113 protein-coding genes (2 of these 113 cut by a window edge) are annotated in these 115,343 nt (G+C 47.7%); 26 read left to right on the forward strand and 87 right to left on the reverse strand.

Annotated elements, in window-relative coordinates:
• From Q0V21_RS19285 to Q0V21_RS19510, 46 genes are all read right to left on the reverse strand, one after another.
• Positions 1-4,333 carry the 5' portion of a phage tail tape measure protein gene (locus tag Q0V21_RS19285; RefSeq protein ID WP_301880159.1) on the reverse strand. Its footprint begins 122 nt before the window's first position, so 4,333 of the gene's 4,455 nt are visible here — the first part of the coding sequence; its start codon is at positions 4,331-4,333; the stop codon falls past the left edge of the window.
• Between the two features lie 40 nt (positions 4,334-4,373).
• The gene (locus Q0V21_RS32885; protein ID WP_367620536.1) at positions 4,374-4,517 is read right to left on the reverse strand and encodes a Com family DNA-binding transcriptional regulator; all 144 of its coding nucleotides are present in this window, start codon (positions 4,515-4,517) and stop codon (positions 4,374-4,376) included.
• 36 nt (positions 4,518-4,553) lie between these two features.
• Positions 4,554-4,868 (reverse strand): hypothetical protein, encoded by a 315-nt coding sequence (locus tag Q0V21_RS19290; protein WP_301880161.1) that lies wholly within the window; start codon positions 4,866-4,868, stop codon positions 4,554-4,556.
• Positions 4,869-5,070: 202 nt separating this feature from the next.
• Complete coding sequence (locus Q0V21_RS19295; RefSeq protein ID WP_301880162.1) at positions 5,071-5,436, reverse strand: hypothetical protein; 366 nt, start codon at positions 5,434-5,436, stop codon at positions 5,071-5,073.
• Positions 5,437-5,541: 105 nt separating this feature from the next.
• Entirely contained in the window at positions 5,542-6,126 is a 585-nt protein-coding gene (locus Q0V21_RS19300; RefSeq protein WP_301880163.1) for a major tail protein, read from the reverse strand.
• A 5-nt stretch (positions 6,127-6,131) separates the two neighbouring features.
• Positions 6,132-6,452 carry a hypothetical protein gene (locus tag Q0V21_RS19305; protein WP_301880164.1) on the reverse strand — a complete coding sequence of 107 codons (321 nt, stop codon included), beginning with the start codon at positions 6,450-6,452 and terminating at the stop codon, positions 6,132-6,134.
• A gap of 5 nt (positions 6,453-6,457) precedes the next feature.
• The gene (locus Q0V21_RS19310; protein WP_301880165.1) at positions 6,458-6,844 is read right to left on the reverse strand and encodes an HK97 gp10 family phage protein; all 387 of its coding nucleotides are present in this window, start codon (positions 6,842-6,844) and stop codon (positions 6,458-6,460) included.
• A 3-nt stretch (positions 6,845-6,847) separates the two neighbouring features.
• A complete protein-coding gene (locus Q0V21_RS19315; protein WP_301880167.1) occupies positions 6,848-7,213 on the reverse strand; it encodes a phage head closure protein in 366 nt (121 codons plus the stop codon).
• On the reverse strand, positions 7,200-7,448 hold the full coding sequence (locus tag Q0V21_RS19320) for a hypothetical protein (protein WP_440176127.1): 249 nt from the start codon (positions 7,446-7,448) through the stop codon (positions 7,200-7,202). The genes Q0V21_RS19315 and Q0V21_RS19320 overlap by 14 nt, the downstream gene beginning before the upstream one ends.
• 53 nt (positions 7,449-7,501) lie before the next feature.
• Positions 7,502-7,846, reverse strand: a complete 345-nt coding sequence (locus tag Q0V21_RS19325; protein WP_301880170.1) for a hypothetical protein — start codon at positions 7,844-7,846, stop codon at positions 7,502-7,504.
• Positions 7,847-7,881: 35 nt separating this feature from the next.
• On the reverse strand, positions 7,882-9,039 hold the full coding sequence (locus tag Q0V21_RS19330) for a phage major capsid protein (protein WP_301880172.1): 1,158 nt from the start codon (positions 9,037-9,039) through the stop codon (positions 7,882-7,884).
• A 24-nt stretch (positions 9,040-9,063) separates the two neighbouring features.
• Positions 9,064-9,780 carry a head maturation protease, ClpP-related gene (locus Q0V21_RS19335; RefSeq protein WP_301880173.1) on the reverse strand — a complete coding sequence of 239 codons (717 nt, stop codon included), beginning with the start codon at positions 9,778-9,780 and terminating at the stop codon, positions 9,064-9,066.
• 3 nt (positions 9,781-9,783) lie between these two features.
• Positions 9,784-10,926: a phage portal protein gene (locus Q0V21_RS19340; RefSeq protein WP_301880175.1), complete on the reverse strand. Its 1,143-nt coding sequence runs from the start codon at positions 10,924-10,926 to the stop codon at positions 9,784-9,786.
• 20 nt (positions 10,927-10,946) lie between these two features.
• The gene (locus Q0V21_RS19345; protein ID WP_301880177.1) at positions 10,947-12,623 is read right to left on the reverse strand and encodes a terminase TerL endonuclease subunit; all 1,677 of its coding nucleotides are present in this window, start codon (positions 12,621-12,623) and stop codon (positions 10,947-10,949) included.
• The gene (locus Q0V21_RS19350) at positions 12,620-12,904 is read right to left on the reverse strand and encodes a hypothetical protein (RefSeq protein ID WP_301880633.1); all 285 of its coding nucleotides are present in this window, start codon (positions 12,902-12,904) and stop codon (positions 12,620-12,622) included. The genes Q0V21_RS19345 and Q0V21_RS19350 overlap by 4 nt, the downstream gene beginning before the upstream one ends.
• Before the next feature lie 188 nt (positions 12,905-13,092).
• The gene (locus tag Q0V21_RS19355; RefSeq protein ID WP_301880178.1) at positions 13,093-13,503 is read right to left on the reverse strand and encodes a hypothetical protein; all 411 of its coding nucleotides are present in this window, start codon (positions 13,501-13,503) and stop codon (positions 13,093-13,095) included.
• The gene (locus Q0V21_RS19360) at positions 13,500-13,835 is read right to left on the reverse strand and encodes an HNH endonuclease (RefSeq protein WP_301880180.1); all 336 of its coding nucleotides are present in this window, start codon (positions 13,833-13,835) and stop codon (positions 13,500-13,502) included. The genes Q0V21_RS19355 and Q0V21_RS19360 overlap by 4 nt, the downstream gene beginning before the upstream one ends.
• Entirely contained in the window at positions 13,813-14,049 is a 237-nt protein-coding gene (locus Q0V21_RS19365; protein WP_301880183.1) for a hypothetical protein, read from the reverse strand. Before Q0V21_RS19365 ends, Q0V21_RS19360 begins: the two co-directional genes overlap by 23 nt.
• Positions 14,050-14,298: 249 nt before the next feature.
• On the reverse strand, positions 14,299-14,841 hold the full coding sequence (locus tag Q0V21_RS19370; RefSeq protein ID WP_301880184.1) for a site-specific integrase: 543 nt from the start codon (positions 14,839-14,841) through the stop codon (positions 14,299-14,301).
• 410 nt (positions 14,842-15,251) lie between these two features.
• Positions 15,252-15,617: a hypothetical protein gene (locus Q0V21_RS19375; RefSeq protein WP_301880185.1), complete on the reverse strand. Its 366-nt coding sequence runs from the start codon at positions 15,615-15,617 to the stop codon at positions 15,252-15,254.
• A gap of 27 nt (positions 15,618-15,644) precedes the next feature.
• The gene (locus tag Q0V21_RS19380; RefSeq protein WP_301880186.1) at positions 15,645-15,854 is read right to left on the reverse strand and encodes a hypothetical protein; all 210 of its coding nucleotides are present in this window, start codon (positions 15,852-15,854) and stop codon (positions 15,645-15,647) included.
• On the reverse strand, positions 15,851-16,084 hold the full coding sequence (locus Q0V21_RS19385; protein WP_301880187.1) for a hypothetical protein: 234 nt from the start codon (positions 16,082-16,084) through the stop codon (positions 15,851-15,853). The genes Q0V21_RS19380 and Q0V21_RS19385 overlap by 4 nt, the downstream gene beginning before the upstream one ends.
• Positions 16,081-16,320 carry a hypothetical protein gene (locus Q0V21_RS19390; protein WP_301880189.1) on the reverse strand — a complete coding sequence of 80 codons (240 nt, stop codon included), beginning with the start codon at positions 16,318-16,320 and terminating at the stop codon, positions 16,081-16,083. Before Q0V21_RS19390 ends, Q0V21_RS19385 begins: the two co-directional genes overlap by 4 nt.
• Entirely contained in the window at positions 16,317-16,532 is a 216-nt protein-coding gene (locus tag Q0V21_RS19395) for a hypothetical protein (protein WP_301880190.1), read from the reverse strand. Before Q0V21_RS19395 ends, Q0V21_RS19390 begins: the two co-directional genes overlap by 4 nt.
• A complete protein-coding gene (locus Q0V21_RS19400) occupies positions 16,529-16,909 on the reverse strand; it encodes a YopX family protein (RefSeq protein WP_301880191.1) in 381 nt (126 codons plus the stop codon). The genes Q0V21_RS19395 and Q0V21_RS19400 overlap by 4 nt, the downstream gene beginning before the upstream one ends.
• Positions 16,906-17,322, reverse strand: coding sequence for a hypothetical protein (locus tag Q0V21_RS19405; RefSeq protein WP_301880192.1), 417 nt, complete (start codon positions 17,320-17,322; stop codon positions 16,906-16,908). Before Q0V21_RS19405 ends, Q0V21_RS19400 begins: the two co-directional genes overlap by 4 nt.
• Before the next feature lie 113 nt (positions 17,323-17,435).
• Positions 17,436-17,687 carry a hypothetical protein gene (locus Q0V21_RS19410; protein ID WP_301880193.1) on the reverse strand — a complete coding sequence of 84 codons (252 nt, stop codon included), beginning with the start codon at positions 17,685-17,687 and terminating at the stop codon, positions 17,436-17,438.
• 209 nt (positions 17,688-17,896) lie between these two features.
• Complete coding sequence (locus Q0V21_RS19415; RefSeq protein ID WP_301880194.1) at positions 17,897-18,166, reverse strand: hypothetical protein; 270 nt, start codon at positions 18,164-18,166, stop codon at positions 17,897-17,899.
• Positions 18,167-18,192: 26 nt separating this feature from the next.
• On the reverse strand, positions 18,193-18,549 hold the full coding sequence (locus tag Q0V21_RS19420) for a BC1872 family protein (protein ID WP_301880195.1): 357 nt from the start codon (positions 18,547-18,549) through the stop codon (positions 18,193-18,195).
• Positions 18,550-18,594: 45 nt separating this feature from the next.
• Positions 18,595-18,843, reverse strand: coding sequence for an ASCH/PUA domain-containing protein (locus Q0V21_RS19425; RefSeq protein WP_301880197.1), 249 nt, complete (start codon positions 18,841-18,843; stop codon positions 18,595-18,597).
• On the reverse strand, positions 18,809-19,336 hold the full coding sequence (locus Q0V21_RS19430; protein ID WP_301880198.1) for a hypothetical protein: 528 nt from the start codon (positions 19,334-19,336) through the stop codon (positions 18,809-18,811). Before Q0V21_RS19430 ends, Q0V21_RS19425 begins: the two co-directional genes overlap by 35 nt.
• Positions 19,329-19,544 carry a hypothetical protein gene (locus Q0V21_RS19435; protein ID WP_301880200.1) on the reverse strand — a complete coding sequence of 72 codons (216 nt, stop codon included), beginning with the start codon at positions 19,542-19,544 and terminating at the stop codon, positions 19,329-19,331. Before Q0V21_RS19435 ends, Q0V21_RS19430 begins: the two co-directional genes overlap by 8 nt.
• Entirely contained in the window at positions 19,541-19,825 is a 285-nt protein-coding gene (locus Q0V21_RS19440) for a hypothetical protein (protein WP_301880203.1), read from the reverse strand. The genes Q0V21_RS19435 and Q0V21_RS19440 overlap by 4 nt, the downstream gene beginning before the upstream one ends.
• A 36-nt stretch (positions 19,826-19,861) precedes the next feature.
• Positions 19,862-20,173: a DUF551 domain-containing protein gene (locus Q0V21_RS19445; protein WP_301880206.1), complete on the reverse strand. Its 312-nt coding sequence runs from the start codon at positions 20,171-20,173 to the stop codon at positions 19,862-19,864.
• Between the two features lie 47 nt (positions 20,174-20,220).
• Positions 20,221-21,219 carry a DNA cytosine methyltransferase gene (locus tag Q0V21_RS19450; protein WP_301880207.1) on the reverse strand — a complete coding sequence of 333 codons (999 nt, stop codon included), beginning with the start codon at positions 21,217-21,219 and terminating at the stop codon, positions 20,221-20,223.
• Between the two features lie 16 nt (positions 21,220-21,235).
• On the reverse strand, positions 21,236-21,709 hold the full coding sequence (locus Q0V21_RS19455; protein ID WP_301880208.1) for a hypothetical protein: 474 nt from the start codon (positions 21,707-21,709) through the stop codon (positions 21,236-21,238).
• A complete protein-coding gene (locus Q0V21_RS19460; RefSeq protein WP_301880209.1) occupies positions 21,706-22,122 on the reverse strand; it encodes a zinc-finger domain-containing protein in 417 nt (138 codons plus the stop codon). The genes Q0V21_RS19455 and Q0V21_RS19460 overlap by 4 nt, the downstream gene beginning before the upstream one ends.
• A complete protein-coding gene (locus Q0V21_RS19465) occupies positions 22,119-22,547 on the reverse strand; it encodes a hypothetical protein (RefSeq protein WP_301880648.1) in 429 nt (142 codons plus the stop codon). The genes Q0V21_RS19460 and Q0V21_RS19465 overlap by 4 nt, the downstream gene beginning before the upstream one ends.
• The gene (locus Q0V21_RS19470; RefSeq protein WP_301880212.1) at positions 22,508-23,035 is read right to left on the reverse strand and encodes a Holliday junction resolvase RecU; all 528 of its coding nucleotides are present in this window, start codon (positions 23,033-23,035) and stop codon (positions 22,508-22,510) included. The genes Q0V21_RS19465 and Q0V21_RS19470 overlap by 40 nt, the downstream gene beginning before the upstream one ends.
• A complete protein-coding gene (locus tag Q0V21_RS19475) occupies positions 23,032-24,000 on the reverse strand; it encodes a DnaD domain-containing protein (protein WP_301880214.1) in 969 nt (322 codons plus the stop codon). Before Q0V21_RS19475 ends, Q0V21_RS19470 begins: the two co-directional genes overlap by 4 nt.
• A 381-nt stretch (positions 24,001-24,381) precedes the next feature.
• Positions 24,382-24,804, reverse strand: a complete 423-nt coding sequence (locus tag Q0V21_RS19485; protein WP_301880218.1) for a hypothetical protein — start codon at positions 24,802-24,804, stop codon at positions 24,382-24,384.
• Positions 24,801-24,959 carry a hypothetical protein gene (locus tag Q0V21_RS19490; RefSeq protein WP_180287166.1) on the reverse strand — a complete coding sequence of 53 codons (159 nt, stop codon included), beginning with the start codon at positions 24,957-24,959 and terminating at the stop codon, positions 24,801-24,803. Before Q0V21_RS19490 ends, Q0V21_RS19485 begins: the two co-directional genes overlap by 4 nt.
• A complete protein-coding gene (locus Q0V21_RS19495; protein WP_301880223.1) occupies positions 24,956-25,207 on the reverse strand; it encodes a hypothetical protein in 252 nt (83 codons plus the stop codon). The genes Q0V21_RS19490 and Q0V21_RS19495 overlap by 4 nt, the downstream gene beginning before the upstream one ends.
• A 15-nt stretch (positions 25,208-25,222) precedes the next feature.
• Positions 25,223-25,990, reverse strand: coding sequence for an ORF6C domain-containing protein (locus Q0V21_RS19500; RefSeq protein ID WP_301880225.1), 768 nt, complete (start codon positions 25,988-25,990; stop codon positions 25,223-25,225).
• 13 nt (positions 25,991-26,003) lie between these two features.
• The gene (locus Q0V21_RS19505; protein ID WP_301880226.1) at positions 26,004-26,174 is read right to left on the reverse strand and encodes a hypothetical protein; all 171 of its coding nucleotides are present in this window, start codon (positions 26,172-26,174) and stop codon (positions 26,004-26,006) included.
• Between the two features lie 22 nt (positions 26,175-26,196).
• Positions 26,197-26,445: a helix-turn-helix domain-containing protein gene (locus tag Q0V21_RS19510; protein WP_301880227.1), complete on the reverse strand. Its 249-nt coding sequence runs from the start codon at positions 26,443-26,445 to the stop codon at positions 26,197-26,199.
• 140 nt (positions 26,446-26,585) lie between these two features.
• On the opposite strand from Q0V21_RS19510, the gene Q0V21_RS19515 reads away from it, so the two are divergent.
• Both Q0V21_RS19515 and Q0V21_RS19520 read left to right on the forward strand, forming a co-directional pair.
• Complete coding sequence (locus tag Q0V21_RS19515; protein WP_301880228.1) at positions 26,586-27,251, forward strand: LexA family protein; 666 nt, start codon at positions 26,586-26,588, stop codon at positions 27,249-27,251.
• A 15-nt stretch (positions 27,252-27,266) separates the two neighbouring features.
• Positions 27,267-28,727 carry a recombinase family protein gene (locus Q0V21_RS19520; protein WP_301880229.1) on the forward strand — a complete coding sequence of 487 codons (1,461 nt, stop codon included), beginning with the start codon at positions 27,267-27,269 and terminating at the stop codon, positions 28,725-28,727.
• Positions 28,728-28,969: 242 nt separating this feature from the next.
• Here Q0V21_RS19520 and Q0V21_RS19525 read toward each other — a convergent pair whose 3' ends face one another.
• Positions 28,970-29,440, reverse strand: coding sequence for a GNAT family N-acetyltransferase (locus Q0V21_RS19525; protein ID WP_079350314.1), 471 nt, complete (start codon positions 29,438-29,440; stop codon positions 28,970-28,972).
• Between the two features lie 180 nt (positions 29,441-29,620).
• Between Q0V21_RS19525 and Q0V21_RS32890 the strand changes: the two genes are divergently transcribed.
• Positions 29,621-29,701, forward strand: coding sequence for a putative holin-like toxin (locus Q0V21_RS32890; protein ID WP_367620545.1), 81 nt, complete (start codon positions 29,621-29,623; stop codon positions 29,699-29,701).
• Positions 29,702-29,975: 274 nt separating this feature from the next.
• Positions 29,976-30,407 (forward strand): hypothetical protein, encoded by a 432-nt coding sequence (locus Q0V21_RS19530; protein WP_079350313.1) that lies wholly within the window; start codon positions 29,976-29,978, stop codon positions 30,405-30,407.
• An 80-nt stretch (positions 30,408-30,487) separates the two neighbouring features.
• On the opposite strand, the gene Q0V21_RS19535 is transcribed toward Q0V21_RS19530, so the two are convergent.
• Together Q0V21_RS19535 and Q0V21_RS19540 are read right to left on the reverse strand one after the other, a co-directional pair.
• A complete protein-coding gene (locus Q0V21_RS19535; RefSeq protein WP_094938876.1) occupies positions 30,488-30,661 on the reverse strand; it encodes an aspartyl-phosphate phosphatase Spo0E family protein in 174 nt (57 codons plus the stop codon).
• Between the two features lie 264 nt (positions 30,662-30,925).
• A complete protein-coding gene (locus Q0V21_RS19540; RefSeq protein ID WP_079350312.1) occupies positions 30,926-32,311 on the reverse strand; it encodes a transcriptional regulator in 1,386 nt (461 codons plus the stop codon).
• 423 nt (positions 32,312-32,734) lie between these two features.
• On the opposite strand from Q0V21_RS19540, the gene Q0V21_RS19545 reads away from it, so the two are divergent.
• Complete coding sequence (locus Q0V21_RS19545) at positions 32,735-32,998, forward strand: helix-turn-helix domain-containing protein (RefSeq protein ID WP_301880634.1); 264 nt, start codon at positions 32,735-32,737, stop codon at positions 32,996-32,998.
• 31 nt (positions 32,999-33,029) lie between these two features.
• Here Q0V21_RS19545 and Q0V21_RS32900 read toward each other — a convergent pair whose 3' ends face one another.
• The 11 genes from Q0V21_RS32900 to Q0V21_RS19595 all read right to left on the reverse strand — a co-directional run bounded on the left by Q0V21_RS32900 (position 33,030) and on the right by Q0V21_RS19595 (position 45,290).
• Entirely contained in the window at positions 33,030-33,857 is an 828-nt protein-coding gene (locus Q0V21_RS32900; RefSeq protein ID WP_483312383.1) for an IS3 family transposase, read from the reverse strand.
• A complete protein-coding gene (locus Q0V21_RS32905) occupies positions 33,854-34,174 on the reverse strand; it encodes a transposase (protein WP_367620525.1) in 321 nt (106 codons plus the stop codon). Before Q0V21_RS32905 ends, Q0V21_RS32900 begins: the two co-directional genes overlap by 4 nt.
• A 488-nt stretch (positions 34,175-34,662) precedes the next feature.
• On the reverse strand, positions 34,663-35,730 hold the full coding sequence (gene fni, locus Q0V21_RS19555) for a type 2 isopentenyl-diphosphate Delta-isomerase (protein WP_301880231.1): 1,068 nt from the start codon (positions 35,728-35,730) through the stop codon (positions 34,663-34,665).
• A 338-nt stretch (positions 35,731-36,068) separates the two neighbouring features.
• Positions 36,069-37,550 (reverse strand): phytoene desaturase family protein, encoded by a 1,482-nt coding sequence (locus tag Q0V21_RS19560; RefSeq protein ID WP_301880232.1) that lies wholly within the window; start codon positions 37,548-37,550, stop codon positions 36,069-36,071.
• Complete coding sequence (locus Q0V21_RS19565) at positions 37,547-38,695, reverse strand: glycosyltransferase family 2 protein (protein WP_301880233.1); 1,149 nt, start codon at positions 38,693-38,695, stop codon at positions 37,547-37,549. Before Q0V21_RS19565 ends, Q0V21_RS19560 begins: the two co-directional genes overlap by 4 nt.
• A 2-nt stretch (positions 38,696-38,697) precedes the next feature.
• Entirely contained in the window at positions 38,698-39,456 is a 759-nt protein-coding gene (locus tag Q0V21_RS19570) for a lysophospholipid acyltransferase family protein (protein ID WP_079350308.1), read from the reverse strand.
• Positions 39,425-40,192, reverse strand: coding sequence for a carotenoid biosynthesis protein (locus Q0V21_RS19575; protein WP_079350307.1), 768 nt, complete (start codon positions 40,190-40,192; stop codon positions 39,425-39,427). The genes Q0V21_RS19570 and Q0V21_RS19575 overlap by 32 nt, the downstream gene beginning before the upstream one ends.
• Positions 40,192-41,064, reverse strand: coding sequence for a phytoene/squalene synthase family protein (locus tag Q0V21_RS19580; protein ID WP_079350306.1), 873 nt, complete (start codon positions 41,062-41,064; stop codon positions 40,192-40,194). The genes Q0V21_RS19575 and Q0V21_RS19580 overlap by 1 nt, the downstream gene beginning before the upstream one ends.
• Entirely contained in the window at positions 41,061-42,524 is a 1,464-nt protein-coding gene (locus Q0V21_RS19585; protein WP_301880234.1) for a phytoene desaturase family protein, read from the reverse strand. The genes Q0V21_RS19580 and Q0V21_RS19585 overlap by 4 nt, the downstream gene beginning before the upstream one ends.
• On the reverse strand, positions 42,521-44,071 hold the full coding sequence (locus tag Q0V21_RS19590) for a phytoene desaturase family protein (protein ID WP_079350304.1): 1,551 nt from the start codon (positions 44,069-44,071) through the stop codon (positions 42,521-42,523). The genes Q0V21_RS19585 and Q0V21_RS19590 overlap by 4 nt, the downstream gene beginning before the upstream one ends.
• A 283-nt stretch (positions 44,072-44,354) precedes the next feature.
• Entirely contained in the window at positions 44,355-45,290 is a 936-nt protein-coding gene (locus tag Q0V21_RS19595; RefSeq protein WP_079350303.1) for a MerR family transcriptional regulator, read from the reverse strand.
• Positions 45,291-45,558: 268 nt separating this feature from the next.
• Between Q0V21_RS19595 and Q0V21_RS19600 the strand changes: the two genes are divergently transcribed.
• From Q0V21_RS19600 to Q0V21_RS19645, 10 genes are all read left to right on the forward strand, one after another.
• Positions 45,559-47,034, forward strand: a complete 1,476-nt coding sequence (locus tag Q0V21_RS19600; RefSeq protein ID WP_301880235.1) for a phospholipase D family protein — start codon at positions 45,559-45,561, stop codon at positions 47,032-47,034.
• A 126-nt stretch (positions 47,035-47,160) separates the two neighbouring features.
• Complete coding sequence (locus tag Q0V21_RS19605) at positions 47,161-47,784, forward strand: TetR/AcrR family transcriptional regulator (RefSeq protein ID WP_301880237.1); 624 nt, start codon at positions 47,161-47,163, stop codon at positions 47,782-47,784.
• Positions 47,781-48,122, forward strand: a complete 342-nt coding sequence (locus tag Q0V21_RS19610; protein ID WP_024632750.1) for a DMT family transporter — start codon at positions 47,781-47,783, stop codon at positions 48,120-48,122. The genes Q0V21_RS19605 and Q0V21_RS19610 overlap by 4 nt, the downstream gene beginning before the upstream one ends.
• Complete coding sequence (locus tag Q0V21_RS19615; RefSeq protein WP_024632751.1) at positions 48,122-48,436, forward strand: DMT family transporter; 315 nt, start codon at positions 48,122-48,124, stop codon at positions 48,434-48,436. The genes Q0V21_RS19610 and Q0V21_RS19615 overlap by 1 nt, the downstream gene beginning before the upstream one ends.
• A 169-nt stretch (positions 48,437-48,605) precedes the next feature.
• Positions 48,606-48,740: a hypothetical protein gene (locus tag Q0V21_RS19620; RefSeq protein ID WP_256984792.1), complete on the forward strand. Its 135-nt coding sequence runs from the start codon at positions 48,606-48,608 to the stop codon at positions 48,738-48,740.
• Positions 48,741-49,017: 277 nt separating this feature from the next.
• Positions 49,018-49,965, forward strand: a complete 948-nt coding sequence (locus tag Q0V21_RS19625) for a TetR/AcrR family transcriptional regulator (protein ID WP_301880241.1) — start codon at positions 49,018-49,020, stop codon at positions 49,963-49,965.
• 39 nt (positions 49,966-50,004) lie between these two features.
• Positions 50,005-53,223 carry an efflux RND transporter permease subunit gene (locus Q0V21_RS19630; protein WP_301880242.1) on the forward strand — a complete coding sequence of 1,073 codons (3,219 nt, stop codon included), beginning with the start codon at positions 50,005-50,007 and terminating at the stop codon, positions 53,221-53,223.
• Between the two features lie 336 nt (positions 53,224-53,559).
• Positions 53,560-55,779 carry a methyl-accepting chemotaxis protein gene (locus Q0V21_RS19635; protein ID WP_079350393.1) on the forward strand — a complete coding sequence of 740 codons (2,220 nt, stop codon included), beginning with the start codon at positions 53,560-53,562 and terminating at the stop codon, positions 55,777-55,779.
• A gap of 119 nt (positions 55,780-55,898) precedes the next feature.
• On the forward strand, positions 55,899-56,900 hold the full coding sequence (gene moaA, locus Q0V21_RS19640; RefSeq protein WP_301880243.1) for a GTP 3',8-cyclase MoaA: 1,002 nt from the start codon (positions 55,899-55,901) through the stop codon (positions 56,898-56,900).
• 333 nt (positions 56,901-57,233) lie between these two features.
• A complete protein-coding gene (locus Q0V21_RS19645) occupies positions 57,234-58,070 on the forward strand; it encodes a methyl-accepting chemotaxis protein (protein ID WP_301880244.1) in 837 nt (278 codons plus the stop codon).
• Between the two features lie 117 nt (positions 58,071-58,187).
• Here the strand turns inward: Q0V21_RS19645 and Q0V21_RS19650 are convergent, their stop codons facing one another.
• Positions 58,188-58,796, reverse strand: a complete 609-nt coding sequence (locus Q0V21_RS19650) for a LysE/ArgO family amino acid transporter (protein WP_301880245.1) — start codon at positions 58,794-58,796, stop codon at positions 58,188-58,190.
• Positions 58,797-58,953: 157 nt separating this feature from the next.
• Here Q0V21_RS19650 and Q0V21_RS19655 point away from each other — a divergent pair, with 157 nt between their 5' ends.
• Positions 58,954-60,438: an aminotransferase-like domain-containing protein gene (locus tag Q0V21_RS19655; RefSeq protein ID WP_301880246.1), complete on the forward strand. Its 1,485-nt coding sequence runs from the start codon at positions 58,954-58,956 to the stop codon at positions 60,436-60,438.
• 116 nt (positions 60,439-60,554) lie between these two features.
• Here Q0V21_RS19655 and Q0V21_RS19660 read toward each other — a convergent pair whose 3' ends face one another.
• From Q0V21_RS19660 to Q0V21_RS19685, 6 genes are all read right to left on the reverse strand, one after another.
• Complete coding sequence (locus tag Q0V21_RS19660) at positions 60,555-61,382, reverse strand: carbohydrate ABC transporter permease (RefSeq protein WP_024632759.1); 828 nt, start codon at positions 61,380-61,382, stop codon at positions 60,555-60,557.
• Entirely contained in the window at positions 61,379-62,263 is an 885-nt protein-coding gene (locus tag Q0V21_RS19665; RefSeq protein WP_301880248.1) for a carbohydrate ABC transporter permease, read from the reverse strand. Before Q0V21_RS19665 ends, Q0V21_RS19660 begins: the two co-directional genes overlap by 4 nt.
• Positions 62,264-62,342: 79 nt before the next feature.
• Positions 62,343-63,623, reverse strand: coding sequence for an ABC transporter substrate-binding protein (locus tag Q0V21_RS19670; protein ID WP_301880249.1), 1,281 nt, complete (start codon positions 63,621-63,623; stop codon positions 62,343-62,345).
• Between the two features lie 144 nt (positions 63,624-63,767).
• On the reverse strand, positions 63,768-64,868 hold the full coding sequence (locus Q0V21_RS19675) for a response regulator (protein ID WP_079350293.1): 1,101 nt from the start codon (positions 64,866-64,868) through the stop codon (positions 63,768-63,770).
• Positions 64,865-66,655, reverse strand: a complete 1,791-nt coding sequence (locus Q0V21_RS19680; RefSeq protein WP_301880250.1) for a sensor histidine kinase — start codon at positions 66,653-66,655, stop codon at positions 64,865-64,867. The genes Q0V21_RS19675 and Q0V21_RS19680 overlap by 4 nt, the downstream gene beginning before the upstream one ends.
• 130 nt (positions 66,656-66,785) lie before the next feature.
• Positions 66,786-68,789, reverse strand: a complete 2,004-nt coding sequence (locus Q0V21_RS19685) for a beta-galactosidase (protein WP_301880251.1) — start codon at positions 68,787-68,789, stop codon at positions 66,786-66,788.
• Between the two features lie 247 nt (positions 68,790-69,036).
• On the opposite strand from Q0V21_RS19685, the gene Q0V21_RS19690 reads away from it, so the two are divergent.
• Positions 69,037-70,011 carry an AraC family transcriptional regulator gene (locus tag Q0V21_RS19690; RefSeq protein ID WP_301880253.1) on the forward strand — a complete coding sequence of 325 codons (975 nt, stop codon included), beginning with the start codon at positions 69,037-69,039 and terminating at the stop codon, positions 70,009-70,011.
• Positions 70,012-70,074: 63 nt separating this feature from the next.
• On the opposite strand, the gene mobA is transcribed toward Q0V21_RS19690, so the two are convergent.
• Positions 70,075-70,680 (reverse strand): molybdenum cofactor guanylyltransferase, encoded by a 606-nt coding sequence (gene mobA / locus Q0V21_RS19695; protein ID WP_301880254.1) that lies wholly within the window; start codon positions 70,678-70,680, stop codon positions 70,075-70,077.
• 87 nt (positions 70,681-70,767) lie between these two features.
• On the opposite strand from mobA, the gene Q0V21_RS19700 reads away from it, so the two are divergent.
• Positions 70,768-71,994, forward strand: a complete 1,227-nt coding sequence (locus Q0V21_RS19700) for an MFS transporter (RefSeq protein WP_301880635.1) — start codon at positions 70,768-70,770, stop codon at positions 71,992-71,994.
• Positions 71,995-72,363: 369 nt separating this feature from the next.
• On the opposite strand, the gene Q0V21_RS19705 is transcribed toward Q0V21_RS19700, so the two are convergent.
• On the reverse strand, positions 72,364-74,097 hold the full coding sequence (locus tag Q0V21_RS19705) for a glutamine--tRNA ligase/YqeY domain fusion protein (RefSeq protein ID WP_143805571.1): 1,734 nt from the start codon (positions 74,095-74,097) through the stop codon (positions 72,364-72,366).
• Positions 74,098-74,286: 189 nt separating this feature from the next.
• Between Q0V21_RS19705 and Q0V21_RS19710 the strand changes: the two genes are divergently transcribed.
• The 3 genes from Q0V21_RS19710 to Q0V21_RS19720 all read left to right on the forward strand — a co-directional run bounded on the left by Q0V21_RS19710 (position 74,287) and on the right by Q0V21_RS19720 (position 76,240).
• A complete protein-coding gene (locus tag Q0V21_RS19710; RefSeq protein WP_143805566.1) occupies positions 74,287-74,544 on the forward strand; it encodes a DUF2164 domain-containing protein in 258 nt (85 codons plus the stop codon).
• A 31-nt stretch (positions 74,545-74,575) separates the two neighbouring features.
• Positions 74,576-75,124, forward strand: coding sequence for a GNAT family N-acetyltransferase (locus tag Q0V21_RS19715; protein ID WP_024632770.1), 549 nt, complete (start codon positions 74,576-74,578; stop codon positions 75,122-75,124).
• Positions 75,125-75,337: 213 nt separating this feature from the next.
• A complete protein-coding gene (locus Q0V21_RS19720) occupies positions 75,338-76,240 on the forward strand; it encodes a hypothetical protein (RefSeq protein WP_079350287.1) in 903 nt (300 codons plus the stop codon).
• A 217-nt stretch (positions 76,241-76,457) separates the two neighbouring features.
• On the opposite strand, the gene Q0V21_RS19725 is transcribed toward Q0V21_RS19720, so the two are convergent.
• Both Q0V21_RS19725 and Q0V21_RS19730 read right to left on the reverse strand, forming a co-directional pair.
• A complete protein-coding gene (locus tag Q0V21_RS19725) occupies positions 76,458-77,246 on the reverse strand; it encodes an SDR family oxidoreductase (RefSeq protein WP_079350286.1) in 789 nt (262 codons plus the stop codon).
• 24 nt (positions 77,247-77,270) lie between these two features.
• Positions 77,271-77,774: a GNAT family N-acetyltransferase gene (locus Q0V21_RS19730; protein WP_079350285.1), complete on the reverse strand. Its 504-nt coding sequence runs from the start codon at positions 77,772-77,774 to the stop codon at positions 77,271-77,273.
• A 246-nt stretch (positions 77,775-78,020) separates the two neighbouring features.
• Here Q0V21_RS19730 and Q0V21_RS19735 point away from each other — a divergent pair, with 246 nt between their 5' ends.
• On the forward strand, positions 78,021-79,250 hold the full coding sequence (locus tag Q0V21_RS19735; protein ID WP_301880257.1) for a methyltransferase domain-containing protein: 1,230 nt from the start codon (positions 78,021-78,023) through the stop codon (positions 79,248-79,250).
• 127 nt (positions 79,251-79,377) lie between these two features.
• On the opposite strand, the gene Q0V21_RS19740 is transcribed toward Q0V21_RS19735, so the two are convergent.
• Complete coding sequence (locus Q0V21_RS19740) at positions 79,378-82,779, reverse strand: GH36-type glycosyl hydrolase domain-containing protein (RefSeq protein ID WP_079350284.1); 3,402 nt, start codon at positions 82,777-82,779, stop codon at positions 79,378-79,380.
• Positions 82,780-82,970: 191 nt separating this feature from the next.
• Positions 82,971-83,987, reverse strand: a complete 1,017-nt coding sequence (locus tag Q0V21_RS19745) for a LacI family DNA-binding transcriptional regulator (RefSeq protein WP_301880258.1) — start codon at positions 83,985-83,987, stop codon at positions 82,971-82,973.
• Positions 83,988-84,445: 458 nt separating this feature from the next.
• On the opposite strand from Q0V21_RS19745, the gene Q0V21_RS19750 reads away from it, so the two are divergent.
• The 3 genes from Q0V21_RS19750 to Q0V21_RS19760 all read left to right on the forward strand — a co-directional run bounded on the left by Q0V21_RS19750 (position 84,446) and on the right by Q0V21_RS19760 (position 88,988).
• A complete protein-coding gene (locus Q0V21_RS19750; protein ID WP_301880259.1) occupies positions 84,446-86,095 on the forward strand; it encodes an ABC transporter substrate-binding protein in 1,650 nt (549 codons plus the stop codon).
• Positions 86,096-86,190: 95 nt separating this feature from the next.
• The gene (locus Q0V21_RS19755) at positions 86,191-87,198 is read left to right on the forward strand and encodes an iron-hydroxamate ABC transporter substrate-binding protein (protein ID WP_301880260.1); all 1,008 of its coding nucleotides are present in this window, start codon (positions 86,191-86,193) and stop codon (positions 87,196-87,198) included.
• A gap of 77 nt (positions 87,199-87,275) precedes the next feature.
• Positions 87,276-88,988, forward strand: coding sequence for an ABC transporter ATP-binding protein (locus tag Q0V21_RS19760; protein ID WP_301880261.1), 1,713 nt, complete (start codon positions 87,276-87,278; stop codon positions 88,986-88,988).
• A 192-nt stretch (positions 88,989-89,180) separates the two neighbouring features.
• Here the strand turns inward: Q0V21_RS19760 and Q0V21_RS19765 are convergent, their stop codons facing one another.
• The 14 genes from Q0V21_RS19765 to Q0V21_RS19830 all read right to left on the reverse strand — a co-directional run bounded on the left by Q0V21_RS19765 (position 89,181) and on the right by Q0V21_RS19830 (position 113,939).
• A complete protein-coding gene (locus tag Q0V21_RS19765) occupies positions 89,181-90,095 on the reverse strand; it encodes a class I SAM-dependent methyltransferase (protein WP_301880262.1) in 915 nt (304 codons plus the stop codon).
• A 212-nt stretch (positions 90,096-90,307) separates the two neighbouring features.
• Complete coding sequence (locus Q0V21_RS19770) at positions 90,308-91,531, reverse strand: MFS transporter (RefSeq protein WP_024632782.1); 1,224 nt, start codon at positions 91,529-91,531, stop codon at positions 90,308-90,310.
• Between the two features lie 221 nt (positions 91,532-91,752).
• Positions 91,753-93,816, reverse strand: a complete 2,064-nt coding sequence (locus Q0V21_RS19775) for a molybdopterin-containing oxidoreductase family protein (RefSeq protein WP_301880264.1) — start codon at positions 93,814-93,816, stop codon at positions 91,753-91,755.
• A gap of 464 nt (positions 93,817-94,280) precedes the next feature.
• Entirely contained in the window at positions 94,281-95,135 is an 855-nt protein-coding gene (locus tag Q0V21_RS19780; RefSeq protein WP_024632784.1) for a formate/nitrite transporter family protein, read from the reverse strand.
• Positions 95,136-95,360: 225 nt separating this feature from the next.
• Positions 95,361-96,722 (reverse strand): FAD-dependent oxidoreductase, encoded by a 1,362-nt coding sequence (locus tag Q0V21_RS19785; protein ID WP_079350277.1) that lies wholly within the window; start codon positions 96,720-96,722, stop codon positions 95,361-95,363.
• 309 nt (positions 96,723-97,031) lie between these two features.
• Positions 97,032-97,514 (reverse strand): glutathione peroxidase, encoded by a 483-nt coding sequence (locus tag Q0V21_RS19790; protein ID WP_024632786.1) that lies wholly within the window; start codon positions 97,512-97,514, stop codon positions 97,032-97,034.
• A gap of 326 nt (positions 97,515-97,840) precedes the next feature.
• Entirely contained in the window at positions 97,841-98,728 is an 888-nt protein-coding gene (locus Q0V21_RS19795) for an ABC transporter ATP-binding protein (RefSeq protein ID WP_079347755.1), read from the reverse strand.
• A 435-nt stretch (positions 98,729-99,163) separates the two neighbouring features.
• Complete coding sequence (locus tag Q0V21_RS19800) at positions 99,164-102,403, reverse strand: GAP1-N2 domain-containing protein (protein ID WP_301880267.1); 3,240 nt, start codon at positions 102,401-102,403, stop codon at positions 99,164-99,166.
• Positions 102,400-103,659: a TRAFAC clade GTPase domain-containing protein gene (locus Q0V21_RS19805; protein WP_024632789.1), complete on the reverse strand. Its 1,260-nt coding sequence runs from the start codon at positions 103,657-103,659 to the stop codon at positions 102,400-102,402. Before Q0V21_RS19805 ends, Q0V21_RS19800 begins: the two co-directional genes overlap by 4 nt.
• 111 nt (positions 103,660-103,770) lie before the next feature.
• Positions 103,771-104,418: a beta-mannanase gene (locus tag Q0V21_RS19810; protein WP_301880275.1), complete on the reverse strand. Its 648-nt coding sequence runs from the start codon at positions 104,416-104,418 to the stop codon at positions 103,771-103,773.
• A 20-nt stretch (positions 104,419-104,438) separates the two neighbouring features.
• Positions 104,439-105,722, reverse strand: coding sequence for a vWA domain-containing protein (locus tag Q0V21_RS19815; protein WP_079347761.1), 1,284 nt, complete (start codon positions 105,720-105,722; stop codon positions 104,439-104,441).
• Between the two features lie 204 nt (positions 105,723-105,926).
• Positions 105,927-108,491: a transcription initiation factor TFIID gene (locus Q0V21_RS19820; RefSeq protein ID WP_301880276.1), complete on the reverse strand. Its 2,565-nt coding sequence runs from the start codon at positions 108,489-108,491 to the stop codon at positions 105,927-105,929.
• 1 nt (position 108,492) lies between these two features.
• Entirely contained in the window at positions 108,493-111,882 is a 3,390-nt protein-coding gene (locus Q0V21_RS19825; protein ID WP_301880277.1) for a tubulin-like doman-containing protein, read from the reverse strand.
• Positions 111,883-112,145: 263 nt separating this feature from the next.
• Positions 112,146-113,939 (reverse strand): vWA domain-containing protein, encoded by a 1,794-nt coding sequence (locus Q0V21_RS19830; RefSeq protein WP_301880278.1) that lies wholly within the window; start codon positions 113,937-113,939, stop codon positions 112,146-112,148.
• 536 nt (positions 113,940-114,475) lie between these two features.
• Between Q0V21_RS19830 and Q0V21_RS19835 the strand changes: the two genes are divergently transcribed.
• A protein-coding gene (locus tag Q0V21_RS19835; RefSeq protein ID WP_301880279.1) for a C1 domain-containing protein crosses the window boundary here: on the forward strand, positions 114,476-115,343 show its 5' portion. It continues 65 nt past the right edge of the window; only the first 868 of its 933 coding nucleotides appear in the window; the start codon lies at positions 114,476-114,478; its stop codon lies beyond the right edge, outside the window.

Raw genomic sequence — 115,343 nt, forward strand, 5'->3', positions numbered from 1 at the left:
ATATACCTTCCATATTGAGTGTCACGGGCCCCATTCCTGTTGAATCTGTTCCATTTGAATTACCCACGGAAGGTTGAACCGCTTGTGCCATATCCCTCGCCTGATTCTGAACGTTTGACATCATGTTTGCCATACCTTGAACCAGTCCGGCCCCAGCCATCTCCCCGATCCACGCCATTTCACGAGATGGAGAGTGAATGTCCAGCGCCTTTTGCATGGTTGTCCGGACAGAATCTGCAATTGCCTTAGCTTTCGCCTGCACCGCACCCTGCATAGATGCCAGACCATCAAGCAACCCTTGCATCGCTTGTTTCCCGATCGTAGGCAAGTCTGCCTTCATCGCATTGAACTGGTTTGTCGTACCAACTCGTATCGCTTTAACTTTTGCATCAAAGTCTGCCTTGAGTCCGTCTATTTGCGTTGCCGCATCCACTCGTAACTGAGATATTTGTTTATTGGTATCTTCGCGTAATCCGGTGAGCTCCCGAACCGCTATAGCTCGGGATTCTGCCGACTTCGTTTGCCAGAGGTTTGTATACTCGGCAAGCTGTTCGTCTGTCAGTGTGTTCAGTGCCGCCAACTCAGGAGCCGCTTTTGGCCCCATCTGCCGCAATTCCTCAAGCAGGCCCTTGTCTATTCCTCGCGCCGCCAAAGTTTCAATATTTGATGCCCATGTAGCCAAGTAGTCGACTTGGCCCCGCAGGTTGTCCAGTAGCTGTTGACCGGATGTTTCCGATTTAGCAACAACCTCATCAAACAATCCTGCAAAGTCGTTGATTGCCTTGGCTCGCTGTTCTACAGCCTGTTCATACACGCCATTTAGCCGCAACTCTTCAGCTGCGACATTTGCGTTAATCTCTTTGGTTTTCGCTAAGAAGTCCTCACTGGCTTGAGTCAGTTGATTGTAAATCTCCAACTTAACTTTGCCTGCCGCTTCTTCAGCTGCTTTTGATTCAGCAGATCCAGCCTTGTACCTCGCTTGAACCCGTTCCCAGGCAGCAAGCTGTTGAGCAAGAGACATTTCGTTGGCCGCTGCCGCTTTCTCGATATAGTCCTTTGAAGACTCGAAGCTTGCTTTAGCGATTTCCTGTTTGATTTTATACGCTTCTTTTTCTGCTGCAATGTACTGCGTGGTCCCGGCTTTGTATTTGGCCTGAACCTTCTCCCACATCGCTAGTTCCTGTTGGAGTGTAGCCTTTCCTGTGGAAGCCCTGGCATCAATGTACGCTTTGGAAGCCGCGAAGGAATCCTTGGCCGCTTTTTCAGCCGATTTGGTTTGTTGCTCATGGGCCTTTTTAATCTCAAGCGTGACCTTCTGAACCTGGGCAGACGTTTTGGCGTACTGGTCTTTGATCTTTTGCAAGGCCGCCACGTAACCGGCTGTATCAACGTTGCCCATTTTGAAGTTATACTGGGCTGTGGCAAAAGCATCTTTGAAAGCCTTATTGACTTTGGTTGCCGTATCCTTGGCAGCCTTGGCTGCTGTCTTGGATTTGTTACTGATACCGTTAGCCAAACCTTGGCCGATGTTTTCCCCGTATCCGGTTGTGAGTCTCGATGGTGAGTGAATATCGAAAAACTTCTTGAAGAATCCGCCAATGGCTTCCGAAATTTCCTTAGCCTTTTGGACAACGACATCCTTCATATTCGCGATACCCTGCACCAGACCTTGAATGATGTTCTTCCCGATATCTTTCATCGTATTGAACGCATTTTTGAAGATGCCTGCAATACCCTTCCAGACGGTTTCGGTTACGCCCTTGGCTGCATTCCACGCCCCTGCCCAATCACCTTTAAAGATGGCCAACCATGTGTTGATAATGCCCGATATTACACCGATCACAGTATCCACAATAATCTTGATGGCATTCCAAGCACCCGAGAAGACGGATTTCACCACGTTAAACACCGTTCGGAAGACCGTTGTAATGGTGGCTCCCCACGTATCCCAAAACGCCTTCAGGTTATTGAAAATGGTTTTAATGACCGTGAAAATCACATTGAATGTCGTGCTGAATATAGTCTTAAGGATTTCAAAGACGCCTTTGAATGCAGCTGTGATTGTTGAACCCCATTTATCCCAGAACGCTTTAATCTCGTTAAAGATAAACTTGATCAGTTCGAAATAAGCCTTGAACACGGTATTAAACATCAATGTTAAAGCTGCCCAGGTAGCTTTGAAGAATATCGTAATGTCATTGCCCCACGTGGCCCAGAATGACTTAATCCCGGCAAAGATGGATTTCACAACTTCGGACAAGGCTTTTAGCACCGTATTAAAGACAAGCTTGACGCCGTTCCAAAGTGTGTTGAACAGTCCGGTGATCTCTCCGCCCCACGTTGCCCAAAACGACTTGAGCGCACCAAAAACAGCTTCGGCCGCTGCTTTAATGCCAGTCCATGCTGCGTTAAGCGCGTCCCTCACCGTTTCATTGGTTTTGTACAGGTATGTCAGCCCTACCGCAACAGCCGCGATTGCCGCCACAACAATGCCGATTGGACCAGTAATGGCCGCCCACAGGGCAGTGAACATCGGTGTGAGCATCGTTAACCCTGCGGCAATCTGAGGTATGAAACCAATAAGTATCAATAACGGACCAACAATGAGAGCCAGTGCTGCCGTTATTGCCCCCGCAATAGCAATAAACGTTTTGACGCCTTCCGGGAATCGGTTAAACACGTCAACGACAGATTGCATCACGCCTGCTGCTGTCCGCAATGCAGGGATAAGTGCCTGCCCTATGGTGATTTGTGCCGTCTCCATAGCTCCGCTCAGTTCTTCAAGCGCGCCTTTAAGGGTATCCATCTTCTGCGCAGCAACCATTTGAGCATCGATCTTATCCATGGCCGCCGCCATAGCGTCGATCCCCTCCGCACCCTCTTTATACAAGATGTTACCAGCACGGATAGCATCTGAACCAAACATCGTATTCATGGCCGCTTGCCGCTGCATGTCGTTCAAACCGGACATCTTTTCATTCAGGAGCCCAGCAATTTCGGACATATCCTTCAGAGAACCGTTGGCATCATAAAATGACGAATACACCCAACCATTGGCCTCTGCCATGGCTTTGGCCTCTTTGAAATACTTGCCTGTAACTGTTTTTGCGCCATCAGCGCGCGCCAAGTACGTCGCTAGTGCCTGGGTAATACCATCAATGCTCATCTCCGCAGGCTTGATTCCTTGTTTTGCCAAGTACTCCATTGCCTTGGACGTATCCAATGTTAACAAGCCCAAATCTTTAAACGTTGCATACGCATCCGCTGTAGTTGGCTGCAAACGCATAAGCATCGTTTTGAGAGATGTACCCGCGTCCGACCCTTTAAGGCCATTTTGAGCAAATGCAGCCAGTGCAGTGGCAGTGTCTTTGAAAGAAAGACCAACCGATGCAGCAACGGAAGCCGATTGAGATAATCCGAATTTTAATTCTGATACACTTGTTGCTGAAGCATTAGCAGCCCCGGCTAGTATGTCGGCCGCATCCTGCACGGAAAGAGAGTCGCTTTTGAAAGCGTTAAGAGCAGTAGAGGCAATTTCAGCAGCGTCCGCCAGTTCCAATTCGCCAGCAGTAGCCAAAGAGAGTGCGCCCGATAGCCCACCATTCATGACATCTTGTACTTTTACCCCGGCCTTGATAAGCTCCTCAATACCCTGAGCCGCTTCGGTTGCGCTGTATTTGGTATCTGCGCCCATAGTGATCGCCAATTGTTCTAACTCACCACGGAATTTGCTAACCTCAGCCGGATCCATAACAGAATAAGCATTTGCCATACCCTGCTCGAAGTCTGCGGCGCTTTTTACGGCGACACCAAGAGCTCCAGCAAGCAATCCCCCAAAGGCAGTAATCCCCGCGCCAACCTTTTTCATTTGCTCAAAGGAATTTCCCATTGCCTGCTTAGCCTGTTCAAACGATTCTTTATAATCTTGACCAAGCTTGCTTACTTTTTTCCCTTGATCGCCAATCTCACGAGTCGTATCTTCCAAACGATTATTCAGATTCTGAAGCTCTTGCTCTGTTTTAGCCACTTCACGTTGAAAAGCCCTGTATTGACCTTCTGTAATGTCTCCACGTGCAAATTGCTGATTAACTTGCTCCTGTACTTGCCTCAATCGGCTTAACTTTTCTTGAGTGTTACTAACGGAGCTGGCAAGCAACTTTTGTTTCTGAGCAAGTAACTCGGTGTTTCCAGGGTCAAACTTCAGGAGCTTTTCAACCTGTTTTAGCTCCGACTGGATATCTCTTGATTTTTTGTTGACATCGGCAAGCGCCTTGCCCAAACCGGACGTCTCCGCTCCGATGACAACGTTAATCCCTTTAATGGTTTCTGCCACACAGCCCACCTACCCTATGTTCCAGGCAGGCATTGGCTCGCTACTTAATGTGCGGCTCGCTCTGTTCCTTAATTTTCACTTGCACAACACGTTTACAGCGCATGCATTTGATTTCAACATCCGCTACCCTCGCATAAAATAAAAGATGCCCGCAGTGTGGGCATCTCGCTTCTTTTAGATCCATAAAATCACCACACAGTCATAACAAGTTGCAAATCGCTTAGGTTTTTGATTCAACCATTTTATTCAGCCTTTCCATCTCAACAGACACCTTTTTCTTTATATTGGAGATACGAATGTCAAGGGCTTCAATTTGCTTTTCAGTCATTCCGCCTTTTGCAGGACGTTCCATCAGAACTGTTATCAATGCATTCAATGTCCTGATTTTCTCATTCTCATAATAAGCAGTGTATACATGGCCGCAATGAGGACAAGAGAAACCCACGCGATCCACTTTCGGAGTAACTTTCTCTTTGCCATAGCTGATCAACACGAACTCCTGACCACAACCATCATTGCATTCCACTTTCATCATTCGGTCGTCCTCCTACTTGCCATAAAAGGCATCGATATCTGCCTGAGTAGCTTCTCTTGGACCATCGTCTTTTTTGTCGTTGCCCGTAAAACTTTTAGCGAGATCAATTAGATCCCCACAACTCAGATTGTTCAACTCTTCAAAGCTGAGCCCAACCCGTTTACCAATCGCTATTAGATCCAGTTCCAGACGAGATTCTTCGTTAGGTTGCGACTCCGCCTTTGACCCCGTTGTTTTTACGAAAAAAGCCGTCTGTGGCTTCCTCCAAGGCCGCTACCAAGAACGCTGGGTCGGATAAATCCAAGTCGTCGCCCAGAGAGGCCAACCATGGCTCGAAACTCGGAAACTCTTTGCCATAAGAATCTGCTTTTGCCATGGCCCATACCATTTGCAGATTAGATAGCATATCAATATTGGTTGGGTCAACTTCACCACCGTCCGAATCCCCACCGACCATTTTCATCATGTCGCCAAGCAAATCCGTCTTAAATTCTTTCTTGTAAAAAAGAAGAGCCAGAGCGGTTGCTCTGACCCGTACTGTTTGGTTCCCGATTGTAAGTTCACGCATTTTCATCGTCTCCATTCTCTATTTTGGATAAGTCGAGGTCATCCGCCCCCGTTGCACCCGGCTGCACCTCATCGTCAGACGGGCTTAACATGGCATTAGAGGCGTTTACTCCCCCGCGGTGAATGTTGGTGTGTAAACTTTCGTAAAGAAGGAATTAAACTGTGTAGCGTTCGTTGCACTCAGTTCTAGATCACCCTTGACAATGTTCACACCATCCAATTCAATTGGCGATACGGTTACCGACAACGTTTCTCCCGTGATCTCAATTGATTCACCTTTGGTCGTCAACTCTTTTGCTGTCCGAGACGCCTGGCAATCGTAGTAAGCGAACCGGCGATTTCTCTTGTCGCCTAAGACCTGACCCAAGAGAGCAAACTTCTCAGGCATTCCATCTGAAATTTCCACCAATAGTCCGTTATCGTCAATTTTCCATCCGAACATCCGGACTTTGACTTCATCAGGAATCAAGGCCATTTCCAGTTCAGCTGTATAACCGTTATTGCTTGTTGCTACAAAATACGCAGTGTTATCGGCGTAAAAGGTAGAAGCCTCACCTTGAGCCTCTGGCGCCCAACGAACTGCACCAGGAATTGGAATCGGAACTTCCCAAGCTGGCTGCTCGGTAACAGCATCATCGAAAAACGCAATGTGTACCTTGTCCAAACCAAACGTTACTTTATTTTCTGACATATATTTCACCCTCCGATTAATTGAATTGTGAAGACCATCTGGAACAACTTTTCACTTTCCAGATATGTTTCGACCGAGCTGTATGGTAACTGCATTTCTTTGAGTTTGCCTTTAACTTTCGCTTCCGCCACCAAATCTTTCTTTTCGGTGTACAACTCCACCTGAAAATTAGGTACTTCAAGAAAGTTTATATTGTCGGCCATAAAATCACCGTCATAGGCAAATAGGTATACCAGATACGGCGCTTTTGGTTCTGTTTTGAAATGCGAATAAGCGACTGGGTATCCAATCGCTTCAAGGCCTTGATAGAGTTCTGTTTGGTTCATCCACATCATCCTCCATTACGGACGATAGATTTAATTCTATTCACGAGTTCTGGTTCTGCGTGATCATAAGCAGGCAAAATATGCGGTTTCCCAGGAACGCGACCACCACCTCGTTTTGCGTGCCCGAATTCCAACAAGTGAGCGAAGCTACCGCGTTTTTTATTATGGATGATATACTTTACCGCGCCATCTTCGTTCATTTTCTTACGGGTCCATCCGGTTGCGTATCTACCGCTGTTTTTACCTTTGCTTTTCGGAGAATTCACCGATATTTCTTTAGTGAGTTGTTTTGATGTCTTGTCTAATTCCTTTTCTATCCCTCTTGTAACATCCTCCGTATACGCCTTTACAGCTGAAGTGATTTCGTTCGCTAGATCATCAAGCGAGACCATGCTTTAAAGCCTCCCTTCAGCGATAATGGTGAACGTGATGTTCAACTCATCGTCATTGATGATACTTTTCACATCGTACGTCACGTTTTTAAACCGGATCTCGATCCGCGTTTTCTTTTCCGCAAACAGCTCGTCCAGCGCCTTTGAGTAATGGACCACAAATCTAGTGACATGCTCTGTGTTGTTTTGAGCTGCCGCCATGAATTCAGATCCCTTGGTTGTTTTGACCATGGACCAGAGCGTGCGCAATTCACTGAACGCCTCTGACTCGTTCCCGATATCGTCCTTGATAATAACCGGGCCCATGACTGTGATCCGCTTGTTGAATCTGCCGCTATGGCTGTTGGCGTTGTATTTATTGTCCCTCATCTGCATCAACCTCGCTTAAAGCCTTGTCCAACATGAGATTGTTGATTTGAGTCAAAAAGTTGATGTTAAAGTACTCCAGAGCATCGTTGTAGACGTACCGGGAGCGCTCGAACACCAGCTCTTTGAAAACTTCATGTGTTTGGATGTCGTAATCACCACAAACCCTTACCAAGTCATCGTTCGAAGCTTTGAGAATCCTCAACAGGTTCCCATCTTCCTCGTCATCCAGGTGCATTCTGTCCAAAAATTCCTTTACAACCTCTTGCGTAACAATTCCGGCCACCAGAATCACTCCTTCAGGGCAGATTCAGCAGCAAGGGCTTCTTCCTTCCCCTTCACTTTCTCGCCGTTGGAGAGTTCGTAGGTTCCGCCCCCGACATGATGCGGGAACGTCTTCTCGGTATCATCCTGTTCCTTTACGGCCGAATCCTTCACGGGTCCAGCGGCACTTTCAATCTCCTGAACCTCAGCCAAATAAATCTTGTTGTACTTCGGGTGAATCTCCGCAAGATAAAAGATACGATCATCATCGGACTCATACCCCTCTGCTGGATAAATCTCACCAGGTTGATAGATTCGATCATCGTGACCGTTTTCTTGGAACCGGTTGACTACTTTAGCTTGTAAACTCATGCAATTCCCTCCCCTCAAAAAGTTAGACACCCCAATTAAGGAGTGTCTACGCCGCTACTTAGATCAAGCGTATAAATTACTGCAGTTTTATTGTCACGCGGTTTACCGAAAGCAAATGTCTTAGCCACATGCAGATTGCAATCCTCCAGAGCAAGGGTTTCCTTGTACTCTGTGACCTCTACACCACCACCACGATATGCGTCATAGCGATCCTTTACAAAGGCCACTACTTCGCCTGCTGTAGCGAATACGGAAGGAATGATTTGAAAGTCGAAAGGAACATTTGTGATATAAGCACCAGTGGCGTTCCTGGTTGTAAATTTACCGCGCATTTTCCAAGAATCAGATGGGTTAATGATTAATGCAATTTTCCCGTCTACATTCAGCGGCTTACCATCTTGCTTTACTGATAGCAATTCTCCGATTCCTGCAAATTCTTCAATTGTTTTGGCAGCATCAGTAAGCGTCAACGTTCCGGCAATGGCTTTTTTGGCGTGTCCCGCTGTAGGGTCCACAGCTGCAGATAAATCACGGATCAGTCCAATTGGTTGATGCTTTACTGGCCCTGCTCCGTTAATGACCGCACTTTCAAGGGCAACAGCGTAAGTTTCGGTAATTTGTGCACGGACGTAAGCTTCTACCCATGTCGGCCCGAACCTTTTAAGGTCTTTCGGCAGCACAACAAAAGCTGTCAATTTAGATTGAGTGATACTTTCTTGCTTAAATACCGCATTCAACTGACCTTTGATGTCTCCAAAGATAGGCCCCCACACAGCAGCGCCTTCATATTCAGAAGTAATTGCCGTAAGTGTGACTGTGCCAAGGTCTTGGAAATTGATAACCGATAGTAGTGGATGCTCGGTTGTCAGGTCGTCATAAATTCGTTCAACAATGGTTTTAGGTAGGATAATTTCATTTGTGAATCCATCTGACTGTACAACCGCGTTGAAGAATTTCTTTTCTTCCGCAGTCAATACGTTGACGCCTCGTTGGGCCAGTACTACGCTGTCCAAATTGTTAGCAGACACTTGGTTTGTGATTTGAGTCGTCAGTGACGTTACAAGTGCATCCTGCATAGCAACCCAAGCTGTCTCAATTTCTTCGTTTGTTGATGCTTCATTCTTCACCACGTTGGCATAGTTCAGTTTTGCGTTTTCGTAAGCGTCAGTATGCTGATTAAGTTTCATTGTCATTTTTAATGACCTCCATCATTCAAATTAAAAAAGAACCCTGCGATTTCCTGACGGTTTCCCAGGATCATGCAATGGTCCTTGCTGCTTGTTTTTAAAATCTTCGAATTCAGTTTGCAAAGTGCTCAATTGAGCTTTCAAGGCGTTAACTTGTTCGTTATCCGCTCCAGGCTCTGCGTTGCCAACGTTTGTGATTTGTGTGATTTTGTTGTTGAATTTCTCGGCCTGATCTTTGAAAATCCCGGATTCAACTTCTTCCGCTTTCCCATCCACAATTTCATCAGCTAGACCCAATTTAAGAGCTTTGCTTGCGGACAAGTACGTTTCCTCGTCCAACAATTTCTTCGCTGTACTCTCATCCAACCTATGGGTGTATGAAGCTAAAACCGATTCACCGATGCTGTCCAAGTCATCCGCAATTTTACGCAGCTTCTTGGCGTTACCCGCAACCACTGTCCATGCATGGTGCAGCATGAATTGAGTGTTCGAATACATCCTTACTACGTCTGCACCCATACATATAAGACCAGCCGCGCTTGCAGCAATACCCGTAACAGTAACTGTCACTTTGCCTTTGTGAGCTCGCAACGTGTTCATCAAATCAATCCCGACAAATACGTCCCCGCCGTATGAGTTAATATCCAGGTCAATTTCTTCGTCTTCCCCAATGCTTCTCATCATGTAGTTGAAATCCCACACGCTCGAATTCCAGCTTGAAATATCGCCTTTGATCTTATGCTTCACTTTTTAGTCACCCCCTTCCCGATCTTTAGAAGCCGACGCAGATTGATAATTTTTAGTCAACACATACTCATCCAACGCTGGATTGTCCACCGGCTCGCCTCCGACCATTTTTCTAATCTCATTTCCGTTGTAAGTTCCACTCGCACGCAGTTTGTCAATCGCTTCTGCAAGTTCAAGCGGATTCATGTCTGCAATTCCGTGTACATTAATTCTTTTCCCGCCCAGGTACTCTTTCTTGGTCACCAGTTTGGCATTCACTTCATCCCTGATCTTCTTACTGAGAGGATTTGTACAGAACCTGATATATGCCTTGATAGCCGTTTCATAGTCAGCCATATCACCGTGAACCAATGAGTTTGGAACACCAAGAATATTAGCTACATCATCAGTCAAATCTCGTTTTAATTTCGCCAATTCTTCTACCGATTTACCGTTATTAGAACCGTCGTTGACCTCTGTGTACTCAAACCCTTTTAACTTCGGGACAAGAGCCACAACATTTGTTTTGAATGCAGTAAATAGCTTATCGATAAACTCTTGAAGCCGATTCCTAGTTTTTTCGTCAAGTGATTGATTTGCTTCTACACCAACAGTTCCTCGAATTTGGTTGCTCATTTTCTGAGTTTCCAACATTCGTCCAAACAAATCTGTGTAGTCTTTAAAAATGCCTTCCATGAATTTGGTTAGCTTCTCGTTGTTATACGTCAGGTAGATGACTTCATCCATCCTAAATGTTCGTTTGAATGTGTAATCTTTTACCGTAACGTCCTTGAATACATCTGGATAAACTGCGTACTCTTCTCTTGAAAAGCTGTCCGCTATCAAAAGATCATCATTATCAGACAAAATGACAAGTATCTCATTTTCATAGATAAGCCTGTACGTGAACTGTTGCCAAAAATCTGCTGCGGATTGGTCTGTATTTGGACGTACATTGAGTAGATAATCCCAATCATCCATAATTCGCTTGTCGTTCTTCATAATCCTGAACTCACTCATGCTTATGGTCCTGGCTATGAAGTTAATGCATGTCTCAAGCGCAATCCTTTTTAGATATGACCGATTGGAGGATTCGTATAAAATATCAAAATCAAACAAGGTTTCCAGCTCGCTGTTACGTTTGAACACACCATCCAGAAATCCCATTCCTTCTTACACCCCCTCTCCTAGAAGTTCAAGGCCTCCAGTGCATCCAAAGCATCATCAATACCTTCCTCGCTCAGTTCTTCAAAGCGATACAAACCGCAAACAAGAGCTTGGAAACCGTCTGTTTTCCTCCGGATCGGTTCTTTCTTGCCGTATATCTTGTTACCATCTTTTTTGATCGTCACAAGCACGTTATTTGTGTACCAGCGCATCAACGGGTTGTCACCCCATATGAACATACCCTTGGCGAAATACATCTCTACACGCGGCGCTAAGAGGCCGTGAATTGCTTCCGGCCTACGAATTACCTCAACCTCGAAGCCGACAGCCTCAAGCAGAGGTTTCAGCATTTCCATGCGGTAGTTATCACCAATGACTTTCTTGATGCTGTATTTCATCCTCATTGTGACGAACCAATTCACGATATGTTCCAGGTTGATCATTTCCTCGTTCAAAACAGTGAGTAACCCTTTGGACTCCCATTCTTTTATCGGAGCAAACTTCTCTTTGCTATCCACTCGTTTCATGGAGTATCCGTAATACTTATCGACAAATTCTTTTCTTGTGAATGAGTGCGTGATAAACGGCACCTTTCCATCATGTTTGAAAACTAAACCAACAGATGCAAAATCTCGAATTTGTGCAAAGTCGATGCACCCGATGGCTTCCTTGCCTTCCAGATCCGGTAATGGTTGATCTGTTGCAGCAATCTCTTCCCATTTCGCTACAGATCGTTCCAGGTCAGTAACTGGTAGATTCATGCGTTTGGTCATGAACTCTTCACGGTTTGAAGGATCGTCCGCTAGGTCTTCATATTCTTCATAGATAGTGTCATAAAGACCCTGAGAGTACTCATTCCTCGGCTCGCTCAGCATTGGGTTTGCTAACTCCCACAACTCCGGTCTATCAACCTCTTTTTCATCGTTCAGTTTGCAGAGGAATGGGAAGACTGAGTTTACTCTGGCCTCACCACTCAGAACCTTCTTGGCTTTATCTTTGAATTTGTCCAAGAACCCGTCACGGACATAACCGTCCGTCCCGATGTAGAACTCTCGTGGATTTTTCTTCTTACCTAAACCAGATATGTGCACCCGGACGTCCGAGTTGTCTTCGAAATAGTGGATCTCGTCAAATACAACCGCACCGTCTCGAAGACCGTCTTTCGTGTTTCCGTTAGACGTTCTGAATTTAAAAATGCTATCCGTGCCCTTTGCCAGAACTTGTGTTGCTGTAGCCTTAAAATGCTTCTGCAGCATTGATTCCCTCTTGATCGTTTTGGCCGATTCCTCTACGGAGGTTTTAGCTTGTTCTTCGGAGTTAGCAATAACGGATATGTTGTATTCCATAATTCCGTGAAGATCACTGATTAGAAAGTGGCATATCACAGTAATGAGTCCGTTTTTGCCTCCGCCCCTCCCCATCATCCATAGGAACTTCCGATAAAACACCCTATCCGACTCTTGGAAAAACAAAAAGACGAAAGCAACTAAGAACTTCTGGAACGGTTGCAAAGGAAAATACCACTTCGCAGCGAACCGAATGCAGTCCTCAATCATTTCGTCATCGAAATACAAGTCATCTCGGGAAAGAACATCCCGCTCCAGGTATTCAATTAGCTGTTCTCGTTCTTTGTTGAACTTAACTTTTCCAGAACGGAATAACCGAATATAGTCGTCTACATACTTTTGCCGAATCATGTCAAATCACTTTTCGTCCCGCCCTTTTTACCTGCCCCTGTTTTCTCCGGCTTTGGCACATTCAGATTTAAGGCGTCCAGTATTTTAATCATACGATCATTGGTTTTGTGTAGGTCGGCAATGGAAGGGTTAGATTTCTTGCCGTGCATGCCATTGATCTGAATTCCGATGGTTTCAATATCTTCAATCAGTTCGTTTTTCAAATCCCAAAGAGATAAATAATCTTGAATCAAATCTTTGTGATAAGAAGGCGGTGTCCCGTTCGCTCTTAATTGCCTCATGAGATCCAGTTCAATTTGTCTTCTTAACTTTTCGGCTGCATCAGTCAACAAAATCACCCCCTTTTATTAATTTTCCATTTATGACCAATATGCAAGAATTATAATTTCACCCAAAAAACCCGACAGAACACCCCACCTCCGGTGCCCGGGCCCCAGGGAATCGCCAAACCTTTTGACCCGGGGGGGTGTTATCCGAATATTTTTTCTTTCAATTTTCTAATCAAAGGAACTTTGTCTTTGCCTTGATTGATCATATGTTCAATCGTGTACTCATGTTTGCCAACCTCGTGTGTCTTGGTTCCATATAAATACTCGATTACGACCATCCCATTGATTGCTACACCATTGTGTCTCACAATTGGGACGCTGTTTAGATCCTTCACTTCTATGACCAACAACGGAACAGAACTCTTACACGCATCACAAAGCAGTTCCAGTCCATCAGTCCTTACTCCAATAACATCCAAGGCTTTGTTGCACTGTGAGCAAGGAGCCTTACTGCAGCAATTGTCACAAACAATTCTAGCTGACGGTTTGTCATTCGGTCCGCGTTTCTCATTTATCCTGACGCCGCACTTAATGCAATGTTCATTGTTCACCAGCGCTCATCTCCTTCCCACTTGTTCACGTTCCGTTCGAACACCCGGTCATGCTCCTTGTTGTGGCAGTCAACACAAACTGTTTCTAGGTTGTCTATATCAAGCGCAAGGTCTGGATGATCCTCAAGTTCCTTGATGTGATGGACAACCAACTGAATCTTCTTGCGGCGAGCCGACTCGCTGTATTCGTTTGTGTCGATGCTGACCAATCCATTTCGTTTGCATGGCTGGCACTCGTGGTTGTCACGCTGCTTAACCTCTGCCCTCAGCCGCTTCCATTCACCGCTATCGTAGAACTTCCGCTTCTGTTCAATCGTTTTGTACAGGTTCATGTTGTTCCTCGCCTCGTAGTTCCTTGGCTATTTCAAGTAAGGCATTGAGAAGCTTTTCCTTTGCTGTAGCTTCATCTTCATGATGTTCCTCATCTCGCAGTTCCTTACCTCTTTCAAGTAAGGTGTTAAGGCGCTCTGCCTTAGCTATAGCTTCATCCAGTTCACGAGTGTCTACGTTGATTTCAACCTTGATGCTATCGACTTTAGCCATCATTCTTCCTCCGTTTCTGTTTTTGTATAAATATTCAGTCCATTTAACGCACAAATAACCCTTTTAAAATAAGGGTTTATCACACCTGTTTCGTTATATTTACTGTCACATTGCATTGATTTCTGCATAAATATCGAGTTATTCATATCTTATTATTTTGTATAACTGTTCGCGTTGCGCTTTCCCCAATAAAATCAAGGGTTTATGATGCTTATTAATTTTGAGTTATACAAGTTCGGCATTATGAATAACTCATAGGCCGAATCGATTCATAGCAGCATCCATCATGTCCTGATCCATTCCAATGTATCTGAATGCGTTGGCATCGGATGAATGGTTAAGCAGCTTACGAATGAGCGTGATATCCTTCGTCTTCTGATACATCATGTACCCGAATGTCTTTCTCATGGAATGGCAGGCGATATCCTTCATTCCGAAATGTTCAGCTGCCTCTCGCAATATCTTGTAGGCCATGTCTCGCTTGATCGGCTTGTTCTTACCTTGTCTTGATTTAAACAAAAAGTCATCGTCATTCATATCTGCTGTATATCGTTTAAGCTCGCGCTTGAGTACTGGGTTGATCTGCAGCATTTTCTTTTTGCCGGTCTTCATTTCAATTAATGTGATGTGCTCGCCTATGACATCCCGCTTACGAAGCGGAAGCATATCTTGTATTCGGTAACCGGTGTTTATTCCAACAACGAACATCATGCGGTTCCTCTTACTTTTAGCGCCCAAGTATTCCTTTATCTCCTCGATCTTGGCTGGATCTCGGATAGGTTGCACTTCGTTCACCAGCCAACACCTCCTTGTTGAAAAAGAAAAGAGCCATCCGGTAACCCTCCGAATGACTCCAAAAGAATATGAAGAAAATTTTATCCGGCCTTGTTGGGACTCGAACCCACCGTTTCCTGAAAGGCCATAAAGTAGTCCGTATTTATATGCCGCCCGGACGGAGCGACTTCAGGGCATCTAACCCCACCTCACACCATACCATCGCAGTTAACCCATCAGGGTATCGCTAAGGAATAATCCCACAGCACGGCCGAGTCGCCTAGGGATAACGGAACTAGGCACACCGGAAGGAAGCAATTCCCTTCTTATGTGCCTAGTGTATAACTGAAATACAGACGCAAAGCGGACATGGAACAGACGTGGTACAGACAGTTAACAGACGTAATGCAGACAGGATACAGACACGTTTTTCATGAGATAGGTCCCATGAGTTTCAGTGTGCTTGCTATGGACTCAATTCCTTCGTCAATCCATCTATCAACTGATCTGTCGGTAATAAGACGGAACTTCACTACAGCCGCTTTTCGCGGGTGCCCTTTAATGAAACGATATTCAATGAGTTCTTTCACTTCTTTATCCATGATCAAATTTACAGCCAGTTCGATTTCTTCCACTTTCGTCTTCCAATCTATATATAAAGCCTGCTGACGCTCGTTTCTTTCCTTACCACTCAACAGATCCACTGTGAGCTTCATTTTCGGATACCTACGCAGCATGGACCTAACAATCAACTTATCCGTCTCTGTTACACTCTCGTAAAATTCCATTTGGTACACCGCAGCCCCCATATATGGCCCCTTTCCCTATGAATCAAAATCAAATGCAGCTTGTCCTTCAGGTAAGATTTCCTTACCTGCTTCGCGAATCAATCCTTCATCCAGCCAACGTTTTGGTGCTTTCTTCTTATAATTATCCCAAACAGGTGTTCCCGCCGCAATACTTTGGAACTTATTTTCCTCAACTGCTTTTTCTGTCCATTCCCAATACGTGTTGGCTTCGAGTTGTTGGGTCATTTGATTCCACCACCCGCTTGCTGTCGCCGTTTTTCAGCCATCTGGTATTCAATACATCTTGCTTTATAATAAGCAGCTTCACGCTGAATTTGATCCCGTTCAAACGTAAGCTGCCAGTTAACTTCAGTAATGGCCTGTAACGCTTGGTCTTTCTCCCCAATCAAATCAATCAGGTCTGAAGTAGCTGCACCTTCCAATTCGTTCATGTGAAGTGCTACACGGTTGTTCATTCCACCACCAACTTCCCAATCTCCCGAATCTCCGCTTTTGTCTTTGCATTGGTGAACCTGTTGAGGAATGCGATTTTCTTCATGGCACGTTTGGATTCTATTTTTGCGGTATTCTTTTCTGCGGAGGACATATGATGGCTGTTAGCGTCATGAAATTTCCGTTGTAGTTTAAGCCCTAAGATTAAGCTTGATTGGATATCTACCGCATCGTCATAAGTTAACCCGAATTTTCTCATGCTTCTTCCTCCCCGGGCTTATTGATGGGCGACCAGTGCGTTACATCTTTGAGCAAATGACTGCCTATTCCGATCCAATCGTAATGCTGACCTGGAAAGAAGCTTTTAGAACGTTCCGCAATCGTTGCACCTCTATGCTTGTCATAAACCAAGTGTGGTACATGACTTGGTATGCTTCGGTCTGTTGGATCGTATTTACGCCACTCTATCATTCTGTATCCGCTCCTTCCCCACCCAATAATTCAGGGTTTTCGTAGATATTTCCGATCACTTCTCCGTCTGCTATATACCCCAAATGAAGGCCCATTAAAGGTTCCTTTCCTCTGAATAACTGGAACATGCCTCCGTATAACCTCACGACCAGAATTTCGGGCAACGGACCGCTGCTCTCAAAATTCAGCTTGTTTACTTTAACGATGTCGCCATCGTAGTAATCCTTACCTTTGCTGTCTTTCACCCCGGATTTAAGCATCAACACCATGTACGGTGACCATATGCATACCTTCAACCAGTTCCGATCTAAGAATTCGTATGACATCTCTTTAGTTTCGGTATCCCATGCTCTCGCTCCAAATTCATACAGGCTCATTGTTCCGCTCCTTCCTTGGGAGCCAACACAGCATACCCGAAGTGATTTTCGATTTTGGTTTGCGCACTATCGTTGTGCTTTTTCCACTCTTTTATATCTGATCTATCTTCTTCAGTTATTTTTTTGGACTCAATCGCCCGTTCAATGTTTGCAACATTCTTGAATAAGGCTCTTGATATTTCTCGGAGCTCATCGTCCGTGAAACTCACTTCTACCGCCTGTGACTTGATGATCGCTGCCAATTCATGTGTTGGCATGCTTTGCAACAGGCGGGCCACATCCAACCAAGCGATATCTTCACGTTCAGGCTCACGAAACTGATCTTTGAATTCGATGTCCTCCAGTTTATCTTTAACAAACTGGCTTGCTGCTGGAGAAATGCTATTGATGTAATTTGCTAATTTTTCACTCATGGTTACTACCTCCGTTTAATGGTTTGTTCAATGTATATGACGTAGAGGTTGTATATCCTCCTATTTGGGGAGACCGACCAAAATATCTTGATACGGCCTCCACTTCGTTAAGTTTATTCAGTCGATTGGTCGCCTTCGGCCAATTCCTCAACGTCCTCTTCTTCTCCGACATCCATTACAAGCGTCATAACTCCGTTCTTAACAACCTTCGCAAGTACAATGCCCGTAACTTTGATTGTCTTGATTCCTTCTGCCTGGCAGCGAGTGTGTTCGATCATTCCTTCACCGACAAAATCCCAATTTTCGTCTTCCCAGACAAACTCATTGCAACGTTGACACGTCCCGAACAGAACGCCGCCAGCCATGAGTGATCAACCCTTTCCGTCTAACAGGAGTTTTTCTGCTAATCCCTTAGCTGCTTCTAATCCTTCGATAGTCCCGTCTGAGATAAGCGTCTGTTGCATGTGGCGTTTCTCAAGTGCTTCTCTCCGTTCATTTTTAGCACGTTGAATTTCATTTTCTAGCTATATTAAAAAGTTGTTTGGCACGTCTATCCCTCCTATATGTCCAGTACCTAGCAAAGCTCGCTTGTTATCGCTAAAATTTCTGCTTCTGGCTTATTAAAATCCTCAAGTGTTTCAGTTACACTTCTTACAGGTCCGCCATCGTCAGATTCAGTTCTCGCATGAATCACAAGTGCATAATCACGATCCACTTCTTTGATTTCATCGTCTTTTTCCTCATCGTAATCTGCTACGATCTCGTTATACTTTTCAATCGCTTGATCTTCTGTCTCCGCTTTAATCAGTGCCCAGTAAGGGCCGTTGAATTCGAAATATCTCATAGTAATCTATCTCCTTTGGTTTTGGTTTATAGGTCCAGTACAGCCAATAGAGCTGCCTTACAACGTTGTGCTGGTGTTGCATGGATGAAATCGAACATTCCAACATACTCGCCCGTGCCAATCACAACCCGTTTTAATGCTTCACAATATTTAGCCTGCAACCTCAGTTCCTTGATCTTCTTTTCTACTTCCCATGCTTTGGACATGTCCGAGCTGTATCTTTTCGGGCAACCTTCAAATTTCGGCCCCAGTTTGATCCAATCATCTCGGAATTCACCCGGTTCATGTCCCATCACTTCAATGGCTACAACCAGATCCAGATTATTTCCGGACTTGAGTGCCAACGCTTGCTCCCGGGTCAACGCTGTCGTTGTTTGTGTCATGTGTTATATCCTCCTTAGTAGGGAGAGGCCCACAGGCCCCGCATTTTATGGCGCTAAATCCAAGCCCATAATCACGTATCCGGGCTTTACATACTCAGGGTCATTCAATATATAGGTGACTCCAACGGACGTCCTATTGCCTGTATACTGCGTCTCTGGCGTCCATTCTTCCAGCTCTAGCAAATCACCCACCTGATAATCACGATCGTTCTTACGAACCTCAAATGGTTTGGAACCTTGTATAACTGCGTGAAAGTATTCAGGTAATATTTTTAGGTAATGCCTCCTGTTCATGGTTCCCCTCTCCTTCCTGACCCACCGGCTTATTCTCTTCCAACCATCTATAGATGCGCTCCAGTGCTACATCCTGAGAAGCTGGGTTGCTCATAGAAAGGATGTCCGTCACATCTTTCATCAACTTAACCATGCTCTTGCGATACGTGTGTACCTCTTGAAGCTTCTTGCGGAGCCTCTCCAACTCTGTATTTTCGGTGTTTTTCCGTTCATACTCAGTCCATTCAGCAACTAAATCAGAGTGTTCGTCGATTGAATAAAGAGTGATGTAAGCTTGTTTCTCAATCCTAGACAACACCACGCGTTCTCCATCTTCTACGCCATAGGACGACACTAACTCCTTTGTCGCTTCAAGCTGTTCCTCGTACTGCTTCAATGCCTCGCTATATTCATCAATGCAAACCAATCCTTCTTCTTTGTCCCATACCATCCACGAATCAGGTGTAACGGTAGCTGCCGCCAACGCTTGTTTGATTTCTTCCTGCTTACTCATGTCCTTGTTCCTCCAATCTTTTGACCCAAACGTATAAATCTACTGCCAGTAACGTGTTTTCCGTATTAGCGGCATATTCGAGGAGGGCCATACGCGCCGCCCTGTCCGTTCCGGGCTTGAGAATAAAATAATCACCTTCTGCCTCTTCACCCGTCTCACGGTTGATCACCATATATTTGTTATGCAATCCTTTATCTGCATCACTCATGACTGTTCTTCCTCTCTCAACACATGCGCTATTCCGCGCTTTTTGTCTTTCACATATTTCTGCTTTGTGCCAAGATTGACGATCCGATAATCTCCACCCATGTCCACAAACCACCAGAGCACGTATGAAACGTGTTCAAGCGTCTGCCATACCGTTGCTTCGTCCGTGGTATCAACATCGTTATACGGGTGATCCTGCTCCGTGCCATCGTACTGCAGATACTGCCCCGTCTTCCTGTCCTGAATGACGAATCTTCCAACCGTCTCAATTGTCCTGATCATCTGTATATCCCTCCCTGGGAAAGAGGCCCGGAGACCTCAGACCTCTATATTCATGCTCGGTAGTGGCATCCAATGTGTGACTTCATGGCTTAAACGCCAGTTTACATCCGCTTCATAGCTACTCTCGTACCATCCAGATACTGTCCAGAAGCAATCCTTTTCTTCGTCATAGTCACCTTCGCCAGCAAAGTCTTCGTCCATGTAATCAGATTCCAGTACGCTGCGCGGAGCAATGTAATCAGCAATAGTTACATGAGGAATTTGTTTGTCCTTGTAAGTCGTTTCAAATCTGGCTATTACTCTCTGACAAGTTTCTGGTAATTTATCATTCACACTGATCCATGCCATGTGTTATCTCTCCTTTGGTGGGCCTATGGCCTCTGTGATATGTGGTGCTATATGATCAGCTGAAGCTGTCCGTCAGTTGTAGAGTTAAAGTGACTTTCTTTCTCGCTTGGTATCAATACTGCCTCAAATATTGCTTCAAGCACCTGCACAACAATTGAGTTTCCGGCAAGCTTATACAGTGTGGCATTTCGCTTTCCTGCAGTAGAAGGGAACTCGGCCGCCGCTTGGTCAAAGTCCTCATCAGAGAAGCCCATGAGCCTCCAGCACTCGCGCTCTGTCAGATATCTGTATGTCCCGTTGTCCTGCTTGATAATGCCTGCATTTGGGCAACGGTCTTGCCTTGTGGATATGGTCCAGCATCTATCCTCAATGACATCCAATGGCCGATATTTTCCGCGTACTGCAGGATTGAATTCTTCGATCCGGCTTAACATGGACGGGATATTTACCTGGTACTGTTCTCCGGTCACGTTTGGTTCTAAAAATTCGTTAATGTGCCTCATGGCTCTTTTCTTCAGCCGTCCAAAGTCAAAAGGCGCACCGTCCATTATGCTGATAGTGAAGACCCGATCTCTGCCTTGAGGTATGCCGAAGTCCATAGCGTTCAGAACCTCAAAACTGTTGACATAACCGAGCTCGTTCATCCGATGCAGATACTTGTTGAAGCTGTTGATCATGTCTTTGTCCAGTACGCCTTTCACGTTTTCCCAGATAACCACTTTCGGCATCCACTCACCCATGTTTCCGATTATTCGTAGCGTCTCCCACATTAACGATGACCGTGTTTTGTCCTCATCCTTACCGCCTAATCTTTTACCTGACCTTGAAAAGTCTTGGCATGGGCTACCGTGCACCAGGATGTCCGGCCGCAGGTTCCAACCGACCACAGACTGTGGCTTATGCAATCGGTCATACATCGCGTTGTAGCTGCGTACGGCCTTTTCATCAATCTCCACATAGTCAATCGCTTTATGCTCGATCCCAAGATTGATCAGCGCCTTACGCGGCGCCCCAATGCCTCCAAACAGTTCGAGGATCTTTATCATGTTGCCTATCCCCTCCCTATCCCCTAACTCCGTATTTAATTTGACCTGTTTCCAACTGACGTTTCATGTTCTCCCGGCGAGTTAATGGCGGTCTGGTTACCGCCTCTTCTGGCGTCTCCCCTTCAGACAACCTTTGCATAAATGTGCTGTATGACACGTTGTTACGCGCAGCACGTTCTTTCACATCTTCCCATGTCGGCTTTGGCTTCCCGTGTTTATCCACCATATTCCTGAGTGGAGTCGTAGCTGCTTTTTCGGGTGACCATCCTTGACTGGTTCGTCTGTAATAACTGCCTCGGGTGACTCCATTCGCTTCCGCGCGATCCGGCCAATCTCCGTGTTTAACATTTTTCCCTGGCCGCTTACTGATTGCATCTTTCATGGACCATCCAAGTTTTCTGACTCTATCCTCTAAAACTCGGTTTCGGATTCCATTCGCTGCCGCAACTTCATACTGCCTTGGAGTAATAACGCGATGTTCGTAATTCATGTCCATCCCCCCTTGACTGATTTTCTAGGAGCTACTTGCAGATATTCACTCAGATCCTGTATCTGCTTCCCGACAGGACATTGGACGTTACAAATTTTCTCCAGCGGTGATGAGTTATTTTTGTTACGAAGAGTCATTGCAATTCTGATTTCACACGGATCACATTCGGACCCAATGATTTTGTCTATTTGCTGCAATGCTTCTACCCTGGTTTTAGGAACCGGGACATTATACTTGTACTCCTCACGTACTGGAGGGATTGTTTTTGGTTTTCTCTCTATTTCCTTGGTCTGGATCGATGCAGCTTCTTCAGGTGTTTGACCGCTGTAGATGCGATATACATAAGTGCTGTAAGATATCCCGTTGATTTTTGCCGTTTCCTTTACTCTCAACCAGCCCGATTCTTTTCTCATGTCGTAACACCCCTCTTGCTATATGGCGTTTTCTTTTTATCAACCTTCTCGGTTGCAGCTCTTTCATGATCCCAGCCGTTCTTATATCTGGCATAGTAGGTCGCCTTTGGTATGCCATTCGCCTTGGCTATCTCCGGCCATTTCCCATGCTTTTCATGTTTTCGTACCGGATCCGTCACCGCTTCTTCAATCGCCCAGTTATACCGTTTCACCCGTTCTATCAGTTGCCACTTGCTTATATCGTTCTTGGCAGCTGCTTCAATATCAGCCTGAGTAATTTCCTGCGATATGGACATTTGCTTTGCCTCGAATCCACAGAATGGGCAGCGGAACAAATCCGTCTGTATCTCCTTCATATCCGACGAACATACATAACAGGCGATAATCATGACCCAGACGCCTGCCAGTGACGTTCTACTGCCCAAAGGTAATCTACGGGTACCCTCTTGTCTGGAACCTCGTAGGCGTGAATGTCGAAGTCCGAGATGTGAATACTGGAACCCTGTTTCCGTTTGTAAGCATCCCAGAAGAACCGGAGGACCGTATACGGCAGTAAATATGTCTTATGCTGCTTACGGAACTCCACCAGCAAGAATGATATTCCGTTCATCTTGTGAGCTTTCAACAAATACTCTACTTGATGGTCTTTAAGGTTCTTGAGTTGGAACCGGTCCAGGCTCGCTATCGACTTTGCCTCAAAAGCAATTCCTCGACCCGTTTTGATAATCCCGTCATAGTCAACCGTTGATGGTTCTTCGTAATACCCTTCAATGACTGTGCTTCCGGCGACCTTTACCACTTTGACCGGAGTAGGCCGTTTGTTTACTACGGCCAGTCCTAATTTGTCATATCGTTCATTAGAGAAAGTTATGATTGCTTCAAATCCCATGCCTCTATTTCCTTGGAGTGTCAATGTGGCACCTCCTGTTGTTGTTTACTTGCTTGCATTTGTTGTGCAAACCGCATCATTTGTTCATATTCTTCATCTGATAATTCAGATTTGTCAGGATCAGTTTCAGGCTGAACCACATCTATGATCGGCTTACCGTTGCGACCCTTCGACTTGTTCCCGCCGTTGCCTGGTGGAGCTTCTTTAGTCCACGGTTCATCTATTCCATCAGCTTTCCAGTTAATTAAGATACCATCGACGTATACAAGCTTTCTTTTCCCATTCAATGCCGCTATTTTCATAGCTTCTTGCACCCATCGTGCTCCATAATCTTTTTCCAATGTTTGAATCTTGTCAGAAGTAAACGGGCTAATTGTCCCGAATCCTTCTCTTTCAAAAATATCAAAAAGATTAATATCAGGTTTACTACAACTACTACTATCTATTTCGGTTCCAAGAGGTCTGAAGAGTGGATCATCAGGAAGGATTTTCGCTATATGTTGTTGTTCTTTTCCATTCCCTTCGGTTCTGTTCTCTTCAGTTCCATTCAGTTCAGTTCCATTCAGTTCAGTTCTATTCAGTTCAGAGGGAATTTTAGGGACTTCCTCAGACTTTCCGGGAACTTCCGGGAATGCCTCGGAATCATTGATAGGTGGATCAGGGAATTTCGACTTGGTTCTCTTGTGCAAACCCTGCTGATGTTCCTCGAAATTCACTATTTGGACCACCTTGTCTTTGTCGGCTGTATACCAGTAGATCAGGCCTGCCGCCTGCAAATGTCCGAGTGAAACCTCAATATCAGCCTCTTCTATTCTCCTGATACTTGGTACAACCAAATTCTTCACTTTAAATGGTGAGCCAGCGAGTCGACCAAAGTCATCTGCATGCGGAATCATCCAAGTAAAAAGCAACATATCAAAAATGTCCGGTAGCTTATTTACTTTTTCGCTAACCGATATAATTTTTGAAAGCATTCTTCGTTCAGCCATCAAAAACACTTCCGTTCGTATCCTTGGAGTTCCGGGAATTTCCCGGAAGTTCCAAGGCGTGATTGATTATATTCGTCAATAGACGCCGCATTCTAATGCCTTCGACAGTTCCGTCGAACATCTTGTGGCACTCTTTGCAAAGGTGCGCCAAGTCATAAACTTGCGTTCTGTGGTCAATATGAGTACGTCCAGTAAGATGAGCACGATCAATTGCTCGAGCCTTACCACACGCTTCACACACTCCCTGAGAACGTTCTTTCAGTAGGACATCTACTGGATGGCTTATATCTCCCTTTTGCCGCTGTGTCGGCTTTACCCGTTTACTCTTTACCTGTTGTGATTTAGGGTATGGCCTGAAATCTGTCATGTACTGCGCCTCCCTTAACCCAACTTGATTTGCCGCTGAGTATTTGGTAAAATTACATTAATTGAATTGAAAAAGTGGTTTGAATGGCGGTTGCGTTCGCGAGACGCAGCCGCTTTTTTATGCCCACAAAGCTCGTCATAATGCACCCGGCATCCATCGCTACAAAACATTGATCCGTTATCCTCCACTTTCAAAATGCTATACCGTGATATTGAAACCTCACAATTCATGCAATGGCCTACTGTCATGCCTTGAGTTGTATACTCCCGATCATCAACAGGACTTTCTACTCGCTTTAATAGCTTTTCAAGCCGAAGTATTTTCAACCGATAGTCCGCCAGCTTTTCAACATCATCCGTTTTAAGCATATTAGTGCGTGCCTGAAGCATTTGCGCTCTCAAAGCCCGACGTTGGCGATCCTTTGTATTCTGGTTCATGCTTGTCCCTCCCGGAGCCATAATGTGAAATTCAAGTATTCAATGTCTTCATCGAACCAATCTCCCGTACCAGGCTGTGCTTTCGCCTTCATCCGTTCCAACTCAATAATCCGTTGACGAATCTCAATACGCTCCTGCAATCGTTGATCTGTCATAAGCGTCCCGCCTTATCCATAAATTCTGTATACACATCATCCAAGACCTGAATGTATTGAAATTTGTTTTCGTTCGGCCAATCCATCTTCATGATGGTATTCGCTTGCATGCCGTAAATTTCAGGATAATCATACTCGGCATTGGAGAAATCTTTTTCCAACGTCTTGCGATAATGTTGTAACGATTGGAGCGATACCGCTCCGGGGAAAATCCACGAAACGGTGTTTTCTGTTATCACTTCGTTCATCCTGTTCACCCTTTCTTAAAATGCCATCTGGCGATTGCTTTCTTCAATTTCGCGTTGTAGCTGACCAGGGAGCTTCCAAGATTCAATGTGTTCCAAAGCTCTGTCAAAGCTCTTTATGAGTGTGTTGTGATAGGAGTTAATGTTGAAGTAACCTTTGTAATCCCTCCAGAGTGCTTTGTAAACTCTGCTCCGCAAGCCATTGTTTTGATAGGCTCCTGTATCTCTTCCGCCAAGTAAGTCAGTAACAACTTTGTTGGCAGCCGTTTGAAGCGTTAACAGTTGTCCGTGATCAATTGTTGTGTTGTTCTCCAAATGTTCTATTCTGGTGTCCAACTTCTGGACCTTTACATCGAGAAGAAAAGCGGCTTTCATTTCAGGACTCAGTGAATCTAAATTAAAGGTTGGAGGTAGAAAGGCTGCTGCGAGTACATCCTTTGCTTTTAATTGGTAGTTAATTAGATTCCCTTGAACTTCACCCTCCACAGTGTTTGGGCTGATTTTGGCTATCCATAACGGAAGGAAATCAATTTCTACAACAGTGACCTCCTGGTCTCCACTATTAGTTGGGAGTATGAATTTTCGTACCCCCTGTTTTAATACAAGGTCAGACTGTATCTTACTTAACTGATTGTTTCTTTGTCCTTCCCTCAAACCAATCCCGTCACAAACCCAGCGGGCTCCGACGTATACTTTCCCATCAGACGCTTTTACTCCCAAAATCTCTGACCCGTTAAACTCAACCATTTTTTGTTCCAAAGGAACGATGACGTTTGATAATTGCATGGCGATTCCTCCTTTACGCAGTGCCTTGGATTAGTTTGAATTCTTGCCCTGTTGCCAAAGATGTGATCGCAAGTTTGCAGTTATTAGTTAACGAAGGTAGTACTTCGGGAGATACGGTCAACTTCTCGCCGTTTTCTCCCAAAACTGACTCAGAAACGATCCTTAACTTCGAAGCTGTCTTCATGGTTACACCTCCTTTCGGATTTTCAAGAGACGGATTCATCATTCTTACGCCTGCGACGGCCGAGAAACTCGGATTCTTTACCGAAAAAAATATGCATAAAAGGCACATTATACAATTCCAGCAACGCAACCATAAGATCATGAGGTATATTTGATGAATCCAACTCATATTTGCTTATTGTATCAACGTTTTTGTTGATGGCATTGGCTACGGCCTGCATTGTCATTCCACTGTTGACACGTGCTGCACGTAACGTGATCTTGAATGGCATCGGGTGTCTTCACCTCCTGTGTTTACAGTTTAATCCGAGATTCCCGGACTGTCAACCGGAAAAACCGGATTCTTTTGTTTACAACATATAATAAAATCCGTATAATACGGATATAAATCCGCTCACAAAGGAGAATGAATGTGTCTAGAAAGCGAATAACTGAAGTGGAACGTGAGATAATGCGCGAAATCGCAGCGAATTTAAAATCAATACTTATAAAAAAGAAAAAGAATCAAAAGCAACTCAGTGACCTTACGGGACTCTCAACCAGTGCAATATCCGATTACATAAACGCCAAAACATTGATGACACCTAGCATTATCCAAACTGTAGCTGAGGCGCTTGGTGTACAAGCGAAAGATATTTCAGGTTCTCTCACTACTGTAGATAACGGAGGTTACATCCCTGATGGAGTGCCACTCATTGGGACTATATGTGCAGGTGAAGGGCTTTTAGCTCAACAAAATATTGAGAACTATGTTCAATATCCGTTTATGAATAAATCTCAACCTGATTTTGCACTTCGCGTCAAAGGGGATAGCATGTGTGAAGTTGGGATAGAAGACGGCGATATTGTATACATGCGTTCTGCATCATGGGCAGATTTTAATGGTCAAATTGTTGCAGCAATTATAAACGATCAGGAAGATGGCACGCTCAAAAGACTAAAATGGACAGAAGGGTCACCGTTGATGCAATTACATCCAGAAAACAAGAATTATTCGACGATGGAATTAAGCCCAGGTGAATTTAAAGTTTGTGGTGTTTATATGGGGCATTTCAAGCCTGTTAAGGAATTAGCATAGAGGAGGTTTTTTCATTTGAAAGTCTTTGCCTATCTAAGAGTGAGTACAGATGAACAAGCCGATAAAGGAAACTCTCTGACCGAGCAAAAAGAACGAATGTCTGCATATTGTCGAGCTATGGGCTGGGATGATCCTATTTTCTTTATTGAAGACGGATATAGTGCTAAAAACTTAAACCGTCCGCATCTAACCGAAATGCTTCAAAGGGTAAAAACCGAGCCTGGTCCCGGCATAGTCATAACGACTAAATTAGATCGATTGTCACGTAAACTAGTTGATATCCTTAACTTAAATGAATATTTCAATAAATACAGTTATAACTACGTTTCCGCCACTGAGGGTTTTGATACCTCAACCCCTGCTGGCAGGTTAGTCTTGCAAATGCTTGGTATGGTAGCTGAATTTGAAAGAGAGCGTATTTCTGAACGTGTGCGTGATAATATGACATCAATAGTAAATAATTCAAAGAGAGTCGTTTCCAGACCTTGTTTTGGATATAGTGTTATTGACAAGCAGATGGTGATTAATTTAGAGGAGTCTTTAATTGTTAAAGAAATGGCCCAGTGGGCAATTGATGGGAAAGGACCTCGTGAAATCGCCAAACGACTGAACGCACGAGGAATTAAAACAAAAGAAGGAAATCAGTGGCATGATAAAATTGTGAGGGAGCTTCTTCAAAGAGAAACTTTAGTTGGTTCATTTGTTTACAACAAAACATACAAAAAGGATTCGAAAACAATTACCCGCGACCCTTCAGAATGGATAACAGTTAAAGATCATCACGATCCGATTCTTGATATTAAGGTTTTCGAGAAAATTCAAACTATATTTGTGGGCCGCAAGACAGTTGGAAGACATATTAGCAATGAAACTTATTTGCTATCTGGATTGTTAGTCTGCAAACATTGTGGCTCAAAAATGAATGGCAAAATGAATCGAAGCTTTTCTAAAAAGCTCAATCGTGAAAATTTACATTATCAGTACCTGTGTGACGGGTATTTAAAAAAGGCCACATGCTTCCATCATTTTGTGAGACGTGACGAAATAGAAGAATTGGTGATGAAGAGAATCGAAGAATTAGCCAGCAAGGGCACAGGCAAACTTAAGCTAATAGTTTCGAGACCTAGTAACCCAAAAGACGACATTGCTCAAATCAAAGCTAAACTAGAAAAAATCGATAAGAAGATGCAAAAACAGTTAGATGCTTACAATGAGGATTTGATTTCTGCTCATGATTTAAAATTGGCTTCTGAAAAAGCGAAGTCTGAAAGAGAGATTTTAACGCAGCTATTGAGTGAGTCAACAGGAGACAAGCAGAAGAAAGACGAAGCGGAATTACAAGTTAGAGCGAACAAGTCATTGAAGGATATTATTTCAGGAGATCGATTAAAGGCCAAGCAAGAGATACGTAAACTGATAGACACCATTACAATAAGCAATAGTGAAGAGTTGAGCATAGCTTGGCGTGGCTATTGAATCTCTACTGAAACGTTAGGCAGGCCCACGATTCCAGCTTTCAAAGCCATGTATATGACAACTCCTCATTGATTACTTGTTCGGTATGGATAATCCTATACATTATATATGACAAACCCCAAGGCATCAAGGAACTTCGCCAATTCGACCAGAGCACCATCCGCTTCCCGAAATCCCCAGTTACTGCGGGTGATTCGTTTTGCGTAGATCATACGTCTGGCTTAGATTATCCGTTTTTAGGTTTACCCTTTGATTTCCTTATACATCGTCAGATCGGTTACCTCATACCCCATCTTGCGATACAGGCTGCTTGCCCGCACATTATGTCCAAACACATGCAGACCAATGCGATCCACGCCCAGACTCAAGGCTTCCCTCTCAAGTGCCTCCATCGTCTCTGTACCGTATCCCTTGCCCCGATAGGCATCTTCGACCACAATGTCCAGCAAAAACGCGTCCTTGCCACGGCGGTTATCCGTAACGTTAAACCAGATATAACCCACATTCCCGTCCACTTCATGCACCAAATTATAGAGGTAAGCACCCTGTGTATTCAGCCCTTCAGGCAAATATTTGTCGTAGGATGCCTCTGCAAGTCCCTGCGCCTCTTCCGAAGCCCAAGTACCCGCTTCCACTTTCTCTTCTGCAAAATCTTTAATCGAACGAATACGGAAATTAGCATATTCTTCTTGATTCATTGGGTTTAGCTTCATCAGGATATCCCTCCAAATTAATAGATATGTATACAATTATGGTGATGTCTTCACTGTCCAACCCTATCTAACATTTGTTATCCTATTCAACAAAAAGAAGATTATGGTATAATCACTGAAGCAACAGAAAGGCTAATATGGGCGGTCTCGGCTAACCTCTCGGAAGGGAGGTGATGCCCCGTGGAAGTACACCAAGCGATGACGCTAATGATTTCATTTGCGACTCTTGTTGTCTTGATACTTACAAACAAACGGAAATAGACCGCCCTCGGCAAAAGGAAGCGGTCTATTTTTAGGCTTTCATTCTAAATCCGGAGCCGAACCGCCCTTAAAAGCGGCTGTTGCAGCGGGGAGTCGTGTTGGTATCACGGCTCTCTTTGCATTTTATACATCTTCTGCCCTTATTATAACACGCATTTTAATGTGCAGTCCATAATTGAGGCCCCCTCTTCCCACGTTCATAGCTAAATTTCTATACAACTTTTGCTAACCTCAGTCTGTTTATATCTATATGAAAGAGAGGAGCAGATCAATTATGAATACACGTCGTCCCTTTTCAAAATGGAAAATAATCATCCTATCCATAGTGATTCTCTTCATTGGACTAGTTATTTCTATGGGTTATCAGGCGATGGACCCCTTCAGACATTTAAGGATCACGATTCATAATCAGTCCGACTATGATCTTTCAAATATTACAGCACGTGTGAGCAGCGGCGTTGATTCGTTCAATACAAACAATGAGGGTACTATACACACCTTAAAGAAAGGTGTAGCCAGCGGTGAAAAAATGAAGTTCGCTCCGCAGTTGCGGCTTTCCGGTGAAGCATCCATCTATCTGGAGTTCACGGACAGCCGTGGTAAAATCTATACCGAAACCGCATGCGGATATACCGAATACTTGTCTGGCAACTCGTATGTAACTGTAACCAACGAAAAGATTACTGTAAAAGAAGAATGTATGTAATAGCGTACTTCGCTCCATGAACTTATGTTAAAATATAGGGGCGAGCACCCGCCAAAGTTTCTCGCCCAAAGTCGATTGGATTAACCCATCGGCTTTTTTATTTTAACTTGATTGTATTGATTAATGAGATCATCCAAGACCATAGACTGCTTTATAACATGAGGATGAAGCAGATATCCATTATAGTCCATCTTTAGTTGATAAAGCTTTTGTCTCGCAGCTTCGATCTGCAACTTGAGTTTACCACAATCCATATTCACCCCTCCCTGTTGTAACATTTTAGTCCGTTCTGCTAATTAGTAGGAAATCAGGCGAACTCCAACACCTTTTAGTCATAATATTTGTGGCAATGTAATTGGGCATCATTATCCTGAACACGGCAAAAAGACACCCTCACAAAAAAAAGCCCTTCACAGCAGGCGCCTAGATCTAGTCTGCTTGAGGGAGCATTGCCAAGAAAGGGTGTAGTTTGAGGAAAAATTTATTAACCTCCAAGTTCGATTACTTCTTAATTAGATTTATGTTTTTTTATTTAACTTGTCCAGATTATATAGTCTCTGAATCTTCTCTATAAGCGCTGCTGCACTTGGCTTAACCCCACGTCCAGTTGTAAAGTACTGAAAATCTTCAAACAGACCTAAACAGTCAAGCAAACCATCTTTATTCATATTTTCAATCGCAAATTCCATACCCCTGCGGATAAATTCAACACCTCTATCATAGTCCATATGCGTTAGATAATACGTTCCTAATCCCGCCAGCAAAATACCATATTGATCATTCGTATACTGTTCATTAATTTTTCCGATTCGGCTGCTCTGTTCCTTATAAACAAAATAAGGCTCATACTCTTCAAGAACTGAATCAATATTCATATCATAGCGGTTCGCTGCAGTCACAATTGCACACAATGCAGGAAAAACCTCTTTTTTCCTATTAGAGATGTAATTTAAATAGTCTTGAATTACATCTGTCTCACCTGACAATATTTTAAACAGATAGTAATTTCCCTCTGCCCATTCTCGAAACTGATGAATAACAACCATTTCTTCTTCGCTAGGATCTTTAATCAAGCTACAATCGGCATACATAGAAACATACTGAAACGCCTTTTCATATTCTTCATATTGATAACAAACCTCAGCGAGTGCCAGATAAGAGTATAACACGTAAAAAACAATCTTCTTTTTGGTCTTCGTTTCGACTTCTCTTTTAGTTTTCTTTAGCTCATATTGGATTATTGCTTTTACCTGTAACTGTTCAGCATACCCCTTCACCCTATCCCATCGACGTAAGGAAGCATATACATTGATTAAGTCGTTCAATCCATCAAACTGATAAGGTTCGTCAAGACGATCTACAAATAACTCAAATTGTGTTGCTAGGGAAAGATTATTTATCTGATCATTGGAGAGCCCTATCGTGAACAGGCGATACTGACTTAAAGCCAAACGTTCCGAATGTTGCATTTTCTCGCTTTCAGCTACACAGCGATATAGAGGTTTTGATGCCTCCAGCTTCCCTTCATGATATAACTGCTCGGCCAACTCGAACAACAGGGAGGCGTAAGATAGATTATCTATCATTTTACCAACAATTTTTTCCATATACTCTATCTTGCCAAGTTCCGCACAACGGTACAGAAAGGGTCTAAGTCGTCGCCAATCCGGGCTTATAAGCACCAAAAATTCATTTATGTATAATTCATATAAATAACCTTCAGACAGACCCATACCCGCAGTAAGTTGATCCAACTGTTTCATGCCTATTGGACGAAGTCCTTTCAACGTCCCACTCAACGTTCCAGAGTTAATCCCAGATATCTCTGAAAAACGACTAAGAGTCATATTGTTGCTCTTTAAGTAGTCTTCTAAATAATCACGTATTGTGGTTACTGAGTTCAAGGGGTCACCGCCTTTAAGCAAAAGTTAAGCCAGCTCAATAAAATTATACTATATTTTTGAATTTAATATCAATATTTTACTTGTAAATAATTTACTTTTGGTATAATGATAATTATCTTCAATTTTCGATGGTTGTACAGAATGGCTCCAATGGTGATAGGAAATTTCATTTATCTCCATCAATATAAAAATGATCTATATGTGCAACCTTCTGTACATGCTGAAGCCATAATTTACCTTCATTCACAAAAAAATATATAGCGTTCATTCAGGACACATCCTTGGAAATATACAATTCTCGATCTTGTTCAAAGGGGCCGAGTACAATCGAAGCAAGTTCAAATCACTTGAGTTAAAGACATAATGAAACATTTAACGTTAGATTATGATTAAAGTGAAAGGCGGAATTGCTATGTCTATAAAATAAGATTAGGCTATACTTTAGATGAAGCTGGCGTCTCAAAAAATGCACTAGCAAGGGAAGCAAAAGTTAGACCTAACCTCATATATGATTTGTGCGAAGGAAAAACAAAAAGGCTTGATTTAGATACCTTAAATAATATCGTGAACACTCTTCGGGCAATGACAGGGAATGGGCTATATAGTTCACCTTCTACTTTCAAAGAGAAACCAAAAAACCGTCCATTATTACTTTGGTGGTCTTACCCCTGTCAAGTAGACAGATGAAAAAAGCTATGCTGCCAGTGCGCATCGATATTCAATCGGTGCGCGCTGTTTGAGTTTGGCTTGAAAACGTCGGTAATTGTAATTGTACATATAATCGTCGAATCTCTACTTCTGAATTACACTGGTTGAGGTACAGCTTCTCTGTCTTGAGATGCGAAAAGAAGGATTCGATGCATGCGTTATCCAGGCAGGTTGCTTTGCGAGAGTGGCTGCCCTTCACGCCGAATGCTTCTAATCGTGTGTTGTACGCCTGAGACGTGTATTGGAAGCCCTGATCCGAATGGAGCACGGCTTCCGAAACGTCTCTTTTTTTTGTCCATTGTTCCACCGTATCCAATACGAGCTGAACATCGTTCCGTTTAGATAATTGCCAAGCTACAATTTCGTTGTTGAACAAGTCTTGAATCACAGACAGGTAAACGAATGTGTTTCCATCTGAAATATAAGTAATATCCGTCACCATTTTTTGCTGGGGTGCTGTGGCATGAAATTTGCGCTTCAGGCGATTCGGATAAATCACAGATGGCGTATAGCTGGACTTCTTCCGCTTCTTACGAATTACCGATTGTATCGATAGTTCCCGCATGATTCGCCATACTTTCTTGTGATTAACGTTCAGACCAGCCTCCCACAACGCCGTTGTCATGCGAGGATAACCAAACTCTCGGTTTGCAAAATGAATAGCCATCATGTGTTCTTTGATCTCACGCTCACGGTCTTGTCTTGCGTCTCGCTGCGGCTGTGTTGCTCGCCATTTGTAGTAACTGGAACGGGGTATTCCTGTAATCGATAATAGGCGTGTAATGCCATGCGAGCAGCGCAATTCGTCTATGATATCGTAGTTCTCCCGTTGGCTCAGCGCTTCTCCTTTACTAGATTTGGATACCGCTTTTTTAAATAATCCACCTGTGCTTGAAGGTAATCCCGTTCTTCTTCTACACTGCTAAAGGCAGTACGGGGACGTCCTTTCATTGGATTCGGAACATTGTTTTTTCGATCATCAAACGCTTCCCCGTTTTTCCATTTTTTTACCCACACCTTCAGTTGTGAACAGTTTCGAATTCCTTCGCGATCAGCGACCACCTTGTAACTTGAAGAACCTTCGACATAGGATCTAACTGCATTCAATTTAAACTCTTCGGTATACGTCTGAAATGTTTGTCCTTTTTTGGCCATAAAAATATCCCCTCCAAGTGTCACTTGAACCCTCATGATAACATGAAGGTTTTTTCAAGTGTCTACTTAAAGGGGATAATACCATTGGACGGTTTTTTTGGTGTTACTGCTCTGACTTCTGATTATGTAAAACGAGCATAAGAAATGTATGACGCTTTAAGAATTTAATTATATTGGCGCTCCATACGGAGTGCGACTACATTGATGATCAGTTTGTGATGACAGCATCAGTTATTTCAATCCACGCACTCCATACAGAGTGCGACAGCGAAAACACACGTAATAAAGTCGTAAAATTTAGACATTATTACGTGTATCCAATAATTACAACAAATCTTATTTACATTTATGATAAAAAAACAGTCTAAATCGAACATTGGTGTTGCCAAAAGGGCACAAAAAAAGTCATTTACGACAAACTTCGAGGTGCGAATCCCCCAGGGAAATCGTGTGAGCTTAGGGTTCGCACCTCTATTTCAACCCTCAATCTAAGGCCGTTGCACCAGACGTGGCGTACCCTGCAAACCCTCGATCCGCCCTGCGCCAATCCCGAACATAACCGTACGCAGTTCGAACTCAACCTGTTCCAGCCGTTGATCCAGCGCTTCTTCCGAAGCTACTGCGGATTCGAGCAAAGATCGACCGAATCCGGCCAGATCCGCACCAAGCGCAAGTGCTTTGGCTGCATCCACACCGTTATATAGTCCACCGCTGCCAATCAGAACACCATCCGGGTTCAGCGCTCTCACTTCCTGAATGCACTCCGCTGTTGGAATGCCCCAGTCTGCAAAAGCTTCTGCTGCCGCACGACGTACCGGATTGGAATTCCGGAACTTCTCGACTTGCACCCAACTGGTGCCACCTGCTCCAGCTACATCGATAAAGGCCACACCTGCTTCGTATAATCGCTGCGCCGTCACTCCATCGATGCCAAAGCCCACTTCCTTCACACCAACAGGCACATCCAATTGACGGCATAACTCCTCGATTCGATGAAGTAATCCGCTAAAATCCGTATTGCCTTCAGGCTGGAAGATTTCCTGCAAACTGTTCAGATGAAGCACGAGCATGTCCGCACCAGCAATATCCACTGCCCGCTGGAAATCTGCAGTGCTGAATCCGTAATTCAGCTGCACCGCACCGAGGTTCGCGATGACCGGAATGTCCGGTGCCCAGCGCCGCACATCGAAGGTACTCGCCAGTTCGGGCTGTTCCACGGCAGCACGGATCGACCCTACGCCAAGCGCCCAGCCTCTGGCGTTCGCTACACGCGCCAGCCGTTCGTTGATGGCGCCCGTGGTTTTGCTTCCGCCCGTCATCGAGCTGATGAGCAGGGGCGTACGCACATTTTTGCCCATAAAAAAAGTGTCCATACTTACTTCGTCAAAATTCAGTTCAGGTAACGGGTTATGACGAAAAGCATACCGCTCCATTCCACTGGTTACTCCTTCTCCTGCAACATTCTCCTCAAGACAGAGGCGCACATGCTCCAGCTTCCGTTCTCCCGTAGCCACCTCGGGAAGCAGCCGTTCGCCGGCTCGCTCTTGTTCATTCATGATGAGACCTCCTTATGTGAGAATAGTGCTGATGGACAGGATAATTGCCAGTTCCGGCTATGTTCCGTTTAGGGTTTCGCCCAGTGCAGCAGTGAGATTCTCGGAAATAGTTCTTACTTATTATGTAACGTACAATTGATATGAATTGGATCTATATTATAAATGATTTTCATGCACGACGCGTCAACTCTACCCAGTATACCGTTCTGACCCCGCTATGGAAAGGGTGCCCCGAAACCCGATAATATCTTGAATTCCGAGGGCCCACCTTATATTTACTATGAAGATATATGGAAGCTAAATCAGCCATTCTGTTATATGAAATCCTCACCCACATCTTACCGTCCGATTTCAGATGCAAGCTGCGCCCCTACAAGCTGCCCGGATAACGTTACAATCGGTGTTCCGCCGCCCGGATGCGTCGTTCCACCCACGTACCACAGCCCTTTGACATCCTTGCTTTTGTTGCCGGGACGCATGAAGGTCTGCTTCACCGAGTTGGACGAGATGCCGTAGATCGACCCTTGATGAGCGAGTGTATCCCGTTCTATATGCTGCGGAGTGTACCGGATCAGCACATCCGACTGCTTCAATCCCTTAATGCCCCGCTCGGCCAGCTTCTCCAACACCAGTTCGCCATAACGCTCCATCTGCTCCTCCCAATTCCATGAGTCCGACAAATATGGAGCGTTCACCAGAATGAACAGATTACTGGCTCCGGCTGGAGCCATGCCCTCTTCCGAATAACCGGAATAACAGATGTAGATTGTGGGATCGGCAGGCATCTTTCGGTCGCGGAAAATATGGTCAAACTCCGGTTCATACCGTTCCGGGAAAAAGACGGTATGGTGCAGCAGGGATTCATACTGTCTCTTCACACCAGCCAATGTTACAAACCCCGATATCGAAGGCTCATACCTGTTAATCCGTGCATCGCTCATCTGTTTACGATATTCTGGTGCAAGCAGCAGCCGATTGACACTGAGAACATCTCCATTGGCAACAACCTGATCGGCCTCCCGGAAGCCCTGATCCGTATCCACGCCTGCCACTTGACCATTCCTGACCACAATTTGCCGGACATTGGTGCCAGTAATGATTTGTATCCCTTTTTCCTGTGCAAGCCGTGTCATCGCTTCAATTAGTTGATAGGTTCCACCCTTGACCCCATAGATGCCCACCTCTGCTTCCACATGTCCCATCATGGCAAAGATTGAAGGCGCCTGATAGGGCGATGATCCAACATAGGTTGCGTACCGGCCGAACATCGCAAGGGTATGCGGGTGTTGAAAATATGATCGCAGCAGCTTGTCCAGCTTCACTGTTGGTCGTACACGCAGCAAACTGCGAAGCATTCGAAGATTGTATTTATCCTTGGGCGACAACAGCAGTTTTCCAAGAAAATGACGATTGGCTTCCGCATACAGCGCAGCAGATTCATCCATAAATGCATCATAACCGGTCGCATCCTCCGGGCTATAGGCAGCAATCTGCTCCTTCATCCACTCTCGATTGCCCGACAAATCAACCACGGTCCCATCTGCAAAACGATTACGCGTACGTGGCTCCAGCTCATATAGCTGCACATAATCTTCCATCTCTACACCTGCGTGATCGAAGACGGAACGGAAGCTGGCGGGCATCGTAATTGTACTCGGCCCCCGGTCAAAATGATATCCATCCTGCTCGATCTGCTGCAGCTTTCCACCGACCCGATCCTGCCGTTCCAGAATGGTGACCCGTACACCCTGCGAAGCTAGCCGAATGGCACACGATAGACCTCCAAATCCTCCGCCGATAATGATGACGTTCCCCTTCAATTGTACCGCCTACCTTTCCATACATACCCCTTACCGGAACGACCTGCCTGCCAAGAAGCTATGCCGATCGCAATGACACAGGCCATACTAATCGGTTGCAGGAAAGCAAGCCACCAAGGTTGTCCTCCAGCGTAATCCGATACCCTTTTGACTGCTATCCCGAGCACGGTTCCCACAAGACCATAGATAACGGACGTAGCATTGCCCGACAACAAACCGATGATCAGACCGAGCGGAGGCACAATGTACATCAATGTATACATCAGCATCGTGCCTAACAGCAGCACATCTTTGCGCCCCATGCCTTCGTACATATTCTTCTTATAGCCGTTCCACACTTCTGTACCATCTTGGTACATTCGTGTATTCGTCACGTCATGAACGTCGGCCAGCATGACGGGATGTCCCGCACGCTTAACGGCCTTGGCCAGGCTCATATCATCGACCAGATCGGCCTGGATCGCAGCATGTCCGCCGGCGGCCTTATAACTGGAACGATGAATGAGCAAAAACGCCCCTGTAGCGGCTACAAACATCGGATGGGATGATCTGCGTATCATGAAAATGGGAAGATGGCTGATGATGGTGAACACCATCATGGGCACAACGAGCTTCTCCATCCAGGTCTTCGTCACCTGATAGGGGAATCCTGTTACGAGGCCGCCGCCCTGTGCACACCCTGCAGCAAGGGACTGACGAATCGCCGCAGGTTCCAAGCGCACATCGGCATCCACGAACATAAACCATTCACCCTTGGCCTTCTGCACCAGTCGGTGGCAGGCATGAGACTTACCCATCCAACCTGCGGGAAGCTCCACACCATGCAGTAGACGCACACGTGGATCACGGTCTGCAATGACCTGGATCAAGGCTGCTGTCTCATCTTCGGAGCGATCATCGAGCACCAATACTTCCATCCGAAATCCGGTTGTATCGCTGGCAAGCACACTCTCCAGACACCCTTGGATATGCAGTTTCTCGTTACGGGCAGGAATCAGCACAGAGACCAGCATGTCTTTGTCTTTCCATCCGCTTGCGTTGAATGAACGCACTTTGGGCAGACAGGAGACGTTCCATATGGCAAACACCAATTGAATGCCCAATACACAAGTCAGTATGATCCATCCTATTTCAGACGCACTCATTGCTAACGGTTCACCCGCTTCCGTGCCGCATCGTATTTTTCACTCGTGGAACTCACATGGCGAATCAGTGGAAAGGCCCCCGGCAAACTCCCCTGCCCAATGCGTACCAGCTCTGATTTATGGTCATTTAACTGCTGCTCCAGTACCTTGCTCAATCTGGTCGCAATCTCCTCACTTTTCCATGTCTTCCAATCTTCGTTCACAGGTGTACCCACCTGCATCGATACTTCTGGCAAATCATGCTGCACCATGCCATGACACAAGGTAACAGGTACCGCTACGGTGCGCGGGGAGCGGCGGAGCAGCAACCCAATGCCTGGACGAAACTCGATGGGTCTGGCATCCTGATGCAGAATTTCCCCTTGGGGAAAGATCCAGACCCTTTTGCCGGAGTGTAGCAGCTCGGTCGTATATTGCAAGGAGGTTCGAATGCCGGATGCATTCTCCTTATTGATTGAATACGCGCCAAGTTTGCGAAAAAAAGCATATTGTCGCAGCTGTTCTTCTTCCATCATGACATAATGATCTCCCAGGGAAGTCTGCTGCGATGCATGATAGAGCAGCAGACCATCCCACCAGGAGCTATGGTTCATGAAATAGATGACAGGCTGATCCGGGTCCATGGGTGAGCCATTATTCGAGAGCCGGGGGTCCAATGACCCCGATAACGTAAACGAGCGAAAACGTCTCCGCAGCAAGTAATAATGATTGTATAAGGAAAAAATCCGGTTAAACGGTTTTGATTTTACGGCGCGAATCATATCGCCAGCTCCCCTCAGCAAGAAGCACTCCCACAATAGCAATGATGAAGCTGCCTGTAATTCCTTCTTTGAGAGCTAACAGCCCAAACAAAAGAATAAACAGCTGATATAACCATTTTGCACGCAGCAATGAGCTTCGATCCGAAGGCATTGCCGGAAGAAACAAGGAGAGGAACGCTCCCATCACAAACCAGCTTATGTAATTGGTCCAGGGTACACCGTAGAATCCACCCGGGGCCTGCCATTGCCAGAATCCTCTGGCATGAGCAACCGGATCCAGCACCAAGTCAAGTACGATGGCCCAGAATCCGGTCTTGACCGCTCGAATCAGTTTACCCGTCCACGAGGAGCCGCCACCACTGAGCAGAGCCGAGTTTCCAACCACTGCAATCCAGGCGAAGCCTAATGTAACGGGTACACTGAACAGGTGGATTCCGAAGAAATCCGAATACGAATATTCGCCAAAGGGCCAATGTGTATGCACACCGACCCATTCCACGCCCATGCCTCCCAGCCATATAATAGCGGAAGCCAGCCAGAGTCCGGGTTTCATCCAAATGACTGACTGGTCGGACAGCCGCGTCCGTTTCCGTCCTTGATAGATCAGATCCAGCACATACAGTGCATAGAAGATTAGAAACAAACCGTTGGAGAAGGACAGTACATCTGGCACTCCGATCGTCAGCATCAGTGTTGCTCCGATGATATACCATGCCCAGTACAGGCCCTGAATCATCAGGATACCGCCGTGCGGGAAGCTTGATAAGCCAGCCTTGGATAACGTTTCACAATGGCACCCAGCATCTCCAGTTTGAGTTCATCGCTAACGAACGCACGCTTCGTATACACGTCATAGTCGTTGCGCTCAACGGCATGCAGAATGGTTGAATAAAAGGCTGCCGCCAGCTCAATGGCAAATGCACTTTCATCTGGATACGTATCCAGACGGTCCATACCGATACGAAACCAGCTCAGCGCAGCTGATTTTAATTCATGCACAATGGCTATGAACCTCTCGTCCACAATACCGTCAACCCAATCCTGTTCCGAATACCCATGCTTCTCCATCATCTCCAGTGGAACATAGCGACGCGCTCGTGTCCGGTCCTCGCCCACATCACGGATAATATTTACGATCTGCATGCCTTTGCCCAGCGCAATGCCGTTCATTGCCACTTCTGTACCGTTGTCATCGCGCAATACAGGCAGCAACATCTCGCCGACAGTCCCTGCAACCAGATAACAATATTGCTCCAGTTCCTCCATCGTTGTATAATGCGTCACTTGAAGATCGGTTAATTGTCCTTCGATCTGACGCAAGAAAGGCCCTTTGTCCAAATGAGGGAAGCTCGTAAACAGCCATCGTAATGCCGGCCAAATAAAATGCCCTTCCGCTTCTTCCAGCTGATTGAACAGATTGCGGATTTCATGAATCGTATAGGGCGACTGCTCCGGCTCATCCACACTGTCATCGATCATGCGGCAGAAAGCATAGATAACGTAAACAGCTTCACGGCGCGGACTTGGCAGCCCTCTAAAGGCCAGATAAAAAGATGACGAGCCCTTTTGCATTAATTCTTCACACCTGTTCAAAATCGCTTCATTCATGTTTCCATCTCCTTTATGAGTTGATTGACTGCCATGCGAGCACTTTGCATTACAATAGGAACCCCGCCTCCCGGATGTACGGACGCGCCTGCGGCATATAGTCCCCGGATCGCCGGGAACGGCTTCGGTTGCGGCCGATATACACCGGATTGGAACATCACGGGTGCGATGCCAAAGCTGCCCCCCCCATACAGCCCGTCGCGCTCAGCGTCAGCGGGAGTACGTATTTTTTGCCACTGGATCGCTGCACGAAGTCCCGGAAACCCACGTTGTTCCGCTTCTTCCAGTACACGCTCTGCCAGCGCCTCGCTCTCCTGAGACCAGTTGACACCATCGGCATCCGGCACCGGAATGAGGAAGTACAATACACTCTGACCTGGCGGAGCTGCCGTTTCGTCCAATGCAGCCGGATTAAATACATAAAATGAGGACTTCGCCGGAATGCGGCGCTGGTCGAACACTTCCCGCAAACTGCCGTCCAGACTTGGAGGCAGAAAAAATTGATGCGTCGTTGCATCCTCCCAGGTTTTGTCTACGCCCACATAGATCAACACACATCCCGATGAGGGACGATATGGCTTTCGTTTGCGTGTACCTTCAGGCGTCTGACCAAGCAGACCCGACAGGTGGGGGAAATCCCCATTGTAGATAACTGCATCCACATTTTCTGCGCCTGCGGCTGTTTCTATACCTTTGCATATCCCCTTTTCGATATTCAGCCCGGTAACTTCCGAATTCAGCACGACACGGCCACCACGTGATATCAGTTCCTGTTCCAGTATGGCAGGTAATGCAGCATAGCCACCTTTCACCATCCAGATGCCATATTCGTGTTCTGCATAAGGGAGCAGGGAGTAAATGCCCGGTGTACCAAAGGGAGATCCACCAATATAGAGACTTTGCAGCGAATAAGCATCCAGCAGTTCCTCGTGTTGAAAATAATCACCTACAGCCTTACGCACACTTTTATGAGCACGCAATCGGCCCATCAGGGACATCAGAGAAGGAGTGAAGAAATCCCTTTTCCGAGGGAAAGCCCGTTCCAGAAACGCAGCCCGTCCCGCCGGAAACAACGTGTCCATATCGTTCATAAATTTTGAGAATCCCTGACTTTCTCCAGGGAAGAGACGTTCAATCTCTTCGGCCTGCTGTTTACGTTCCGTCATTTTGGTCATCACACGCCCGCTGCTATAGTGCACTCTGTACAAGGGATCACAACGCAGCAGCTCAATCTTCGAACGATCCACACCCGCTTCCTCCAAAATGCCTAGCAGCATCTCGGGCAGAAGCACGATCGTAGGGCCTTGGTCAATCCGGTAATCGCCTTCCTGTTCGTAACTAATACGACCACCAACTCTGGAACCCCGTTCATATACGGTGACGTCCCAACCCTGTTTATTCAGCAACAAGGCTGAAGTCAGGCCGCCAATACCTGCACCTACAATAGCTGCCCGTTTCATGAATGGCCTCCCGCTTCCGCCGTTTTCACATACGAGGATCGTTTCGAGCGCTTGCGAGCATCCTCTTCCTGAATGAGTTTTACGCTAATCCGAGCCGATTCAAAGATGGTTGGCAGCCCACTGCCCGGATGGGTTCCACCGCCTACCAGCCACACCCTTTTTAACTCTTCAAACTGGTTATGGGGCCGCAGATACATCATCTGGCCGAGATTGTGAGCCATGTTGAACGTCGCTCCGCGGTACACATCCAGTTCATTTTCCCAGTCCAGCGGTGTAAACATCATCGATTCTTCAATACGGCTGCGGATGTCTGACAACTCAGTAATCGATTCCATCCGCTTCAACATTGCCTCCCGCACATTCTCTCGTTCTGTCTCCCAGTCGATGTCTCCGGTTAGGTTGGGCGTGGGCATCAGCACATATAAAGCAGATTTCCCTTCCGGTGCGAGCGTCGAATCGAGTCTGGAAGGGTTATGAATATAGAGGGACGGATCCGCAGACAACACTTTGTGCTTCGTAATCTCATCCACGTTCAGTCGATAGTCCTCGGGGAAATAGATGGAATGATGCGGTAAATCCACTTCACCGTCCACGCCCAGATACAGCATGGCTGTGGAGCAGGAGTACTTTTTACGCTTCATTTTCTCCGGTGTATATTTCTTAAGCACTCCTGGTTCAAACAGATGATTCACGGCATGGGCGAAGTCTGCATTGACGACGACATGATCTGCTTCGATGCGTTCACCGTTTTCAAGCAGCACACCTTCTGCTCGCCCATTGCGAACCATGACCTGTTTAACCGGACAGGATGTATGTATTCGTCCTCCATATTCTTCAACTACATCAGCCATGGCCTGAAATACCCGATTGACGCCACCCGTAGGGTGAAATAATCCGTAGTTGTGCTCAATGAACGATAGAATCGTAAACGTACCCGGACAATCCCAGGCAGACATGCCCAGGTATTTGGATTGGAACGTAAACGCCCAGCGCAGACGCTCATCGGTAAAATAGCGGGACAGGATGCCATAGACCGTATTGTTGATGTCCAGTTTCGGCAGAGCTGTCATGGCATCTCTTCGCAAATAATCGGCCAGCTTGCCGAAAGGTCGGCGCAGCAAAGGCATGACTTTGCCAAACTTCACTTCTTCTTCCTGCATGAACCGAAGGTAATTGTCCTCGTTGCCGGGGAAAAGCTCCTTGATCTGTGCAGCAGTATCTTCACGGTTGCGGGAGGGCGTAAACACCTTATCACCGAAATTCAGTGCGTACAGCGGAGTCAGCTCTTTCATCTCCACATAATCGGATAATTTGCGTCCCACCACCTCGAACATCTCTTCAATCAACTGAGGCATCATCAAAAATGTTGCCCCCCGGTCGAATCGGTAGTCTCCCAGCTCCAGTCTGGAAGAACGCCCGCCAATCACAGGCTGCTTCTCATACACATCTACTTCATACCCCTGGCCGGACAATAACATGGCCGCTGCAAGTCCACCCGGACCTGCACCAATGACAGCTGCACGTTTGCGTTGCTGGTTCGGTATCATGCCACTCACCTTTCCTATGTTAGGAACTACCTCTAGTACTATAGTCTCTAACTTACTATTAAACCGCCCATAAGCAGTTCAAGCGGGTAAACGCAAAAACATTATACAAATATAATACAAATATTATACGACCTTGTAAATCAAAAAAATGACCCACTGGTCAAAATACGTAAATAATAATTGAAATGCAAAAAAAACACCCCTCGCGCTCTTGCGTCAAAGGATGTCCTGTATACACGAACCTATACATTTTATTGTTAGACTCATTTTAGAAGCATGGCATTCAATAGCCTAATCCGGACGGCCGCTCTGTGAAATACTCACGTTCCATCCACGATTGCCAATCCGCTGAATCTTCGGGCATAATCCATTGTGGGTAACGGGCGTTCTCTGCACGCTCATACCCTTTACCTCCAAGTACAAAGCGCATATGCGGGAACTCGTCCGCAATTCGACCCACAAGCTGATCGCACCGCTCAAGGAGTTCGGAGCTGGTAACCGAAAGGCAGACCAATCTGATTTTCTGCTCTCGAATGATTGGAAATATCCCCTCTTCCGGTGTGTTGGCTCCGAGATAGAGCACTTCAGCACCATTTTTGCGCATAAACAGCGAGAACAGCAATAATCCAACCTGATGATGCTCCCCTTCCGGGCATAGAGCCAGAACTTTAGGCAGATGCGGATAGATCGGGAACAGATGGAAAAACTGATAGAAGCGCTGCGAGATCAGCTGTGTCATGAAATGCTCTTGAGCAACCGAAGCTCTGCCCTGTTCCCATGCATCTCCTACCCGAACGAGTATGGGAACCAGCACATGATAAAACATCGAATCATATCCGTACATGGTGAAGCCAAAATCAATCAGCCCATTGGCCCGTTCCCCCTGGAAATTGTATAACGAGTCATAGATCTGATCGGCTATACGTACATATGCCTCTTCCAACGTGGGTACGGGGGCCGTTAACGGCGTAGGCACAGCAGCTTCAGGAGGTGGGTTGGTTTTGTTCACCTTAAGCATACGAACCGCTTCGGAGATATTGGTCTGATGCTGTTCTACCTGTTCTTTCAACCAGCGCAGATCGGCAACATTCTCATCCGTGTATAAGCGATAACCCGATTCCGTCCGCTCAGGGGTGACCGCACTATATCGATTCTCCCAAGCCCGGAGGGTTACCGTTGGAATACCCAACATGGCAGCGACTTGTTTGATGGAATACACCTTATTACCCACTTTCTTTCCTGAAATAGCTCCAATTCACAGGTTAAAAACGAAGCCTGGTCCCGTCATTGTCAGGTATATGAAAATCCGAACATTCTACAAAAACAATACGCTTATTATACACAACACTCATATTACTGTCGATGCATCCGTCCTATTCTTGGATCTCCATCTACCTAATAAATGAAATATTGCTTCAGGCTCTCTGCGTCAACGTTGTCATCCGGGTGGTAATAGAAGTCAGCAAGTTCAGAAAGGGGAGTTATTGTTGTTTTCTAATCGCCGCAAGACATCAGACCGCAAGTCTTCACGCGGCAAATTTCCATACATACGAACAGGTCTCGTACTATTGGTGCTATGGCTCATCGCCGTCATGCTCTACCAGACCTATAAACCGTTACCATCCGGCATTTCTTATGAAAGTCCGGAATACCGTGTGGATCAGGTACAATTTCTGCATGATCTGACCTATCCCTCCGCTGATGGACAGATGGAGCATGAACAGCAGATCTTCCAGCGCATGCTTCAGGTTGTTGAGGACGCGGAACAGTTCGTGGTGGTTGATATGTTTTTATTCAATAACTACCAGCACAAGGGTCAGCAATTTCCACCCATCAGCACCGAGTTTACGGAAACCCTGGTTGCCAAAAAACTTCAGAAACCGGAAATGGACATCTGGTTCATTACGGATGAAGTGAACACCAACTATAACTCTGCACCCAACCCGTTACTGGAGCAGATGAAACAGGCAGGAATTCACGTGGTCATTACAGATGTTGATCCTTTACGCGACTCCACCCCTGTCTACTCCGCTGTGTGGCGCACCTTCTTCCAGTGGTTTGGACAATCCGGGAAAGGGTGGATTCCGAACCTGATGGCATCCGATGGCCCGGATGTCACTGTACGCTCCTACCTTAAATTGCTCAATGTGAAGGCCAACCATCGCAAAGTTGTGGTCAACGAGAAGACGGCTATTGTCTCCTCAGGTAATATTCATGACGCCAGTGCCTACCACTCCAACATTGCTTATGAAATAACCGGACCGATTATTGGAGATATCCTTGAGTCGGAGCAGGCTGTGCTGAATTTCTCGGGTGGAGGAAAGCTCCCATCCTATACAGCTCCTCCCACAGATCCGAATAAGGGGGATTTGCGAATTCGCTATCTGACCGAGGGCAAAGTAAATGACGCCGTGCTAAACGAGATTAAGCAAACGGTAAAAGGTGATACCCTGTGGATGGGCATGTTCTACATCGCTTCACCCAAAGTATTGGACGCCCTGCTTGAAGCCTCGAAACGGGGAACCGAAATAAGGCTAGTGCTCGATCCGAACGAAAATGCCTTTGGTCAGGAGAAGACCGGCATTCCCAATCGCCCTGTAGCTGCGGAGTTGCATGATAAATCGGATGGCAAAATCAAGATTCGCTGGTACAACACAACCAAGGAGCAATATCATACCAAGATGATGTACATTGCCAAAGCGACCGGAGATCATATCGTTCTTGGAGGATCGACCAACTTCACTCCCAGAAACATGAATGATTATAATCTGGAAAATGATCTATGGGTTGCTGCGCCACCAGATAACTCATTTACTCGAGATATCGCCGCTTATTTTGACCGTATATGGAATAATGAAGATGCCGAGTTCACCCTGAACCTGGATGAATTTCAGGAAAAGACTACATTTTTGAAAGAAATCGTATATAAGCTGCAGCTGATTTTGGGTTTAACAACCTTCTAATTGAAAACGAAATTCCAAGCATAAACCCGCCTGTACTCTATCGTGCAGGCGTTTTTTTGTGCCTTGACAGCGAAAGTAAAATGTGAAAATATAGGTTACCTAACGACCGTTAGGAAGGTGATAATAATGACTGCACATTCGATTCGGGATGCAGCCCTGTTCCATTTTGCAAGAGATGGATATGAAGGGGCCTCCTTAAGAGCTATTGCTGACGAAGTCGGGATTAAAAAACCGTCCATATATGCACATTTCAGCGGCAAGGATGACCTGTTTTTGCACACCCTTGCGCATGCGTTCAAGGATGTTCAGCGTCGAACGCTGGAATACTTCCGCGATCACGCCAATCTCCCTCTGGAGCAAAGGTTGAAGGGTTTGCTGATATGGTTTGAGCAAGAGTATAACTGTAACGCCTCTGCCCGCTTTATGCTGCGTATGTGCTACTTCCCACCGCTTTCGCTATACAGTGAAGTCATGGATATGGTGTACCCGTTTCTGGACGGTATGGAGCGGTCACTGTCACGGCTGCTGCAAAGGGCGACGCGTAAGGGAGAACTACAGGCTGTTCCGGCGGAACAAGCTGCGATTGCTTTTATGACTTTTCTCGATGGCATCACGGTTGAGATTATCTATGGAAGTTCACGTCGATATAGGAGACGGATTGAAGCTTCCTGGCCTGTCTACTGGCATGGCATTCATCATCTGAAACAAGGGGCACGGTCCGTTGTGCCGAAAGGAGATTCATCATCATGAACCGCAACTGGTTATATGTATTTATCGGAGGACTCATTGAGATTGTATGGGTAAGTGGGCTGAAACACGCCTCCAATGTGTGGGAATGGGCTTTGACGGCCCTGGCCATCATCCTCAGCTTTGGATTAATCATTGCTGCTTCCAAAAGATTGCCTGTGGGCACGGTATATGCCGTATTTACGGGGATTGGTACCGCAGGTACGGTACTGACCGAAATGCTGCTATTTGGTGAAGCATTCTCGCTTGCCAAGGTTTTGCTCATCGGCCTGTTGCTATGTGGTGTGGTCGGACTGAAACTGGTCACAGATCAACAATCGGCAAAAGGAGGTGAAGCATAATGGCTTGGATAGCAATTGTGGGTGCAGGCATATGTGAAATTTTTGGTGTCATCGGCATTAATGGTGCTTCTTCCCGGAAGGGCTGGCCTTATATCGTGCTCATGCTCGTATCCTTCGTGATCAGCTTCTCTCTGTTATCCTATGCGATGACTTCTATTCCCATGGGCACAGCGTATGCGGTATGGACTGGAATCGGCACGGTGGGCAGTACGTTAACAGGTATGTTCCTGTTCGGTGAGCGGAAGGAAGCCAAGCGGCTGCTGTTTATAGCCATGATTTTGGTGGCGGCAATTGGATTGAAACTGATTACGTAAAAGTTATCGGCTTCGTACTCTCCGTTATCAGCGATTGTTAACTTCACTTCAATAATCTCATATAAATTAATGATTAAAAAAGACGACTTCATTCAGGAAGTCGTCTTTTTGGGATATGATGTAAATAGGAAACCATCCTACACTCTGTTACGTATGAAAGGATGTCGTGATGATGAAGAAATGGTTCGTGCGCATGGGTTCTTTTACCGGATACATATTCCTGATCGCTGTGGGAGCCTTTTATCTGATTGCTCTTGCAGCCATTATTCTTCTAGCTATTTATGTTTTTAAGGGCGGAGCCTGAAATAGATCATTTGCAACTCATCAACCTTAGTCTGCTCGTCCAACCTTGATACTCGTGATTATCATACCTATTGCAATGAATATATCGTCGCTCGTTATCAGCTACTATCTTGTCTACATGACGCGGTAAATATGCTCCAGACCCCTTATGTTATCCCCTCTTCTTTTTCCATTTTTCTCCCATTTGAATTCCATTGTCCATATCGTTTATACTTGGTTTGACCATAAAGTCAATTCAAGAACTCGTAAGTTCCGCAGGTGAGGTGAATGTATCGTTAATGAACCCTATCCATGAAATGAATGAAAAGAAAAAGCTTATTATTACCACAGCACTCAGGCTGTTCTCAGCCAAAGGCAGTGCTGCAACCTCGATGCAGGAGATTGCAGAGATATGCGGGATGTCGAAAGGCAGCCTCTACCTTATGTTCAAATCGAAAGAGGAATTAGAGGCCAGTACGATGGAGTACTGCATATTCACACTCATGGATGAAATGTCCCAGATTGAACATGAAACTGGGCTCACTTCAAGAGAACGTCTGCATAAGCAGATTGAAACACTGCTTGTCCATGTATCCGAGCTGAAGGAATTTTTACGCGTGCAAATGCGCAGCATGATGATGGATGAAGAGCAGCATCGCAAGGAAAAGTGCAAGCCGCAGCACAAGGATTTGGAGATCCGTACCCTGCACTGGTTCAAGGACAAACTGGAGGATCTGTACGGACCGGAGATTGAACCCTATATCATAGACCTTATTTTGCTTACACATGGTCTGTTCCTCTCCTACGTCAAAATCTGGTTTACGGAAATGCCTTCCCTTACCGTATCCAAGATGGCGAGCAACATGCTGCAAACGATCGATTATGCAGCTCGCGGATTGCTAGATCAACGCCCTGCTCCATTGGTTCCTTTGGAACATTGGCCCGCATGGAGCAGCGATTCAGATACAGATTCCACAGTGATGCGTCATCCCATTCACATCATCAAACAGATGAAGGATATCATCACTTCGGATATGCCTCCAGGGCAGGTGCGCAACGATGCGCTGGAGACCATCGCCATCCTGAGACAGGAGATGATGGAATTCACACCGCGACGTGCCATTATTCTGGGCATGATGCACAATCTGGATCACATTCCTGTCATCCAGCCATTGCACTCCGAGCTTCAGCACATTATGGATGCCATGTATAGCCGGTTTATCCAGGCTGACTCGTCACAACAATAAAGAAATACAGGGAGAACAGAGAGGAGAAGAAACCACCGTATGAAAGGGATTATCAATTTTTCACTGAACAACAAGTTTGCGATCTGGATTCTGACCATCATCGTTTCCTTCGCCGGTTTGTACAGCGGACTGACGATGAAACAGGAGACCATTCCAAACATCAATGTGCCATTCCTGAATGTTACGGCCATTGACCCAGGGGCTGCTCCGGAAGGTATTGTGGAGGATGTCACCAAGCCATTGGAACAGACCTTAAGAAATGTTGAGGGAATTAAGACACTCACCTCCACCTCCATGGAGAATGCCTCTTCCATTACTCTCGAATTTGATTATGGTACCGATCTGAACAACGCTACAGCAGCGGTACGCGAAGCACTGAATGAGGTGCAGCTGCCTGACGGCGTACAGAAACCAACCATCTCCAAATTCAGTATCAACTCCTTCCCGGTTGTCTCGCTCAGCTTGTCCGACAAGGACGGCGGCGATCTGGAACAACTGACTCGACTGGTTGAAACGGATATCCAGCCTGCACTCGAAGATATTGACGGTGTAGCTCAAGTCCAAGTATCCGGTCAGTATGTCAAGGAAGTTCAACTGAAGTTTGACCAGAAAAAAATGAATGAACTAGGCTTGACTGAAGACACAGTCAACGGCATCGTTCAAGGTTCTTCTGTCCGTGTACCACTGGGACTGTTCGAACTGGATAAAGCACAGAAAGCTGTTGTTGTTGACGGCAATATCATCGATCTGGATGATCTGAAAAATCTCGCCATTCCGGTTGTACCAAGCGGTGCGGGAGCAGGCAGTGGTTCGGCCACAGCACCACAAGGCGCCAACGCACAAGCTGGCGGAGCAGCTCAAGGTTCTGCACAAGGTGCTGATCAGGTTGCTGGACAAACCGCTGGCGGAAATGCCAGTGTCGGCAGCACTTCAGGTGCCGCTAACGCACCTGGAATTCCAACGGTTAAATTAAGCGAGATCGCCAAAATTGAAGTCATTGGTCAGGCGGAATCCATTTCCCGGACAGACGGTAAGGAATCCATCGGGATCTCCATCGTGAAGTCCAATGATGCCAACACGGTTGATGTCGTCAAGGCAGTTAAAGACAAAGCGGAAGAGTTGCAGACGCAGTTCAAAAACGCCGAGTTGACTGTTTTGCTCGACCAAGGTAAACCGATCCAGGACTCCGTAAACACGATGTTGTTCAAAGCGATGTTTGGTGCTTTGTTCGCCATTTTGATCATTCTGTTGTTCCTGCGTGATATTCGCTCCACCATTATTTCTATTATATCCATCCCGCTCTCCTTGCTCATTGCATTGACAGCACTGAATATGATGGACATTACACTGAACATGATGACACTGGGTGCCATGACGGTTGCGATTGGACGGGTTGTCGATGACTCCATTGTCGTTATCGAGAATATCTATCGCAGACTGACACTCCAGGGAGAAAAACTCAAAGGCCGTGATTTGATCCGGGAAGCCACTCGGGAAATGTTCATTCCGATCCTTTCTTCCACGATCGTAACCATCGCGGTATTCCTGCCGCTCGCACTGGTGAGTGGTATGGTCGGTGAGCTGTTCATGCCATTTGCCCTGACCATGGTCTTTGCCTTGCTGGCGTCCCTGATTGTGGCTGTTACGATTGTACCTATGCTGGCACATACGTTGTTCCGCAAAGGTCTGAAGAACAAAAAGAATCATGATGAAAAACCAGGCAAGATGGCGGAAGGTTACAAACGCCTTCTGAACTGGACATTGTCACACAAACTCATTACGGTCGGCGTCGCTGTATTGCTGCTGGTCGGCAGTTTGTTTCTGTACCCGTTCATCGGTGCAAGTTTCCTGCCGGAACAACAGGATAAATATGTGACCATTACGTACAGCCCGGAAACTGGAGCTTTGCGTGAAGACGTTGAGAAAGAAGCGCTTGTAGCTGAGAAGTGGTTGCTGACACAGCCGGGTCTGGAGAAAATGCAATATTCTATCGGCGGAAGTAATCCACTGAGCAGCATGGGTGGCGGAAGCTCCAACTCTGCCCTGTTCTATATTGAATACAACGAAGATACGAAAGATTTCACTCAAGTGAAAGAACAGCTTGTGGAAGGTCTGAAGAAGGAAGTTACTGTAGGAACCTGGAGTGAGCTTGACATGTCCGGGGGTCTGGGAGGCAGCAGCTTAAGCCTTTCTATCTATGGTGACAATGTAGATCAGATCAAACCTGTCTCGGATGAAATCCTGAAACTGGTTGAAGCAGATACCGAATCCTTTGAAAAAGCGGACACCACACTCTCCGATACCTACGGGCAGTACACGCTCGTCGCGGATCAGGAGAAACTGAGCTCGCTGGGTCTGACTGCAGGCCAACTGGCCATGGCGCTTAGCCCTGCGCGGGAACGTCCAGTACTCACGGAAGTGGATATCGACAACAAAACGTATAAAGTCTATGTAGAGACAGACAAAAAATCTTTCAACAGCATTGCTGATATTGAAAATGAAAAAGTGACTTCGCCGCTCGGCATCGAAGTACCTATCAAAGATGTCGCGAAAGTGGAAGAAGGCACCTCGCCGAACTCCATCATGCGTATTGACGGTAAAGTCGTCGTTCAAGTGTCAGCCAACATTTTGGCATCCGATGTGCAAAAAGCTTCATCCAACTTGCAGGCGAACATCGATAAGCTCGATCTGCCTGATGGTGTTGAAGTGAAATTTGGCGGTACAACTGAACAAATCAATGACACGTTTACCCAACTTGGACTTGCGATGGTAGCTGCCATTGCGATTGTATACTTTGTGCTCGTTGTTACATTCGGCGGCGGACTGGCGCCATTCGCCATCCTGTTCTCTCTGCCGTTTACCATCATTGGTATTATGGTCGGCCTGTTCGTGGCTGGCGGTACGCTTGATGTATCTGCCATGATGGGTGGACTGATGCTTATCGGGATCGTGGTCACCAATGCCATCGTTCTGATCGACCGTGTTATTCACAAGGAAAAAGAGGGTATGCCTACCCGTGAAGCCTTGCTGGAAGCCGGTGCAACACGTCTGCGTCCAATTCTGATGACAGCACTGGCTACCATTGGTGCCTTGCTGCCACTGGTAACAGGACTCGAAGAAAGCGCAGGGATCATCTCGAAAGGTCTCGGCATTACCGTAATCGGCGGTCTGATCAGCTCCACGCTGCTGACGCTGGTTATCGTGCCAATCGTGTATGAGTTCCTGATGAAGTTCAAAAAGAAAAGAATCGAAGATTAACGACACCTTCTGTTGATCGAATTAGATCACCATTCCGAATTAAGATGAGCTTCTAACTTAGAACACCCCTTAGTCCATATTAGAATGATTTGTACATTCTGATATCCGGCTAAGGGGTGTTTTACATTTACCTTGGTAACACATGAACATAGAAAAACCCTCTCCAAACAAAGACGCATAATCATTTGCATTTATTGGATAAATATTCGGAAAATATGACATATACCCTCGTATTCTTGTTGATTTTCTTGTATAAACATTGATAACAGCATTTTGTATCATTCCATTCAACAGTTTCGCAAAGGAATTTTAAAATCAGAAAGCGGGGTGGTCCGTATGTTTGATTGGTTGGGATGGAGAAAAGGGTGGCCGCTGTGGCGGTCGTATCGATTGAATGCAGCTATTCAGCAGGATGTGGAGGAAATCTTTGAAGGGATCGCGGAGACAAGGCGGCAGCTTTTGATGGATTGGGCTGAGGAGCAATGGAATCATCTGGACCGATTGCTTCAGCAAGTACAGTCCGTTCAGCCGCAAGGGATGCTGCAAGGAACGGAAGATGTAAAGGCATTGGACGTATGGTTCGCTGCAAGTTATACCCGCGCTCTTGATAGTACTGAGCTTTTTATGCTGAACGAGCAAAACCAGGTTGTATTTTCTACATATAAGAAACATATTGGAAAAGTCTACGAAGATGGGGCTTTGATGGGTCCCGGGCTGCGTTATACCCAAGCAAATGGCAGCGGTCAGAAGTGTCTGTATGGCCCCTATTCTGATCCACTCACACTAGAAATCGGACCCCGTTCTTCCACTTTTCACGATGATGTAACCTTGATGTTTATCGTACCAATCATGGAAAATGGCCGCTGCATCGGCACCCTGTGCAATCGTGTGCCAAATGATGTATTGGGCGATCTGATCCAGCGAGAATCAGGCCACATCTACCCCGATTCCGGGGACAATTATCTCTTCATGGCCGAATCGAGATTGCGCCCCGAACTACAGCCCGGAACAGCCTTGTCCCGCAGCCGTTTCGAGGATCATACGTTCACCCATGGGGAGAATCTGAAAGACGGTGTAACCACCGAATGGGGCGTTGTATCCGTTAATGAGCATACCGAATTGGAACTGATGTTTACTGATCCTTCCACCAACGATCTGCACCCCGGTGTAGCAAATACCATTCGCAATGGCTCCAATCTGTTTGTAGCTTACCCGGGCTATTCGGATTATCGTCATATCTCGGTTATTGGCAAAGGCATCACGTTCCAGCTTCCCCACTGTCCGGATCTGTGGGGCATGATGTGTGAAGGCGATCTGGAGGAAGTGTATCGGATACGCAGCATGGGGTGGCGTCAATTCAAACAGCACAGCCTGTACATCCTGTTGTCAGGCATTGCGGGAGCGGCACTTGTATATGCGCTGACTGGAAGCGCATGGAGCGCAGCAGCCATCGCTGCCTTCAATGTCATTTATGGATTCCTGACTGCAAACCAACTGCAACGAAAACAAGTTCGACGTGTTCATGAGGATTTGCGCCGCATTAGCCGATTTATTCGAATCAACGCCGAAGGCAAGGGGGATTTGACCCAGCGTCTGGATACATCCGCTTTTGCCCAGGATGAATCAGGTGAACTGGCAAAATGGATCAACAACATGATCGACTCTCTTGAAGGAATCATGCTCAAGGTACAGCTTGCCACCGTGGATGTGATGAACAACCAGCACCAAATGCGGGCATCAACGGAGACTACACAAGGGACGACCGAACGTGTAAATCTCAAACTTGGCTCCATGATTCAAGGGATACGCAAACAGCTTGAGGATCTGGATCAGGCCAAAGTAGCTGCCGACGAAATGCGCCTCACCCTGCAGCAGCTTGAAGTGTCTGCCACAGAGCAAATCGATGTTGCTCGCCAGGAAGTGGAACGCATCGGTGATAAAATGACCCAGATCTCGGGAGCCGTATCCGACACCAATCATACGATTCTGTCCTTTATGGCGACCATGCAGGACATCTACCGCGCACTTGCTGTCATTGATGAAATTTCGGCACAGACGAACCTGCTCGCACTGAATGCTTCCATTGAAGCAGCCCATGTCGGCGAACATGGACTTGGATTCGCCGTGGTTGCCGGTGAAATTCGCAAGCTGGCCGAACTATCCCGTTCCTCCACTGAAGATATTCATAAGATTCTGGATAATATCTCTGTAGCGGCAGGCGCAGCTTCGCAATCCATCAAGGAAGGCGATCAGGTGCTCGCTGAAGGCACCACGCTCGTTCAGGCTGCTTCCCAGTTACTCCAAAGTGCTACAGCTGAAGAACCTCAACGAACACAGGTTGTGGATCAGGTTGTGGTGTTGATGGAGAACATCGCCGCCATTAGCCACCAAAACCGTTCCACATCTTCCGAGGTAGAAACCGAGATGATTGAACTAATTAACGACATGCTGCACGTTCAGCATTCATCGCACAATGTAGAAGCTATCACGGTCTTTTTGCAACAACTTGTCGGACAATTCCAGCTGACTCATCCCGATAAAAACGCGATTACCTGACGTCATCATTGACGCGGATTGGAGAAATAGCTAAAATTTGATGCAACTGTTCGTTTAGACCTTGTCGGTTCATTTTATATAGAAGCTTTCCAATCTGAATCAATGAAAGGGTGGTCTGCATGGAAATGCTCCAGGATTCTTTTGGCAGAATACATGACTACATCCGTATTTCGGTTACGGACCGCTGTAATTTGCGTTGTGTGTACTGTATGCCCGAGGAAGGCATGGAATTTGCCCCGCATGACCAAATTATGAGCTATGAGGAAATTGCCCAGGTGCTCAAAGTGTTGGCTCCTATGGGAATGCGCAAAGTCCGCCTGACCGGAGGCGAGCCGCTGGTACGGAAAGATTTGCATAGACTCGTAAATATGATCTCGGCCATTGACGGGATTGAAGATATTGCTTTGACGACCAATGCATTGTTGCTGGACAAACAGGCGCGAGCTCTGAAAGACGCCGGACTGAACCGGATTAACATCAGTCTGGATTCCCTGCAGGCGAGCCGTTTCTCCATGATTACTCGCGGCGGGGATGTAAACAAGGTACTGAAAGGCATAGAAGCTGCCACGGCCGTTGGACTTGCTCCGATCAAGCTGAATGTCGTCTTAATGAAAGGCATCAATGATGATGAGATTAAGGATTTCATTGCCATGACCATAGATCAGCCACTGCATGTGCGCTTCATTGAATACATGCCGATTGGGCAGGCTTCCGATTCATGGCGCAAATCGTACTTGCCGCTGGAGGCTGTTACGGATGTATGTGCAGAAGCGGGTTGGACGGTGGAAAGTACAGCGGGGCCGGCAGGGAATGGTCCATCTCGGAATATGAAAATTGCCGGTTCACAAGGTACATTCGGATTGATTCATCCGGTGAGTGACCACTTCTGTGACAACTGCAACCGTCTCCGCCTTACAGCAGACGGGCATATCAAAGCTTGTTTGTACTGGTCGGATGAATACAATATTCGCCGCTTCGTGGATGATCCCGATGCCATGGCAGCACTCTTTCTCAAGGCTCTTGGCACTAAACCGAAGAACCATGAAATGGCGCTGGCATTGGAGCAAAAAATGCAAAGTCATACGCCGACGGTACGACGCATGTCCCAAATCGGTGGATAAACAAGCATTTTACTTCTAGATACATGCATATTGATACTAATCTGCATGTATCTGAACAATCCAATATCCATAAACAACATGACCTGCTTTACGTAACTTTTGTGTGGATCATCGTTATATCCCAAGCTGCTGAAGGACCCAAGGCCCTCAGTAGCTTTTTTTGTCACTTCATCATTCCATGGCCTAATAAGATTCATTGATTTTCCTGATTTCATGATTAAAATAAAATTAATCTCTCCATGCCCTCGCCGGGCCTTCAGGAATGCTGTAATTGTGACGATGTATATACCATACATCAAGATTATACGTACCCATAAATAGGAGTTGATTCGATTGAATATTGTTGAAGCACTTGTGGCAGCAAGCCCGTATTTTAAAATCATGCTTAAGGAAAATGATTTGATGATTGCTGTTACCGATATGGAGCAGTTCCGGTATTACGTACGAAGCGAAGATCTCGATCTGGGCATTCAGGCCGGAGATCCCATCTCGCTGGACGATCCTACTCTGCGCCGGGCACTTATAGATGGTGAGACTTCAGCCAATCGTATCGATGCCAAGTTTTATGGTACTCCTATCAACTCGGCAGCCACCCCGCTTCGCGATGAAGCAGGCCATATCGTCGGTGCCCTCGCAATTGGATTTTCACTCAAAAACGAGGAACAACTGGAGCATCTCACAGAACTGATCGGCGGCATCAGTGGCAGATTGACGGAAATGGTACAGACCGTAGCTGCCCAATCCCAGCAGCTGACCGCATCATCTTCGCAAATTTTGGACAACACACGGATGGCTGTGCAAAACTCCAGTGAAGTCACCAAGGTCGCTTCCTTCATTCGTGAAATTTCGGAGCAGACGAACCTGCTGGGCCTGAATGCTGCCATTGAGGCGGCACGAGCAGGAGAAGCAGGAGCCGGATTTGGCGTCGTTGCTACCGAGGTACGCAAATTATCGACCGGTACCAAAGAAGCCACAGTGAACATCGAACGTTCCTTGAAGGAAGTACAGCATTCCATTCGTCAGATGGAACAGGAGATTACATCCATCGCCCAATCCAGCAACCAGCAAGCCGAGCTCGTCACCGAGTTCAGCGAGGTGATTGATCAGCTGAACAATGCATCCAGGGATCTCAAAGCATTCATTGAATCCATGCTGTTAAAGGCGGAATAATATAGAAGACTTATTTGGCGCATAACGCAAGCATATAAAGAATCCCCCCGCACGTTTAACATGAGGGGATTCTTTTCTATTTTCAAAATCAATACCTTCCCATAACATTCCACTCCATTACGAGAAGGCCAGCTTCCACAGCATCATGCCCGCCATTCCGACCATGACTACAGCGGACAACCGATTGAAGAAAACACTGACCTGCCCCGTATGATCTGTTCTCCCAATAAGTCTGCCTGCACCTGCAAGCCCCAGAAACCAAATCCATGATACCGCTGCCGCCGTTATGGCAAAATAAATGCGTGCCTGTCCATCATACTGAAGTGAACTGGTGCCGATCACGGCCACCGTGTCCAGCAAGGCATGCGGATTAAGCAAGGAAACGGAAGCAGCAAAGGCAATCTGCCTTCCCGCAGACAGCACTGCTGCTGAACCATTCGCAGGCCCGGATGACCTCCAAATGCTCCATGCCATATAGAGCAAAAATAGACTCCCTCCTGCATACAATACAGTCGCCAGCAGCGGCCATTGCAGCAAGATGAGCGACACCCCTCCGACCGCTGCACCAATCAACAACGTATCACTGATTCCTGCGGTTAATATCGCTGGCAGCGCCCGCGTATAACTTCGCTGACTCATACCCTGATTAAAAATAAATACATTTTGTACACCGAGTGGCAAGATCAGGCCAAAAGCCAGCACCACCGCGTGAATAATTACACCCATCGTTCATCCCCCTCATATTTGTCTCCATATTAAATGGGATAACGCCAGACGTAACCAACCACTTGGATGGCATTGAACCCAACCAAATGATATAGTGTTCGAAATAAGAGAAAACGTAAATCCCATCACTCATTCTATAAAGGAGGCGAACCTGCCCATGAATCGTTCCGATTCTCGACAGGGGGGTAACTGGAAGCCGGACCCCTCCCATTCCTTACCTCTGTACCGACAGATTGAATTCTATATCAGCGAGAAAATCACGGCCGGGGAATGGACAGCAGGCTACCGACTTCCTTCACAACGGACATTGGCTCAATCCATGGGTGTGAACCGCAGCACGCTGGTCACTGCTTTGGAAAATCTGGCCGCCGCAGGCATGATTGAAGGTAGGCATGGCGGCGGAACATATGTCTGTGGCTCTGGCTGGCATGTGCTTGCTCACGGAGCCCTGCCCAACTGGGAGGAAGCCATCGAAGAGGGCTGGTATTACCCCAATCTGCCCGAGGTACAGCAGATTAACCGGGCTGAGTTCCAGCCAGGCATTATCAGGCTTGGAACAGGTGAGCTTGCCCCTGAGCTGATGCCCCAGCAGGCTTTTAACGACATCCTCCATGCTCTATCCCGTCGTTCTCGTACATTAAACTACCTCGAACCTCAGGGTAGTCTGGAGCTCCGACAGGCTTTGTCCGTTTACTTACAAGCAAGTGGCATACAAGCCTCCCCTGACTCCATTTTGATCGTATCCGGCTCTCTCCAGGCGCTGCACCTTATTTCAGTTGGACTCCTGCCCCGCGGATCGGCAATCCTGCTGGAGAAGCCATCTTATCTGTACTCCATTCATGCCTTTCAATCCGCCGGGTTGAAAATGAGCGGCATTCCGATGGATGCCGCGGGATTGCACATTCCACGTCTGGAAGATGCCGTCCAGAATGCAACCAACAGAGACCGCATCTCGCTGCTATATACGATTCCGAGCTTCCACAATCCTACCGGCTCTGTCATGAGTGACAGCCGCCGGGAAGAGCTGCTCGCCACAGCGCGGAACACCGGCATCTCCATATTGGAGGATGCCGCCTACAGCGACCTGTGGCTGGACGAGCCCCCGCCGCCATCGCTGAAGGCGCGCGACAAGGAAGGACGGGTGCTTCATATGGGCACCCTGTCCAAAGCGGTGAGCCCCGGTCTGCGCCTCGGCTGGCTGGTTGGCCCAGAGCCGGTCATCCGTCGCCTCGCAGACATCAAGATGCAGACGGATTATGGCACCAGCTCCCTCGCTCAAGAGGCTGCTGCGCTCTGGTTTGCCGATGGATACCATGCGCAGCATATGGATCGTCTACGACCAGAACTTCGTAGACGCAGAGAGTTCATGCTTGATCTTCTGCAATGCGATTTCAGTGAACTTGCTGAGTGGAGCATACCCGCCGGGGGCTTTTATATCTGGCTCCGATTTACGGTTGACCCACTCTCCATTCGCGAACTGTTCCATGCCTGTCTGGACAATCATGTGCTGATTCATCCGGGTTATCTCTATGACCGCCTGGATGCTGACCATATTCGTCTGTCCTACGCCTATGCTTCACCGGATGAGATGGAGCGAGGTCTCTACTTGCTGGCACAGGCAGTCAAGAAGCTAATGGCATGATGAAATGAATGCAATGAAAAAACCGCCTTGACCGGAAGGAATGAATCCCTCTGATCAAGGCGGTTTGTTTGAGTTTTAGTATAAATGAGACTGATACATTCAGATCGCAGGTTTTCTTATCCTTTTACCGCACCCTCTGCAATACCCTCCATGATGAACTTTTGGAAGAACGCATAGATGAGAACCACCGGGATCGCGGTAAGTACCAGGGAAGACAGAATCAGCGGCCATTCCTTGTTGTATTCGCCAAACAGCATGTTGGTGGACAGAATCAGCGTATAACGATTCACATCCGTCAGCATGAGCAGTGGCAGCAGGAAGTCATTCCAGATCCACAGGAAGTCCAAGATGGCGATGGTGACTGTAATTGGCAGCAACAGTGGGAAGATAATCTGGAAGAACGTCTGGAACTCATTACATCCATCCATCTGTGCCGACTCTTCCAATTCACGCGGGATGGACTTAACAAACCCGTGATACAGGAAGATCGCCATGTTCACACCAAGTCCGATATAGATCAGGGCCAGGCCGTATGTGCTTCCTTGAACGTGAAGTCCTTTGGCAACCCGTGTCAGCGGAATCATGATCGAGTGAAAAGGTACGAGCATGGATGCCACGAACAGGAAGAAAATCAGGTTGCTCAATCTGCCCGAGGTACGCGACAGCTTGTATCCGGCCAATGAAGCACAGAATACGATACCGCCGATGCCCAGGAAGGATACGATTGCCGAATTCAAGGAGCTGCCCAGCAGGTTGATTTTGTTAAACGCATCCGAATAGTTTTCCCAGTGAAATGTCGTAGGGAGCGCAATAAAGGACTGAAACATTTCGCCTTGTGTTTTGAATGAGTTCACAATCGCCATGTAGATTGGCAGCATAGCGACGAGGGAGCCCAGCACCAGCAGCAGTCGAATCAGATAGCTGTTAATTCGTTGCATCCTCATGCTTCCACCTCTTTCTTCTTCATCACCGTAATCTGAATGAGCGTGAAGATGAGCACGATGACGAATAACACAACCGACTTGGCACTGGCATATCCGTATCTAAAATTGTTGGAGAATGCCTCTTCATAGATATTCATCGTAATGACCTGAGTGGCTCTGCCCGGACCGCCACCTGTCAGACCGTAGACGACTTCAAATACTTTGAAGGCTCCGTTCAGTGTCAGGAAGAAACAGATCGTCACGGCATGCGTAATCATCGGCAATACGACATTACGTAGTACCTGGAACGCGTTGGCTCCATCGATAACTGCCGCTTCCTTCAGACTTTTCGGTACACCCTGGAGTGCTGCCAGATAGATGATCATCATATACCCCACACCATTCCAGAGCGATACGATCAGGATGGAGTAGAATGAAAATTTAGGATCACCCAGCCACTGCTGATCCAGAAAGGACACGGCCAGCTTCTCGGCCAGCTGCGGCAGCACCTGGGAGAAGATGAATGTCCACATAAAAGCGCTGATGATCGTACTGATCATATTCGGCATGAAAAACAGGGTCCGGAATAACCCCTTGCTGCGCGTCCGTGTCTCAATGAACACGGCGAGCAGCAAGGCAATCCCGTTTTGCAAAATCAGCATAAACACCACATATTTCAGCGTGAACCACAGGGAATTGAGAAAGTCGGGATCTTCCTTGAACAGTTCCACGAAGTTCCCCAGACCGATAAAGCTGTAATCCCGGTTTAGACCATTCCAGTCCGTCAAGCTGTAGAACAAACCGCTAAATGTGGGATACAGCAGGAAAATGGCATAGATGACAAAGGCAGGCGCAGTGAACACGAGCAGTGACAGATACTTCTTGAACACATTCGTAGCCATTGGTTCTCCCCCTTTTCACTCTAAGCAGACTCGTGTAAACGGGGGAACGATGACCGTTCTGCCCAGCCGTTTCATCTGCTTACTTGTTGACTTTGTTGTAGGATTTCCACGCCTTGTCTAGCGCATCAATCACCTGCTGCTGATCCAGTTGTCCGGAGTAGTAACCTTGCAGTGCTTTGCCTGATTCATCCTTAACCGCTTGAGGAATGGATGGATCCTGATACGCTTTGCCTTCGTTAACATATTTCAGGGCATCGTCTACCCATGGGAAGCTTTTGAAGTCATGAATTTTGGCAACCGGATTGAATTTCAGTGCTTCATAGAATGCACTTGAATCCTTGTCATCGAGAACATAGTTTACGAAGTCGAGTGCCACTTCCTTGTTTTTGCTGGAGGAAGATACGGCCAGTGACGTCGATGTGCTCAGATTGATTTTGGTATCATCCGGATTGTCATTGATCGGCAGTGGAGCTACGCCGAAGTTGATGTCCGGGTTGGACTTCAGGATGGTCTCTGCGAACCAAGGTCCCTGAATCCACATTGCTGCTTTGCCTGTTGCAAAGGCTGCCGAACCATCATCGCCGCCCACTTCAAGCGCTTTCTCTGTTCCATTGGCATTGACGAGATCGAAGATGTCGAACAATGCTTTCATATCCGAGAAGGAACCTTGATCCTGATTCATCTTATCCAAGAAGTCCTTGTGTTCTGACTGAGTCAGTGCACCTACGGTAAGTGGCAGGAAGAGTTGTGGAATCCAGGCTTCTTTGTACGACAGTTCAAACGGTGTGATGTTGACTGCTTTCAGCTTCTCCACGACCGCTTTCATTTCCGTCAAAGTTGTAGGTACCTCTATCCCCTGCTCTTTGAAAATGTCCTTATTGTACAGGTATCCCCAAGATAGCGTTTCCAAAGGAACAGCCACGACTTTACCCGAAGCATCCGTTACGGAAGGTTTAACAGAATCAAGTAATTTATCGACAAAAGGCTGACCCGAAAGGTCTTCCAGATAACCCGCTTTGCTAAACGGTGGAATCTCATTCACCGCATGAAGGGCGAACACGTCCGGTGCATCATTGGAGGCCAGTCGTGTTTTCAGAATCTGCGGCGCATTATCTGCTGGCGGCATCTCCAGCTGCACGTTGACTTCAATATTTTTTTCGGCTTTCTCCTTGGCTTTGAACTGTTCTATATATTTATCGTAATGTTCTTTCAGCCGCGGCTGTGCAATGAATACTTTGAGGGATACCGTACTGCCTGATGCAGCTCCCTCCGTCGAACCATCCGTACCCGCATTGGAGCCGCAGCCTGCGAGCAGAACACTCACAAGTACCGCACTTGCTACGCTTTTCCATACTTTCATCTCTTATGACCTCCCGGTGTAACTGGTTTGTCTTTCATAGGATCATTATATATCACGAAATGAAAGCGCTTCATTGGACAAAATTAGACTCGTTTATTGGATTATTTTAAACCTTAATCCAGTAATCAACTCTCTGGGAATGAATTATTCGGGGCTGTTACCTGACATACGAGGCTGTCCCTTCCGCATCTCGCCAGGGGAAACGCCGAAGTGTTTCTTGAATACCCGGTAAAAGTACGATACATCCTCATAACCAGTCATCTCGGCAATATGTTTGAATGGAATCTGATCATCCAGCACCCATTCCTTCGCTCTTGCCATGCGTAACTGTACGATATAATCGGTCACATTCACGCCGTATTCTTTTTTGAACACCTTGCTGAGATATTCTTTGCTGACAAAAAAGATCTGAGCCAGCTGCTCCAGCGTAATCATCTCCATGCAGTGCTGCTCAATATATTGCTTCACCTCATCCAGGTTGAGCTTGTTCTTGAATTTGCGCTGCGCAATCAGCTGCTCCAACGAAGTATAGTAAGGCGCGGATACCCACTCCACAGCTGATCCGATGGACGCCAGAGCAGCCGGTGGCGGGAGCACAGCCGCTACAGGTTGCTCGCATAAACCATTGGAAACACACAGCTCACCCAGCAGCGTCTGCAATTCATATGCGATCCGCCCAAGCTGTTGAGGCCTTTGAATGCCACTGGTATCGAGCCGTTGCTCCAGCTGTTGGAACAGCTCCCGTAATCCCTGAACGTTCAAGTCGTTAAAACGCAGGCGTGCCTGATGCTGGAACAGCGAGAATTCCCCGGAAAAAGCCGAAGGATACGGTTCCCAGGATTCCGGTCCGGATTCGGTCTTTTCCAATTCTCGTTTACATTTAGCCAGAACGTTATTCAATTCATCGGGATTCACCGGCTTGAGCAGATAATCAGCGGCACGGTGATGAATCGCATGTTTCGCATAATTGAAATCATCATATCCACTGACCACAATCACTTTGATATGCGGATATTGTGCGCTCAGCGTCTGGAGCAGCTCCACACCGTCTCTACCCGGCATACGCATATCTGTAATAATAATATGGGGTTGGTACTGCTCTACTAGCTGTATCGCCTCTCCGCCATCCTCAGCTTCACCTGCAACCACCATGCCCAGCTCATCCCACGTGCCCAAATTGCGTAAAATATCTCTGTTCCATGGCTCGTCGTCCACTAAAACCACTCGATAATAATCCTTGTTCACGAGATCTCGCCTCCTGTATGGCAAGGAATTCGAACAGTGACACTGGTTCCCTGTCCTTCCCCACTCTCCATGTTCATGCCGTATTCAGGCCCAAAGTGCATCACGATGCGTGATGCGGCATTGACCAGTCCAATGCTTGTCCCCGAGCTCCATACTCTGTCCCCTTGCTGGGACAGCTTGGACAATCTGGATTGCATCTCGGCCAACCTCTCTTGATCCATACCCAACCCATTATCGGAAATGCGGATGGTTACTTCATAATCCCGTCGAACAACTTTAATGTTCAATTTCCACTCTCCCTGCTTTCTCTCCAGACCATGGACAAATGCATTCTCCACAATCGGCTGCAGGGACAACTTGGGAATGTAGCAGTCACCCAGCCCGCCTTCAATCTCCAGTTTATATTCAAGCCTGCTGGCAAAACGCTGCTTCTGGATGAGCATATAATGTTCCAGTTGATCCAATTCGGACTGCAATGGCACGAGACCATCCGGCGCTCTGACAATATAACGGAACATCTCACTTAATGCACGAATCACTTTGTAGCTATCTGCCGGCTTCTGTGAGTACACCATACCTCCGATCATCTGCAATGTGTTTTGCAGAAAATGCGGGTGAATCTGGGACTGAAGCGCTTTGAGCTCAGCAGTCTGTTTCTCCAGATTCATCAGATAGTTGTCCCGGATATGTTCCCGGATGCGACTTGCCATACCATGCAGATTTTTCTCCAGCAGGCCAATCTCATCCACCCGACCACTGCGCACCACTTCCTTGTCCTTGATCAGTTGGATGCCCTTCATGGAATTCGCCAGAGTAACAATCGGTTTGGATGTTCGCCATGCCACGAATGCTGCCAACAACACCGAAACTACGGTAGCCAACCCGCCCACAACAAGACCATACTTCATCGTTTCCAATGCACTCTCATTGATGACATGGGAAGGAACAATTTTGATCAGCCGCATTCCTGACGGGTCAATGGCATGATAAAATACATATTCCTTGGCTGTTCGAATGAAACCGGAACTATCCTTCGTAGCTGCGAGTCTTTCCAGCGCTTCTGCTGAAGGCTGTATCTCTTTGTTGGGCTGATAGACCGGACTTCCCGTACTATCCGCGATGTACACCGAATAATCTCCCCGGCTGTCCAGCAATTCCAGCGTCTGATTGAATTCGGCCCATTTGACTTCCAGACTGATTGCACCGATCTGCGCCTGATCCTCGAAACGGTTCATGCTGCGGGTCATATGAAACTTCTCCGCATCATTCGGATCATTAATAATCGTAAAGTCCTTATGCTGCTCAAAAAGCTCATGATATGCCGAAGGAATGTCCGGGACTGATCTGATTCGGCTCTCCATTGAATTGAAGGTGAACAGCGTATCCAGTTCCTTCAGGTATAATTCCACACCAAATACATAGTTGCCAGCCGAATAATAGACACTGTTCAGCATGTTGAACACCGCCTTCTGTTCATCGAATCGGCTGGCAGCCGGAGCATCCTGATTCAATGCCAAGTATTGATGCAGCTCATCACTGATCTGAATGGAATAGATGAGATTGTTCATCCGCGCGAATTGTTCACCCAAATAGATGGAGGCCCAATTCATATTCGCACGGTTGGTTTCCATAATCTCTTCTTCCATGGAAGAGCGGGTATTCTCGGCCGCTACAACCGTCATAGCGATGACGGGCAAAATGGCCAGAAACGTCATGGTGAGGATTAATTTGTTGCGAATGCTGCGTTTGAACGGATCAATAAGCTTCCGATATAATTCGGTAAACACGAGGCATCCACTCCTGAGCTATGAGCTAAAATAAGATAAACGCCCCAGCGTGAAGCCGAGGGCGCTTTGGTCTTGGTATTCTTTTTATAATCATTGAAAACAGACTTGTCAATTCATTTATGATTTCCCATTATTGCTCAATAATGCAGAATCCCCACGGTTCCAGTTCAATGTTGTGCCCTCCGGACACCGCTGTTCCTGCCAGAAGTTCCGTTCCGTCTCCGTAGGCATTCACGAACGAAGTCGCCTGATCGGAGTAGTTAAAGAAATACCGAATCGTATTGCCTTGCTCATTCACTCCGCTCTTCACGATGATTGGAAAAGCCAATTCCTGATCAGTTCCCCATAGTCCGGCTTCCTTCATAACACGCTCCAGCACTTTGCGGATCACCGCGGAGCTGGTATAACATCCAACGTACGTTGCTTTGCCCTTGCCATAGGCATTCTGGGTAATTGCCGCATATTCACCCCAGTGTGGATGATCGTACCAGGCCAGTACTTCAGCGGTTGTTGGTGTAATGAGCTCCATCCAGGTGTGAATCTGATTCTGTTCCTCTCCAACCTCGAACGGATCATCTCGCAGCGACACATTTTTCGGCTCAACGAACAGGTTGTAACGGATGCCACAAGCCTCACTGATCAGTCCAGGCTGGCGGGTAGAGCGAACCTTAATGTGTTCATTGGCGAACCCGCTCTTAAAGGAGTAAACGACATGCCCACCATCCAGTACAAATTGGTTCAGCCTCTCAAGCAAGGCATCGGAAGCTGCGTACAAAGCAGGCACAACAATCACATCATAGCCTTCATAACTCTCAACAGACGGATCAATCAGATCACAGCCTATGTTCATTTTGTATAATTCGTCATACATCCAGCGGATAACGTCGTTGTATTTTTTGTCACTGGTAAAATTAAACCCGAACCACTTGATCGCCGTCAATGCCTCATTGCTGAACAGCACCGCTACTCGATTTGTTTTCTTCAAATTCACCAGCTGCGGGCTGAGTCTGGCAAAATCCCGGCCGATCGTCTTGGCCTCGTTGTATACCGGATTCGGTTCGAAATCGTGGCTCAGCAATCCTTTCCAATACGTCTCAAACGAATTATGCAAGGAATGCCAGTGCCAATAAGCGACCATGTTGGCTCCGGAGGCCAGGTGGCTAAACGCCTGAAGGCGAAGCTGTCCCGGATAAGGAACCCAGTGCCAGAATGCCTGCGCTTCCGTCTCCAGTACGAGATAGTTCGATTGTTTGGTGGAGCGCGCGACGTCACCGCCGAATGAAATCTCAATGCCGGTCAGCTCATCCTGCGACGGATGATAGATGTCCACACTGGTGATGTCAAAAGGCTTGGATGCGGCAAAATGGTCCACATCCCCTTGAATGCCGTACGAATATCCACGCCAGTCGAAGTCAAAGTTCTGGGTGACAAACTGTCCTTCCTGTTTATACTCATTTACAATCCCGACCTGCCACGCTAGAAAGTTGGTTACCAGCTGGCGCTGGAATTTGGCAAATTCAGCTCCGAGACTGCCATTGATCGTACCGACAACTGAAGGGAAGTCCTCCCAGCTATTGATGCGGTTACTCCAATAATCCAGGCCAAATTCCTTGTTCAGATCATCCAGTGAGCTGAACTTGTTACGCATATATTTGACGAATTGCAATTGTACATTATCCCCAGCGGTGTTGTAATGCTTCGTTTCGTTATCCGTCTGATAGCCAATCACGGCAGGGTGTTTGCTGACACGGGATATCAGCTTGCGAATGATACGTTCTGCATAGAACAGGTATGTCGGATGTGTAATGTCCATAATTTGCCGCGCACCATATTTTCCGGGTCCCTGCACGGTCGTTGCCAGAACCTCCGGGTGCTCCTTGACCATCCACGTCGGAACAGCATACGTAGGCGTGCCCACAATGACCTGAATGCCCGCTGCGTGCATGGCATCCAGTACACGACCTACGGAGGAGAAGTCGAAGACACCACTCTGTGGTTCATGCGTACTCCAGGTGGATTCCGCAATCCGTACCACATTAATGCCCGCATCCTTCATCATCTGAATATCCTTGTCCAATCGCTCGTAAGGCATATATTCATCATAATAGGCTACCCCGTATAATAACTTGTCCATATTAAAATCCCCTTTTCATCTGGAAGTATGGAGCTCTTGGCATTTATACAAAATGAAATAATTCAATTGATAAATGATAACGTTTACATTAATATCTATTGAAGTACATTAGATGCTTAGCCATCAGTTCAAACGCTCACCCGTCCTACGATTTCCATCGTTGGCGTTAATCTGATTATAATAAAGTATACTATGGGTGCCGATTGTACAAAGCGAGTAGTTTTTACCCTTTTCCGAGGTGAATCTCATGGATATCCGATCACAGCTTCGAGAAATGCCACATCATACAATGGCTCACTGGCTGCCTATTATCGACTGTAACATTAAATTCTATGGAGCGCACAGCCAACAAGTTCCATACGGTTGGGCGATGCCGGAGGAGTCCCATCCGGGCTTTGAAATGATGCTGATTATAAAGGGTACTCAGGAGAGCGTGATTCACGGGTATACCTATACGGTTGAGGAAGGTTCCATTCTGCTCATTCCACCCGGATTCAAGCATACAAACCAATGTGTATCACCGGAGGGCATGACGTATTTCAGCGCTCATTTTAATGTGGATGATCCTGTATTTACCCTGAAACTGATGTCCCATCACAGCCGAATCTATGAGGCAGGCACTACAGATAACATGCAAATGCGTCCCGTCCTGGAGAACTGGATGAACATGATCAGAACATCGGAGGCATACACTTCCACAGACAAATTTATAATGCAGGCACGCATGTTTGAACTATTTGCCCTGCTGTCCCAGGCTGCGGATCGTGAACCGTTGTCCAACCGATCTGAAGCTTCGCCTAATGCTCCAGCTCCAGCAGCGATGCATTATGCAGGGGCCATCGCAGAAGCCATCAAACAAGCATTCCATACGCAGCTGCGCATCAAGGAGGGCAATGTATCCACCGTCAAAGTGGAGCAAATCATATCCTCGTTTGGCATCAGTCCAGGATATGGGCTGCAGATCTTCCGCAAGGTGTACGGACAATCTCCACGGGCGTATCTGTCCAGCATAAAGCTGCAGGAAGCCAAAGTATTAATTGAACAGCCCAAGCTCTCTTTGAGTGAAATTGCATGGAAGCTGGGCTATACCCATCTGTCACACTTCAGTCGGCAATTCAAACGATGGACTGGCCAGAGCCCACTTCAGTATCGCAACGGGGTTCAGGATATATCTAACGAATCGGGCCCAGTGCACCAGAGTTCGCGGACCACTTTGGAATGAGGTAGGTATAAGTGATTGGCTAGATGTTAAATGTGATGATGAATGACTCATGGTTAGGGCGTCCTATCGATTACGAATAAACTCATAGTCTTCCGGGGTATTCATATTGCTCAGCTGAATTGCCACATCATGGACGCCAGCGCTTTCCAGCTCGTCCACGTCGACATATCGGCAGCCCATCTCTTCAAGCCACTCAGTTACTCTTAGTCTGTCCCCTGTTAAGCGCTGTTCAAGTTCGGGGAGAACACGTTTATGGTAAGCACCCGCAAGCGGATGAACCCGCCCTGCCAATCGCGGAACGATCGCATGATGCTCTTGAGCAGACTCAGTGAGCCTCTTCATGCCTTTGAAAAAGGATAGCTCTAACAGCGGCATATCACAGGCACAAACGAGGTTCCAGTCCGTCTCTGAGGCTTCCAGCGCGGCATGCAGTCCTGCGAGCGGCCCTTTCCCCGGGTAATCATCCTGAACGCAGTCGTAGGGCAATGCGTTGTACGCTGTCGTGTTGTTTCCTGCGGAAACGATTATACGATTCACAGCCGGTGTCATCGCTTGGATAACCTGTTCCAGCACGCTGGAACCATTCCATTCCAATAATGCTTTATTGGAACCCATACGGCGGGATAAGCCGCCTGCCAAAATAATACCTGTCCATTCTATTGTGCTCACAGCCATCCTCCTCGTTCTATAAACGTATTCTATACATTGAATACCCTTTCAACAAATGATACATTGAAGAATATGATCCTGAAAGGAATGGCTCTATTGGACAGATCTGCACCCGGAAGAGGCAACCCCTCTTTGGTTTCGCTGAAACTATATAACTTTTTCATTTATGGAGCCATTTCAATCTTCGCCGGTTTTCTTCAGTTGTATTTGCAGGAAATCGGTATGACCAAATTGGAGATTGGCAGTCTGATGGCGATTGGTCCGTTTGTATCCTTGTTCGCTAATCCGTTCTGGGGCTTCTGGAGCGATAAATCACGCAATATTCGTATTATATTGATGATGATGATGGGCGGCACCTTTGTGCTTGCTCAGACCGTATTCTATGCGCCTACGTATGCCTGGATCTATACAGCCATGATCTTTTTTTATTTTTTTCAAAGTCCTTTGTTTGCTCAAACCAACAGCCTGATTCTCGGTTATATTGATGGAACTACTCAGAAATTTGGTACGTTCCGGCTTTGGGGATCGCTGGGCTGGGCTCTGACCGCTGCAGCTGCCGGACCGCTCATTGACCGCCTGGGTGCAGGCAGTGTATCGATTGTCTTTGCCTTCATGATCGTCATTGCCTTTATCTTTGCCTTGCTCCTACCCAGACAGCCGATCGCTTCAGATACCCCTGTAGTGAGCTTTCGACGTTTCGGCAGAGTCATGTTTAATCCGTACTTTATGATCTTTATCGGGCTTGGTGTGCTGGTATCCGTACCCAACGCCATGAACAGTACATTCATGTCATTGTACATCGTTGAGATGGGTGGCGATAAACAGATGGTTGGCTGGGCCATCTTCTCATCATCCATACTTGAAGTCGGTGTGTTCCTGCTCCTGGACCGTTTTCTCAAGCGTAAAATGAGCATGCTTCTCGCATCGCTGATATGGATCAGTCTGCTGTTCGCCATCCGCTGGCAGCTCATGGCTCTGGCAAACAATCCTTTGGAGATTGTATTCATCCAGCTCATGCATTCCATTACATTCGGCGGATATTTCTATGTCGGGACCCAGCTGACGATGCTGTTCATTCCAAGGCCGTACCGCTCGTCTGGTCAGGCCGTGTATACGATGGCCTGGGGCGGCATATCCGGTGTCATTGCCGGCCTGTTCGGCGGTTGGCTGTTCCAGAGCTTCGGTGCTGAAGTGATGTATAAGATCGGAGTATTCTTCTCCCTGATTGGTGCTGTTGGGTTTGGGATCATGTGGTTCTCGAACCGCCGCAATGGTTATCAGCCAACGGTGCTGACGGAAATGGGTGAGAGGTAATCTTTTGTTGGCAAAGGTTGAACCTTGCAAGATTTACACTGGAGCACTACGAGGACAGAACAACCTTCCGATCGCTGTTATCTCCGAATTTTTTTGATTCCCTTCTATAAGGGTAAAATTCGGAGATAAAGGCGAACGCTCCGCTTCTCCAGCTTTATTCTGTCCTCTCCGTTATGGTGTAAATAAAAAGTTCAAACAATCAAACAAAAGATTAACAATAGTAGTAATAAAGAAAAAGGCGTCTCCAGGCTTATTGCCCTGGAGACGCCTTTTGCGTTTATAGATTTAAGTTTGGGTTTATACACCTAACCTGTAGCATTGACCTTAAATCTTATACTCTACCTTTGTATTCTATCGCTATGCTTTATCTTATGCTTTTGGCAGTTGGAACGAGCTCTTCAGGGATACGACCCGGTTAAATACGGGACGGCCTGGCTCGGAATGTTTTGGATCCACGCTGAAGTAACCATGACGGAAGAACTGGAATTTATCCTGTGCTTTCGCCTCCTTCATCTCTTGCTCCACAAACCCTTGAACTACTTCAAGAGAGTTTGGATTCAATTGATCCAGGAACGTTTTCTCCGGTTGTTCTTCCAAAACTTCATTATCAGCCCCTGCTATTTCCACTTCCACTTCTGCTTCCGGTGCTTCTGCCAAGATTAACGGCTCATACAGACGGAACTCCGCAGGTACCGCTTGGGTCGCTTCTACCCAGTGGATCGTTCCTTTGACTTTACGGCCTGTGAAGCCACTGCCGCTCTTCGTCTCCACATCGTAAGTACAATGGATTTCGATCACATTGCCTTCCGCATCCTTGATCACATCGTTACATTTGATGAAGTACGCATGCTTCAGACGAACCTCGTTGCCCGGGAACAAACGGAAATATTTGTTCGGTGGATTTTCCATGAAATCATCTCGCTCAATGTAAATCTCGCGCGAGAATGGAATCTGACGATTACCCATCTCCGGATTCTCCACATTGTTCTCTGCTTCGAGCCATTCTACTTGCCCTTCAGGGTAATTCGTAATGACCACTTTGAGCGGATGCAGGACAGCCATCGTACGCGGAGCTTTCAGTTTCAGATCTTCACGGACAAAGTGCTCCAGCGTTTGCAGATCGATGACGCCATAGTTTTTGGAAATTCCCGTTTCGTATACGAAATCACGAATGGCTTCCGGTGTATATCCCCGGCGGCGCAGACCCGAAATCGTTGGCATGCGCGGATCATCCCATCCATCCACATGGCCTTCGTCCACAAGCAGTTTCAGCTTCCGTTTGCTTGTCACCATTTGCGACAGGTTCAGGCGGCCAAACTCATATTGATGCGGTTGATTCTCCATCTCACATTCGGCAATAACCCAATCATAGAATGGACGTTGGTCCTCAAACTCCAGGGAACAGAGGGAATGCGTTACCCCTTCAATGGCGTCCTCGAGCGGATGTGCGAATGCATACATCGGATAGATGCACCATTTGTCCCCTGTATTGTGATGATGTGCATGCGAAATTCGGTAAATGACCGGATCACGCAGGTTGATGTTCGGTGAAGCCATATCAATCTTGGCACGCAGCACTTTCTCACCGTTCTGGAACTCGCCTGCACGCATGCGGGTGAACAGGTCCAGATTCTCTTCTACCGTGCGGTCACGGTATGGGCTATTTTTGCCCGGCTCGGTTAGCGTTCCACGCATGGCACGGATTTCGTCGGCGCTTTGATCGTCGATGTAGGCTTTGCCTTTTTGAATCAGCAAGACCGCGCGGTTGTACATTTCATCAAAATAATCGGAAGCAAACCGTTTCTCGCTCCACTCGTAGCCGAGCCATTTTACGTCTTCCTGAATGGATTGTACGTATTCCACATCTTCCTTGACCGGATTCGTGTCATCGAAGCGCAGATTCGTCTTGCCGCCAAATTCGCCACCCAGTGCAAAGTTAATCCAGATCGCTTTGGCATGGCCGATATGCAGATAACCGTTCGGTTCCGGAGGAAAACGGGTAATGACTTCCTGGACTTTCCCTGACCGGAGATCTTCGGTAATAATATTTTTGATAAAGTTAGGTGGGGTTGTACGATTGTCCACAGGTATCAAACCTTTCATGAATTGATTGGAACTTTCAGCATTTACAATGCGTTTCATCTAAATATACCTTTAACGAGGGACGAGTTCAATAAATAACGGCACCAAAGTCATGACAGGCTGACACAAGATAGGCCCAAAACCATTTTGACGGGTTCGCGCGAATCATGTAGCATGATAGAAAAACAGAATTTAAGGGAGGGTTTCCCATTGAACGCGCTAAAACTGACCAAAGAACAACAGGATGAAGCCATACGTACCATCCAGTCGTATTTCGAAGAGGAACGCGGCGAAGAACTGGGCGATCTGGCAGCTTGGGGTGTGCTGGATCTTTTCATGACCCAGTTGGCTCCCTTCATATATAATCAGGCACTGGGTGACGCCCGTACTACGGTGAACCAACGCATGGCCTCGATGGAAGAAGACCTGTTTTCACTAGAGCGCAAGCTACCGAAGACTTCCCGATAAACCATTATTTCAAAGAAAGAAGGTTGCACTCATGTTTACCTATTCATTGGATGAATATACCGAACTCCGCCCACTTGCGATGGAGCACACCAAACCGTTGTTCGAACTCACAGACCGCTCGCGGGATCAGCTGAGACATTGGTTACCGTGGGTGGACCACGTTACCGAGATTGAGCATACTTCGAATTTTATCAGCAATGCATTGAAACAGGGAGCTGACAACGGTGGTTTCACCGCAGGTGTCTGGCTGAAGGGCGACCTTGCAGGCATCATCGGTTTCCATGAAATTAATTGGACCAACCGTTCGGTAAGCATCGGATACTGGCTTGGCAAAGGCTTTGAAGGTCAAGGCTTGATGACCAGCGCATGCCGCGTTCTGGTGGATTACGCTCTGGTCACTCTGGATCTGAACCGTGTCGAGATTCGCTCTGCTACCAACAACAAGCGAAGCCGGGCCATCCCTGAACGACTTGGATTTGTCCTTGAAGGCGTTATACGTCAGGCCGAGAAGCTGCCTAAGGGCTATGTTAACCATGCAGTGTATGGCATGCTGCAGCATGAATGGGAACTTTTGCGCTAAATAGACTTACATAATCTAATACATCATTCGGAGAACATTAATATGCCTCTTGCCTGTGAGATTTTCAAACATGGGTGAGGGGCATTTCTGGTTAGAGGACCAATTTTTAACGCGAATTAAGGTTACGTTCAGCCTCTCTTCATGGTTATTGCCTAAGATAACGTTGTGGATTCACTCCACATCAACCTATTGAAGAAAGAAGGATGATCACGCATGAAGAGAACGAAAACATCAAGAACAGTGATGGTAACCAGCACGATGGCTTTGACAATAGCACTGGGCGGAGGGTTGTTTGCACATTCAGTGGCTAATGCAGATCCGGTGGCAAGTGCTTCCGGTCAAACGAAGACCGACAGTGCCTCCACATCGAATTCACATACATTTAAATCGGCAGATGGGAAGAGAGCTCATGGACAAGGATTTGGCCGCTATTCGGACGAAATGGCCTCCGTCCTTGGAATGACAGCCGACGAGCTAAAAGAAGCCCGTAAAGCAGGCAGCACCATTGCCGAGGTTGCAGCATCCAAAAATGTGGACGTACAGACCGTCATTGATACACTTGTTGCCGCACAAAAAACGGAACTGCAACAGCGTCTCACCGACGGAAAACTTACGCAAACCCAGCTCGATGAGCGTTTGGCTACGCTCACTCAGCGCGTAACGGACCTTGTTAATGGCAATTTGTCGGAAGTTGGTGCAGGCGGACGCGGCGGTTTCGGCGGACCGGGAGCAGAACGTTATACCGAAGAGCTGGCCTCTGTCCTTGGGATTACAACGGACGAGCTGAAGGAAGCTCGCGAAGCGGGCAGCACCATTGCCGAGATTGCAGCTGCCAAAAATGTGGACGTGCAGACCGTTATCGATAAACTTGTTGCAGCACAGAAAGCCAATCTGCAACAAAAGCTGACCGATGGAAAACTTACACAAGCTCAGTACGATGAACGCGCTGCCGACATCACTCAACGGGTTACCGACCTTATCAACGGCAAACTGTCCGAAGACCGGGAAGGTCATGGTCATGGGGCAAAACGTGACGGAGAATCCAAAACAACGATTGCTCCCGATTCCGGTAAAGCCGATACATCAGCCAGTAGCAGCAGCAAAGACCCGGCTTAACCATTCGGTCCGGACCTGATAAGTTAGGTATGCACAACCCCTCTGTGCACCTGGTTTAATGTGGTCGACGTGGTGAGGGAAGCCGTTCCCACACACAATGCTTACATCAAATAAAAGCCCCTCCTTCTACACAACACGTAGAGAATAAGGAGGGGCTTTACCTTGTTTTTAAATTTTTTACTTACGTATAACTTAAGATCTTCTGATCCATCTTTTCTTAGAGTGCACGTACCATACCACCATCCACCACAAGGGATGTACCTGTAATGTATGTATTCGCTCCTGATAAGAGGAACACAACCGCCTTGGCAAACTCCTCGGGTTGACCATAACGTCCTAATGGAATTTCTTTACGGAATTGTTCGGCAACCTCTTCCTCACTTATTCCGTTCTGTTCTGCACGCACAGCATCCAATTCATGTATCCGATCCGTTCCGATTCGACCCGGCGCAACCGTATTGATCAGAATGCCATATGGTGCGAGCTCCTGTGACAAGGTCTTGGCCAATCCGAACACCCCTGTACGGAACGTATTGGACAGAATCAGACCCGGAATGGGCTGCTTCACAGAGGTTGAGGCAATGTTCACGATATGTCCGCCATTCTCCTTCATGTAAGGAAGTGCACCGCGAATCAGTCTGACATAGCTAAGTACATTTAATTCAAATGCGCGTTCCCAGTCTTCATCGGTCAATGACTCAAATGTTCCAGAAGGCGGGCCGCCTGAATTGTTCACCAAAATATCAATCTGACCGAACAATTCACCTGTCTTGTGAATCAGGGCATCAATATCTTCCTTACTTGTCACATCCGTTGCACAATATTCGACACGTCCGCCACCACCAAGCGCCAGCAGCTCCTGCTTCACCCCTGCAAGCTTTTCTTCGCTCCGACTGGCGAGCATAACGTCAGCGCCTTCGGCCGCCAATTGAGCGGCTACAGCTTTGCCAAGTCCTCGACTGGATGCAAGCACCAGTGCCTTTTTACCCCGAAGTCCCATGTCCATTGTTGTTCCTCCTCCTACGCTGTTCTATCCTTTGGCCTGGATGAAATAACTCATAAGAATATCGTCCACATACTTGCCTGCGATATAAAATTCCGATATCAGTCTGCCCTCCGTCATGAATCCGCACTGTGTATAAAACGCAATGGCTCCTGGATTGCTGGATAACACCCGCAACCTAAGCTTGGTGATCCCTTGTTCAAGGGCATATTGCTTCATGGCATCCATCAGGGCCGTAGCAATACCACAGCGACGATCATGGGGATGAACGGCGATATTAATCTCGTATACATGACGGTTAACAGGCATGCCTGTCGCCGGATGAAAGCCCACATAACCACATACCCGCTCTCCCTGAACGGCAATCAACTGACTGCCTGGAGGGCAATGCTGCAGGTATTGTTGTCTTGATCGCCAGTTGAGCGGCTCAGGAGAGGTATATTTATCCCATACCAGAGCATCCAGCTCCATCAGCTGCGCCGCATCCTTAAGCTCAGATAGCCGAATCATATACGTATGGCTGGTAAGCATAAAAGTTCAACCTTTCGTACATTAGTGATTAACACTGCGAGAAGCAGCGTTCAAAAATAGGGCTTGTTCGGTTCTTATTGAACATTTTGCAGGGTATATCGATGCTAATGCTCCATTGCTATATATTGTAGCATAGCCTCAGGCTTGACTAAAATTTCAATTCGTTGAATGAAATTTTCACTTAACCTTTCCGTAACGTCATCGTTTATACTAATTCGATAATATACTTGATTCGAGGTGTACGTGATGAACATTAAGGAAGCCGCTGACAGACTTGGCATATCGGCGAGAGCCATTCGCTTTTATGAGGAAAAAGGACTGATTCAGCCCGCCAAACAGACGAATAACGGGTATCGCACATATACCGAGAATGATATCTGGCGGCTGCAAACCATTGCAGCCCTGCGTGAAATCGGGATGTCGCTTCAGGATATCACCCAAGCGCTCGGAGAGATTGACCAGGGCAATCAGCAGCGGCTGGAAGAATATCTGGAGCTGCAGCAGGCGGTCATGTATGCCCAGTGGGTCGAGCTAAAACGCATGCTCGATACGACCCAGCGCATGATTGACCTGAACCGTCAGGATGGGCCGCTGGACGTCACCCATCTGCATGATCTTGCAGACAGTGCACGCCGCCTCAGAGAAGCCCGGCAGAACTGGCATGACCGCTGGAATTATGATAGGCAAGCAGCCATCCATGATCAGCGGGTACAGGCGTCGAATGACCGTATGCCAGAACCTAATGATGATGAAGTTCGCAGCCAGAAGAATAGCTGGACAGCACACAAGCCAAACAGTGCTACAACGTATCCAGACGATGCAGAATCAAGATTGGAAGAATTGGGAGTAGGAGTAGGAGTAGGAGTAGGAGTAGGAGTAGGAGTAGGAGTAGGTGCAGGAGCGTTCAATATATATGACAACTATGACGAAGCACTGGAGCAGACAGCAAGCTGGATATTTCCTGTACCCGGCGAGAAAGGTCTCGATATTGGGACTGGCACGGGCAATCTGGCAGGCAAATTGTTAGAACGAGGCGCAACGATGACCGCCATTGATCAATCCCGGGAGATGCTGCGTACATGCCGCACCAAGCATCCAGAGATGCATGTGAAGCTTGGCAACTTTCTGGCTTTGCCTTTTGCCGATCAGTCTTTCGATTTTGTCGTATCCAGTTTCGCCTTCCATCATCTGAGCCCAGATCAGCAGCAGTTGGCATTACAGGAGATACAGCGAGTGTTAACCAGACGAGGACGGATTTGCCTGACAGACCTGATGTTTGCGAATACAGCTCACCGCCAGACGTATATCGAACAGGCTGAGGTAGCAGGTCATGAGGAGCCACTGCAAACGATAAAAGAACGTCATTTCCCGCTGCTGGACGAGCTGTGCGGCTCGCTGGAGGACGCAGGCTATGTGACGAAGCATGTACGCCATAATACGCTGCTGCACACGTTGCTGGCCGTTCCTTTGCGTTAGAATGATCATCGTATCGTAACGGGTTCCCCGGACCTGCCACTGAATCCTTCTCAAATAAAAAAAGGTCACCCTGCCTGTTAAGGAGGATGACCTTCCACTCTAGTGAAGCTTCGAGCTTGTATTGAATTTACACATAAATTTCAACAATCGTGCGCTCCGAAGCATTACGCGCTTGTTTGAACTCATCCAGCGAGATGCGAGCCCCACCCTGACGGTAACGGTTCGCTGTTTGCTCGGTGCGGATATCCTTGCCGTTTACTGTTACACGGTTAACCGAACCTTCGTTCAGATGGTAGACAAACGTTACCGGCTCTCCTGCATATTCGAATTCGAATTGCATACCGTCCAGTTCAGCTGGCAATACCGGGTCAATAACCAGATCTCCGCCTTCCTGACGAATGCCGAGTGCGTTCGAGATCAGTTGGTTCATGTAGATTCCAGGACCGCTGGAGTAGATTCTCCATCCCCCCTTCACCTGTACCGTTCCTTTGCGAAGCTGGTCAAAATGCTCCTGCGCCTCGTACCGCGTGTTGAACTTGCCGTCGGAACTGCTGAAATACGCGTTCGCCTGACGAATCTCCGCATTAGGTACAACTTCGCCGATGCCGACCGGGTTAATCATGGCAAGACCATTCCACACCTGATCCGTCTTACCGAGCTTCGCCATCGCTTCCACGTAACGGATATGCGCATGCACATACTGCAAACCAATCTCACGTCCGAAGTTGGACGCTTGCTCTGCCCGTTTGAAGTGACTGCTCACTCCACCTGCATATTGAGCCGGGCGATTCATCAAGCGTACACCATCCGGGCACAGGAACTGCTCACGAATCAACGCATAATGTGATTCAGCTTGCTCTGCATTCAGCAATTCACCGATCATGCTGCGTGTCATCGGCAGAAGGCGGTATTGAATGCCTGTCTCCGTATCTGTTGGGTGAAGCATGAGCTTCGCCTGATCGGCTTCTTCCATGTATACGAAGCCTGGAATCACATCCGTACCCAGCATGTACCGATTAAAGTCTTCACGGATGCCTTGAGCCAGAACGTCCAGCTCCTGTGCAAATGCAGCATCCTTATGCTGCAGTGCCTGTGCAAGCACATTGACAGACTGATAGGTCAATGCAACAGTCCAGCTGCTCACCATGTATTGTTTGAGCTGTGCATTGGCTGGCTGGAGTGTATCATCCCAGTCTCCATCCCCGTAGGAAGACAGGAATGTATCGTGCAAGAAATGTGAGCGGATGTATTCAATCTCTTTTTTCGCGTGATCCAATACAGTTGCCGTTTCTTCCGTGAATCCAAAGCTGTGCTTAACGGTATACGGCACTTTCTCATCCAGAATCGCATAGTCACGAGTCGCTGTAAGGTAGTCCGCGAGCACTTTCAGCGGCCATACGATGATGTCGCCATGGCTCTCTTCCTGCTGAATTGCAAAGTACTTGTCAAACATGAACCATTGCGGCCAGTTGCCATCATCTTCATATTGGTGGGTATACACCATTTTGATGATATCGCGAACCTGCTCATATTTTTGCGTGGCCATGAAGTATTCAACCGGACCTTGGCATACATCACGTGTGCCCCATGCTGCGCCGCCGTACTGCTCCAATCCGTGAGGCACGGAGTAGTGAACCAGCATATTGTGTGTGTACCACCAAGCCAGCGCGTTCACTTTGAACAGATCCTCTGCACTTTGGCCTTCACCACGAGACAAACGGAAACCATTCATTACGCCTGCGAAGAATTCGCGGTACGCCTGAACTTCCTCTTCAAAAGTAAGGCTGGATCCTGCTACGACAGAACCGTCTGCTTCGTTAGCTTGACCTTCCAACACGCCTTGTACTTTCAGCGTCCATTCTGCACTCTCTTCCAGACTAAGTGTAACCAGCGATGCTGATCCACTGCGGATGCCACTCGCCAGCAACGTTTCGTCCCCAACATTTACGGCTGCTCCATCCACCGACATGCGGTATTGCAGGTCAGGATACGTTCCAGCACTAATCGCTTGTGGATCAGCCTTGAAGATCAGTGTGCTGCCATCCTGCGTCATATGCAGCGGATACTCGTATTCATTTACATTCATCGTGATTTGGTTGGTTACCAGGTAGCGATAAGCTTTGCCACTTGTCGAGCGTACGTTCATGCTCACTTCAGTGGTGTGTGCCCCGGTGTAGTTCGTCACGATAATGGTATCGGATTCGGTTTTGTAGATCCAACGCACGTAGTTGAAGCCAATCTCAAACAGGGAAGGCATGGTCAGCAGACGATACTGTCCGTCCATTTCCACATAAATGCGTTGTCCAGCCGTCTTCGGAACGTTCAATGCGTTACGGGCATTACTGATCATTTTATTAAAATTGGTGTTACCAATAACGAGTTGTGAGTTGAAAATACCGTACATATACGACGTCGTCGTAATAACCTGCGCACCAAGCTGTACGTTGCCACCACTCATCAGGATATGGCCGTGCGGACGCTCTACGAGCAATTCTTTCGCTTTCAGGACGATATGTTCATAGCTGCCTGTAAAGAAGGACAACAGCGAGTCACCGCTATGCTCTTCCTGATGACGATCAGGGAACAGCTCATTAATCTCATCTTGTGTCAAATCAAGCGCAGCAAGCGGTTCACCCAAGAAGGATGACAGTTTCACCTGTTCCAACGTCTCGCCTTGCTGAACAGTCAATGCTTGTACTTCGTTCCATGCGGCTGTCACTTCATCCCCGAATTCCAGTGCGGAGATTCCGGCAGGATGATCTGCTTTGGCCAGTCCGTAGAAGACCACTTGGGCTTCCCCGTCCAAGTTAACGCGCTCCGATTGCAACGCGGTGTAGGCAAATTCATATTGGTACGTCTCATTTGCCAGTGTATTACGGCTCAGGCTCTCAGGCTGATTGGTCTCCTTGTAGGAAAGACCGAAGAATTGGAATCCGTCTGTGGAGTAGCCGATTGCTTTAGTCAGCGAACCTTGCTGCATGTATGGGAAAGCGCCGCCCTGAGGCTGGTTTTGACGGGAACATACCACATATCCCTTCGCTTCATCCTCGAACACCGTATGGTCAATATACTGCGACAGATAGGCCTCATTGCTGCGTACTGCACCTGGATCAGCAAGCCCTACATCCTGTCCATATACCACGTCAACGTTATGTTGTTGTCCTGTGAGCTTCACATCCCAGAACCAGACGCCTTGCGTTGTAGCTGTAAACACGACCTGATAGCCAATGCCTTGTTCTTTGCCTTCAAGCTGCACTGTACCTTCCCAGATCAGTTGATTGCCGGATTGCGCCTGGCTTGTGATCACTTTGCTGTTCGAACGCACACCCAGCAGTGGGAACGAGCTGATCTTCTCCCCCTCGTGTACACGCAGGTACAGATTATTCAAAGATCCATCGATCTGGTTGCTGAGCAGCTGATTCAACATAGTTGTACCGGACTTGGCCTGATACAGATCCCCACTGTTCAAAAAGGTAAAGGATAAATCCCCGGCAGTCAGCCGAATTGGTTCATTAATCATCGTTGTCATACTCTTCACTCCTTCAATTAGTATAAAATCGAAACGTTTCGATAAATCTGAAAAAGAATAGGGGGCCTCTGCGAAGTGACCTTTGACTGGCCCCTTCGGACGATGATCCCCCTCATTCAACTCTCAACAGAAAAGATTCAAACTACTACAAAGCAGCCTTTTAGCAGATCCAGCCTCGGACAGTTCACTTCCTATGCTGGCTGGTTTCCCGACTGCACCTCTACCGATCGTACAGACTCTCGCTCCACCAGATCAATGGTTAACGTATACGATGGATTCACAGCTTCGCCATTCAGCATCTGGAAGAGCAAATGTCCTGCCAATGAACCCGCCTCATGCTTGGGCTGTCGCACCGTTGTAAGCGGAGGGAGAACATATTCGGACAGTTGAATATCATCAAATCCAATTACCGAAATATCATTCGGTACCGATATGCCGCTCTCTTCAAATGCTTTCAGTCCACCAATCGCCATCTCGTCATTCCCGTAAAATACGGCAGTCGGAAGCTCGCCCTGCATAACCATCATCTTGGTTGCACTATATCCGCCCTCACGTACAAAGTTGCCGCTTAGACGCCATTTGGACTTTTCTTCAAGACCCGCTTCCTGCATTGCTCGCAAATACCCTTGATAACGCAGTGCATTATCATAAGAATTAGATGGCCCGCTAATATAGGCGATGGTCTTATGGCCCTTCTGAATAAGGTGACGTGTAGCCAAGTAACCGCCCTGCTCCCCATCTACCAAAACGTTGACCAGATGGTTACTCGTCAGCTGCCGATCCATCACAATGATAGGGAAACGATCTCCCGCAGATTCCACCAGGATATCATCATGGATGTTATGAGCCAGAATAATAGCGCCATCCACTCTTTTTTCTCGCAAGAAACGAACCGCTGTGGAGTCGCGTCCTCCCATAGAGCTGCAAGCAATCAGATCATATCCGTTAGCCAGCGCTACATCCTGAACGCTGCGAATCAATTCGGAGTAATACGGACCCGACAGATCTGTAAGAATCAACGCAATCGTATTCGTCCGGCTCCGCTTCAGGTCCATGGCAAAGCCGTTTTTGCGATAATTCAGTTCTCGTGCTGCATCCAGCACCTTGGCCTTGGTCTTGGCACTGACCTTGCTATCTCCGTTCAGCGCATAAGAGGCGGTTGAGAGCGCCACACCTGCCAGCTTTGCCACATCCTTAATCGTTGCCATTCCACGTTCGCTCCTTCCAACTTCTTGTTACCTATCATTTTATACTGTAAATGGTTGCAACAACCACTCATTCCTATTCATTATCCATTAGGAGTTACATCTATTTCCTGTTTATCGAAACGTTTCGAAGTGTTTTCAAAAAAAATCTCTCTTCGCGTCTTTTAAGCATCCCCGCTGTAAAATGTACCCTTTAATCGTAGATATATCTTAGTCGATTGTTAGCATTTCAATAATGGACTAAAGGGAGAAATTCATTATAAATCATAATGAATATGCCTGTAAACCATAAATTGAAACGTTTCGACATTTTTATTATAGTCGGTGTTGATAGCGATTTCAACCTCTTTATCTATTTTTCACAGAAATATGTGAAGGGAAGGATTCGGGGGTCCCCAATTACACCTTTGTGGTATTATACTGCATATTAGTCCAATCCTCTATAAGGAGTTCGTTATGTTATGAGCAACCTGGATCTAAGCTTTCATAAATTATCCCTGAACACCCCTGGCCGCTTGCAGCAAATTACAACTGTCCCTCCAGCACTGTTCAGGCTATGTCATCTGGTGCAGCTCCATGATCGAGAAGCCTTCTCCGGTATCGATGAACTGTGGAGCAGCAAGCATGTTCTTTATGTCATCACCTCCGGTCAGGCAAGATTGATCAGTTCGAATGGTCAATTGATGGTAAATACCGGCTCCGCTGTCGTACGCCAAGCTGGAACCCAGCTTCAGCATGAAAGCAAGCGTGGTTCTCTGTCCCCGGTTCAGGGTATTGCAGTGGCCTTTGATTTTGCAGATAGCGAACAAAAGCACTGGCCGTTCGGACATCCTGTTCCCATTACGAGCCGCCTTATTGCCGAGCTGATCTCCGAGTTGGTTCTGTCCAGCTCGAAACGTAATGAATCCGGACCATTCAAACCTCATATGCTGTTCTATCAGTTACTGGATACGTTACGTGATCACGCTGAACGTTTGGCTCATGAAGATCATTCCTGGCTGGACATCGTCATCGCGCACATCCATGTAAAGGTTAATCACTCCTTTACACGGGAGCAATTAGCGAGAGAGGTTAATGTGAGTCCAGAGCATTTTTCACGAGAATTCAAGAAGTACACCGGACTTACGTTTGTGGAGTATGTTACCCGGCTAAGAATCCGAATCGCTCAGGAACAGCTGCTTTTTGCTAATCCGACATTACAGGAACTTGCGCAGTTGACGGGATACAGAGACACCTTTTATCTAAGTCGAAAATTTAAACAAACGGTAGGTTGCGCACCGACCCTCTATCGGAAAACACCAAAAAAAATCGTAAGTCTTACTTACAACTATACTGCGTCCTTACTCGCACTGGGCCATATCCCTCATATGGGTGCCGTCGCGGAATGGATGGAAGCGAAAATAGTTGAATACGGGTCAGAACCATTCATACAGTATTCTGAGCATGAACTTATTAATCATACGGATCTAATCGCAGACACTCATCCCGATGTGATTCTTGGTTATGCACCACATTCCGGCATGAATGAATTACGTCAGATCGCACCTACCATTCTCATGCCCTTTGAAGAACTCGACTGGCAGGAGCAATTCATTCATTTGGGACGTATCACGGGCCTGGAAGCCAGAGCTCGTACGCTGTTAGAACGCTATGATACACTTCAGCAAGAGGCCAATCGTACACTGGATCAGATGATGGGCGTACGTGGATCAGCAGTATGTATATTCATGATTGGTGAGAGCGGAGCGTACATCTATGGCCACGGGTGGGGCCGAGCTTCTCATATTTTGTATCATTCGCTGGGCTTCGCCCCTCCTGCACGGATGGAGAAGGATGGTCAGCTGCTCACAGGTTACATCCATGTTCCGTTAACAGAGATTCATTTGTATGCGGCAGATCATATTTTTATTGATTATGCCAGGGAATCGTCGGAGCAGAATGCTGTGGACAACCTGTTCGCTCAGGAGTCCTGGAACACCTTGAGTGCCGTTCGTGAAGGGCGACTGTACGAGATTGATGCGGATATGTTTTATGGATTCGACCCGATCTCGGTTATAGAGCAATTACAGCACATCATGCACAAACTCACATCACATTTGTCCATGCATTAGTCATCATAGATGTCCATGTACAAATGTTACGTCATCCTCTATGTTATTAATGAGAATAATAATCATTATTGATTATACATAGGGGGAACAAGGATATGTTTGCTGCAAAAATACGATTTTCCGGCTTGCTGCTTATGCTCGCCATCATCATGGTCCTGGCTGCCTGTAACAGTGGTACGGGTTCGGGCACAACGGAACCAACAGCGGCGGGCTCAGAATCGACCACAGGTTCGAATGAAACAAACACCAGTTCTTCGGATACGACAAGGATTTATAAGTCATTAAGTGGAGATGTGGAAATTCCGGCTGAACCGAAACGGATTGTTACGGACATGTACGTAAGTGACCTGCTAGCACTGGGTGTGAAACCCGTTGGTGCTGTTCAATATTATCTGGAAAATCCATTCTACGCAGATCAGGTGGAGGGCATAGAGAACATTGGTGATCGGGGTGCTGTATCCCTGGAGAAGGTCGTTGCGTTGGACCCGGATCTGATCATTACCTACTCTGATAAAGCCGAAGAAATTGAGAGTTATCAAAAAATCGCTCCGACCGTGGTCATTCCCTACGGTACATTTACCAATGTAGAGGATGAAATTCGGGGCTTCGGAGAACTCATGAACAAATCGGAAGAAGCCGAAGCCTGGCTAAAAACATATGACGAACGTATTGAAGCCGCTCGCGCCAAAGTAAAAGAAGTCATTAAACCTGAGGAGACCTTCTCGATCCTCGAAGTATCTGACAAAAGCTACTATGGTTACGGAGACAACTTTGGTCGTGGTGGACAGGCCGTATATCGTGCTTTGCAACTTGCACCACTCGAAATCACCAAGAAAGAGCTGATGGGCGATACCCAATGGAAAGAGATTTCCCGGGAAGTCGTTGGTGATTATGCCGGAGACCATATCTTCTTAACTGTAGGGGAGAACAATAAAAATTACCAAGGTGACTCCATCTGGCAGTCGCTCCCGGCTGTGAAAAACAATCAAGTGTATGAGCTGGAAGAAGATCGCTACTGGTACTTCGACCCGATTGCAATACAGGCTCAGGCTGAAGAATTTGCCGATATGATTGTAGAACGTGCACAGCAAAATCGTAAATAACATATGAAGGGTGTAAGTGTCTGGTCAGGCCATGGAGTCTGTCCGGGCATTTGCGTTATATGGAGGAGGACTTACATATGCTTCGCCGTTTCATGGCCTATTATCGTCCTTATCGGGGACTCTTTATATTGGACTTCTCCTGTGCCATTCTGGCTGCACTGCTGGAGCTAGCGTTTCCCTTAGCTGTAAACAAAGTAGTCGATCAGCTGCTTCCCGCAGGCAACTGGTCCATGATATTAGCAGCCTGTGCCGGATTGCTGGGCATCTATCTGCTTAGTTCCTTTTTCCATTATGCAGTTACCTACTGGGGGCATAAGCTTGGCATTAACATCGAGTCTGATATGCGGCGGGAACTGTTCCAGCGTGTGCAGAAGCAATCATTTCGCTTTTTTGATAACAATAAGACCGGGCACCTCGTCTCTCGCATGACCAACGATCTGATGGATATTGGTGAGATTGCACATCATGGCCCCGAGGATCTGTTCATTGCCCTGATGACGTTGGCTGGGGCCTTCGGCATTATGCTTAGCATCAACTGGCAACTGGCTGTCATGACCTTCATCATCGTGCCGCTGATGATCTTCCTGTCCCTCTATTTCAGCCGCAAAATGTCCAAAGCGTTCAAACGCATGTTTGCGGATATTGCAGACTACAACGCACGCGTAGAGAACAATGTGAGCGGGATTCGTGTAGTTCAGGCTTTTGCCAATGAAAAGCATGAAGTGAAACGTTTTATCGAAAATAATGAACGCTTTCGCCTTACCAAACTGATCACCTACCGAATTATGGCGTGGAATTCCTCGCTCAGCTTCATTCTGATGAAATTCGTATCACTGTTTGTACTGGTGTGCGGTACGTGGTTTGTCATTCAGGACAGGATGACCTACGGACAATTCATCGCCTTTGTCATGTTATCCAATGTGTTTCTTGGACCGATTCAACAGATCAATTCCGTCATCGAGACCTATCCCAAAGGCATTGCCGGTTTCAGACGTTACCTGGAACTGCTGGAGGCCGAGCCCGATGTAGATGATATGCCTCAAGCCAAACCGATTTCACATGTGAAAGGCGACATCGCCTTCCATAACGTCACATTTGCTTACGGCGAACACAAACCTACGTTGGATCAGGTCAATCTGGAGATTCAGGCAGGACAAACTGTTGCGCTGGTTGGACCTTCGGGTGCAGGCAAATCTACGCTATGCAGTCTCATTCCACGCTTTTACGATGTGGATGCGGGGCATATCTCTATTGATGGGATTCCGGTAAAAGATATGACGCTGGAGTCACTGCGCTCCCATATCGGGATTGTGCAGCAGGATATTTTCCTGTTTGACGGATCGATCCGCGAGAATATTGCCTACGGCAAACTGGATGCGCCTGATGAGGAAATCTGGCAAGCCATCCGCCGCGCCCAACTGGAAGAGCTCGTCCAATCCCAACCGGAAAGACTCGATACCCTGATCGGTGAACGAGGTGTCAAATTGTCCGGCGGACAGAAGCAGCGTCTATCCATTGCTCGCATGATTCTGAAAAATCCGCCGATCCTCATTCTGGATGAAGCGACCTCCGCACTTGATACTGAAACGGAAGCCGCCATTCAGCTGGCTTTATCCGAACTGGCACAGGGGCGTACAACGCTAATTATCGCCCATCGACTGGCAACGATCAGACACGCGGATCGCATTGTGGTTGTGGAGAACGGCGGTGTAGCCGAACAAGGCAGCCATGATGAACTTTTGGCACGCCAGGGCTCATATAGTCGATTGCATCAAGCCCAGTTTGGATAAGTTGTGGAAATAACGTCTCACGTCTCTTGCATTCGTTAAACCGCAGACCTGCGAATTGGCGCTAATAACACGCGCTCAATTCCTTAGACAGTACTAACGCTAAAAAGGGATGCCCCCGTCATGTTCATGACTATGGGACATCCCTTCCTTATTCAGATCCTATTCTGTGATGATCACATCAGGAATAAATTCTTATTTTTTTACCGCATGGATAAAATGGTTTGTTTCGAAGGCGGACAAGTCATCTGTACGATTGCTGAAATATCGATCCTGGATGTCCTCCGGCGATAGATGCTCATATATGAGTAGTCCTGCATCCGCCAACAACCGCTCCATCTCCTCATACGTGAAGCAGGATTGCATCGGCTCGCCCCCCATTGCAGCCATCTTCACCATATTTTCAACCCGGTTAAACCTTCCTTTTTCCTCAAAGAGATGTTCATCTGCATAATCCAGCACAATGGAGCTCCCCGTTGGAAGATCCGAAAATACATGTCGGAGCAAGTTGGATAGATTTTCTTTGGTCAAATAATACGAAACACCCAGCAGAGTAACCAGCGTCTTCAGCTTCTCCAAACCTCCATTAGTCAAACTTTCATACGAAGGCTCACGGGTAAAATCCATTGGCACAAAATGAAGATTGCCTGGAATGATCAGCTTGGCCTGATGCAGCCGCTCCCTCTTGAATTGCTGAGTGGCTGGATAATCTACTTCAAATAGTTCCAGCGTGTCTTCCAGTTCCGGATGCCTCAAAGCAAATGTATCCATCCCTGCGCCAAGAATAACAATCTGCTTCAATCCCAACGTGACTTCATGCAGCAGTACATGCTCACAATAGGCAGCCCGAGCCAGTGTTATTGGAGATAATTGTACTTGGGTAATCCATTTTAGGATCTTATCCGGGTCGTCCTTGCACTGGTGAGCCATCTCCGGGTTGAAATAATGGATGCCTTGAATCATATTCGCGCGGATATCCGAAAACTCTTGCGGAGTGATAAGCTCTTTGGCTATATAATCATCGAAAATAAGAGGTGTATCGTATTGGCAGTGGTAGGCTCGGCCAAAAGCCGAAATCAGGGATGTAATACTGGACTCATTTTGCTTCATGTTTTATCCTCCCGTACAAACAAAAATAAGATTCCCCCTGGCCAGGAGAACCTTAGTATATACGGAATACATTTATATGTAAATTATAGCATAAAAAGATTTTTTTGTCAATCAAAATTTACGGAATGATCAGACAGATTAAAGTGGCCTTGCGGCTTTTCCCTCCACTTCCACCTGTCTTCTCTCTTCCTTACACCACCTAGCCTAAGAGGCTAAGCGTCCAATCCATACTCCTTCACTTCACGATTGCGGTTCAGCACCGCATGCAGTACAAAACCAAGCACTGCAATACCCGCCGTGACAGTCGCCAGCCATGCTACAGGAATCAATCCTTGTTTGTCGTACATGACGCCCATGGCATACGGCCCGATAACCCGGCCGACCGCACCGATTCCACCGGATATCCCGATGTAGAAGGGTGCCGATCTTCCCGCATGCTCTGAGATAAATGCCGGCGTAGCAGGTGAGATCAGCATTTCCCCAAAGGTAGCCAGCACCATCGCAAGCACCATACCCGGATAGCTATACATGGTGATCATGACGATGTAAGCCATGCCATAGAACACTGCACTTGCCGTCATCTGAGCAGTCGATGTACGGGCCATCGTACGCTTGACCCAACTGGTGAAGGGTTGTCCCACGAAGATCAGAACTCCGTTCAGCGTCCAGAGCAGACCGTACATTCTTTTCTCCATACCCTCGGAAATAATATACGGAGACACACCAGTATTCCAGATGGAATTACCAAATAGCAGGAACAGCACGCCCAGGCTCATAAATAGATATAATCTGGTGTTGCCCAGCAGCGCCCAGACGCCCGGCCCATCGGGAACCGTTTTGCGCTTGGTCAGATGCACTTCGCCCTGATCCGGTTCTGCCCGCGACAGATAATACCAGAAGAAGATCGCGAACCCGGCCGAAGTCACCCCGTTCAGTACAAAGCTGAGATGGTAGGAAAAATCAGCCAGGAAACCACTGAGCGCCGTACCAATCGCCACACCGATATTGTTGGCGACATAGATCACATTAAACAATTCCCCGCGTCGCTCCGCAAACCGGAAGCCGATAAAGGCTTGAATCGCTGGCAGCGATAATGAACTAAATAGGCCGATCCAGCCCATCGCACATATAAATATAACCCAATACGCGCTGATCCACGGCAGAGCAAACAACCCCACAGCGTTTAACGCCAGTGATCCGATGATCAGCTTCTTGACCCCCACCCGGTGGTACAGTGCACCTCCGAGCAATTGACCGAAGATACCACCCAGCGACTGAATCAGAATGACAAACCCCGCGTTCGCCATCGTGCGCCCAAGCTCATCAAATACATACATTGTGGTCAGCGGCCACATCAAGGCACTGCCTGTCGCATTGACCAGACTAGCCAGCAAAAATATTTTCACTTCTTTTGGATACGTATCCAGCCATCTCATCATCTTGTTTATTCTCCTTAGTACCTTCAAGAAGCATATTGCCATAAAAAATAGACCCTCGCCAGACGGCATGATTAGCCAGAGCGAAGGCCATTTGAATTCTAAATTTTGAATCTTGCTCTACATTCTGCTTGTGATCTACTCATTGCTTTCGGTCTATTCATTGCTTACAATCTATCCATTGTTCATCTTACCTGAAAAGATCCGATCTGCAAGCACATTCATTGACGCTTCACTTCGACAGTGGCCGAGAAGAATGTAGCTCCGTTGCCCATGTCAGACAGTCGATTGGACGTGAGCGAGTTTGCCCGCTGTTTTTTGCCATTGCCATCCCACCATAAGCCTTGACTAATCACCGTTCCTGGCAGCATGGATTCACTCACCTTGGCGGTTAATTCGATTCGGCCGCGGTCATTCCATACGACCACCGTATCCCCGTCCTCCACCTGTCTGCGAGCGGCATCCTCCGGGTGCATTTGCAATAGCGGCATCTTCTCCAAGCGTTGATGTTTGGCCGAATTGGCAAAGGTCGAGTTCAGGAAATTATGATTCGGTGGCGACAGAAACATCAGCGGATAGACGTCCGCAGGTCCAGCCGGGTTCTCCCCGTCATACCCTTCAACCAGTGCACTGTACGTAGGTAGCGGAGGCAATCCTCGCTGAGCCATCGTTTCCGAATACAGCTCGATTTTCCCCGAAGGTGTAGGCAGCTGATCCAAATATGAATCATGTGGAGACATATCCAGCTTGACAAAATGATGCTGCTTCAGCCCTTCTAATGTTACTCCGTTCATGTAGGGATTGCCCGTACCCTGAAGTGCCTCCTCAATCATCTGTTCCGGTGTCTCACCGAAAATCTCCGGGTCATACCCCATCGCCCGCCCAAGCAAAGAGAACAGTTCCACATTGCTCTTGCTCTCACCCAAAGGCGCAATGACCGGCTCTTGCAAATGGACATACTGATGCCAGTAGGACGTATACAGATCTGTCGTTTCAAATGAAGACGTCGCAGGCAGTACAATATCCGCGTACTTCGCCGTATCCGTCAGGAACAGATCATGGACAACCGTGAACAGATCCTCCCGTGCAAAACCTCGCTCCACCCGCTCGGTATCCGGTGCCACCACCAAAGGATTGCTGCAATAAACCATCAACGCCCGAATCGGCTGCTCCGCTTCCAGCAGTGCTTCGCCAATCCGGTTCATGTTCACCACGCGCGGCTCCGGGTTCTGGCGCAGCTCTGGACGCTCCAACGCATCGCTATTGGTGCTCGCGTAGCTATTGGTACGAATCGCGCCACCGCCGCGCTTCAGCCACTGACCTGTAATCGCAGGCAGACAGGCTACGCTGCGCACGTTCATGCCACCGTTGTCGTGATGCTGCAGGCCATTGCCGATATGAATATGGGCGGCCTGTGCGTTGCCATACAGCTCAGCCAGCTTCACGATGTCCGCTTCCGGTACGCCTGTAATACGTGCAACACGCTCAGGGGTGTAGCTGCCGACATGATCACGCAGTGCCTCATGGCCGACGGTATACTTTTGCATAAAGTCCTCATCTGTCAGTCCCTGCTCGAACAGTACATGCATTAATCCGAGTGCCAGTGCACTGTCTGTACCCGGGTAGAGTGGAATGAACCAGTCTCCCCATTGGGCGGTCCGATTGCGATGAACGTCGATGACGACGATTTGGGCTCCCTTCTTGCGGGCTTTCTCGGCCAGAACGACCTGATGCATATTGGTGCTGACGATGTTGCCTCCCCACACCAGAATGACATCTGCATGCTCCGTATCTTCGGGAAGTGTGCCCCGGTTCGCACCCATCGTATATTTCCACCCAGTATTTCCGGCCGCGTTACATATCGTCTGTTCCAGCTTGCTCGCGCCTAACGCATTGAAAAACCGACGATCCATGCCATCCACACCCAGAATGCCCATGTTTCCATAGAAGCTGTATGGCAGGATGCTCTCCGGTCCGTAGGTATCTGACAGTGAACTGAATTTCGCCGTAATCTCGCGGATGGCTTCATCCCAGCTGATTCGCTCAAACTGGCCTTCCCCCTTGGCTCCGATGCGTCGCATCGGATATTGCAGCCGCTCCGGGTGATACACCCGCTCCGTCATATTTCGGACCTTGTTACAGATGGCGCCTTTGGTAATCGGATGGTCCGGATTGCCTGCTACCTTCACGATTTTGCCGTTCTCCTTATGAAGCAGCAGGCCGCAAGTATCCGGACAATCGAGCGGGCAAACCGCCGGGAATACGCCATTCTCCTGATCGATCATATACAAGTCCCTCCCCCTTCAAAGCTATCTTCATATCATATCTTCTTCATGGTAATCGCGTAAAGAGAACAGTCTTTTTTCACCGCCACAGCTGCTCGAAATTATTTTAAAAAAATCTTATTTCCCCTTGATTCAATCTCGAAATTCAGGGGTAAATTAAAAATAAGGCATTAGGCTAGTGTTTCCCCACTTCCTCCTCATGCCATATCATGGACCACTCCCGAAATTCGCCATGAACAGGTTTCGTTCCCCCGAACCTTGTCATGGCGAATTTATTTTGTGTGGATATTTTTACATCAAAAAAACGACTCCTTTCCCGCTCATCACAGCCGACAGCCATGACTTGAACGAGATCAGAATCGCCTCTCCTGTTTACTTTGCACTTGTCTTTGTACTTGTCTTTTCACTCGTTTTCGCAATTGTACCACGGTTACAACGCTACTCGATTACTCAGAAAAATGCCGCTACGCCTGCTTGCTCCACATCGTTCTGGCTTCCGTCTCTACAGGCTGGGCCACCGCCATTGCCACCTCAGGCTGTACTTCCGGCTCATGTTTGCGTAGATACACCATCCAGTAAGCAGCCGCCACAAACAGCGCCCCTCCCGTCAGATTACCAAGCCATACCGGAATGAAATTCATGACGTATTGCCCCCACGAATAATGCCCTTCGAAGATCGCCGCAGGAATCAGGAACATGTTGGCGACAACGTGCTGAAATCCAATAGCCACAAAAGCCATCGTTGGGAACCAAATGCCCAGTACTTTTCCGCTCATCGTATCCGATGCATAGGATAACCACACCGCAAGAGCTACCAGCCAGTTACACCCGATCCCCGATATAAAAGCCTGAAGGAAGCTGTCGTCCAGCTTGTGTCCAGCCATATCGACTACTTTGGTCAAGTAGGCACCTTCTGCTGTAAGACCGAGCACATGCCCAAACGCATAGGCTACAAAGATCGCCCCAAGGAAATTACCTATCGTTACTAAGGTGAGATTCTTCAACATGCTGCCTGCGGACAGTTTGCGCGCAATCGTCGCGAGTGGAACAGCCATCATATTGCCTGTCAGCAATTCCCCGCCGCCAATCAGCACCAATATTAAACCTACCGGGAACACTGCTGCACCGATCAAATTAACCAAGCTGCCCCACTCGGCCGGAGCAGAGGCAATGACCCGAATATCCAGCAGAAATCCGAGCGCAATAAAAGCGCCTGCCAGAAAACTGAGTATCAATACGGAGGACACCGGATTTTGAGCTTTCTTCATCCCCGTATGCGCCGTATATTGTGCAACCTCAAGAGGTGTTTTTGCTGCCATAACGATCCTCTCCTTCACAGTTCATGAACATCATAAATCAAATTCTATTGTTGATATGTTCATTGTATCGCGAAGGTTTCGAGAGGTTTGTTACTTTTATCACAAAGTCTGAAAACTACATTTTTTAATGCTTCCGTTCTATCTTGTTCGGTCGATCTCAGAAAAAATAAAAAGAAAAGAACTGCCGCAGGATGCGGCAACTCTCCTATATCTCAGCAGTATCCGTTATACCATTGCTGGTGTTTTTACATCTACTGGAGGCAACGCCTGAAGACCAGCCGAGTTCAGGAAGTTCCACGGTTTGTTGTAATGCGGCTGGAAGAAGAAGTCGATGAAGGCCAACTCATCTACCGTCATGTTGTTCTGAATGCAGACAGAGATCGTATTGATCGACTGTGTCAGATCAGCCTGTGACATAATCTGTGCACCAACAATGCGGCGGGTAGCCTGTTCATAGATCACTTTGAGCAGCAGCTTCTCTGCTGTTGGCATAAACTCTGGACGGTAAGCATCTTCAAGCGTTACCGCTTCAACGACCAGACCTTCGTCAGCAGCAGACGTTTCCGTCATACCTGTGCCTGCAATATTTTGCTCATATATTTTGATACCTGATGTGCCTTGTGTACCCATGTACGGGGTCGTTGGACGAACCAGGTTTCGGGCTACAAGTGTACCCATCCGCACCGCGTTGGTTGCCAGTGGGATGTAAGCTGCTTTGCCCGTTGGGTTGTAATGAACTGCACAGCTGTCTCCAGCGGCAAAGACGTCTTTCTGGCTGGTTTGCATATATTTATCCACGATGATTGCGCCGTTCGGCAGCATATCCACTTGGCCTTTGAGCAGTTCGGTATTTGGACGGAAACCAATGCACAGAATAACGAGGTCTGTTTCAAATTCTCCCTTGGATGTAATGACCTTGTTCACTTTGCCATTCTCTCCGGTGAATTTCTGCACCGTTTGGCCCAAAGCCAGCTTAATACCGCGTCCAGTCAATGTTTCTTCAATGGCATCCGTGAACTCGGGGTCCAAATATTTGTTCAGAATCCGGTCCACGCTATCGATCAGCGTAACTTCCTTGCCGTTCATTTGGAAAGCCTCCACCAGCTCGATGCCGATGTATCCTGCGCCCACCACGGTAATGCGTTTGGCGTCCTTCGCTTTTTCGATGATGGTATTCGAATGGTTGTAGTTTTTGCAAAGTAAAATGTTATCCATATCGATGCCTTCCAGCTTCGGTACAACAGGCCATGAACCTGTGGTTACGATCAGCTTGTCGAACGTATCTTCGAATTCTTCCCCGGTTGTCAGGTTTTTAGCCTGAAGTTTATGACCTGCAGCATCTACTGCCGTCACTTCATGAAGCATTTTGGTAACGACACCAAGTTCGGCCAGTTGGTTAGGCGAAGAATAGAACAGTCCGTCCGGATCTTTCACCACACCACCTACATACAGCGCAATACCACATGATAAGAAGGAGATATTGTCATTGCGCTCATACACGGTAATGGTAGCATCCGGGTACAATTTGGCGGTGTTAACGATGGCTGCTGTTCCTGCATGTGTACATCCGATAACTGCGATTTTCATGATAAGGTTCCCCCTTGGAATTATATAAATATGAAATTGAATATGAACGTCATTGTAGTTGTGAAATATTTCACTATTAAGTGAACACCTTGTATGTGATTTATTTCACTTTATACACTTATTATAATGTGATCTATTTCACATTACAAGGGGTTAATCAAAATAAATTTGTAGAATGGTTTTTTTGACGTTTCAGCCGGCCGTTGATAATTCATCTTCAATTAACTTCAGTTTCCCCTTTTTGAAACTTGTTTATGCTACAAAAAAAGCCTGTCCTCCAATTCTGGAGGCAGGCTTCTTCGTTATATTTTATACGCCAAGCAGCTTTTCAATCTCTGCAGTCATAGATTCCGGGGATTCTTTCGGTTCAACACGCCCCACAACCTCACCTTCACGATTCACGAGAAACTTGGTGAAATTCCATTGGATGCTGTTGTCTTCACCAACACCAGGTTGCTGCTCACGCAGATACTTGAACAATGGATGAGCATCCTCTCCATTTACGTCGACCTTGGCAAATACCGGGAAATTAACGCCATAGTTGATTTGGCAGAATGATTCTGCTTCTTCACTTGACCCTGGCTCCTGGCCGCCAAACTGGTTACAAGGGAACCCAAGCACAACCAAACCTTGATCACGATAGCGATCATAGAGCTTCTGCAATTCACCGTATTGTGGAGTCAGTCCACACTTGCTGGCTGTATTGGCGATGACCAACACTTTACCTTGATACAGATCGAGTGGAACTTCCTGATTTGCGGTCGTTACCGCCTGATACGAATATACGGACATGACTGATTCCTCCCATGAGTATGATGTAGGTTGGGCTGCTGTATGTACTGTACCGAATAATAATACGGCACACAACCTGTCTCCATATTATAGACCCGAGACGAACAATTACCAAATCTGCGATTAAACCCGACCCCAGTTCATACGTGAAGCATACTCCCTTCACCAATATGGACAAGGGCTTTTTGAGTCGAATTTTGCAGCCAAAATAATCATACCGCTCATGCGGCTCCACCTTGGTCAATCTCCCCTAGAATGCGAATAAGCCGCGTGCATAATGCACAGCGGCTTCATTCTATCGTTGAGGACCCCTATGGCCCGTTTCATTAAATTCCTGTCGCGTGACGAACACGTTGCTCTGTCCGTCCTCCAGCATGAACCATTGCACTGTTCATGACCACTTGTTCTGGAGGTGCGGATTGCTGGCGTTCACCCGCAAGGGCGTATGGCAAGCAGAGCGGTACACCTGAACGTGGATCAATCACGATATCCGCTTCAATGTTGAATACTTCGCGAAGTACATCGGAGTTCATAACCTCTACAGGTGAGCCTGTAGCGATGGCTTTACCTTTTTTAATACCAATCATGTGATGCGCATAACGGGAAGCATGGTTCAAGTCATGCACCACCATAACAATCGTACGATTTGCTGTAGCATTCAGCTGCTCAAGCAATTGCAGTACTTCAAGCTGGTGAGCCATATCCAGGAACGTTGTCGGCTCGTCCAGAAACAGAATATCTGTCTCCTGTGCCAGAGCCATGGCGATCCAGGCACGTTGACGCTGTCCACCGGACAGTTGATCGATTGGACGATCATGGAACTCCGTCATGCCTGTCACTTCGATGGCCCATTCAATCATGCGTTTGTCCTCAGTACGCATCGACCCAAAACCTTTTTGATAAGGGAAACGTCCGTAGGACACCAGTTCGGTTACCGTAAGTCCTTCGGGCGCTGTTGGATTCTGTGGCAAAATCGCAAGCTGCTTGGCTACTTCACGCGTGGACTGCTTATGGATGGACTTCCCGTCGAGCAATACGCTACCTGCTTTTGGATTCATGATCCGTGCCATCGTTTTCAGGATGGTGGACTTCCCTGAACCGTTGGCTCCAACAAGTGCTGTAATTTTCCCTTGGGGAATTTGAATATTCAGATTATCAACAATCAGTCTTTCCTCATAAGCGATATCCAACTTGGACGTCTCCAGACGAAACATGCGATCATCCCTCTCTCATTTATCCCGGTTATGTATTCCGGCTATGACAACGAAAACGAAATTATAGTTCAGCGTATTTCCGGCGCAACAAGATCTTATACACTAAAGATACTGATAATCATTATCATTTGTCAACACTAAATACCAAATTCCTTGATGGTTGTGAGCTATTTTGAAGTGTTTTACTAAAAATGAGTCAGATTGTCCACCATTCATGTGAGAGCTTTTCTCATCGTGTACATGCATTACATCGCTTTGCGCATGGTCATTCGTGCCCAACATTTTAATAATGTGTCCGAATTGTGAAAAATAGACCTATATCGCTTCAATTTGTACATGTTTTTCTCCATCGCTTGAACAAAACAAAAATACAGCCCCTACGAATTCTTCGAGGTGGCTGTATTTTGCATGAATCACATATTCAAGTAATCTCGCTCAGAGCTTAGGCTCCGGGACGAGGTTGATGACGGTCGTTCCACTCTGAACACTCACGATGTCTTCCAGATCGATATCGGCCGGAAGCTCTACTTGCTGCCCATAAGGATACAGTCGGTCTGCTTCGGCAACAGTCAGATTTTCCTCTGAAGACGAACCTGCTCCTGTAGACTGAGATGAATCTGAAGGCGTTTCGCCTGCTGCTCCCTCCGCTGTGCCTTTATCCGTGGAGTCCGTAGCTGCGCCAGTCCCCGTATCCGTTCCTGTGCTCCCTGCTGCTGGATCTGAAGTGGTGCCCTCCGTTGTGGCTGAATCTGCCCCCTGCTCGGTTTCTCCGCTCTGCTGAGTGTCATCCGCAGTATGGGTAGAAGAATCCGCGGAGCTTCCTTCAGACGTGCCCTCTGTGCTGTTTCCGGCTGCACCTTCCCCATCCGGCTCCTCGTTACGGTTGAAACTCTCCCATTCTCCCTCAGCATTGAGCTTCTGCGTAGTACCATCTTTCAAGTTCCATTGGAGAGTGTCCGTTTGCAAAGCGTTGCTGTCGGTTTCGTTTCGGTAACGGATAACCAACCGGGCAGGCGTCTGTGTACCGTCGTCCGCTTGGAATGCCGGAACGAGGTAGGCGATCTGATCTGCGAGCTGCACCTCCGGTTCAGCAGGAACAACGGGCTCCTGTGTTGGTGGAGGTGATGCTGCTGGCGTCTCCGCCTTATTCCCCATCAAAGCATACGTACCTCCGGCAATACCAAGAATCAGGATGACGATGACCGACCCTAGAAAAAGGTTTTTCCTTTTACCTGTCAGCATGCGTACCAGCGGAGACGACAACTCTGTTCTGGCGCGGTCGTAGGCAGGCTTCATCGTCTTGCTTGCTCTGGCATAATAGGGCTTGAAAGCTGACTTGGACTTAAAGGCCTCGCGATCGTGGGCCTTGAAATAGGCCACGATTGCATCCGCGTATCCCTTGTGTGCGTTAGAGCCGCGAATAAACAAGCGTTGATTCCCCGACCACTCCATAAATTGATACAACACTTCTGTACGTCCTGAACTACTGTAGATAAATTCAATAAGGCCTGGATAATCGAGCCTGTTGCTGCCGCTACCACCCCGATAGAAAGCCAGCGGCAGCGCTTCAAACGCAGTCGTACCTGGATGATCTCGAAGCTCCAAGACAAGCCAGCGACGCGTCCAGCGCTGGAGTTCATTACGCTCAGCCAAGGAGAGAACTTCCAGCTCCTCTTCGCTGCGCCCCTCACCGCTTAGCCATGCTCTCGCTGCCAGCATCATGTTTGTACGTGCAGATACATCTGAGCCCTGACGAGCAGCCCAGTCCCGAACCTCGTTTCCATGCAACAAAATATCAATGCTTAACAGCTGTTCACGATTAACCCGCTCCAGATCAAGATCCTGGATCATAAACAAATTAATGACGTAAGCCAGCTTATCGGCAAGTCGGGTTAAATCCTCCTGATATGCCGGTGGTTGGACAGCGGACTCAGGTCCACCTTTCCGGTTAGCGCGGACTGCAGCTCCAGATTGCCCAATCCGGGCGGTAATCCCTGTGTCTACTGAACCTGCGACTGATACACGATCCAATACACTAACCCGCTTAAGTGCCTCATTGGCAGATTGAACAGGGTTGGGCGCTGAGCACAAACGTTCACGCAGCTCGGTTGCAGTCCGTTCCACCAAGAAGCTATTGTGGATGGCAGACGAGTGTGATGTAATCCATCTCTGGATCACTTCCACGACATCGGCAGCAGATTCCGTGCGTTTCAGCTGATTATCCAGATAGGGTTCGAACAACAGCTTGGTCAGTGATTCGTTCGCCAGCACTTTGTCGAAGAAAGCACGGCTTAACAGGCTGTCCCGATCCAGCAAGCCATACAGTTCCTGCACAGCACGGATTCGTTTCTGCGAACGGGCGTTATTAACGCCATAGATGAAATAGTCCACGATTCGAGACTGTACGACTGACGCAGCGACCCGGAAATACTCTCCGATGCGTGCAGCAACCGAGTCCTCAGGCACATTCTCCCGTTTTACACTGTCCAGCTCACGACTGAGCAATGTAAGGAACAACTCGTTCAAACGTGCACGTTGCCTCGCTCCGCCTTCGGGTTTCAAGTAGGTGAGCAAGCCACTCAGGACATCGCTTTTGTTATTCAGGTATATATCTTCTCTGCCTTGCTCCAGACGATAGAACATCGAAAGTTCCCCGTATGCTTCAATGGAGAGTTCTCGTCCCGGTTCCATCCCGAACAGCATCTCATCCGCAAAAGCATAAAATGGATCGGCAGCCGCTGGCTCATGCAGCAGAGACCAGGCAAATTCCGCGTAAGGAAGCTTTGCCACAGATGCATCTGCATGGGTAACTCTGCCCGATACCAGATCAAAGGTGAAATCCTTCTCCGTATTCCGGTCCTTCGGACGCAGAGTGCCTCGCTCCACAAATTGGAGGTGGATGCCTTTCTTCGCCTGCGGCTCCTTGGCAAATGTCATGAAGCCAAGCTGCCGCCGGAACGCGTAAGGCAGCGCCGTAAACAACAAACGCAGCAACCCCTTGGCTCCGGCTGTAACTTCTTCAGCGGGCACATCCAGCGCAATATATACCTTCCGACGTGTCGCTACAGCCTGCATGACGGCGTAGAGCAGACGTTTGAACACCACTTCGTCCATTTTCAAAGCGCCAAGGATCTGGCTTGGAGATGAACCTGGGCCGAAGTCACCAGCCGGGCTTGTGCCGAAGCCCGAGCCTGTCCCCCTGGCAGACCCCTGTCCCACTCCAGCTGTACGCGGCAATTCAGTAAGCGCAGGCAGTACTGTTCCTTGCTCGATGTCATATGACGTGGCGAACACAGCATCCAGCCAGCCGCCCTGCTTCATTTGCTCTTCCGAGCGTTCGGGAGACAAGACATAGTTATGAGCGAAAAAAGCACTGCGCAGCCCGGTAAAATCAGCGGACTGGTACACATTTTGCCCAAGGATCGTCTCCCCGCTCTCCAGGTGAAGCAGATGAATGGACGGTGGGAACTTCGTTTCATCCTTCTCACTCCGGCCCGTCAGTTCTGCTGGAGCGTCATAGACGCAGTAGGGATGAAGCACTTTTTTGATAAAAGAAGGGTCCAGTCCCGGCGATGCGGCAACCGTATCGAACCCCTCCGTTGTGCGAAACACCCCGCGCCGCTCTCTGGTGTACATCTGCTGTTCAATCGGCGGGGTTATGGAAGAACGCATCATCCCACTCTCCCCTCAATGTACTTCAGCTTGTAAAGCAGCCAGAGGAATGGCTCATCGACACGGATTGGACTGACCACACCTTGCAGCTTCATATCCACCGGATTGCTTCCCAGCGCAGATACCGCAAAGTAAGCCGTATCCTTAAAGTACACATCCATCGTGCCTTTGAACGGACGGTCCACCTTCTCGATAAACCGTCGGATCTCCCCGTCGATATTCTCGAATTCGGTCAGGTCGAACCAGTCGCGGTGCACCATGTTGCGGAACACATTACTGTTGGATTTGATGTAATCACCCTCTTCATCCTTGAGGGAATGCAGCATGTCGCTTTTGGTCAGTACAACGGCAGTTGGAATATTCGTCTTGGCTTTGTCCTGGTAAGCGATAAAGTCACCGAACATCGTCAGCACCACATCACGCGGCTCATCGTATCTTGGCGTCCACTCGCCTGGCTCATTGCCGAGGTTGATGCGGATCTTGTCCCGGATGGAACGAATCTGGAGCGGGTCCACCATGAACAGAATGCCTGCCGAGTTCTTGATATGCTGCCCGTGGAGTCCCAGATAGTCCTGCTCCACCATACCTTCACCAGCAACGTCAAAGAACACCAGTGTCAGCGGAGCTTTATCTTCATCCTTGAATACAAACTGGAAAATAAACGGCTCCTGCAGCTTCTCCTTCTGCGTGGAATCCAGCAGATCGCCCCGCTCGAACAGCGGTTCTTCATAATCCGCACGGAACCGGCGACTAATCTCCGCATTCAGCGGCATGCAGGCCGCATCAAAGTGATCTGCAGTGTAATGCTGCAATGTATGAATCAATGAAGTCATGTAGACGGATTTTCCCACCTGTGATGCACCTATAATGGAAATGATATTGCTTGGTGCTTTGCCTGCCGTGACAGGCAGCTCGTTATGGCACTGTGGACACAGCCGACGCCGCGTAACAACACCATACCGATCGTTCAGTCCCATCACAATGTTATCCGAATAGATGCGATGTTCCTCAGGTACATCATGCGGAGCCAGTACGGCCTCCATATCAAACACCGTATCCAGTCCAAACCGTTCGCGATACCGATTCAGCTTCGCATCTTCCCCAAGTGCGTAGTCCTCATCGTCGTCGCGATGATGCGCAGCCCGGAACACAACCTCCTCCGGTGAAAACTTGCTGAAGCAATACGGACATACGATATCGTAAAACAACGGCCGCTCCTCCGGCTGCTGTCGTTTCAAAAACCGACTAAAAAAGCTCATAGCCACTCCCCTCCCCTGATCAGTTAGACAAAGTTGATTTACACTCGCATTACGATGGCAGAGTAACCTTCCAATCGCTGTTATCCCCAGATTTTTTTGATTCCTAACTATCTAATCTGATATAAGCCTATAGGCGGATCCATACTTTGGTCCGTCCGTGAAGAACAATCTCACGTAATCGTCCTTGGCTACCTCGACGGGTGGCATCTCATTTCTTCCGGGAGCAAAATCACTCACAAAAGGGTACACCGTGCCATCTTCCTTGTTCAACGGAACCCCGCCTTGCTTGCGGACATAACAGAGCGCTTCCTTCGGAACAGGTGCTTCGGCCGTGATGGTCATCAGCACACTTTTTCGTTTCTGAAAAAAACCGCTCTTGTACCGGATGGAAAAGCGAATATCCGCCTTGCCTGCGCTTGCAATCACCGTGTTGTCCCCATCACGCTGACGCACGAGAACTGGCCCATCTTCCTCCATCTGACAGCCATACACCGTGTACCGGATGGCACCAAAACCCGTGATGCGATCCATATATCCATTACTCGCCTTGTATTCTTCTTTCGTGTATAGCTTCAGCTTGCCCTGAGCAGCCTCTTCCCCGGTACGATCATCGCTCATCATATCGAGCTCCAGCCGTTCAACATATACAGCTTCCACACGATCTGGCCAGAGCCAGCGAAGTGTACACTGGCTCTCGTCCACTGCAAGTGTCAGTCTGCGAATCAGGGGCGCTGAAGGTTCTGCATCCGTAAAACGCATCTATCGTCTACCTCCAGACGTTAAAATCCTTTGCTGCGCGTATCTCTTCCCCGCTGACCGAATCCTTCCGCCGAATTGGCTCCTGCACCAGCCTCGCGGCGCCCACGAGTCTTCCGCGGTGTATTCTCCTTGATTGGAATGATCCAGGTGAACAGGGTTAACACAGCAGATAAGATGAGCATCGCTCCGAATCTTACAAATGCATCACCAACCGCTGATCCGTCCAGACCCCATTCAAGCAGGAGTCCTGCCAATAGACCGGATACGGCACCACCTATACCGAAGCTGACCGCCAAATGGCGGTTATCGAATACCAGCCCAAGCGATATGCCCAGCGCTACGCCAATCAGAAGCAGGGCAGCCACTCGGAAAATAGCCAGATACGTACTGTGCTCCATCATGCCTGTACGTTCGGTCACCAGTGTACGTTCATCGATCGTATCGTAAATTTGCTGAAATGCGAGATTAAGGCCCCCGGAATTCGGTACATCATAGTACGTACCACCCGTCTGCTGTGCAATATGACGCAGCAAATCGGTTCCAGAAGGGTCTACCAGACTCAGACCCACCGTATTGACGGCAATCTGTTCATTTGCATACTCAGACAAAATGCCGGATGTGTCTACATCACTAAATCCATCGGATAGCAGGATCGCCACCGTACCGCGTTTCGAGTCCTGCTTGCCCTTAATCTGCTCCATCGCTTCGCGCAGCACTGCATCGAAATTGGTGCCGCCGGAGGTCGTCACGATGCCGTCAATCTTGCTGTATACCTCATTTTTGGCCGCTTCACTGTCCATCTGAATGAACGGCTGCAGCAGCTGCGGCTGATCATCAAAGGTAATCACAGCTACCTGTTTATCGCTCTCCATTTGGCTGATCAGTGTTTTGGCTGCTTCAAAGCGGCCGTTATCCGGGTCCGTATCACTCATACTGCCTGAATTATCGATCATCAGTATAATATCTTTGACTTGCTTTGCACCGCCCGGGTTAATCTGATACAGCAATTGCAGGGCTAGTCCGACGACAAAAAGTAGTGCCAGCGTTGCCGGAACAAGCAGTTTCCAGGACAGCCCCAAATATCTTAGCTTCCAGGAAGCTCCGTTCAGCTTTGGCGAGATCATTTCTGCGAGTAAGCAGAACAATCCCACGCTAAGCGCCAGCACGCCAAAGTATAATCCCATCAACAATAGACGAGGCATTTCTCCAAGCCACTGACGCAGCATGATTTCTCCAGCCGCAAAGCCCACAGCTCCGCCAATGAGGCTGAACAGGACCAGGAGAAGATTGATTTTTCGCTGCATGTTTGCATGCATCCTTTCCAAACCAGCCAAGAGTAGGCTGAATTAATACAAGATGGGCAATCAAAAATGAACGACTCCGTATCCCAAGCGGAAAACAGATCGACGTTGAGCCATGAAGGAACAATGAAAATTAAACTTGCCCGCCCTCATAGTTCAACCCCATCTGTACCTCCCTTCCGTCCATAAGAGACACGGCCTTATGTTTTAGCGCATGGTTGACAGCTTCTCGGCCAGATCGGAGGGATGCAGCTCATAACCATTCTCCGTATACGAATCGTAATACACCCGGCCGTTACGATACACCATCAGGTCTTCCAGATGGAAGCCTCCCATCAGATTCAGCTTCTCCACACCACTGCTTCGTTCTTCGTATACCACACCCAGTTTATAAATACGTGACGTCTCTTCGGCATGCGCCGCGTAGTCCATGAAGGCACTATGGTGATCACCAAAGAAATATTTTTCTTCATAACGATGTTCCTGCGTATAGTCGAATACCCTTACCCGAACGACCGCCTGCTCCTCCAGTGTACGGTACAATCTGCGGAACAGATCATCACGGGTCAGTACGTTTTTGTCGCCATAGGTAATGGTAACATTCGCCCGTAGCAGCAGCTCTTCTTCAAAAGGTACCCGGAGCGGATCTGCTGTAAGCAGCATGGCATGACATACTTCCATCAGACGTTGCAGGAGTCGCTCGTTTCCTTCCGTAGCAAGCCGGTTCATATCCCCCATATAGCGGTCTTCGAACCAAACATCCCGTCCGCGCTTTGCCTCCAAATCGGCGATCAGCGCTTCCGTCACTTTGCCGTAGTATTCCATTACGTTCTGCCCGATGTACTCATCGGCTGCGGCGATGCTCTCTAGAGCGGTCTCACGCATGGTACGTTCCAGCGCTGCCAGTGTCTCCGTTACCTTCTGACTGAACGTATGCAGATGCTCCATCTCTGTGTCGTAGACACGAAGCAGCTGCAATTCATTCTCCAGACGCAGCAATTCAACCTTGGGTACATACACGCGCTCCAGCAAACAATCGATCAGGTTGCGCACATTTTGTTTGTCACGGAACAATGCCCGTTTGAACGACTGATCCTCTACCCGCTCCTGCTGCCGCTGCTCAAGCAAAGAACGTGCGGATTCAAGCTGCACCGATTTATCCCGGATCAGTCCAAGCAAGGCCTCACGCACACTGCCGAACCCGTTGTCACTCCAGGCGGCCCACTGAAAATAGCCAATCTCGGGATGCTCCGTCCGTGAATGCTCGGCTTGGCGACGAAGCGAGCCTTCTGTGCTGCGCTGACGCACTCGTTCCTCGGCAAGACGGACCACGTTATCACGGAAGTACGCCTCTGCCCCATGGCCGAACAGCGCTCTCTCCGCTTCACGCAGTGAGAGCGGCTTTAGTTCCGTGAAGCTGACGTTATGCGTCATAATGCCGCTCATGCCGCTAACCAGGTCCTCATCGGGAAGAATACCTTCCACTTTACGCTCTACCGAAGCCCCGTCCAGTCCAAAGAAGACAAGCTTGTCCTTGATGCTCCACTCGGGTTCCTGCCGCATCCGTTCAAGCAGATAACGATATAGGTGATACAACACCGCAAGTGCAATCGGTTTGTTCGGCCGTCTGATCTCGGCAAAACCTGCACTAGCATAACCATGCTGATCCGAAGTGGTACGAATATTGTTTTTGAACGATGTATTGTTATAGGTGTTGGCTCCAGTGCTTGAAACGGCACCGGAGCTATCAGGCTCCTGCTTCCGGTTCTTGAGCAGACAGATTCGGCAAATGATCTCGGCATTTTCGATCCACCCGCCAGGTACGCCGGTTCCCCGCTCGTTTTTGTCTGACAAAATATATACGAGATCGAACAATGGCGATGCAGGATGCACGACCGGAATAGAGATACCGTCCTCTGTAACCAGCAGATTACCGCTGAACGTATAGTCCAGCCCTTGCATGTAATCCAGTTCCCGCAAAAAAGCGAGTCCTGCTGCACTTGCATATCCAAAGGAATCGACCTGCTCCATCTCGCTGACCAGCACATGCAGATCGGTCTGTACCGATTTGAAGGATTGACCCAATATCGTTTCGGTCAGCTTGGTAAGCTCCGGTAACAACACATTTAATGGATCGTCTGCCCGAGTCACGACCGTCACGTAGATCCGATCGAATGATGAATACAAACGTCCGTATTCAGCAATACGATTACTCACCCGTCGCAAGGTGCGATTCAGACCATAGAGAGCCTGATCTGAATCGTGAAAACTGCGATGTACATCCTTACGAAGTGTCTTGGAAGGTCGCCCGGTCTGTGCCCCGGATATCGGAAGCACGTGGCGGGTCACCTGACCGTCATCGAACGTGCTGCGATCCATAGCTTCAGCCGGACGATGCCCAACTGGATAGGATGATTGACGGTCATCGCTATGTTCACGGTGGTCAAGCTGACCACCGTTATCATTATCATGCTTCATTCGTCCGCTGCTGTCATGGTTCCGATGACGGTCATCATCCTGATCTTCCGTCCCAATCTGTACGTACACTACGCCTTCTCCGTTATCCCATTTCAGCCGGTTGATCTCCTGAACAGCAGATACTGCCGGAGCGACCTGATCACCCACGAACAGGAACAGAGCAGGGTAATGGATACTGCTGCGACCATCACCCAGACTGCCCTGGCGTTCCTGCTCTGTTGCATACTGGGCTGCATACTTCTCCAGATTACGCTTCAGGGCATTGTTCGAGCTGAACTCCATCCCGGCCGCCATCTTACTTCAGCCTTCTGCGAATGTCATTCAGTTTCGATGACATCGTTCTGTAGAACTGGTAGATGTCTTCCCCGTTCGCCAATTCCACTCGCTCGTATTCCAGGCGATCACGGGATTCCATGAACAATGCAGCCAGATCATCCACCTTGCTAAGCAGTGGCGTGATATCTTCGGAAGCGGTCAGGTCGTTATCACGACGGGAAGCTTTGCGAAGCAATGTGCTGCGATCCTTCTCCGCCAGTCCACGGAAGTTGCCAAACACTTCATATTCAGCAAAGTTGCGGCTCTTCATCAGGTTTGCGAACGGCTCCCATGCGTCTTCTTCCGGATCACGGTCATAGACATACAGCGCGCCCTTTTTCACGATGGTATCCGTGTAGAGTGCTTCGATGAAGCGGTCATACCACTGCTCCTCGTCCTGGTGCTGGGCGAGAATGCCTTCCAGTTCGGCGACTTTGGCCGAGATGGCGTTCATCTTCGCCAGCTCTTCACGTACCCGGGCGATTAGCTGCGGGGAACGTACCAGGTTTTCTTTGGCCATATCTTCATTAATACTTCCGAAAATGTCCTTCACCGACACCCGTGGCAATCCTTCGGATTGCAGACGTTTCAGTTCCATAACTGCACGCTTCACTTCACCCAGGTTCGGCGTAGTAGACGTCAGGCGCATGTCGTAGGCACCCAGCTTTGCGGACAGATCGAACGGTTCGGTCGTAACAACGGCGTAACGGTTGCTTGTATTTTCGTCAATCGTTTTGGCCGTAACAATCCTGTATCCAATCGCCTGCTCGAATTCCGTACGCACACGGGCATTGTATTGCTTCACCCGAGCGTTCTCGTACACATCACCCCATGACTTTTCAGGGATCGGAGATGGCAGATAGGTCCAGTTATTCTTCTCGGTTTGCACCAGATGGCGGCCGATGCCTTCTTTGTCCAAAATGGTACGTTCATAGCTCTCCTCATAGACTTTAAGCGGCGTGTACACAAACAGGGGTACCCCGTTGCGAGTGTTCAGCCAGAAGATCCGGTTGCGCACTTCACTTTCCTTGACGGTAAAATGGGATTTGCCCACCGCATTGTTCTGATAGTTGCGAATCCCTCTCAGAATGCCCGGCGCCTGTGCTGGCACCGATACGAATCCCCAAGATGGGAAATGCAGACTGCCTGTGCTGTTGCTCAGATTGAACACCGGAACGGCCTCATCATCCAGTTTGCCTGCAATGAAGCGTTCCACGAATTTCTCGACCGACTCGTCCTGTCCATACTTGATAACCAGGAAGTCTTCCATCGAGCGGGTAATCAGATCGCCGAATTTTTCAGTCAGGAAATCAGAGATGGAGCTGACGATATCGATCTCATTTTCCTTCACCCACTGGCTGGAGTTCTCCAGCAATTCACGCGAGAAGTCGCGAATCAGGTCATCCGTATCGCGCTTGTCCAGCAGTCCATCTACCACACTGACGATATCCGGTACACTTACAACGTTCCAATAGTACGTCTTGTTGCCTTTGTGATCGGACTGTTCTTCGCCGCGTGTGAGAATATCCCCGTTTTTGGAGAAAATCGAGCTGAGCGCGTTCAGCGTTTCGGTAAATACATTATAAATGCGACTGTTTTCCTGATTCAGCAATTCGTACAAATCCTCGTAGAACTCGATCATCTGATCATTGCGTTCCACATCGGCGTGCAGCCAGTACTCATGAATTTTTGCTTCAATATAAGCATTCTTCTTCTTCTCTTTGGAAACAAAAGCACTCTTCGCATCGCCGAGTTTCTCTTCGGACTGCTCCTGAGCGGCCTCAATATCACGCGGAATGCGGAAAGCATTCTCACGCAGGGTTTCAATGTACGACTGAATCATCTTCAGTACACAGAAGCCTTTTTCCGTGTAGATCAGACGGGACACATAGAACGGACCCTGTTCGGGATGCAAAAACATACGCCGGATCTGTTCGGTGAACTGACCCGCAATCTCACCCGGCAGCTGCTTCTTCGCCTTGATATATTCTTCACGGGCACGAGCCAGGAAGTTCTGCTCCAGTTCGGTGTCCATGTTTACCACCTGTGATTTCACTACATTGCCATAGGACAGACGCTCGCTATTCTGGTAACCTGGCAGCGGCTCCGGCACGCGGGCTTCAAAGGACTTGACCACACTTTCGAGATCAATGCCCAGCTTGCGGGCAAACTTCTCGGTATCCTCCTGATTCGGCGCTTTGGAGAACATGGTGCTCATTTTGTCGAACATGCGGTAAGCCAGATAGGTCGTCATCTCTTCAATCGGCAGTACCGCGGAGGATGCACCGATAATGTTGTAATCATAGTTCGCCGGGTAAGCCTTGTTCATCTGCGCAATGTTCGTACGAATGTTGCTAATATAGTCGTGGATGGCGAACTCCTCACCCGACTGCTTTTCCTCACTCGCCATGAAGTTGGTGATGTTCTCGGCGGTGACGTTCATGCAGTAATCGTAGGCGTTTTCCAGCAGTTTGCCTTCCGTATTGGTTGCGGAAATCAGATGACACAGGTTGAACGGCGGCAGCGGTGAATTTACTGTCAGAATATTGCCGTATTTCTGGGAGAAACGTTCTCCCCGGCTATCCACGTTCATCCAGTAATCCAGCTCTTTGAGCGCAGCGTAACCATTCTTGCGGATGTACTCACGAGTGTGTTCACTCAAGCTTTTGTTGGAAAGGTTCACGTCTGGGGTGAACAGATATCCAAGCGTGTTCACGCGGTCAATCCCGGCAGAGCCATGATCGCGTTCGATAATCCCGCGCACGATATAGGAAATATCCAGGAAGCAACCACTGCCCGTACCACCGGAAAGACCTGTCAGCAGGAACACCATCAGTTTTTTGTTGGTGCCTACGGATAAGGTTTTGATCTTTTTGTCGATCGCCTGAACGACCTGGTTAATCTTCGTAAACAGCAGCAAACGTCCAGCCTGACGGACCCCTGCGGCACCGTTCATGCCATCGGTGATGCTCAGCTCCGGAGACAACCAGTCCGTAATATACGGCTCCAATACGCTGCGGTTCTGAAGCAGTCCACCAATCTCGGCATTGGACAGCAATACGAATTCATTAATTGGATCAAGTCCGATGCCCTTATACTTTTTGGCGCGATCCTGTTCGTTCGTTTCAAAAGCAAGAAATTCCACGTTGGACGGTTTGTCCATTTTTTTCTTGGATACCGGGTCCTGTGGCAGCTTGAAGCGTCGGTTAATCTGGTATTTAAGACGCAGCAGCGCATCGATACCTGTTCCTCCAAGGCCGATAATCAGAATCGGGTTATCAATGGTATCGACTCTAATTTTCTCGCTGACAATCCCTCCGCCAAGCGATACATCCAGTTGCTGAATATGTTCTCTAACAATCGGTTTCATTCCAAGTCCTCCCTTTGGTTAACACAGTTGGAACTACAAAATAATTACACTTGCCACTCCGATGACAGAATAACCTTCCGATCGCTGTTATCCCCAGATTTTTTAATTATATTTTACAAAGGTGAAAATCTGGGGATAGCGTATGCTTCCGATGTAGCTTTCTTTCAGAAAGCTTTTAGGCGAACGCTTCCGCTTCTTCAGGTTATTTCTGTCCTCTACGTTCTCGTGTAAATGGTTGGTTCAACTTAAATTGGTATTCATTCTTAGACCAGATACTCAATTAAAATGGTCTTGTCCGCCTGTTGCAGCGGGATGCTCAGTCGGTCACCGTTCTTCAGTTCAACGCCTGAGCTTGCATCAACGGCACGGCCGGATTTCTCCAACGTTCCGCCTGCGGTATTACGGATTATAATTCGATCCCCATTGCTGGGTGTAAATACATATTTTTCGGTTTCCTTCAATTCAGGGTCCAGCTGTAACAGCTGATGCAAATGAAATCTGCCCCGGAAGGAGGCCAGCTTTTTATATTGCGGATACGACTTGTCCCCTGTGTTTTCATCCCGAATTTCAATAACCATCTGCCCAACAAATCCGCGGTTTTTGCGTTTTAGCCAGCCCATGAGGAACCAGCCTCCAACAGCTACAACGACCAGGGCAATCACGCCAAGAATAACGGGTAACCATGGGAACGGTTTATCCTGTTCGCCAGCAGAAGTCGTAGGTTGATTTCCGCTTCCGGCTGCTCCACCCGCGTTGATCGTGATTGGAGCACTTTCCCGGTAGAAGCTGTCCTCTTCTGCACGGATAACAAGCTCATAGTTATGGTTGTCCGGCACTTCAAACGTTCCGGCGAACCCGGTGCCCGTGTTTTCTAGCGGTTGTTCCGCACTTTTGCCTGTATCCAGATCGTTTACGACCAGTGCCGCCTTCATATCGGCATACAGATCATTATCCTGCAGCGGTTGTCCCCCATTCTCCAGCTTGGCTGTCAGATCGACTTTGTCGCCCTTCGTATAGGACTTGGTCTTAATTGGGTCCACGACGAGCTGGAGATCATAGTTGAACAACAGGTTGATATCGATGCTGTCTTTGGGAGCCCCTTTTACCCGAAGTTTCCAGTCGCCTTCCTGGGGTTTAAGCAGCTTCACCAAGGAATAACTCTTCGAAGTCGAGAGCTTGGCTGCATCCGAATTCAGATCCACGGCTTTGCCGGAAGGATCGGTTAATTCGATCTGCACTTGTTTTGAAGACATGATCGAAATATTCGCTTCCAGTACACTGTCGTTCGGTACGTTCACGGTAACTTCCTGATAACTGCCGTTTCCTGTAATGGAGGGTAGCTTCACCACATTCAGCTTGGCATGATCCGCAAAAATTTCACTCAGAATCTGCGGCAGGTCATCCGGCGTATCCGTTATGAAGGACTTGCCTCCGGTCTGCTGAGACAAATCTGCAAGTGCATCCTTGTTCAGTTTACCGTCTGCGTTCAGTCCAATCGTATAAACGGGAATCCCTTGATCCTTTGCTTCCTTGACGGCCTTTGCCAGATCCGCATCGGACTGAGCCTGAGTGCGGCCTTTGGTTTTGTTAAAATCATTGTTGCCGTCAGCCAGCAGCACGATCATTGGCGAGTGAGACTTGTCAGCTCCATGGTTCAGTACATTCACCGCTTCAGCCACTCCGACAGAAATATCGGTATAGGGCCCTCGGCCCAGCTGATCAATAAAATCTTTCAGGCTGCTCTTGTCCGCATCGGACTGTATCTCCAGCAATGCCTTTTCCCGCTCCACCTGATCGGTGTAAGCAACAATCCCTACCTTGTCCCCCTGGACCGGCAGCATATCAATAAACATTTTCATGGCTTCATTGCTGATCTTGTCACGGTCACTTGTATTCATTGAATTACTTACATCGGCTACAAGTACCGCATCGATTCCACTTGTCTGTGCCTGAGCCGCTGCAGCATGTGGCAGCAACGCCTGAGGTAGCAGCAGCGTTAGAATTGCCAGCAGAACCAGAGTTCCGCTGAGCCAGCGTATTTTGCTTGTCCGCAGCATTAGGTGTACTCCTTCACGTTTGAGATTAAAATGGGAATAGTTTATTATAGGCGTCAAGCCTTAAGGAAATCTTAACAGTCTACTAATAAATTCTGAAAAGCACCCCTATCTTCAGTTACAGTTTTGTAATGACTGACAAAAATCGACGTTCTCACGTCTTAATCTGTCACTAAAGTTCCAACTATGGAAATATGATATAGTTATTGCCAGTAAACTGCAATATAACGACGCTTGATCCGTAAACATTATCGTTTATAAAATGAATATAAGCATCACACGTTAACGGAGAGGGCAGAAAGGTTGTACTGCCATCGAATTGACTCGGGTGTGCAAACAATAGTTCATCTTATAATATAAGCAAAATGATCAAGCCATAGAAAGGAACGGATTATGGTTACATACGGATGCCTCGCCATATTGTTTCTTTTTGTCATGATAAAGGGAATTGCGTTCCTGCTTCATCGGCGCAAACCCGTTTCCCGGGAAGATGCAGATCGAACCCTCTACACTATTCTGAATGGCGAGCGTGATTGAGCATGAGTTCTAAACAAGTTGTATCCATCAGGCCTTTTATAAGAACGACGCATGCTTTTCAAAAGTTGCGTGTCTGCAAGCGGTGCGGACAGTATACCTGTCTTTGGGAGGACCAGTGTACCGCCTGTGGGCGGGGCACACTCACCTCAGCCGAAGAACGCGCCGCTTCCCGCGTGAAACGTCGAATTGTACGCGACCTGTTCATTACAGTAATTCTTGGTGCGGCTGCTACTTATTTCGGCGAAACGATTGATCAGACCATGGCAGCGGCCAGCGTCTCCCTGCTGCTCCTCGCTGGACTGATCTTCATGCAAAAGCGATCTTTCCAGATCGAACAGCAGCGAGAATTCAAACGAATGCTTCGTCAGGATGAGGAGGCGATTCGTCAGGGCATTAACCGGAATTGGGCCCTTGTCGCAGAAGCGCGCAAGCAGGATGAAGCGCTCGCCTACGAAATGCTCAGGGAGATCGGCTCACTCGTCTACAACGACCGGATTCGTCTGCAGCAGGTTGCGTTGCTGCAATCCTTCGTGCTGCGCAGCGATATGGACCTGCAGCTCAAGCCTCTGCTGCTGCGCAGCTTCGAGCGGCTGCTCGCTGAATATATCGGTGAAATCGCACGGCTGAAGCCGGAATTAATTCGCGAGGATGCGATCCGGTATATCGCCACATACGAGGTTAATATTTTGCAGCTGCACAACGGCATTCAGATCCTGACGGCTGTCGCCGCCGCGGCTGTACGTAAAAGTAAATATATTGAGTTGTTCCCTAGTCTTATTACCCGCTACGCCCGCTTTATGCCCAAAGATCGTTTCATGCGACTCTATCAAACTCTGGAATTGTATCCGGGTAAGGCACGCGGTGGTCTGG

Source organism: Paenibacillus sp. 11B, from assembly GCF_030487755.1.
In the GTDB taxonomy this organism is placed as follows: Bacteria; Bacillota; Bacilli; order Paenibacillales; family Paenibacillaceae; genus Paenibacillus; species Paenibacillus vandeheii.

What these genes read in the sequence shown, in the direction of transcription:
- Q0V21_RS19360 (WP_301880180.1), bottom strand. Translation starts at nt 13,835, where the DNA reads ATGAACCTGTACAAAACGATTGAACAGAAGCGGAAGTTCTACGATAGC.
- Q0V21_RS19525 (WP_079350314.1), bottom strand. Translation starts at nt 29,440, where the DNA reads ATGAAGCTAAACCCAATGAATCAAGAAGAATATGCTAATTTCCGTATT.
- Q0V21_RS19380 (WP_301880186.1), bottom strand. Translation starts at nt 15,854, where the DNA reads ATGACCCAACAACTCGAAGCCAACACGTATTGGGAATGGACAGAAAAA.
- Q0V21_RS19395 (WP_301880190.1), bottom strand. Translation starts at nt 16,532, where the DNA reads ATGATAGAGTGGCGTAAATACGATCCAACAGACCGAAGCATACCAAGT.
- Q0V21_RS19705 (WP_143805571.1), bottom strand. Translation starts at nt 74,097, where the DNA reads ATGAAAGGTTTGATACCTGTGGACAATCGTACAACCCCACCTAACTTT.
- Q0V21_RS32905 (WP_367620525.1), bottom strand. Translation starts at nt 34,174, where the DNA reads ATGGCCAAAAAAGGACAAACATTTCAGACGTATACCGAAGAGTTTAAA.
- Q0V21_RS19790 (WP_024632786.1), bottom strand. Translation starts at nt 97,514, where the DNA reads ATGTCCGTATATTCGTATCAGGCGGTAACGACCGCAAATCAGGAAGTT.
- Q0V21_RS19325 (WP_301880170.1), bottom strand. Translation starts at nt 7,846, where the DNA reads ATGAGTTTACAAGCTAAAGTAGTCAACCGGTTCCAAGAAAACGGTCAC.
- Q0V21_RS19510 (WP_301880227.1), bottom strand. Translation starts at nt 26,445, where the DNA reads ATGCCATTCAAGATCACGTTACGTGCAGCACGTGTCAACAGTGGAATG.
- Q0V21_RS19400 (WP_301880191.1), bottom strand. Translation starts at nt 16,909, where the DNA reads ATGAGCCTGTATGAATTTGGAGCGAGAGCATGGGATACCGAAACTAAA.
- Q0V21_RS19565 (WP_301880233.1), bottom strand. Translation starts at nt 38,695, where the DNA reads ATGAGTGCGTCTGAAATAGGATGGATCATACTGACTTGTGTATTGGGC.
- Q0V21_RS19650 (WP_301880245.1), bottom strand. Translation starts at nt 58,796, where the DNA reads ATGGGTGTAATTATTCACGCGGTGGTGCTGGCTTTTGGCCTGATCTTG.
- moaA (WP_301880243.1), top strand. Translation starts at nt 55,899, where the DNA reads ATGGAAATGCTCCAGGATTCTTTTGGCAGAATACATGACTACATCCGT.
- Q0V21_RS19475 (WP_301880214.1), bottom strand. Translation starts at nt 24,000, where the DNA reads ATGGCTGAACGAAGAATGCTTTCAAAAATTATATCGGTTAGCGAAAAA.
- Q0V21_RS19750 (WP_301880259.1), top strand. Translation starts at nt 84,446, where the DNA reads ATGAGCAACCTGGATCTAAGCTTTCATAAATTATCCCTGAACACCCCT.
- Q0V21_RS19725 (WP_079350286.1), bottom strand. Translation starts at nt 77,246, where the DNA reads ATGGACATGGGACTTCGGGGTAAAAAGGCACTGGTGCTTGCATCCAGT.
- Q0V21_RS19765 (WP_301880262.1), bottom strand. Translation starts at nt 90,095, where the DNA reads ATGAAGCAAAATGAGTCCAGTATTACATCCCTGATTTCGGCTTTTGGC.
- Q0V21_RS19825 (WP_301880277.1), bottom strand. Translation starts at nt 111,882, where the DNA reads ATGAAACCGATTGTTAGAGAACATATTCAGCAACTGGATGTATCGCTT.
- Q0V21_RS19290 (WP_301880161.1), bottom strand. Translation starts at nt 4,868, where the DNA reads ATGATGAAAGTGGAATGCAATGATGGTTGTGGTCAGGAGTTCGTGTTG.
- Q0V21_RS19535 (WP_094938876.1), bottom strand. Translation starts at nt 30,661, where the DNA reads ATGGATTGTGGTAAACTCAAGTTGCAGATCGAAGCTGCGAGACAAAAG.
- Q0V21_RS19450 (WP_301880207.1), bottom strand. Translation starts at nt 21,219, where the DNA reads ATGATAAAGATCCTCGAACTGTTTGGAGGCATTGGGGCGCCGCGTAAG.
- Q0V21_RS19485 (WP_301880218.1), bottom strand. Translation starts at nt 24,804, where the DNA reads ATGAACCAGAATACAAAGGATCGCCAACGTCGGGCTTTGAGAGCGCAA.
- Q0V21_RS19310 (WP_301880165.1), bottom strand. Translation starts at nt 6,844, where the DNA reads ATGGTCTCGCTTGATGATCTAGCGAACGAAATCACTTCAGCTGTAAAG.
- Q0V21_RS19745 (WP_301880258.1), bottom strand. Translation starts at nt 83,987, where the DNA reads ATGGCAACGATTAAGGATGTGGCAAAGCTGGCAGGTGTGGCGCTCTCA.
- Q0V21_RS19350 (WP_301880633.1), bottom strand. Translation starts at nt 12,904, where the DNA reads ATGAGGCAATTAAGAGCGAACGGGACACCGCCTTCTTATCACAAAGAT.
- Q0V21_RS19720 (WP_079350287.1), top strand. Translation starts at nt 75,338, where the DNA reads ATGAAGAGAACGAAAACATCAAGAACAGTGATGGTAACCAGCACGATG.
- Q0V21_RS19735 (WP_301880257.1), top strand. Translation starts at nt 78,021, where the DNA reads ATGAACATTAAGGAAGCCGCTGACAGACTTGGCATATCGGCGAGAGCC.
- Q0V21_RS19590 (WP_079350304.1), bottom strand. Translation starts at nt 44,071, where the DNA reads ATGATACCGAACCAGCAACGCAAACGTGCAGCTGTCATTGGTGCAGGT.
- Q0V21_RS19635 (WP_079350393.1), top strand. Translation starts at nt 53,560, where the DNA reads ATGTTTGATTGGTTGGGATGGAGAAAAGGGTGGCCGCTGTGGCGGTCG.
- Q0V21_RS19805 (WP_024632789.1), bottom strand. Translation starts at nt 103,659, where the DNA reads ATGAGCTTTTTTAGTCGGTTTTTGAAACGACAGCAGCCGGAGGAGCGG.
- Q0V21_RS19820 (WP_301880276.1), bottom strand. Translation starts at nt 108,491, where the DNA reads ATGGCGGCCGGGATGGAGTTCAGCTCGAACAATGCCCTGAAGCGTAAT.
- Q0V21_RS19775 (WP_301880264.1), bottom strand. Translation starts at nt 93,816, where the DNA reads ATGATCGATCAGGAGAATGGCGTATTCCCGGCGGTTTGCCCGCTCGAT.
- Q0V21_RS19620 (WP_256984792.1), top strand. Translation starts at nt 48,606, where the DNA reads ATGATGAAGAAATGGTTCGTGCGCATGGGTTCTTTTACCGGATACATA.
- Q0V21_RS19580 (WP_079350306.1), bottom strand. Translation starts at nt 41,064, where the DNA reads ATGAATGAAGCGATTTTGAACAGGTGTGAAGAATTAATGCAAAAGGGC.
- Q0V21_RS19715 (WP_024632770.1), top strand. Translation starts at nt 74,576, where the DNA reads ATGTTTACCTATTCATTGGATGAATATACCGAACTCCGCCCACTTGCG.
- Q0V21_RS19575 (WP_079350307.1), bottom strand. Translation starts at nt 40,192, where the DNA reads ATGATTCAGGGCCTGTACTGGGCATGGTATATCATCGGAGCAACACTG.
- Q0V21_RS19690 (WP_301880253.1), top strand. Translation starts at nt 69,037, where the DNA reads ATGGATATCCGATCACAGCTTCGAGAAATGCCACATCATACAATGGCT.
- Q0V21_RS19365 (WP_301880183.1), bottom strand. Translation starts at nt 14,049, where the DNA reads ATGATGGCTAAAGTCGATAGCATCAAGGTTGAAATCAACGTAGACACT.
- Q0V21_RS19505 (WP_301880226.1), bottom strand. Translation starts at nt 26,174, where the DNA reads ATGAAGACAGCTTCGAAGTTAAGGATCGTTTCTGAGTCAGTTTTGGGA.
- Q0V21_RS19530 (WP_079350313.1), top strand. Translation starts at nt 29,976, where the DNA reads ATGAATACACGTCGTCCCTTTTCAAAATGGAAAATAATCATCCTATCC.
- Q0V21_RS19605 (WP_301880237.1), top strand. Translation starts at nt 47,161, where the DNA reads ATGACTGCACATTCGATTCGGGATGCAGCCCTGTTCCATTTTGCAAGA.
- Q0V21_RS19490 (WP_180287166.1), bottom strand. Translation starts at nt 24,959, where the DNA reads ATGACAGATCAACGATTGCAGGAGCGTATTGAGATTCGTCAACGGATT.
- Q0V21_RS19665 (WP_301880248.1), bottom strand. Translation starts at nt 62,263, where the DNA reads ATGGCTACGAATGTGTTCAAGAAGTATCTGTCACTGCTCGTGTTCACT.
- Q0V21_RS19730 (WP_079350285.1), bottom strand. Translation starts at nt 77,774, where the DNA reads ATGCTTACCAGCCATACGTATATGATTCGGCTATCTGAGCTTAAGGAT.
- Q0V21_RS19670 (WP_301880249.1), bottom strand. Translation starts at nt 63,623, where the DNA reads ATGAAAGTATGGAAAAGCGTAGCAAGTGCGGTACTTGTGAGTGTTCTG.
- Q0V21_RS19780 (WP_024632784.1), bottom strand. Translation starts at nt 95,135, where the DNA reads ATGGCAGCAAAAACACCTCTTGAGGTTGCACAATATACGGCGCATACG.
- Q0V21_RS19815 (WP_079347761.1), bottom strand. Translation starts at nt 105,722, where the DNA reads ATGCAGCGAAAAATCAATCTTCTCCTGGTCCTGTTCAGCCTCATTGGC.
- Q0V21_RS19305 (WP_301880164.1), bottom strand. Translation starts at nt 6,452, where the DNA reads ATGAACCAAACAGAACTCTATCAAGGCCTTGAAGCGATTGGATACCCA.
- Q0V21_RS19420 (WP_301880195.1), bottom strand. Translation starts at nt 18,549, where the DNA reads ATGACACAAACAACGACAGCGTTGACCCGGGAGCAAGCGTTGGCACTC.
- Q0V21_RS19495 (WP_301880223.1), bottom strand. Translation starts at nt 25,207, where the DNA reads ATGAACGAAGTGATAACAGAAAACACCGTTTCGTGGATTTTCCCCGGA.
- Q0V21_RS19810 (WP_301880275.1), bottom strand. Translation starts at nt 104,418, where the DNA reads ATGCGTTTTACGGATGCAGAACCTTCAGCGCCCCTGATTCGCAGACTG.
- Q0V21_RS19685 (WP_301880251.1), bottom strand. Translation starts at nt 68,789, where the DNA reads ATGGACAAGTTATTATACGGGGTAGCCTATTATGATGAATATATGCCT.
- Q0V21_RS19320 (WP_440176127.1), bottom strand. Translation starts at nt 7,448, where the DNA reads ATGCACCTGGATGACGAGGAAGATGGGAACCTGTTGAGGATTCTCAAA.
- fni (WP_301880231.1), bottom strand. Translation starts at nt 35,730, where the DNA reads ATGAATGAACAAGAGCGAGCCGGCGAACGGCTGCTTCCCGAGGTGGCT.
- Q0V21_RS19700 (WP_301880635.1), top strand. Translation starts at nt 70,768, where the DNA reads ATGGCTCTATTGGACAGATCTGCACCCGGAAGAGGCAACCCCTCTTTG.
- Q0V21_RS19405 (WP_301880192.1), bottom strand. Translation starts at nt 17,322, where the DNA reads ATGAGTGAAAAATTAGCAAATTACATCAATAGCATTTCTCCAGCAGCA.
- Q0V21_RS19315 (WP_301880167.1), bottom strand. Translation starts at nt 7,213, where the DNA reads ATGAGGGACAATAAATACAACGCCAACAGCCATAGCGGCAGATTCAAC.
- Q0V21_RS19445 (WP_301880206.1), bottom strand. Translation starts at nt 20,173, where the DNA reads ATGGCATGGATCAGTGTGAATGATAAATTACCAGAAACTTGTCAGAGA.
- Q0V21_RS19740 (WP_079350284.1), bottom strand. Translation starts at nt 82,779, where the DNA reads ATGACAACGATGATTAATGAACCAATTCGGCTGACTGCCGGGGATTTA.
- Q0V21_RS19460 (WP_301880209.1), bottom strand. Translation starts at nt 22,122, where the DNA reads ATGAGAAAAGAATCGGGCTGGTTGAGAGTAAAGGAAACGGCAAAAATC.
- Q0V21_RS19410 (WP_301880193.1), bottom strand. Translation starts at nt 17,687, where the DNA reads ATGGCTGGCGGCGTTCTGTTCGGGACGTGTCAACGTTGCAATGAGTTT.
- Q0V21_RS19585 (WP_301880234.1), bottom strand. Translation starts at nt 42,524, where the DNA reads ATGAAACGGGCAGCTATTGTAGGTGCAGGTATTGGCGGCCTGACTTCA.
- Q0V21_RS19415 (WP_301880194.1), bottom strand. Translation starts at nt 18,166, where the DNA reads ATGAGATATTTCGAATTCAACGGCCCTTACTGGGCACTGATTAAAGCG.
- Q0V21_RS19425 (WP_301880197.1), bottom strand. Translation starts at nt 18,843, where the DNA reads ATGAACAGGAGGCATTACCTAAAAATATTACCTGAATACTTTCACGCA.
- Q0V21_RS19615 (WP_024632751.1), top strand. Translation starts at nt 48,122, where the DNA reads ATGGCTTGGATAGCAATTGTGGGTGCAGGCATATGTGAAATTTTTGGT.
- Q0V21_RS19435 (WP_301880200.1), bottom strand. Translation starts at nt 19,544, where the DNA reads ATGAGTGATGCAGATAAAGGATTGCATAACAAATATATGGTGATCAAC.
- Q0V21_RS19455 (WP_301880208.1), bottom strand. Translation starts at nt 21,709, where the DNA reads ATGAATTACGAACATCGCGTTATTACTCCAAGGCAGTATGAAGTTGCG.
- Q0V21_RS19385 (WP_301880187.1), bottom strand. Translation starts at nt 16,084, where the DNA reads ATGAACAACCGTGTAGCACTTCACATGAACGAATTGGAAGGTGCAGCT.
- Q0V21_RS19430 (WP_301880198.1), bottom strand. Translation starts at nt 19,336, where the DNA reads ATGAGTAAGCAGGAAGAAATCAAACAAGCGTTGGCGGCAGCTACCGTT.
- Q0V21_RS19330 (WP_301880172.1), bottom strand. Translation starts at nt 9,039, where the DNA reads ATGACAATGAAACTTAATCAGCATACTGACGCTTACGAAAACGCAAAA.
- Q0V21_RS19345 (WP_301880177.1), bottom strand. Translation starts at nt 12,623, where the DNA reads ATGATTCGGCAAAAGTATGTAGACGACTATATTCGGTTATTCCGTTCT.
- Q0V21_RS19630 (WP_301880242.1), top strand. Translation starts at nt 50,005, where the DNA reads ATGAAAGGGATTATCAATTTTTCACTGAACAACAAGTTTGCGATCTGG.
- Q0V21_RS19770 (WP_024632782.1), bottom strand. Translation starts at nt 91,531, where the DNA reads ATGAGATGGCTGGATACGTATCCAAAAGAAGTGAAAATATTTTTGCTG.
- Q0V21_RS19300 (WP_301880163.1), bottom strand. Translation starts at nt 6,126, where the DNA reads ATGTCAGAAAATAAAGTAACGTTTGGTTTGGACAAGGTACACATTGCG.
- Q0V21_RS19760 (WP_301880261.1), top strand. Translation starts at nt 87,276, where the DNA reads ATGCTTCGCCGTTTCATGGCCTATTATCGTCCTTATCGGGGACTCTTT.
- Q0V21_RS19830 (WP_301880278.1), bottom strand. Translation starts at nt 113,939, where the DNA reads ATGCTGCGGACAAGCAAAATACGCTGGCTCAGCGGAACTCTGGTTCTG.
- Q0V21_RS19440 (WP_301880203.1), bottom strand. Translation starts at nt 19,825, where the DNA reads ATGATCAGGACAATTGAGACGGTTGGAAGATTCGTCATTCAGGACAGG.
- Q0V21_RS19340 (WP_301880175.1), bottom strand. Translation starts at nt 10,926, where the DNA reads ATGGGATTTCTGGATGGTGTGTTCAAACGTAACAGCGAGCTGGAAACC.
- Q0V21_RS19625 (WP_301880241.1), top strand. Translation starts at nt 49,018, where the DNA reads ATGAACCCTATCCATGAAATGAATGAAAAGAAAAAGCTTATTATTACC.
- Q0V21_RS19660 (WP_024632759.1), bottom strand. Translation starts at nt 61,382, where the DNA reads ATGAGGATGCAACGAATTAACAGCTATCTGATTCGACTGCTGCTGGTG.
- Q0V21_RS19800 (WP_301880267.1), bottom strand. Translation starts at nt 102,403, where the DNA reads ATGATGCGTTCTTCCATAACCCCGCCGATTGAACAGCAGATGTACACC.
- Q0V21_RS19795 (WP_079347755.1), bottom strand. Translation starts at nt 98,728, where the DNA reads ATGTTTCGTCTGGAGACGTCCAAGTTGGATATCGCTTATGAGGAAAGA.
- Q0V21_RS19295 (WP_301880162.1), bottom strand. Translation starts at nt 5,436, where the DNA reads ATGCGTGAACTTACAATCGGGAACCAAACAGTACGGGTCAGAGCAACC.
- Q0V21_RS19655 (WP_301880246.1), top strand. Translation starts at nt 58,954, where the DNA reads ATGAATCGTTCCGATTCTCGACAGGGGGGTAACTGGAAGCCGGACCCC.
- Q0V21_RS19390 (WP_301880189.1), bottom strand. Translation starts at nt 16,320, where the DNA reads ATGAGAAAATTCGGGTTAACTTATGACGATGCGGTAGATATCCAATCA.
- Q0V21_RS19610 (WP_024632750.1), top strand. Translation starts at nt 47,781, where the DNA reads ATGAACCGCAACTGGTTATATGTATTTATCGGAGGACTCATTGAGATT.
- Q0V21_RS32885 (WP_367620536.1), bottom strand. Translation starts at nt 4,517, where the DNA reads ATGGATCTAAAAGAAGCGAGATGCCCACACTGCGGGCATCTTTTATTT.
- Q0V21_RS19755 (WP_301880260.1), top strand. Translation starts at nt 86,191, where the DNA reads ATGTTTGCTGCAAAAATACGATTTTCCGGCTTGCTGCTTATGCTCGCC.
- Q0V21_RS19570 (WP_079350308.1), bottom strand. Translation starts at nt 39,456, where the DNA reads ATGATTCGCGCCGTAAAATCAAAACCGTTTAACCGGATTTTTTCCTTA.
- Q0V21_RS19785 (WP_079350277.1), bottom strand. Translation starts at nt 96,722, where the DNA reads ATGAAAATCGCAGTTATCGGATGTACACATGCAGGAACAGCAGCCATC.
- Q0V21_RS19500 (WP_301880225.1), bottom strand. Translation starts at nt 25,990, where the DNA reads ATGCAATTATCAAACGTCATCGTTCCTTTGGAACAAAAAATGGTTGAG.